Genomic DNA, 115,343 nt, shown 5'->3' with positions numbered 1-115,343 from the left:
GACCGAGCACTTTAGCACTAGGCTTCAGGCTCAAGTATTCAGTGGCTGTGATAGCTGTGAATTTGGTTTAATCCCTAGTGAGCATCTACTTCGTTTGAGTTTCTACTACGATTTCTAGCTGGGGAATTGGATTGTTCTAAGGCGCGGTTAGTTATTTCCCGCAAGGAAAGCCTCATATTTTTTCGCTTTCTCCAGATCACCGGATTCTCGATTAATTGAGATTAAAGCCTGAAGTATGTCTACTGAAGTAGGAAACTGCTCGAATCCCTTTTCAAGTATTGCCAAAGCTTGAGTCGGGTTGTCTGCGGAATGTAGTGCAATCGCATAGACATAGATATAGCGGCTATCGGTTTCTTTAGCTTCAGCAGCTTTTTTGAGATAGCTAATGGCCTCTGAGTGAAGACCTTGTCGTATTAAAGATAGTCCCAGGGAGTGATGTATTGCTGCATTTCCCTGAGCCCTGCCCAAAGCCTTACGCAATGTGTTTTCACTCTCTTTTTCTCTTCCCTCTGCCCGATAGAGGTCTGCAAGATTGATATAGGCCGGTGTGTAGTCGGGTGCTTTTTTTATTGCTCGATGATAGAAGGCCTCTGCCTGGTGAATGTTGCCTCTCTGTCGGTGTAGTCCTGCCAGGTTGGCCAGAGATTCGGGGCGGTCACTGTTAAAATGCTCCGAGGCAACATATTCCCGAAGTGCCAGATAGAATTGCTGACGAACAGGCTCGGAATAATTTTCCATGGAGAATGCGGCCAGGGCATTGGCGGCCAGTGAGCGGGTAACACGTTCTGGCTCGTAGAGTAGAGGTATCCCAAGGGGAGGGCGCAATGGTTCAGGTATTCTATCCAGTGACTGGGCCAAGGCCAAACTGAGAAGAGGCTGATCTTCCTGGGCTATAGACTGCAATAGTTGGACAGAATGGCGAGAGAGATATTGGGGGAGCAGAGTTATCGCCGTAGCCCTGGCGATTGTTGGCTGTTGAGAATCGATGATCAGTTCGCTCAACTTCCTTTCAGCATCAACCTGTCCTGAAAAACCTGCATATAAGGCCTCGCCAAAGTGAGTTCTTTCTGGGGGGCCAAACCGGTCACGCAGTACCTCTGCGGCCCATTGATTGCTTTTACCCTTGTGGCAATTGGTACAGGCATTGGGTGTCTTTATCTGGTCGGAGAGGTCAGGCCGTGGGATTCGAAAACTGTGGTCGCGACGGCTGTCTATCAGCATATAATTCTTTGCTGGCATATGACAGCTGACACATCTGGCACCGGGGCTGTTTATTGGGTGTAGATGGTGCTCTGTTTGAGCAAATTTTTCTGGAAGGTGGCACTGAGCGCAAATCCCATCACCATTACTCCGCAACTGTAAACTATGTGGCTCATGGCAGTTGCTACAGGTGACACCAGCAGCATACATTTTACTTTGTAAAAATGAGCCATAAACGTAGACTTCTTCGTTAATCTGACCATCAACATGATAGAGAGGCGGCTGTAATAGAGCAGGATTGTAGTGGTCCAAGAATTGGCTCCCTGGGCTTGCGCCAGGTAAAAAAGTCGCACGCCTGGAATGACACTGTGCACAGATTTGTATTTCAGCGGAAGTCTTTGCTGCTTTGTTAGAGGCGATTCCACTGTCAAGATTCATTTTCCAATTGTTTGTATTAACCTTCTGTAACTCAATGGGAAAACCAAAATTTTCGAGGTTTGGCTGTTGACTATAAGCCCACTCAAGATGCTTTGAGGCTGGTCCATGACAGGACTCGCAAGCAACATTCATTTCGGACCAACTGGTTTGAAATGTATCTGTATTGAGATCGTAATTTTTTTGTAGATTGGTGGAGTGGCAATCAGCACACATAAAGTTCCAGTTTTGGTTAATGCCACTCCAATGTAGGGAGTCTGAATGGTCGATAATCTCATCGGGATATAAATGAAACCAGCGTTGCCCACCATCTGCTTTAGGGCGGCTGTCCCAAGCGATACTTAGAGCCTGCAGCCTCCCTCCCGGAAATTGAATCAGGTATTGCTGTAGTGGGGCCACGCCAAAGGTAAAAGCAATCGGAAACTCTTCCAGATTACCCTCCATACCTTCGGTCTCAACATAATAGGTTCCCTCCCTTTTATAAAAGGTTGTAGTTATACCCCTGTAGGTGAAAGTGGAATTGTTGAAGTTACCAAGCACGCTCTTCTCACTCGCTGACCGCATAGCATGTGCGTGGTGAGAACCCTCCCACGCGGTGCTTTCTTTCTGATGACAGCCGCTACAAGAAGTAGATCCGCTATACGTCGGCACTTCAATACTCAGATGATTTTGCTGCAGGCTTACCGCTGAAGAAACTTTGCTGTCATCAGGCTCATCTGCTACCGGCGTGGCATCCTTGTCTCTAGAACAACCTGTTAAAAGCAGCAGGCTGACGAGAACTATCAGGCTGGAATTCCTGCCAGCTATATTTATCATGACTTTTAAGTTGCCTTGGATTTCTTAAAGTTTTGGTCTGGGCCTACTGAGTCCAAATTAGTTCATTCTGCGACAAAAGTTACAATTTTCATTATTGAGAAACACATATGCCAATGGTTAGTTTTATACGGTATTTAATCCCCTTACTTCTAGTTTCTCTGATAAATATCTGCCTTACTGCTAAGGGTATGAGTGCAGAGCTCCCGTCATGGAATAACACTGCGACAAAATCTGCCATTGTGGGGTTTGTAAATAAAGTTACACAGGGTGGCAGTCCAGACTTTGTCCCTCCTGAACAACGTATCGCGGTATTCGATAACGATGGGACTCTATGGGCGGAAAAACCTGCCTACTTTCAATTACTCTTCGCTATAGATGAGATAAAACGACTAGCTCCAGAGCACCCGGAATGGCAGAAGGAACAGCCTTATGCCGCAATTCTTAACGAAGATATTTCCAGTCTATTAGCTCAGGGGAAGGTTGGAATAGAGAAAATGGTGGGTGTCACTCATGTCGGAGTAGAAGGTTCAGAGTTTAATAAAATTGTCACTTCCTGGCTTTCTACTGCGAAGAACCCACTCACTGATAAGCAGTATCGCGATATGGTTTATCAGCCAATGCGAGAGCTTTTGGATTACCTACGGGGTAAGGGGTTTAAAACTTTTATTTCCTCTGGTGGTAGTGCCGATTTTATCAGAGTGTTTTCTTATGATTTATATGGTATTCCACCAGAGCAGGTGATAGGTAGTCGTTTAAAGTTACGTTATGAGAATACTGATGGTCATCCTCGCGTTCTTACAACGGATAAAGTTGAATTTTTGAACGATAGAAAAGGTAAACCCATTGGTATCAAACAGGTTATTGGTCATCGCCCAATTTTTGTGGCTGGTAACTCAGATGGAGACCTGCAGATGCTGGAATGGTCTACCACCGGCAAAGGGGCACGTTTTGGTATGCTGATACATCATACTGATGGTAGGAGAGAGTGGGCTTATGATCGTAACTCCAGTGTCGGATACCTGGATAAAGCTCTCTTAGCTGCCAAAACTCATGGCTGGACCGTGGTCGATATGGCGAAGGACTGGAGTATCATTTTTCCGAAGGTTAAGTCTACTAGCTCGGGAAAGGAGACACAAAAAGAGCCCGCGCTCAATGATGGCTGATTCTTCCTGACCGATTTCTCGTTCTTTTTTACTTGTGAGTTTGGTAGTGAGCAATTATCGACGACTTTGATAAGTATGCTCTAGTCTTGTTGTATTCCTCTCGAGAGGAATCTTAGCTTGATATTTTGGCGTTAATTCCAGTGAATAATATTCTGAATGTCAGGAAAATTTTATTTATCGTTATCTGCGTTTTAATCGATCGTTAAGTGATTTATGAGACCCATCATGCACTCATTTATGCAGATTCTCAGCCGCTTAGTCATTTGTGCCGTTGCGTTATGCTTTCTTCATTGGCAGGTTATTGCACAGCCACAGCCACAGCCACAGCCACAGCCACAGCCACAGCCACAGCCAGATCAATATCAGGAGCAAGAACAGGGGCAACTCCAAGTCCAGACACAGCAGCCGGTTCAGACCTCCACCTCTACAAAGCCCAATATCCTGGTGATTTGGGGGGATGATATCGGTATATGGAATATCAGTTTTAACAACCGAGGCATGATGGGCTATGCCACGCCAAACATTGATCGGTTGGCCGTTGAGGGACTGTCATTCACTGACTATTACGGTCAGCAATCTTGTACGGCGGGGCGTGCTGCTTTCCTTGCAGGTAATGTCCCAGTGCGGACGGGAATGACCAAAGTTGGGCTTCCTGGGGCAAAGGAAGGCTGGCAGAAGAAGGATGCGACAATCGCTACGGTGATGAAAAGTCTGGGTTATGTTACCGGACAGTTTGGTAAGAATCATCAGGGCGACAGGGATGAGCATCTACCTACCAATCATGGCTTTGATGAGTTCTTTGGCAATCTCTACCACCTGAATGCAGAAGAGGAACCAGAGAATCGTGATTATCCCAAAGACCCTGAATTTCGGGAAAAATTTGGCCCACGTGGCGTGATCAAATCTTATGCCGGTGGCCCTATCGAGGATACCGGCCCACTAACCAAAAAGCGTATGGAGACTATTGATGATGAAACGCTTGCTGCTGCTATTGATTTTATAGAGCGTGCTCATCAAGCGGGAAAACCTTTTTTTGTTTGGTGGAATGCCACTCGCATGCACTTTCGTACTCATGTGCGCGAAGAGCACAAAAATCTGGCGGGCCCCAATAGCAATGAGTATATGGATGGCATGGTGGAGCATGATATTTTAGTGGGTAAGTTACTTAGCTTGCTGGACCGCCTGAAAATTTCGGATAATACCATTGTGTTTTATTCCACAGACAATGGTCCACACTTCAATACTTGGCCTGATGCCGCTACAACCCCTTTTCGCAGTGAGAAGAACTCTAATTGGGAGGGGGCCTATCGAGTGCCCGCGTTTGTGCGCTGGCCCGGTAAATTTCCCGCGGGAACCACATTAACTGGTATTGTTTCACACGAGGACTGGCTGCCAACACTGGCTGCTGCCGCTGGAAATCCCAATATCAAAAATCAGCTTAAGCAGGGTGTGGAACTGAACGGTCGCCAATACCGCAATTATGTGGATGGCTACAACATGATGGATTACTTTTCTGGCAAGGCCAAGCTATCGCCGAGGAAGGAATTTATTTATGTCAATGATGATGGTCAGATAGTAGCTATGCGCTATGAGCCCTGGAAAGCTATTTTCCTGGAAAATCGTGGCAAGGGCTTTGAAGTTTGGCGTGAACCTTTCACGGAATTACGAGTTCCCCTTCTATTCAACTTGCGCCAAGACCCCTTCGAGAAAGCTCAGCATAATTCCAATACCTATAATGACTGGTTCATTGATCGTGCATTTGTACTGGTTCCTATGCAGCAGCTTGCCACAAAATTTCTAAAAACCATGAAAGAGTATCCACCTAGCCAAGTGCCAGGTTCTTTCAATCTGGAAAAAGTACAGAAGCAGCTTGAAGCTGGGGCATCGGGCAGTAACTGATTTATTGGTATCTCAAATAGGGAGGGAGCTATGAAAAGGCTACATATTGCGCTATCAACAGATAAGGTCGAAGAAACGGTTCAGGATTATAGCGCTCGCCTGAACTGCAAGCCCTGCGCCCATGTCTCTGGCGAATATGCTCTGTGGAGAACTGATAGCTTAAATCTGTCTATTCGTAACGACTCAAAATGCAAGCCCGGAACTCTCAGGCATTTGGGCTGGGAAGACCCAAACGCAACAGCTTTTACCCAGGATAAAGATGTTAATGGCATTGTCTGGGAGCGTTTTAATGCAAAGCAACAAGCAGAGGAAATTAATAATGCTTGGAGTAATGCGAGTTATCAAGTCGATTAGGAAAGATTGGTTTTCCCCGATAACTGGCTAGCGGTTAGCGCAATGATTTTTGCGCATTCAATTGGCTTCGCTTGTGCAATAAAATGCCCACCCGGCAGTTGGAAAACTTCAAGCCTCTCGAATGTAGAAGTTAATTGTTTTAATGCTTTCTTGCCTACAAGACGATCCTTGTCCGGACTAATGTAGATTACGGGCAGGTTGAGCTTATCTGTGGGGTCATTTATTTCTGCAATATTTTTAAATCGATATTTAAACTTTTCTCTATCTGTGGTTTTTATTGAATGGAGAATTCTTTGAATTTTCTCTTTGGTGGCATGGCCGTTGAAGCCATAATGATTGATTATCCAATAATTGATGCGGTTGGGCTTGATTAATTTTATAGGAAATAACTTTGCGAATCTGGATATAAATGATGGTGAAGAGATGAAGCTGGCAATAAAAATGAAACCTTCAACTCGATTTTTAGCCAGTTTGTATAGTTCATAAGCAAGTCTACCTGAATAAGACTCCGCTACTAAAAGTAGATTTTCATCTTTCATCAACCTGTTCAATGACTCTGCCTGTTCATAATAAGTCTCACCGGATAGCTCTGAGAGTGAAACTACTTGGATGTTTAATGACTTTGGAAGTGCTTTGGTTAGGTCTTCAAATAATATTCCAGTGCCATCTAAGCCTGGTAAGAGTAAAATTTTCAAATTTGTCCCCTATTGCTAATGTCTACACTTGATATTAGTTTCTGTATTTTACCTTATTTATTTGCATAATTTGACCCTATATATCTACGCTTTGAGTATTTATAGGTTGCGTAGTTCTTGACTTATTTTTCTGGTTCTATCGTACCTTATTGTGATTTGTTAGCTGTTGAATTAGCTTAATGGCTTATTAAGCAGGTATAGTGTTGCAGCACCCTTTTAGGTGGATGATATATAAATTTTATAAATGGAATTTTCTGGTATGTATAAAACTATACTATTAATAGGTTTTTGGGCTCTATGGTTGCCTTTGAAGTCATTAAGTGCAACTACAGTTCCCCAGGAGGCGGAGGTTTTGTTTAAGCAGGCAGTTTCTTCAGATAGGGTTCCTGGCATCAGTGTGGCTGTTGGAGATATTGATGGTATTCAGTGGGCTAGAGGATTTGGTTACTCAGATCTTGAGTCTAAAGTCCCTATGAGCAAAAAACAAAACTCCGTATTGGGAGCATCTCCAAGGTCATGACTGCTGCAGCACTAATGCGCTTGGTGGAGCAGGGAGTTATTAATCTAGATACAGATGTTAGGTTGTTGGTGCCAGAATGGCCTGACACCCATCCATCGATAAGTTTGCGTCAGTTAACCAATCATACCTCTGGAATTCGCGACTATATTATTCCGCATGAATTTCTCTCGAATGAGCAATACAACAACACGTTAGAAGCGTTGAATATTTTTAAAAATGATCCTTTGCTTTTTATTCCTGGATCGGATCAGAGCTATTCTACTTACGGTTGGACTCTTCTAAGTGCGGCAATGGAGTCAGCAAAAGGAAAAACCTTTAAGGAGATAGTTAGTACTGAAGTTTTTGAGCCTCTAGGGCTGAAGAGAACTACCTTTGATGATGCGGCGCCAATTATCTCAAGAAGGCAGGGCGCCTATTCTTTTTTTACAGGTGAGCTTATAAATTCTCCAGAGGTGAATAGTAGCTATAAGTATGCTGGAGGTGGAATATTATCTACACCAAAAGATGTAGTGAAATTTGCGCTTTCTCATCTGAAGCCTGGTTATCTGCAGGATGAATCCATCCAAGCGTTATTTACTCAGTCTAAGCTTTCAGATGGAACGGAAACAAATATCGGTATTGGCTGGTTTCTTGGTTCACAGGATTTTTTGGCTGGATATGACTCGGAAGAATTTGAGGATATAAGACTCATCCTCAGGAAACACCCCAATTTGTTATATCATACAGGTCTTAGCATAGGTAGTACTAGCGTTCTTATGCTGTGCCCGGATCACCAACGTGCAGTGACTGTTATTAAGAACGTCGATTTGGAGTCTAGTGCAGATTTAATTGTTCTTTCTTTAAAAACATTGGAAATTTTCCATCGAGACTAGTCGATGAAATAATCTGTTGTGGTTCAGGCTTGATCTGGTAGCTGTAGTTTTCTATCCGATCAGGCTTGGATCATGAAATCAGCCCCCCCCGCATATATCGGGTTGTTGTTGATTTCATAATCCAGGATGTTGTTGTCCAGGTTGGCTAGGGAAGTGGTTGAGGGAAAGCTAGGATGAAAATAATAATTGAGTAGTGCCACAGTTTTTATATGATGCTGAGTTCTCATCGTTTTGTAAGGCTTGCCTAATAATAATTTACAGGATGTTTGGCGGTCTTTCCTTTGGATTAGGTTGATTAGATTTATGTCTGGAGCGATTATAGCCAAGGTGCTCGAAGTGTAGTGTGTAATCGTACTTTAAAACTGATATTTGACGTGCTCAGAATATTTACAGAGAAGACATTGAGATGGGCTAGGTTTACCCCTAAGCCGGACAGTATGTTGAATTTGTGTCTGGATCTTGTAGCCTGTGCTAGCTAAGAATGCATGTGCGGAAGTTTTTAAATTAGCTTTTTATTTCTGACCGAATTTTTTGTGAGGTTGTGATGTTAAAAGTTTTGGATGTAGATATAGTTAATACTCTTGCTCTTAGAGTCTCCGGCAGTATCACGGAAAGCGATGTGTCGAAAGCTTTAGAGATGGCTAAGCAGCTGGGCAAACAATACGAAAATATCACTATATATGAAGTAATAGAATCCTTTGAGGGGTTTGAGTTCTCGGCAATAATAGAGAAATTCAAGTACCTAGCTGACGTAGGTGTCTCCAATATTTCTGCAGCTGCTATTTTGACGGATAAACGATGGTTGCAGAAAATCGTAAGGGTTGAAGATAAGATTTTTAGAAATATGGATATCCGGTGCTTCTCTTTAGACCAACGTGAGGAAGCCATACAGTTTCTCAAGCACTATGCTCCAGAAAATACAGATTAGAGCAAAACGGGGTTCCTAAGGAATTTTTCTTCATTTTGAGGCTCAAAGCAACGATCTCCTGAGTAGGAACGGACTATTCTTGGTTTCAGGTTGAGCAATGGTCAGTTGCTATCAAACACTGCTTAATAGTAGATAGATTTTAAGTCAATCAATAATGAGGAAATAACGGGGCTGCTATGGTCGTTGAACAGATTTCAGGCTTTGATTTGGTGGGGCTTTGCACAAGGACTAAGAATGAGAATGAGGCGGATGCTTCTACAGCGCAAATAGCCCCTTTGTGGGAGAAGTTTAGTGCTGAGGCGGCGCCCAAGTTTAGAGGAACCCCTCAGGTTTATGGGGTATACACCAATTACGAGTCAGACCATAGCGGGATGTTTGATGTCTACGCCTGTTCGGATCTGCTTTCAACAGATATGTCTGAGGACTTTAAGTCGATACATGTGGAGTCTGGTAAGTACCTAGTGTTTTCAGCTCAGGGGGAAATGCCACAGGCGGTTATCAATTTATGGAGTGAAGTATGGAATTACTTCTCCTCACCAGAGTGCCCTCACCAACGTGCTTACATCACAGACTTTGAACATTATGTGGGCCCGAATGAGATAAGAGTCGCCATCTCTATCAAATAACTCTTAAGGGGCCTTTAATGGCCTATTGGCTAAAGGGCCATTAGCCGCCTCTCTGGCTTTTCATAAGGTCAATTGTCCAGTTGGCAGAGAGGTGGCTAAAAAGCGGACCATCAAAAACGCTTAAAAAATATTCAACATCGGGCGGCGCTTCCAGATGCCTGGGTGGGTAAATGTTCCAATAGACCGCATGGTCACAATGGACAATTTCCGGCGTCATAATAGACACGGTGAACAATACGGATTCCACTGACTTGCTTAGTATTCCCTGGATGATGACGCCCCGTCTGTCGCCAATACGGTGCGATGTTCCCGTCGCTATAACGTAGGGCTGGCTTTTACTCCCGCTCACATTTTTTTAGCTTTCCCACAGTAATTTATAAAACCACCCTGGAATTACGGGGCTTAGAGGTTGGTTCAGTTGGCTATTATCTACTCTGTTTCACCATCTGTTCTGTTAATCCTCTAAAAGAGGGAAAGCAGAGCTGTCTAAAAATTCTCCATTAAGAACCACTGTGAAAATCCAGCTAGCATGATTGAAAGTTATTTTTTCAGGCTCTCAAGGGAAGAGGGTAGGCCTTGTTATAATTCGGGACACTAAGTAGTCTTTAAACCCCTTAGACTGGCAAGAGACCGGTAGGTCTGTGCAAATTTCTGACTCTCTTTGCTTGTTTTGGTCAGACTGAAAGCTATTTGCGCAATATATCTTGTCCATCATCGCTAATTAAAAGCAGGTTTATGAGCAACAACGAAAAGCGCCCCCTGTATATTCCACATGCCGGCCCTTCCTTGCTGGAAATGCCACTATTGAACAAAGGCAGTGCATTCACCTTGGAAGAGCGGCTGGAGTTCAACTTGGCGGGTCTCTTGCCTAACAATGTTGAGACCATTGAGGAGCAGGCCCGGCGAGCTTATTACCAGTACCAGCACTGTAAGACTGACCTGGATAAGCACATCTTTTTGCGGGGCATTCAAGATGATAACGAAACCCTGTTCTTTTATCTGATCGAGCACCATATCGATGAAATGCTGCCGATCATCTATACCCCCACAGTCGGCGCAGCCTGTGAGGAATTTTCCAATATTTATCGCACCCACCGCGGACTGTTTATCCCCTATCCAGACCGTGAGTACATGGATGATATGTTGCGCAGTGCCACCAAAGAAAACGTCAAGGTTATTGTGGTTACGGATGGCGAGCGTATCCTCGGTCTCGGTGATCAGGGCATAGGTGGCATGGGAATTCCCATCGGCAAACTGTCTCTGTACACCGCCTGTGGTGGTATCAGCCCGGCTTATACGCTTCCCGTAACCCTGGATGTGGGCACCAACAACCGTACTCTCCTCAGTGATCCTATGTACATGGGCTGGCGACACGAGCGTGTTTCCCAGCAGGAGTACGATGAGTTTTTAGAGCAGTTTATTGAAGCGGTGAAGCGTCGCTGGCCCAAGGTGTTGGTGCAGTTTGAGGATTTTGCCCAGACCAATGCCATGCCTCTATTGCAGCGCTACCGGGATCAGCTCTGCTGTTTCAATGACGATATTCAGGGCACAGCCTCCGTTACGTTGGGGACTATTCTCGCCGCGTGTAAAACCTGGCAGGAGCCTCTCACTGCCCAACGGGTTGTGATTGTCGGTGCGGGTTCCGCCGGTTGTGGTATTGCCGAGCAAGTGGTGTCTGCCATGGCGCAGGCGGGGCTCAGCGATGCGGATGCTCGCTCACGTATTTTTATGTTCGATCGCTATGGCTTGGTAACCTCGGATATGAAGGGCCTGCACGATTTCCAGGCGGCCCTGGCACAGCCCCCGAATATCTTCGAGGGCGTTGCCGAATCAGACTTGGAAAGCCTGATTGGCCAGATAAAACCCAGCATTCTTATCGGGGTTTCCGGTCAAGGTGGGTTATTTAATCAACAGGTGATTGAGGCCTTGCAAAAGGGCCATGAACGCCCGCTGGTCATGCCGCTGTCAAATCCCACTTCCCGCGCGGAAGCGACACCTACAGAGATTTACACCTGGACCAAAGGGGAGGCACTGGTGGCCACCGGCAGTCCATTTGCTGCGGTGGAAATCGATGGGCGCACTCACCCGGTGGCTCAGTGCAACAATGTTTATATTTTCCCCGGCATTGGCCTTGGAGTGATTGCTGCCAACGCCACCCGCGTGACGGATGGTATGCTGATGGCCGCCTCCAACGCTCTGGCAGAGCAAGCGCCTGTAGTGAAGGAAGGCAAGGGTGCACTTCTGCCGCACTTGGATAATATTCGAGAGGTGAGTATAGATATTGCCAGGGCTGTGGCTGCCCAGGCGCAGCTTGATGGGGTTGCCCCCAAAGTGAGCCATGAGCAGCTGGAGAAGTCCCTAAAGCGCAATTTCTGGCATGCCAACTACCGCAGTTACCGCCGCCGCTCTTTCTAATATCATTTCCAAACCTTCGCAAACCGGGCCGCTTCTGCGGCCCAGTTTCTTTTAGGCAATCTGCTCGCTGCAGTAGATTGCCTCTGGCTGGCGCAGCACCAAATAATCTTCCCAAAGAAAACCTTTACTTAAAAACTCGATAGCGGATTTGGCCCCGGATACAAATAGATGTTCGCAATGCTCCCCTGGCATAGAGAAATCCAACCAGTGAGGGAGGCGGCCATTCGCCATTGGATCAATGGCGATTTCCTTGACCAAGGCATGGTACTCAGCATTCAGGCTTGCGCGTACATGGTTATCGAGCATATTGCGGCAAGTATTGACCAAGCCCATGGCAAAGCGCCCCATGGTATTGGATTTGGGTTGGTAGTGATCTACCTCCAGTTTGACCCCCAAAGTGGGCAGTTTGGGTGTGCCATAGGGGTCGTGAAAAATATCGAAAGGAAAATTGGATACCAGGCCACCATCGACAAACTCCACCTCCTGGGGAAAGCCGTGCTTGAAGAAGCGTCTGGGATTGCCGATACCCTTTATGTTGCGCCAGTTCTCCTCAATAGATTGGCACTGCTCTAACTGGGGAATATTTTTTACCGTATAGGGTTTGAAGAAGCCGGGCACCGACATTGATGCGCGCACATATTCGGCCGGGTTCACCGTATTTGGGTCACTGAAATAGAGCGGAGCTTTGGCTGGGAATACCGCGCGGGTCTCCGTAGTAATATCTGCGGCGACCAGGGCTACCTCTGCAATGCCAACCTCGGGATCGGGATTGCCTTGGTAAAACAATGTGGGGAACTGGTTGATGCGTTGGTATAACTGCGCGGTATCAGTGATACCCAGCTGGCGCAACTCGTCTTGCAGCCAGTAGGTGAAGGTATCTCCAGGATTCAGGCCCTTGTCCCGCAGCAGCTGCCGCAGGGTGCGCAAGGAGTCGAAAGGGTGTAGGGCCAGATTACTAAAAAATCCTCGACCATTAAGCAGGCGCTGTACGGTCCTGCGAGCAAAAAGCTCCCCATCTTCGAAACTGGCAAAGTCCGCCTTGGCCATAATCTCGAGAAGTTTCTCACTCTTGCGCGAGCCCGGGGTACCAGCGGCAGCTAAAAACAAGGCGTTGATAGCACCGGCCGATGTGCCCGCAATCTTGCGAAAGCGAATGCCGGCTAACTCCAGGATGTAGGTGTAGCCTACCAGGGCAATCCCCAGCATGCCGCCACCCTCCATCACCAGGTCTACATACTGGAACCCATTGGAATCCTGTACATCACTAAATACCTTTCCCTCAACTTGAGGGCAGGCCTTGTGCCATAGGGTGTTTGCCTTTTGCAGGGCATCTGAGACCCAGCTTGCTTCCCCTATTTGGGTTTTCCCTTCGGTGTTAATTAATTCCATGTGTTCGAACAAATTATGTGCGGTTATGCGGTTGAGGCAGATTATCTGTCAGAATGAAACTTACCATAGAATGCTGTTTTTGCATTTAATGCTATCCACTAGAGTAATACTTGATGCATTAAGTGAATGAGTTTCTTGTTGTGGTTGAGTTGGCCTAATAGGTTGAGGAGATGGTGATTTAGCTGTCGGTTGACGTCAAGGGTGCGTTTAACACTTTTGTGGGCAATCAAGTGTTTTTGAAGTGAGTAATTAGTTAGCTACTTTGTGGGCAAGTTCGCAGAGATAAGTGCACTATTGACTGCTTTGTGTTCTCCTTTTATCGCATGTCCTTTAAGCAACCTATTTTATTTGGCTCTTTATTGTCTGTAATCGCGTATAAATTTGTGGTTTTGTGTTTTGACTCTTTATCTGTAAGCAGGTTAAAGAATGTTCTGGAAAATGACATACATTGTTAATAGTCTTGCGCTCTCAATTCTTTCCAGCGCGAGTTTGGTGAACGCCGAGCAGGATAAGGAGCAATATCTGGGCGCATTTAATGATCCTGTGCGCTACTGCCGTGCGGTAAAAAATGCGGATCAACCACAGGAGCCCTATATCGGCCCGGCAAAACCGCAGATGGTTTTATCGGGTATTCGCAAGGCGGCGAGTATTGCCGAGGATGCCCCGGAGGACTGGGTTGCCGGGGGTACCTTCTGGCGCTGTATGGATGGGGCGGTCTATGCCTGTTTTGTGGGTGCCAACTTGCCCTGTACGGAGAAGGCGGATATTTCACGAGAGCCCAGTGAGGCGATGGTGACTTACTGTGAAAGCAACCCTACAGCGGAGGCGATCCCCGCTGCGGTCACCGGGCGGGCAACGGTGTTTGAGTGGCGCTGTAAAAATGCCGAGCCTGAGGTGGTTCGGCAGATTTTGCACGAGGATGCGCGGGGTTATCTTGCCGAGTATTGGTATCGGCTGGATGGGGCTGAATAAATTTTATCTAACGGATGGACACCAAGAAAACCTTTGCTCGTTATACGCTGTGATTGCATCTCTGTACGCTTGTAACCGGTATCCATGTCTTTTAAGGGCAAGAGAATGGGGCTGTTTAGAATATGGAGAGGGTATGAACCCTCTCCTAAATTAAAGAAAGGCGCCCTTACCAGGTTAAGCTGATATCGGTTCCATCAAACTTTACGTCTGAGTCGTATACATATTTCAGAGTGCCTTTCCAGAAGGAGCCGTGCCATTCCCAGTCGGCATCGTAGCTGACCTCATTGAGCACCTTTTGACTAAAGGCTTCAAAGCTGCCATAGCGCTCCTCGCTACCCATAATCACTACCCAGGTTTGTTCGTTCCAGTCGCAGCTAACGGTATTGGAATCGCCGTTGCCGCAGGGATAGCGCACGGCGATATAGCCGTCGTCTTCCTTGCCGAATTTCCAGTTACCGCTGCGCTTTTCCTCCTCGAAACCTTCGGGCCATTGTAGCGCCACGTTAGAGCCGCCGGAATGGAACAGTTCAATTGCCGGATAGGGGTTGTATTGGATTACGGCAACATTATTCACCTGCTTAATCTTGGGATGGTGATCGTTCTGCATGGTGCTGTTGCCATCGCCAACCTTCGCCCAGACCGATTGGGTGCCGGTAGTGGCGATCCAGGGCGTTTGCTGATAGCCCTGGCGACCACCCCAGTAATTCTGAATGGAGTGCATCATCACACCGCCATCCTTATACATGGAAAAGTTAGCGCCAGAGAGTACAGAGCTGCGGCTGAATACCGCTCCAGCCTTGGCGGCAGCAGGGGCGGCAGCTTCTGAAAGCCCCAGGAATTGGTCGAAGGCTTTCAGTCCTTCATAGCCTTCAAGCTGATATCTACTGACGAACCAAGCAGTATCGGCAGCTACATCCGGGTGGAAATAAGCTCCCTGACTCCAATAGAAGGGCACGCGCTCTTCGCGGGGGAAGTCAGCATAAATATCGTTTTTGGCATCGCCGAGAGAGTGACCTACCGAGTAATTCATATTCAGGTCTTTACCGAAATACTTGAAGATGTCATCGGTAATTTCCAAGCCTGAAGTGGCCAGCATTACACCTGCGGGACTCGGTGTTCTCACCGATTCCTTACCGAGACCCGTTAGCAGGTAGATGATGCGGTTGATGTTGCCGCCGGAACCGTTCCTGCGGTAGCCATCATTACTGCGGCCTGCGGCTGAGAAAAGGATGCCCTGGTCGTTGGTGACCAGCAGTATGTCCTGCAGCAAGCGTTGCGCAGCGCCCGTGGCCAGCTCGCGAATTTCTGCATCTTCAGAAAAATCGACGAGGTTAAGTAGCGCAGATAGGGTGTAGGGGTAATAGACCGGGGAGTAAAACTCATAGAAACCATACTGGTTTTTTACTTCCAGGTAGCGCTTTAAGCGCTTGTAAGTTCTGTCGTCTTCAAATGCACCGTACTTTTCCTGTAGAAGATACTGGGCAGAAGTGTACATGATCATATGGTTTTCAGAGGCGAAGACGTGATCCCCAGTGCCGCCCTCCTTAAACCAGAAGTGGTATCCGTCCAGGGCAGCAAAAAGTTCATCTTTGATTTCTGGGCGGAAAAACAGGATACGGATGAGCCTGGTAAGGGTGAAGTCTGAATTTTTCTTGCCGCCATTGCGCAGGACATCCAAATTCTTATTCAGCGCCTCCCAATTGAGCTCATCGCCGGTGTATGCCTGTAAGACGACAGCGGTATCATTAGTGGAAGAAACGCCCTCTTCAATATATTGCAATTGCCTATCTTGATAGGCGCTCTTATCAAAAGACTGCGCATTGACACTGGCTGAATGTATCGCCAATCCTAAAAAAATCGGGTACAGCATTCCTACTACTGGTACTTTCATCAGTACTTGTTCCTATATTGATTTTGATTTCTGGTGTTAAACACCATAAATGTACCACTTGTGTATTACAGGAATTTCTTGGATTAAACGATAGGTATTTTCTCTCGCTGAAGGTTGCCGATTCGATCAGTTGGGTCCCTTGGTTCTCACTTTTAAAATATATTGTTACTCAGGTTTCTTTTGGGTCTGATTGTTTATTTTTTATGTCTTAACAATGAATTTTAGTGTTTGTTAATTGGTACGGTATGGTATTAAAAATAAGTTTGCTATTTGCTTAGGGAGTAGATGGTCTATTACAGGTTGGTGGGTTTTGTAGTCTTTTAAGGGCTGTGCAGAAGGGCACGAATAAGGGGCGTTGAATGGTTGCTACTTTTTGCTGCCGTTAAAATTTGTAGTATTGGTGTTGGTCTGTTGATAAGGAGATTGGCTTGGGGGGCTCTAATTTATTCAGGCGTGAAATCTTGGCGCGGATTTAAGTTTGCTACTTTAAAATCAGCGTTTAAGGTTTAGGCTTCTACAGGTTCTGGGGCAAAAAATGAAAAAACTACTAATTTTCTTTGCGGCCGGCTGCTTGGGTGCTGTGGCAAATAGCCTTGTGGTCTGGCTGTTTGGGGATTTTGGAATAACCCCATCTCTGGGGGTCTCTATCACCCCTACTTTATCTGCTGAATGGCTATATCCCAGAGTGGTATGGGGTGGCATTTGGGGTCTGTTTTTTATTCTTCCTTTCTTACCATCAAAGCTGTTGTTAAAAGGAAGCATCCTGAGCCTACTCCCCACGGCGTTCCAGCTTTTTGTTGTTTTTCCTGTGATGGCTGGTAAAGGTATGGCGGGGCTTGAGCTGGGGGTGCTTACCCCAATTTTTGTTGTATTTTTTAATTGGATTTGGGGTGTAGTTACTGCACTCACCATAAAGTGGGCTGAGTAACTCCACTTGGTTCCTTTATTGATCGGTTTACATTAACAGGATTCTTTTGGCGGCTTTCAAGCCCCGGCTGGTTGTTGTTGAAGGTCCCTCCAGCCAGTGATTGATAATGCTGTGGGCAAGTTCTCGTCTCTGCGTGCCGCTGCAACCTTCGGTTAATTCACCCAGAACCCAGTGATTGTGTGCGATCCAGGTATCCCGAGCGATAGGGCGAATGAGAGGATCTGCTTCGCAGAATAGGGGTAGTGCCGCGGTGAGATTGCTGGGCTTTTGTAAGGTTTCCCTGCTAATAGGTGGCTGTCCATTGGCTTTCCACCAGTCTCGGGCGGCTTCGGTGTCGTGTCCAAAACGTTGCTTGAAAGATTGGGTAAATGGGCTGAGGAAGGGCCAGTTGCCCCCCTTTACTATTCGCTCAACAATTTCCCTGGTGCTTGCCCGGTCGCCAAAATTCTTTGGATCATAGAGCACGCGGTCTTTGGCAGCGGCATGAATTGGGCTGGTGGCATCGGCAGTAATCTGGGTATCTGCCGGCAGGGCAGCTGCGGCAATGGGCAGCAGTGATGGAGCGCCGAGACCCAGGCAGTGGAACCTCGCCAAAGGTCGATTGCCATCCCGGTAGCCATCTGCGATGCCTTTTAATACTTGCGACAAGCGCACATAGCGGCGGGGGACCGGCCGGGCCAGCTTGAATGAGGCTCGACCGAGTACATAGAAATCGGTTGCATTCAAATCTCCACAAATGCCGGCCAAGCCTATGGCTGCGGAATCCGCCCCGGCTTCTGCCGCTAGTTGGCCAGCATCTCGGGCAGTGTTGTAGTCCATGGCGCTTAGCACCGCATAAACATTTAACTCCTGGCATAGAGGGTGTTCAGCAACCTTCTCCCATAGCCTCAGGCTCTGGCGATTGCGCGCGGCGATACGCTCTGGTCGCCAGCCGGTAATTTCACGCTCCAGATCTAGAGCCACCAGGCAAGTTGTGGCGAAATCTTCCTGAGCGATCAGGTGAGTGGGGTGCATTAACAGCTGGCGTTGCAACAATGTTTCCGTATCGATGGTATTGGAGTGCCCACTACAAATGGCTAGCACTCTCTCTGCCAGTGTATCCGCTAGTATGCGTAAATCTTTTGGGACTTGACGGCCGCGAGGTAGCTGTCCCAGCTGACGTCGCAGGACTTTTACCCGCTGAGTGACTTGGCGGGCTTCTTGGGAGAATTGAGAAATAACGGCGTCGATCAGTTGCTTGGTTCCGTTATCGGCAAAGAGAGGTAGCTCTCTGCGGCGAACTTCTGCCGCCATTTGTAGATTGGGGGTGGTAATTCGGTGGGCAGATAGGAGGTAGCCTGCGGCGTTAATCCTGTGATCGGCAAAGGCCTCTAGAGTTTGTCGGCGCAGGTTGGCGATAAACCGCATGCTAGTCATTTGCCAGCCGATGCCCCTTAAATAAGCGCGTGAGAGCAGGCTTTGTATTCATCGAGTAGTGCGTGGGCCACTTCCAGTTCGATTTCGAGCTCCAGGGCTATCTGTTCGAACAGGTCCCAGGCCTCGAATACATCTGGATGGGTTTCTATACATTCGGCTACCGCGTGGTCCATAGGCTCTATGGGAAAGTCGAATTCATCCTTTTGATGCAAATTGGGCAGGTTGGGTATCGCCGTTTCAAGGCACTCTGCGCGCACGGCTTCTTTGGCGGCGTGCCATTCCGCTTTTGCCAGCTGTGCCATTGCCAGCAATACTTCTAGTTCTGCAATCTGGTCGTGGACTCTGTCCAGCTCCGTCATGCATCCATCATCTGGTGGCATAGTCGCACTCCTACTGACGAATAAGGGGCGTAAAGAGCAATTCAGCGGCACCCAGGGTGGCTTCGGTGTCCTCTTCGGCTTTGTGGGCACCGAGAGACCAGTAGAGGTTGGAATTACTGCGCCAGGGGTGGAACCAGCGGCTGGAGAGCCTCAAGAAACTGACCTCAAAACTGGATTCAGCGATCTCGGCCAGGGCCAGAGTGTCGACTTCAACGGCGGCTTTGCCATCAAACAGGCTTGAGTGTTGCCGGTAGGTGCCACTGAGCCTGCAAAAAGCTCCCTGACAGACGCCGGCATGGGGTAGGTGGGCAAAGCGCACCACGGCATTTGCTAAGGCCTTACTAGATGGGTCCCTCAATACTAGATGGCTGAGCAGCATGCCGCCTTCCTGGGCAGGTGAACTGACCTCTTCTACAAAGCCTCTGATTTCAACAAACTCACCCTCCGAGCTGTTCTTAAGCTTCGATAGCTCTACATTTTTGCCATTAGGTAGGGGAGTAGAGAAAGCCATAGAGGGAATATTTTTCAGGAGGGCTTTTATATCTTTATCGGTATTAAAATCTTCGCAACCGATGGCAAGCCGATAACAGGCGGCATGGCTTGCGATGGCGGTTCGGGTGAGAAAGTGCGCATCAACTGCGAGATCTCCAAGCTTTTCCGCCAAGCCACCACTGCCGCGTTGCAATAATTCTTCGATGGCATTGTGTATGACAGCTTGGGCTCCCACAAATTGGGGGAGCTGTCTTTCAATATCGCCGGCAAATATCAGGCATGCCTGGGTAATTCTTTTGGGTTCATTTAAAAGCAGGGCGCTATAAATACGTTTTTGTCCCATTGTGAGTTGATTGGCAAAGTTCTCTGTAATTGCCTTAATCGTGGAAATGCTCTGCTTGGAAAATTCGGTAGCGGAGATGTCTGTATTTAGGGCAATATTGAATTGAGCCTGTGCCAGGGCCTGCATTCCTCGGCACAGACACATAATGACGGCATCCGCTGTGCTGTTTACCCTGATGGCCATTGAGGCCTCGTTTTCAGGGAGGAAAGGCTTCAACAGGTCGATGTTTTTTGTCTCGCCATTGGCTAAGCCAACCATTGATTCCTGTGGGTTTAGTCTTTCTTCCAGCCCGGTGATTTTTTTGTGCAAACGTGTGAGCGTTTGTTCAGAGAGTTTATTCCCGGTCAGTTCTTCCGCCTTTGCGAGTAGTTTGTTCAAGCGTTCAGCGGGGTTTTTGTTGCGAAGCCTGTCCTTAAGATTTTTAGCCCACTGATCCCGGTCATCACTAATAGCAATACTTCGAAGCACAAAAAGGAACTCTGAACCCATACGGTGATGTAGCTTGTTAATATGGGCTGAACTTTCCAGTTGGCTCTGGAGGTTGCGATACTCTGCATAGCCCAATCCCATACACAAGCGCGCCTGCCCTTCCAGTTGCCTCCAAGAGCGAGACAGGATCGGCTTTTGTAGCGCTAAGGTCTCACGAAAGAGGCGCAATAACTCAAGCGGCTGTGTGGAATAGGCCGGTAGCCAGTCAAACCGGGCGCGCTTTAAAGAGTCAGTGAGTGTGTTGTGGCGATCATTGGCCATTGGCATCTATGCCTCCTGGATGCGGGAGTAGGCTCAATATTCACTATTGGCGGGAGTGCAATCCTTTCTATATGGCACGGTAGTAATGATAGTAAATTGCCACAAGGTCGTATGTTTATAGGGGTATTTGGTTAATTGGTTGTATAGGCGCAGGTTTTTATTCCGCCAATATAAGGCCCTGGATATATGGTGCTAGATATATGGGCACCGTATCCGGCCCAAGATTAAAGCCAGTATTAAGGCTGTTGGTAAAATAAAAGCTTATCTGTATGTCAAAGCGACAATGTCCTTTATAATCTAGCCTGATTTTTTAACAGTGATGCATCAATAAAAATGAATGAAAACTATAAAAGCCCAAAAAGTAATCTGGAGGTCAGTCCGAGTCACGCACTGATCAGCCGCTTGTTAAAAGAGCAAAGCCTGTTGCTTTCACTATTTGCCGTTCTGTTGGGCACCCTAGGGGCCTTGATCGCGCTATCTTTTGCGCAAGGGATTATTCCCTTGTACGTTTACGTTATTCCTGGTTTTGTTGCAGGGATTTTAGTGAAATTTATGGGAAGGCCGGTGACAGTGAAGTATCGTCTTATTCCTGGGTTGTTCTGCGGGCTGATTGTTTCTCTTTGGGTCAGTTTGGGTGGTATTTCTATATATACTTTTTTGTTGCCACTGCTGAATGTACTTTGTTGCTTAGCCGTTTCACGTCGACGTCTCAGTTACGATGAGGAAAGAGCTTTATATAAATTTAGGAACGGTTTAATCAAGCTTTAAACTTCTGACGATTTATGAAATACAGCCAGAGTTATAATAGCTCTTGGTTCCTGCTTCTGTTGGTGTGACGAGAATATTGATTAGATTAGCTTAATTCTGTGAATAGTCATGATTATATCGGATCGAATAAGGGGGGGGACCCTTAAAGCTTGCCTTAGGCGAATCTATTCTTTTTGTCGAGTTGGTTGATTATTTTAAAATTAACTTGCTTGGCGCCGTGCTCTTTATTAGCGATATGAATATAAATAATTTTATATTTTCGATTCATTATAAGTGGTGGCATATTGATGTCCAGAAAACCTTGCTATATTGGGTGGCGCCTAAGTCAAGGTTTTTTTCTTGGAGGTCTCAGGTTTCATCTTAAATAATCATTAAGAGAGAAATAAATATGTCACAGGTAAGTGATGACGTAGATTTGGCGGCGGAAAAAGGTTCTAGTCCAGTGGTGGTGAAACTTTCACTGGCTAAAGCTTTTAATCGTAGTGCTCAGTCCATACGCGATACCCAGAATACTTATAAGCAAAATGTTGTTGCGATAAACACTCTGGTGACCAGCGTTTTATCCTCAAGCTTGCCTACCTTAAATCAAAATCCGCCGGATTGGAGCGACTTTGTCGCGGCCTATACTCAGGCCAATTCAGATGCACTTGATTGGGTGAATAATGTACTGGCCAGGCTCTTGGATGTACCCGGTGAAGTACAGAGCTACAACGGGATTATCAGCGAGCTATTGCAGGATGCCTTAACCCAGGCGAATACACTCGAGAGCGACCCCAGTAATACTTCAGCTCTTAATATCCTGAAAAATGATCTGAACTCGATAACGTCTCAATTGGGTCTGGTTTCGACCTTTATTAGCGGAGCAATTCAGGCTATTCAGGGGTTCCAAGATAAACTGCCCGATATGGCGTCGCAATTGCAGTCAATTGCCGATAAGTCTGTTCAGGATGCACAGGCTGATGAGCAAAAAATTGCTGATTTAAAGAACGACATCAAAAATCTACAGGCAGATATCAAATCCCTAACCGCTAGCATAGTAGCGCTTGGTATCGCAGATGCTACAGCCATCTCCCTGGGAACCGTAGCCTCTATTGTGGCTTTCCCAGAAGGTCTACTGACTTGGTTTGTTATGGGGCCAGTCGCTGCGGTAGCAACCACCTTTATTGCTTTGGATGCCGCTAAAATTGTTGCAGACCAAAAGAGTATCCAGGATAAACAAGCAGAAATGGATCTGGTTACTGCAGATGTCTCTACTCTTCAGATGTTATCGCAAAGCTTTGGGCAGCTAGCAGACGAGACTCAGCAAGTTGAAGAAAATCTGCAGGCTGTATTGCAAGAGTGGCAAACTCTTGAAAATGATGTGACAGCGGCTGTTAGTGATATTCGGACAGCCATTGCAGATGAAGAGGGGGCTAACTACACAGCGGTGATCAATGATCTTAATGATGCGATTACTGAATGGGACGATGCCTACTCCCAGGCGGGAAGCTTGTATCTTGATCTTAATGTGAACGATGCAGATCTAACAATTGGTATGAGTTCAGATCAGGTTCAGTCAGCCTTTGCCAGCGGAAAAACGGTTGGTGTGATTCAGTACTACAACAGCCTCTAGAAAATAGATGATTAATTAAGCTTCAAAGGCTTATTTCAAAGGAAATGAGCCTTTTTTGTTTCTAAAGATAGTAACTACCTTGTACTTGAGCCGCTCTTTTTCTTGTGGTTTGAAGGAACTGATCCCTACTTTTCGTAACGAATTTCAGTAATAGAAAAAGCCTGCCAGTACCCCCCCCAAGGGATATCTATCAAATCATCGAGTTTACGCCCAAGCAGTGAATGAGCTACGGAGGAGCTCATGGTGATTAGCCCTCCTCTTTTGTAAAACTCAACGGACATAACAATTCATTGGCTTACGGTCTCACCTTCTTCATTTTCTAATCTGGCTCAGACACCAGGGTAACTAAAGTGCTTTCTTTTACCGATGTTCGAGGACTTTATAGAGGGTGATTCATAGCTTGGTATTTGCTTCCTGTGGAATCTTTTCCTTGTACGATAGTGCTTACTTGCTGCTCAACTTATTGAAAAGTTAAAAATAAATGCCTGAAATTGAAAGTGGCTATTTGAGATTTTGGGTAAAGTCTGTACATGGCTTTATACATGATTGATTAAGGCTAAGTTTTCTTAGTTTGTATGTAATTGCAGCATTAGAGTTTCTGAATAATAAGTGATTTGAAGCAGGGAGTAAGAGCGACATGGGTGTTAATAGAATTGCCAGGCAGAATAATGGTGTGAAAACCTGGGGATTTTCACAGTCATCGCCTCGTACCTATATTTTCTACTTTAGGTTTGGTGCATTTGGGATTTGTGCGGCATTAGCCGCTCACTGGATAAAGACAAATGCAAAAGATGACGAAAGTCTGCCGGCAAAATTAGGGCTGACACCCAGAATTCATCGGTTGGGTTCATTTTCAGTGCGTACTTATCGATCCTTAAATGTTGGTGAGCTGATTAAGGTGGGGAGAGATTTTCATACGTGGACTCATGGAAATGGGCGTCAGTGCATAAATATTGAAAATTGGCTTATAAACCATGGATTACATAAGGAGATGCGTTGGTGTAACAGCTCCATTGATGAGGCGGTTAATAATATGGTCGTTATACGGCCTGGACAGCCGGTCCCGCCGCCTAGAGCCATTCCTCCGATTAATGTAAGCTTGGTGAATGCATTGCGTCGCTTGAAGGACGCTTATGCATATATTTCTTTTTCAGGAGCGCGGGCTGGACATGCCGTTGCTGCCTGGGTAGCCGATGACAGGGTGAATTCAGATATTGGTGCACTTTTCTTTGATCCTAATTATGGTGAATATCGATTTGCAACGAGGGATGATTTCTTCGACTTCTTTACTGCATATTATCGGCATGCTTATATGTCTGGGTGGATTCAGTTCAGGGATAGTTGGGAGGTTAAAGCTTACACAAATAGGGTTTGGTGAATTATTTTTTTTGCGCCCCCGTTGATATTGACGAAGGTCTTCCTAGGGGCGTTACCGACTCCGTTGCTTGTGGTCAAAATGGAGGGGTAGGGTTGGTCAACAGTAGATTACACTGTCTCTAGACGTGCTCTCAGACTAGAAAGTGATCTGCCGGAACCTTTACCACTCTGGGCTATCACTCCCTCCTTATCAAACAGGCACTCATGATATTGAGTGCTCTTTTGTCCTTTTTCAAAGCGCGAAGGGTTAAATAGTCGAAAAAACTGAAGTAATGGCTAAATTCTAAAAAGAGTGGATGAAAATCTAAAGCAATCCTTCTTGGTGGTCGATAAGATGCTTGTGTCTTCAGTGTGCGACTGGTAGTGGATAGCACCCAAACTGGAGAAGTAAGGTTGCAAAATATTTCAGCCTAATAGTCGACATTTCCGGGGGGGTAGGATCGGTAAAGTCTTGATGAGCTTTGCCTGTTTCTCTCTGACATTTACAGTTGGTAAGTTTGTGGGTAACCCGAGAGATTTTTGAAAATCCAGTAAAGGTATGATGACGCGATTCAGTGGCAACTTGTTGGCGATTGGGATTTTATACTGTGGTATAAATGTGCTAAGCACTAATGCTGAGTATGAACATTCCTATTTTTTGACTCAATTTTTTCAATTCAAAATATATCACTAGTAGCCTACAGGCAGGAAGCTGACGTATGGAACTTATATTTAACAATGCTATATTGCGTGAAAATCTTATAGGCTGCCCAGCTACTCATGCAGAGGCTTTTAAAGTTACTGCAGCATCGCATCGTTGCGTCATCATTGTGCGTGCAACAGGGCCAACCTGTACCCAGTTGCTTGAGCAAGGATATGACACCAAAGGCTTTAGAATTCATGGTAAGTCTTGTGACTGGGGACCTATGGCCGGTTTTGTTTTGCGCGACCCCCGATTAAATAAACACGGTATGGGAAAGGCAGGATATAACCGAGATCAACATCATGAGGCTTTCACCGACACACAATCCGCTGCGGGCTGGACTGCCTCAACAACGCCTCTTCGTTTACATCAAGACAGGGTTGATTGGCTCATCCGCAATGGGAAAATTAATGTTAGAAGAAAAACGGATGATCGCTATGAAGGGGTAGCCAGTCATCCTAGCGGTATTACTTTCCATTACTCACTTATCAAAGTTAACACATGTTTAGGGGATATGTGGGGTGTTTATGTTGATAAGGAAAAGAGTAGGCAGTCGGGGTTTATCCAGGAACGTGGAAATATTGTTGTTCAATATGACACCAAATACAAAGATATGTACGAACCGCTGCTGGCAATGACCAATCCTGTGGAACATCGACAGTTTCGGAATGAACATCCACTTAATGCCATTACGGGAGACTATGATCTATTTGCTATTTGGCCATTTAAGCAGGGTGCCAAAAAATATGATAGATACAGAGATGACCGTCGTGTTCTTGGTACCGTGCAAGCTTGGTCGCAGCGTCATCATATCGAAAACCATCTAGAAAGAAATTTTACAACTCAAGGGCAGGGTACAAAACTTGGTAATATCACTAACCGTATTTATGAAGTAAGCCAGACAGTCAACTCTTTAATCTCTAATGCCTACACTCCAAGAGCTGGGGGAGGTCATTGGGGGCCATTCCCGAGAAGAAATGTACTCTGGCATAGTGACGAAGCCGCACGCCCATTTGTAAACGACGTCGATTTGCCTCTTATTGCATTTACTCCTGCTCGCCGTGAAGTGATTATTCAAAGTTTGCAGGGATTTAGAGAGTTTATAGCGATGTGTACAATCAATGGTGTGAAAGTTACTCTGGCTGAGGGGTGGGCAATGAACCCTACCAATAACAAGCCCGACCGATTGGGGCAGGCTTACGGGGGGCTTGTACCTCATAACTGGCACTTTGGGCAGTGGATCGTCCCCCCATGGTACAATGCTTAGCCAATTATTGGTTTGAAATGAGAGTGGTCACCTAACGGGTGGCCTCTAGCTTTTACGCTGGACAAATTCACTTTCAATTTTCACCAAAAGTATCAAGAAACTCCTTATCTGTACACTTCGCAGATCTTTAGTTATTACGTAGTTCTTCTTGAAAAGGACTCTATTAATCAATGACGCACTGAATGAAAGGCTTGTCGCCCATTCAACAATTTATTCACCTTTCCTATATTTCTATTTGTTCAGTTGTAGATTTTATCAGTGGGCTTATTAAATGCCCGAATTGGATGGATAATGTGAAAAAAATGAATGTTGATGCAGTCTGAATAATATTTTTAACTCAGATGATATAATCATCAACTCTTCCTGTTTTACTCTCTCTATTCCCTCGCTGTATCGCGGGGTAATTGCCAACTTTTACAGCAATGAGCTTTGCCGCTTATGGTTTCACTGGCTGAGGTTCTGATATCTGTTGGATTGAGTGCTGCTCTGCCAGCTTTACGATGCGGAATACGATGTGTTTTTCTGTCCGGCTTCTCTTGGGGTTATTGATATTGCGGATGTGTCACACTCTGCGCAATTCCTTGCGGAGATAATATCGTGGACTAGGTTGGGGAAGAGTAGTTGCTAGTGCTTGGGCAGTTCTTTGACAGTATCGATATTATCTGCGATCAACAGTGGGGTTAGGCTAGCGTGCTACACCATGATGGGGCTAGGCTGAAGATTGCCTGCGACTCGGTTAGCGGGGGGGGGGGGGAATAAATTATCTAGATGCAGCATTGAACCTGAAGAAGGTCGAGGCCAAAATATTCGGCTCCACTACGATCGGTGGTATTGTCTCAAAGTCGACGAAGGCGTCTCTTCTGCATAACGGGAGTGAGTGATTCTCGCCACATCGCTAAAGTATAGATCGAGAGAAATCTCCATAAACGGTTTACGCCCGCTATCTGGCCTAAGCCATTTATTTTACAATTCTGTTAAGTAAGGAGTTTGTAACCAGGCTTAAAAGATTTCTGATTAAAATAATAAGTAAATCTAGATCTTTGAATAAAAATAAAAGGTATTATTTAGTGAATAGTTCTGTTGATAGCCCCCAGATAAAGTCTCAATGTGATGTAACCCTATGCTCAAACCTTCCATCATCGGGAGAGACAGTTTGGCATTTGATCGAACGGCAAATGCACCATCACCCCAGTCGCAAGGCAATTGTTGATGGCAATACGACAATCGATTTCAATCAATTACTTACCCGGTCCAATGTCATTGCGGGTGAGCTTGAAGCTCGTGGTGTAATACCAGGCTCTTTGGTCGGAGTGTGCATGAATCGTTCCTGGGAACTTGTCGCTGCCTTAATTGGTGTGATGAGAGCAGGTTGCGCCTATGTGCCTTTAGATCCGGCATATCCGCGGGATCGGGTTCGATATATGCTGGAACATTCGGGTGCGGTGGCAGCCATTGTGGATGGGGATACTTCAGCAAAATTATGCGAGGGAGTGCGTGAGTTGGTACGGATCGATAGAGTGGGTGCCAAGGCAATCCGCTGCGCAGAGCCGTCCGAAAATGATTTGGCTTATGTTATCTACACATCCGGCTCAACCGGGCGGCCAAAAGGTGTGGCTGTCGAGCACAAAAATATTGTCGCTATGTGCCAGTCGATGGGCGAATTGTTAAATGAGGAGGAGCTCAAGGGTGTTTATGCTGGAGCTTCAGTTTGTTTTGATACTTCGGTTATGGAAATTTTTGGCACCCTGTCGCTTGGGGGCACGGTAATACTGGGAAAGAATATTCTTGAGCTGACAAAGCTATCTTTAACAAATCAAGTGAGAACCTGCGTAACCGTGCCCTCGGCAATGCAGACATTGCTGGCGACAGAAAAATTACCTGAGGGGCTACGTTGTCTCGTTTTTGGTGGTGAGGCGCTGAAGCGATCACTGGTTGAGCAAGTACAGGCTATGGCTCCCGGATTAAAGGTCTTCAATGCCTATGGACCCACAGAAGATACGGTGTATTCCACAATTGCTAAAGTGTCACCTAGCTCAAAAATAGTCACAATCGGAAAGTCCGTACCTAATTCCCGCGCTTATATTTTGGATGACAAAATGCAGCCGCTTTCTCCTGGCGTCGCGGGAGAGTTGTATCTGGCAGGGAGTAAGCTTGCACGGGGGTACTTATACGATGAGGAAAAAACCAAAGAACGTTTTATTGAGCTGGAACCTACCGATTTAATCCCTGATTCACGCTTATATAAAACCGGGGATTTGTGCCAGTGGGCAGAGAACGGAGAAATCGAATTTCTTGGTCGGGTCGATCAGCAGGTGAAGGTGAGAGGATACCGGATAGAGCTTGAAGAGATCGAGTCGACACTCGAGTTTATGCCAGGTATTGATGCAGCGGCAGCTGCGGCAGTAGAGGGCGGTATCGGTCAGAAAATGCTCGCCGTCTTTGTTGTGAGCCGGGATGAAAGAGCAACAGACACTTCAATTAAAGAGTTTTTGGCAGAGCGACTGCCAAAATATATGGTTCCTCAAATCGTAAGACATCTAGAGGAATTACCACTTTTACCGAATGACAAGCTCGACCGAAAGCAGCTTATAGAGTTGGAAAAGAGTAGCCATGGGGAACAAGGACACGATAACAGCAGTGGTTCCACCAACAACCTGATGCAGCGTTTGATGGGTTCAAGGCATGAGCAGGAAGCTACGGTACTGTCGATTATTCAGGGGGAAGTAGCCGCTCTACTTAATATCGGCGATGCCGAACAGGTATCGCCAGAACACTCGTTTACGGGGCTGGGCCTCGATTCACTAACAACATTGGAGTTTGCGCGTCGCTTGACGAACAATGTTGGGCTTACATTACCTCCACAGGCAGTTAACGAGTACGCCACTCCTGAAGCTCTGGCGAGTCATATTATTGACTTGATGAGTAGTGGTATTGGCAGGGGACATAGAAAAAAAGCGCACTCCGTAGCAACAGATTCTCTCGCCGACTTCCAATCACATATTCAGTCCAGCCACCCAACATTCCAGGCCGCAAAAGCGCCTTCCTGGTCTGCGATGGATAAGAGTAAGTTGGTGCAGGAGGTGATGCACATGGTTAACGACCAGCGCAGAAACCCTTACAGCAAAGTGTTGCGTACCGGCAGTGCGACTCGGGGTACGGTTAGCGATGTGTATAACGATGAAGAGCAGGAAGCCATTATCTGGACGACCAATTTATATCTTGGCTTGAATCGGGATCAGCAGGTGATTGAGGAATCCATTGCTGCTGCGAAGCATTTTGGTACTGGTATGGGAACCTCAGCCGCTGCGTCAGGTTTAACGGATCTTCACCTGGCGTTCGAAACGGAATTTGCTGAATTGGTAGGAAAGCCCAGTGCCTGCCTTTTCCCGACCGGGTATACCGCAAATGTCGGAGCGGTTGCCGGGCTTCTAGGCAAAGATGATGTGGTCGTTATCGACCAGCTATGCCACGCATCGATCGTTGATGGTGCCCGCCTTTGTGGGGCCACGATCAGAACATTCCAACACAATAATGCCGCAGACCTTGAAGCGGTACTCGAATCAGAAGTGTCTCCTTACCGTACTGTTCTTGTGGTTCTCGAAGGCGTTTACAGCATGGGGGAGGGCGCCGCACCGGTTGCTAAAATTGTGCGTACGGCCAAGAAATATAATGCACTCGTTTTGGTGGATGAAGCTCATTCGTTCGGATTTTATGGCGAAGGTGGCGGTGGCATTTGTGCCGCTCAGGGGGTTACGGATCAGGTTGATTTCATTATGACAACCCTGAGTAAGGCGCTTGGGAGCCTTGGAGGTGTTGTGGCGGCGAAGCAGGAATATATCGATCTGTTGCGATCATCATCCAGAGCCTACATTTTCCAGGCTTCGGTCAGCCCTGCCGATATTGCTGCAGCACTCACCGCACTACGCCGCTTGAGATCTGACGACCAATTGAGAGAGCGGCTTTGGGATACCACCCGCTACATGCGCCAGAAGTTTGAAGAGGCGGGCTATGATTTGGGCACGGGAGATGGCCCTATTGTCACGCCGCATTTTGGCGACAAAGATAAACTGTTTGCTATTGTGCAGGAACTATACAAACGCGGTGTTCAAACATCGGCAGTGACTTATCCTATTGTAGAACCAGGGCGTGGCCGCCTCAGGCTGATCTGCTCGGCGGCTCATACGAAAGAGGATGTCGATAAGACCGTTCAAGCGCTTATCGAGGCAGAGCGGGAAGTAGATGCTCTGTTGGTGCAGACGGAAAAAGAACCTATGGACTTACGCTGGGCGCAGTCTGTAGTGGAAGACTGGGCAGCGACTTTCTCAGTCTATCTTAAACAATTTATGGTGAGTCATTCTGGCCCAACTCCAAATCTGACCCTGGCCGTACATGTCTCTGAACCATCGGAGCCAGTCAGAATTTTATGTTACGACGGACATGCCACACTGAGTGATCACAACATCTCTGGCTTGCCTTCATGTTCACTGGTGCTTAAAGATAAGGAGGCGATTTCTGCAATGCACTCTTCGAATGTGCAGGGGTTACTCCGTAGTATTTCCACTGGAAGCTGTGTATTAAATGGCCAAGTAGAACCTTTTATTTGGTTTATCGCACGTATGGTTGATCTACGGCAGGGTTCAACGCACTCTGAAAACTTTGAACTATGTCAAGAGGAGTCTATTTGCTAGTTGAGTTGTAGAAGTAACCTACCTAATTGGTCCTTCATCAAATTATGAGGGGCCATTATGGAAAGTAGGTTACTGGTTTTCCATCACCCTTCAGTAGGAATCCTGATGTGGTCTGTGCTAGACCTAAAGGTTGGTCAAATATTGATCTCTTCGGTTAATACCATGTTAACGAGGCAGGTGCTAAACTTCCCTCCCAGATGGGCTCAACTCTAGTGGGTTGGTAGCTGAAATTATACCTCGTCCTTCAATATACATTGCATAACATCTATGTTTTTGTCTATTTGCAGGTAATCCAGATAATGAGAAAATTATAGGTATTTTTCCTGCCCGATGAACTGCGATAGTCATTTTTGGTTAGTGTAATTAGAGTTGTAAACGAGTCTGATTGATTTTTCTCAAGATCTTCTTCATTCATTTGGTTAAGAGCATTACTGTATTTAAGGGTAAGTATTTCGGTTATGAGTATTACAATCCAAATGCTTGGAGAACTGACTGTTTATCATGATGGAGAGCGAGTTAGTCTTCCCCGATCTAAAAGGACACGTGCACTTCTTGCGTTCTTGGTTTTGGCCGCCCGGCCGCATCGTCGTGATCGTTTGTGTGAAATATTTTGGGAGTTACCTGATGACCCTAGAGCATCCCTCAGGTGGTCATTAAGTAAAATTCGCCCCATTGTCAATCACTCCGAGACAGAACGATTGATTGCGGATCGAGAGAGGGTGAGCCTAAAGACAGATGACATTGAAATTGATATTAAGTCAATTATGTCTAGGCTCGAAGAATCTGAGTTATCAGCAGATGACCTCAAGACTATCAATTCTGACCTGCAGGAGCCATTTCTTGAAGGGATAGATTTGCCTGATCAAGAGTTATTCCAGCAGTGGTTGTTTGCTGAGCGGGAGGAGGTAGGGCTTTTGCGTGGCAAAATACTATCCCGCCTCTCAGCTCACCCAGATATCTCACCTCCTGACCAATTGAGGTGGGCGCGCTGCTGGGAAAGTCTTGAGCCTTACAACCCCCTCGCGGCGACTCAGCTACTGAAAAAGATGGATAGGCTGGGGCTTACACGGGAAATGGCGAGTACTAGACCACAATTGGTGGAAAGGTTTAGAAAGGCTGGAATTGCTTGGTCACCGTATAAGCCAGCTGAGGTAGAGACCTGTTATGTTCACACCAATGAACAACTTCTCGAAAGAAAACTTCTTAGCGAACAGAAAATTGAATTTTGTACTGCCTCGGATGGCGCCCGCATCGCGTACGCAACGATTGGTGATGGCCCACCAATCGTAAAGGCCGCTAATTGGTTGAGTCATTTGGAGTATGATTGGGACTCTCCAATTTGGAGCCCTTTGTTCCGGGAACTATCTATTGACCATCGGTTTATACGCTATGATGAACGTGGAAATGGTCTTTCCGACTGGGATGTTGACAATATCTCTTTTGAATCATTCGTAACCGATCTTGAAACTGTTATTGATGCCTGCGACGTTGATAACTTTACGCTACTTGGTATTTCTCAAGGAGCGGCTGTCTCTATCGAATATGCAGTTAGACACCCGGAAAAGGTAAAGCAACTTATTTTGTTTGGTGGCTACGCAGCGGGCTGGCGGATTGGGGCTACGGAGTCTGTGATAAAAGAGAGAGAAGCGGTAATGACTCTAACTAAAGCCGGCTGGGGGCAAGATAACCCCGCATACCGACAGATATTCTCCTCAACATTTATGCCAAGGGCTAACACTAGTGAGTTGGCTTGGTTCAATGAATTTCAACGCCTAACAACTTCTCCTGAAAATGCAGTTCGCTTTCTTTCTGTGTTTAGCAGCATAGATGTTCGTGAGCAACTCAGTAAAGTCACCGTTCCTACATTGGTTATTCATTCTTTAGGAGATCAACGGATTCCGGTAAAAACAGCATGCGATATCGCATCAAGCATTCCAAATGCTAGATTTGTTGGTCTAGATAGTGATGGGCATTTGTTATTGGGGCGTGAACCAGCTTCAAAAGAATTTCTTGAGGAAGTGCGTAAGTTTATCTCGACTACTTGATAAAAGGCTTTTTTATCGGAGCTTTGAGTGCTAGAAATGCTACTGGCTTCTTGATCTCTAGTGAGGCCAAAATCTTATATTGAAACCAAATGTGGCCTGTCTTCAACGGGCCAGGTTTCAAATTAGGTGTGATCAGTGTGAAAGAGTTATTGTCAGGGGGTTTGTGTAAGGGGATTATTAGAGCTAACTATAAACGGTATATTAAATCTTATAATCTGGAAGATGATGAATACTGCCTACATATAATATCCAGTGTTCTGGGTATACAGAAGCTTCACCAAGACATTTTTCTGACGTCTTTATATTTTGCACGGCTTTAACTAGGGCCTGTCTACACTAATAAATCTGCCTGCAATATGTGAAAAGCTACGAAAGAATATAAAAGTCAAATCCAATTTAACAAAGCGATGGAGGTTCTACGGATTCCTTTTAATCGACGAAATAAGCACTCCGCCTTATTCTGCGTCTTGTACACCTCCCGATCATACTCCCACGGCCTCAAGCGGTTAACTCTCGGAGGGATCACCAGAATTACGCCTAGATTCAGCACCAACTGCCGTATGTCATCTCCTTCACAAACTTTATCTATTATGACCTTAGTGCCAACTCAATGGCAGTTTTCTAGCGCTCTCAGTAGGCCAAGCCCCTCGGGAGTACCACTAAGCTGACGAGGTGATGAAGAAAGGGTAAGGGTAGCTGGCAATTACAACGATGGTTCAAACGATGGTTCAAACGGCAATAGGCTTTACTTACATTATTCTGAGTTGACAGAGGGTATCAAGTTCAGAGCATCAATAGTAAGGCAATGGATAGCCTTATGTTTCAACCTAAGTATATGTGTTCAAAGTTAAACCGTAATAAAGGCATTCTGTTCAAAATGTATTCTGTTGTTATGTGGTTTATAGATGAAAAATGTAACACTTATCCTTTGATAAAATTCCCCCCAAATATCAGTAAACGGGATTTTAATTTTAGATGGCGTTTACCTTTTTGGCGTCATGTGCAGTAGGTGGATCTATCTTAGAAGTTAGTAATAATAAGCAAAAAGTTTTGGCCGGTTGATCCAGTTACCTATTAATGGATTTTGTAAGTTGTGGGAAAAGCATTAAATAATGTTAAAGATATTGCGAATAACTTCTGGTCTCTCAATATTAAATAGTAGTTCTATAAAGGGTAATAAAAGAAATGAATATTCCCTCCTGCAAGTGGCAAGACGATATCACCAATGGGGAAGTGGTTGTCGAGTGCCAGCATTGTGGAGATTTATTTGAGTTTAAGATATTCTCAATTCCATGCGGTAAATCTATTGCTCTTACATCTTCACCTTTTGTTAATTTAGTTATGATGGTGTCCGGCACTGCTAATATTACGAATCGTCAATCAAACTTTGAGTTGAAAATGGGGCAAGTCTGGCTGGCAAGTTCGGATGAAGGTTTTCGGTTAGGAAATATCCACAAAAATCAGGATGCAGTTGTAATATGTGTTGGTATTCGTGCAGCAATGCTATCTAGATTCTACGAAAGATACGATAATGCCTTGCTTCATAAAAAGCAGGTACCCAATATGATGAAATCAGTTCTACCTAGGGGTGAAGTACCTATTATTTTTCCAAGTTGTAAGTTGACAAGGCTAACATTAGATTCATTTAGATTGTTTGGTCAGTTGGATAATGATGGATTAAATGCTCTGAAGTTAGAGGAATTATTACTGCTTAAATTGAACAGTGATCATGGGAAGATACTGGCTAATGAATTGCTTAATCAGGTAAACCCGGAGCAGGAAGCTTTTAGGAGGTTTATGGAAGTCAATGTTACTAAAAATTGGTCTTTGGCTGACTATGCTAAGCAGATTGGTATGAGTTTGACTTCATTTAAGAATATGTTTAGTCAGGTTTTTAGGGAGGGCTCTCCAAAATCATGGATTAACGAAAGGCGTCTGCGATACGCAGATGTTCAACTGCGTACTACAAGTAAACGGTTAGTGGATATTGCGTTGGAGAGTGGTTTTTCTAGTCAGTCGTATTTTACACAATTATACAAGTCAAAATATCGCATTTCACCTTCTCTGGTAAGGAAAGAGTGTGTTTCATTGATTTAAATATTTTTTGCGCACTGAATTGCAGTGTAAATAAAATCAGTAGTTATTATACGATTTAAATTATGAAATAGCTCTTGCTATATATTCTTGGATCAGATGGCTTAATTGGTGGGAAGACGCTAAAGTTTAAAGGTCGCAGAGCCATCTGGTGACACTGGTTCGGTGAGCCTCCAAGTTGTTGATTGCTCGCAGAGTGCCACTACAACACGTCCTCCCAAGGATAAAGGAGTTTGGCAAATTACCTCAAACACCTATTGAGGAGGCGATGCTCTAATGCAACATCTGGCCACGGTAAAGTGATAAATAACCAAATAACCAAATAACCAAATAACCAAAGTCTCTAGAGATTTTTGCCGAATAGCACGCCACTTGTATTAGCAAGGTAGCTTTACCACTATCCCTCACTCCTCGTAACGGATTTCAGTAATAAAATAAGTCTGCCACTTTTCTCCCAGACGAATATCTATCTCATCATCAAGCCTGCGCCCTAACAGTGAACGAGCCACAGGAGAGTCCATGGAAATCAGGCCGGCCTTTACATCAAACTCATCTGGCCCAACTATTCTATAGCTTACGACTACCCCCTCTTCATCTTCCAACGTGACCCAGGCACCGAAGAAGACTTTTTCGCGGTCATCGGGCACCTGGTCAACTACGGTGATTTCTTCCAAGCGCTTGGTCAAAAACCGCACACGGCTGTCTATTTCCCGCAGGCGTTTCTTGCCGTAGATATAGTCGGCATTTTCTGATCGATCACCCAGCTTGGCGGCGTCACTGACCGCCTGGGTGACTCTGGGGCGCTCTTCCTCCCAAAGGAACTTTACTTCGGCGCGCATACGTCGCGCGCCCTCCGCAGTGATATAGCGGGAGCCGCGCGGGTGCGGCGGTCTCCATCTTCCCATGGTGTTACTGGCTTCCTCTCAAGGTCTGGGATGATTGATTACAGGTTTTCAATGGTAATACCGGGGCCGGTTTCTGCCAGGGGGAAGCCGAAAATACGGCTGTAAAATTCCAGTTCTCCCTCCAGGGCCATTTTAATGCTGTCTCCACTGCGAAAGCCGTGCCCTTCATTGGCAAAGGTGATATAGGCAACTGGGATACTGCGCTCTTTAAGGGCTTTAACCATGGTTTCCGCCTGGTTTGGCGGTACCACCTTATCTTCCATGCCCTGGAAAAAAATCACTGGGCAGTTCAGCTGCTCTACATGATGAATAGGAGAGCGTTGCTGATAGATCTCCTCAGCAGATGGCCAGGGGCCTACCAACTTGTCCAGGTAGCGGGATTCAAACTTGTGGGTGTCTTTGGCGAGGCTGCTCAATTCGCCGATTCCATAGTGGCTGGCTCCGGCTTTGAAAGTGTTGTGAAAAGTCAGTGCCGCCAACACGGTATAACCACCCGCGCTGCCACCTTTGATCAGCAGTCGCTCAGGATCTGCCAGGCCCTGATTGACCAGGTATTCGGCGCCGGCACAGACATCTTCCACATCGTAGATACCCCACTTATCGGTAAGGCGATCGCGGTATTCTCGGCCATAACCGGTACTGCCGGAATAGTTCACATCCAGAATGGCGAAGCCTCGGCTGGTCCAATACTGTACTTTCAAATTGAGACCGGCAGAGGTGGCTCCTGTAGGGCCGCCGTGGCTAAAAACAATAAGCGGGGGCTTTTCGCCCTCAGGTGCCTTGAAGTCTGGGTTCTGCGGTGGATAGTAAAAGCCGTGTACCTCCCGCCCATCGACTTCGAAATTGATTGCTTGGGCGCGGGAGAAAAGTTCGGTGGGCAATTCACGGTGATTACTGCTGGCGATAACCTCAAGCGCCTCACTTGCTTGGTCAAAAGAGACGATTGCAGGGAAGCTGTCACTTGCGGCGGCAATCATTATCGCTTTACCGCTTTCACAGTGCAGACTCTCGATATCGCAATAGGGCTGTTCGATCAGCTGGTGTTCGCCAGTACGGGTATTCAGGATGGCTAGGTACCAAAGACCGTTCTCGGTGTAGGTACAGAGAATTTCCTCGCCACTGATAAAACCATAAGTGGACATGCCAAACACCCACTGCGGGGTGGCAAATTCAGCATCCCTTTTCCACAGAGGAGTATCTTGCTCCAGCTTATATAAATTCCACCAGTTGTTGCGGTCGGAGACATAGTAAAGCTCCCCCCGCGGAGACCATTGCGGCTGGAAGATGGATTCGTTATCTCCGCCAGCCACTTGCGTAATCTCGGTGATCTCTCCCTGTTCATTCAAGCTGGCCTGGCACAGCTCGGTGCCGTCCCAGGGGAGGTTGGGGTGATGCCAGCGTAAGAAAGCCAATTGATCCCCGTTGCTGTTCAGGGTGGGGTTTGAGTAGAAGTCTGCTCCCTCAACCAATACCTTGGGCGCTGTAGCCAGAGGCGCCTGTAAGTCGATAGAGATAATCCGTGCCCGTGCCTCCGTACCCTGAGCGTGGCCACTGTCGTCTTCTTCAATACCAATGAGGCGATTTCTTTTTATATCGAGGTGTAGGTCTGCATATCGGGATTCGTTTTCTGGGGTGATGGCTTCGGGCAAGTTACTGCTGATCTCCATACGGTAAATACGCTGATCTTCCGCCAGCACAAAATACAGGGTGTCGCCGTGAACCAGGTAGCTACCACCGCCGTATTCGTGCGCCTTAGAGCGAATACTCAGTGGGGCGGGCGTGAGGTCGCGCCGTCCATTTTGCGGACAATATTGCACCAGAACATTGCGCCCCTTTTCTGAGGGGCGCGACTCTAGCCAGTAGTAACGCCCATCCACCAGGCTGGCTTCCGCAAGGCGCACACTGCCTTCTACTAATAGTTCTGCGTTGATCGCGGACTTCCAGCTGCCATAAGGGGTGGAGATTGTCTTGGGGTTATTACTCATCGGGTACCGGATTCCTTAATTAGATCTTTTCGCATTCTGCCGGGCCTGTTTTGACGACACAAGGTGCCTTTTTACAGGGAGAGGCCTATGTTAGTCTCTTGCGAACCAAGCAAGCGCTTGGTGCCGGGGGTTGATACCACCCCACAACAAACCCAAAGTATGGATGCGGCTCTGGGTATTTCGCGCAGGGTTGAAGCGCAGGTACTGAGAGCATGGCAATCAGCGGAATTCGGCAAAGCTTAGTGCGCCGAATCTAAAGCGGCCCAAATAAAGATAATTCAGGAGAGCCTGCGATGTCCGATGAAGTGGTAATCACCTGCGCCCTAACCGGGGTGCTCACTAATCCGCAACAACACCCGGTTCCAGTAACGCCGGAAGAAATGGCAAATTCCGCTCGCGAGGCCTTTGATGCCGGGGCCTCGGTAATGCATGTGCACTTTCGGGTGCAGGAGCCGGGCAAGGGGCACCTACCCAGCTGGGACCCGCAAGTGGCGTTGGAGATAGCTGATGCCATCCGTGATAAGTGCCCCGGTGTACTTTTAAATTTCTCCACGGGCACTATTGGCCGGGACCAGCGCGGCCCGCTTGAGTGCTTGCGCGCCGGTAAGCCGGAAATCGCCGCCTGTAACGCTGGCAGTTTGAATTACTTGAAAGCCCGATCCAACGGCAGCTGGGCCTGGCCGCCGATGGTATTTGATAATCCGGTGGACAAAGTGGAGGAGCTGCTGGCGGTCTGCCGCGAAACAGGTACCAGGCCTGAGTTCGAGTGCTTTGATGTGGGTATCGTCCGTTCTGTAGGAATGTATGCCGATGTGGGTATGGTGGATAAGCCCAACTATAACCTGGTGATGGGGGTGGCTTCCGGTATGCCTGCCGACCCGGAGTTGTTGGCATTGCTGCCTAAATATATGCATGCGGGCAGCTTGTGGCAGAGCACAGTGATTGGGCGTGAGGATATCTGGCCGGTGCATCGCAAGACCGCGGAATTGGGGGGGCATTTACGCACCGGGGTGGAGGATACCTTCTATTTGCCCGGTGGCGAGCGCGCCTCTGGCAATGGCCAGCTGATTGAAGCTTTGGCTGTGGTCGCCGAAGAGTGTGGCCGCAAGGTGGTCTCTCCAGAGCGGGCGCGGGAAATCTTCTGCTAGCGTATTATTCCGTACACAAATTAGAGCGGCGCTATCGGTGTCGCCTAATTATCCCTTGGAAATCGTTTTCCTTCCGGTTCCCCACCGCTTTCTAGGGCTCAAAGTGAGTTTTGAGCGCCGTGTTTTCTTTTCTTTGGTCTTCTAAGCCTGCCTGGATTTCTTGGGTGCCAGCAAAGAAGGCGTTTCTTTTCCTCGATGTCTGTACTTGGCCTGCATGGTTATCCGCCAGTTAGCACTGCAGTGGCTGCTAGTCTTTAGTGGGAAAAGCCGTTTCCAGCCGTTGGCCGATCAATAAAAAAACAGTCTCTAGTAGGGAGCAGTGGATGCAAGAGTTGTTGGACCGAATAATCAGGGCGATTGATTGGGCCAACCGGCTTTTGTGGGGGGGAATTGCAGGGGAATGGTGGCTCGGTGTCCTGATTATAGCGCTGCTGCCCATTGGCCTTTACTTCTCTATCCGCAGCCGTTTTATCCAATTCCGTCATTTTGGCCATATGACCATGGTAATGGTGCGCGGTATCCACAAAGATCATCCGGGCTCAATTTCTGCCTTCCAGGCATTTGCCACCAGTGCCGCCGCTCGAATTGGCACCGGCAGCTTGGCGGGCGTTGCTGTGGCCATTACTGCTGGAGGGCCTGGGTCGGTTTTTTGGATGTGGATGGTGGCTTGGCTCGGCATGGCCACCAGTATGGTCGAAAACACCCTTGCACAGGTTTACAAAGAGAAAGGGGAGCAGCCGGGAACTTTTCGAGGAGGGCCGGCGTACTACATTAATAAAGGCCTTGGCCCTAACTGGAAATGGCTCTCGGTGAGTTTTTCCATCTTTTTGCTGTTGTGTTACGGCTTTATTTTCAACTCCATCCAATCGAATACCATGGCTACGGCCCTCAATGACGCCTGGGAAATCAATCCCATGTTGGTGGGGGTTGTTGTGGCCGTAACCGCGGCCATTATTGTATTTGGAGGTATCCGTTCTATCGCTCGCTTTGCTGGGGTGGTAGTGCCTTTTATGGCCATCGCTTACTTAACTGTGGCAATGGTGGTTTTACTGATAAATCTGGGAGATTTGCCCAAGATTCTAGGTACGATCCTGAAAAATGCATTCGGCCTAGAGCAAGCCGGAGCGGGGGCCCTGGGGGCGGTGGTGTCCAATGGGATTAAACGAGGTCTCTTTGCCAATGAAGCTGGGCTTGGGTCTTCACCGAATGTTGGCGCGGCAGCAGATGTTAAGCATCCTTTGGTACAGGGCTATGTGCAAATGGCCTCAGTTTTTTTGGATACCATTGTTATCTGCACCTGTACCGCGGCGATTATTTTAGTTGCTGATGTCTATATGGTGGGTAATGTGGAGGGGGTTAAGCTGGCTCAGGATTCCCTCGCGAGCGAGGTGGGTTCCTGGGGAACTGGTTTTGTGGCCTTTGCACTGCTGTTCTTTGCCTTTACCTCGATTATTGGTAACTACTATTATGGTGAGACCAATATTTTTTATCTTTACCACACCCCCGTTTCTATCTTTTGTTATCGGATAATTTTTTTACTGTTTATCTTGTTTGGAGCCTGGGTTTCCTACAGTGGAAGCACTGAGAACTTCACCCTGCTTTGGCGGATGGCAGATGTCGCTATGGGGTTTATGGCTTCGACCAACATATTGGCTATTACGCTGCTTTCCGGTGTCGCCTTCAAAGTATTGGGGGATTATGAGGCACAACTTAACAGGGGGGTGAAAGAGCCGATATTTGATGCCCGGAAATGCGACATTAAGGGGATAGACCACGAAGTGTGGGATCGAGATTAAGTGCACTGCCCGCAGAGTACTGGTCTCACGGGCAGGTTGAATAAAAAAAGTTAATATTAGAGAGCAGGCTTTTGAATTGCTAGATAGAGGATAAAACCAACTTGTACTATTGCCAAAATCGATGCAATCATACGGGTGCGCTGAGACGCAGACTGGCGAAGTGCGAAGAAACCGGCAATCACATATCCAAAAACCAGTGCGATCTTCACTGCGAGCCAATGAAAAACAGCCGGGTTCCAGCTACCAATAATAACCAGAGCTATAGCAGCAGATAACAGCAGAGTATCATTGGCGTGGGGCATCCAGCGCAGGAAGGTCTTTCGCCATTGCGTCTTACCAGAGAATTCCATTCCCATCCGCAACAGAAAAAGGGAGATGCTAAGCACTGCAGCGGTGATATGGGTATGCTTAATTAGTGTGTAGGTAAACATCTTATACGGCTAATGGGTTAATTCTAATAAATGCAGTTCTTGGAAACGGTGTAAAAGATCACTGGGTTTGCTAAGAGCGCAGTTCAAGTTGTTGCCGATGATAACGGCCCTTCGCAATTCTATGCAATAGTGAGTTAAGAGGGCGAACCCATCGCTCTGATTTTTTTGGTGGGGATGACTGATTTAGCGGAAGTATAAAAGCGAAAGCTGAAAATTTGCACATCCTTGTGCCGGGCTAGCCGATTCCATTCTTTTGATGTTAACGGCAGGGTTAGTTCAAGTTGCCGATGCGCCCATACTTCATCCAACGGGGAACATTGTGCTCGGCACGTATCATATTCTCATTGATGGCTAAAAGGTCATTGGGGATATTATTCTGGTCATCACTCAGGCCAATTGTGGCTATCTCTTCTTTCGCCTCCATAGACCCTCCAACCCAAATCCAACCGCTATTTCTTGTTGTGATCATATTATTAAGATTGGAGACCGTTAAATTGTTATAGACAGTATTGTTTCCTCCGTTGTCAATACGAGCCCTTGCCAATCCGTTTCCCTGTTGTCATAGGACATTATTCATGGAATCCTGACTCTGATCAGCAAGATAGGTGGAATTAGTGACACCAGACAAATTGAGACGTTGATTACAGCGATCGGCGTGTACTAGCTCATGCCCCAGAGTGATGTAACTGCTGCAATTACTCATAGATTTGTGTGACAGACCTCCAGTCAAATACTGCATATAGCCTGGGTGCATGTCAGACAATCGATCAGAAAGACTGATCACGGATTGATTTATATGTAGAGCCTGTTTTATCAATAAATCAAGGAAAAAGACGGAGGGCCTGGGCTGGTATTACAATGGTAGTGTCGTAGCCTCACAACGTGGCCTTGAAATCTTTGTGATAAGTACCACTGACCTGAAGTCGGATACTGCCTATGCTTTGGATGCTCAGCAGGCAATAGACAAACCATACTGTCAAACTTGCTCCAACACTCATGGATCTTGGTATTAGCTATCTTGCTGCAGATTCCTACTATGCCAAGGTGGAATTCGTTTCGGCTATTATTCCAACGGGGATACACATCGTTGGCGAGTTACGAGCTGACGCAAACTTGTTGTGGCTATATGAAGGCGTTTACAGCGGCAGTGGATGCCCCAGAAAATACGATGGAAAGGTGACTTTGTTTCCGACATGAATCGTTTTGAGCATGTATGCGCTTTGAATGATACGACTGAAGTTTATACAAAGTCTACCTATGCCAGATTTATCAAAAAGAGTTATTCGCATTGTGATGCTGAGGCCTACTAACGGCGACAAAGAGGGGCACGCACTGCTGTATTCGACAGACACAGAACTGGATGCGATGACAATGATCGCCTATTACAAGTCAAGATTCAAATAAAATTTTTATTCGGGGATGCAAGGCAGCGCACAGGTCTGACCCACTGCCGGCAAACTCGAAAAAAGGCGATCAATCTACATGTGGATGCATCATTGACGGCCGAAATTTATTAAGAATTGAGGAAAGAAAAGCGAAGAAAACGGATGAGACTTTGATTATTTCAATTGCCAGCTGTAAGCACCGAAAGTTCAACCAGCAAGCATCTCATGGATAGACTTTTCAACGAGTTAGAATTGGACCTAAGAAGTGGAAAAGCTGTCAGTGTTTATGAGCGTAACAGTGAATACGTGGTTATAGCTGCATGAAACTATCTAAAGTATTGGCAGATAATAGCGCACATAATTAAGGACGGTAGTGCTCGATCATTTAAGCGTGGCTAATGTTTCAGATTACATCAAGATAGTTTAAGCCGATGTGATGGGTTAGAAAATAACCATGAAAGTAAATTATTCCTATTGGCTTCTGAAATAATTAAAAGCTCACTTATGACATGTGAAAGTATACAAATTCTAAACTTGACTGACACGATTAAAATCTTAGAGACCATAGTTACTTAAAATTTAAAGTACTGTTGTACCAGTATTCTGTTAGATAAAAAAATATACGCAATGATAAACGATGCAGGTTAATGAGCATTAACTAACAGCTCTTTAATTCTAGTCGGTAAAATTTCACTTGATTCCCAAATATATTTTAAATATTATGAAATAATAGGCGTTGAGCTAAGAAATCAAAGGAGTGATTTTTAGATGTAGATTAAGAGAGAAATTATAATAAGTTGATATACAGATAGAGTTTAGTTGTTGCAAGGGATGTGCTGAAAATGAGCTTTGGTGAATTTTTATCTTTTTGTAAAGAAAATAAAATAAGACTTAAACAAAAGAATGGAAATATAATAGTTGAAGCAGACGCTCATTTAGTTAATGAACATTTTAGAGACAGTTTAAGGAAATATAAAGAGCAACTAATAACACACATACAGGAATCCAATAAGCCAGATAAAATGGCACTAGAAAAATTCGGATTCCCCCTCTCTTCAAGCCAGCAACAATTATTTTTTTTTAGTACAAAATACAATAACAATAAAAGCTATAATATTCCTGCTGCCTTTAAAATATATGGCGACCTAAAAGTAGAAGCACTTTCAAAATCTTTTAACAGCTTATTACTGCATCATGAGTTACTAAGAGCTAACTTTATAGTTATAGATGGTAAACCAGCACAAAAAACAAGTGGAAATCAAAGCATAAATTTAGAATGTGTTGATTTCAGCACAGAAATAAATATTGATGAAAAGTATAACAAACATTTTTCAAAGATTAATAGACCTTTCGATCTAAAAAAAGATACTCTTTTTCGAGTATCACTAATCAAAATTCATGAGAAAGAATATATATTAATCATCGTCATACATCATATAATTGTTGATGGGTGGTCGCTTAATATACTCCTAAAAGACTTAAATAGAATATATACAGAAGGGACTAGAACGGAAAATTTCTTGTTGCCGAGCCCAAAGAAACAGTTTGTCGACTATGTTTTTTGGGAAAAAGAATACGTATACCTTAATAAAAGAAAATTATTAGCGTATTGGAGCGATAAATTACGAAATATACCTGAATTACATGCTTTACCATTAGATTTCCCTAGACCCAAAAAACAAAGTCATCTTGGTTCTACAATCATACATAACCTATCCGAGAAACTTTCAGAAAATATAATAAACTATTGTAGAAATCAAAGAGTAACCTTATTTTCAGGTTTGTACGCAGCTTTTGTAATTTTTATAAATAGGCTATCGAATACAAGTGATATCGTAATTGGAACACCTATAGCCAACAGGTCACACAATGAATTTAGTGATGTCGTTGGGATGTTTGCTGATACCCTTCCACTCCGTGTCAAGATCCAAAATGATATAAGCTTCCAACAATTTTTGTTGAAGTGCAATGAAACCTTGCTGAAAGCACAAAACAACCGTTTATCATTTGATTCAATAATTAATGAATTGGGAGTGGAACGTAGTCTAAGTTATAGCCCAATTTGTCAGGTCATGCTATCCCTGTCAAATACAGTTGAAAACAAGTTAGAATTACCAAATGTAACTATTAACCCAATTAAAGGTAGCAAAAGCGAAAGTAAATTTGATCTCACTCTAGATATAGAGATCAAAGATGGAAGATTGATAACTAACTGGGAGTATTCCACAGCAATCTTTCATGAGGATAGCGTAAAACGCTGGGCTCTTCAGTTTGAAAATCTTTTAGAAAATATACCTTATAATACAAATAATCCAATCAAACAACTAAAACTAAATACTAAAAAAGATATTGATTCACTAGAAAAATTCCATACGCTGCAAAACGAAAAAAAATTTGAAGATTATAATGTTGTCAAAGCATTCAATGAAATAACAAATAAATTTTCAGATAAGATTGCTTTAATTCATAAAGATGTAAAGCTGACATATCGTGAGCTGATGGAAAAAGCAAGGATTTTGATGAACTCAATTCTTGATCATTCATCAAGCCCAAAGCTCGTTGCAATTTATTTAGACAAGTCTATTGATTGCTATTTGTCAATACTTGCTGTCCTTAAATCAGGTGCGGCATATCTTACTCTTGATTGCAACAACCCTGATATTAGAATAGAAAAAATATTAGAGTTGGCAGATCCAGATTTAATTATAACAAATAAAAAATATCTAGAAAAATTCACAAATAGAAATTGCTTTGATATCGGCAAGCAAGAGAAAATTAGTCTAGATAGGGAAATCAAACAAAATTTATCAGGTAATGAAGCCGCTTACTGTTGCTTCACTTCCGGGTCCACTGGTATCCCAAAAGGAGCTCTAATACCCCATAAAGGCATAGTACGATTAATAAAGAATCAAAGCTACGTATCATTAAGTAATAAAACGATAATTGCCCAATTATCCAATTTGTCTTTCGATGCTGCTACATTTGAAATTTGGGGAGCATGGCTTAACGGTGGAACTCTGGTAATACCAGAGGATAATCTTCTTAACACAAAAAAAATAAATATAGAGTTAGAAAAACATCAAGTAAATACAATATTTTTGACATCCGCTTACTTTGATTTATGGAGTAAGGAAAAAAATAAAAAACTTCATCTAAGAGAAATTATTGTGGGAGGTGATGTAGTAAATCCCTATAGTGTGAAGAGAGTGTATGAAGAATTACCAAATGTCACCATAATAAACGGATATGGACCTACGGAAAATACAACGTTCAGTTGCTGCTATAGGATTCCACGATTTTTTAATACTGAAAAACCGATCCCTATCGGATTTCCTATTAAAGAAACAGGTATTGCAATTGTCTCAGAAAATAAAGAAATAACACCACTTGGTGGAATAGGAGAACTTTGGGTAAGAGGAGCTGGGGTATCCTTAGGTTATATTAATAATAAGGCAGAAAGCAAAGAAAAATTTATAACACATAAATTTAATAATTGGCCAAAAGACCAATACTACAGAACTGGCGATCTGGTACGAATTTCAAGTGAAGGCAAGATAGAATATCTTGGAAGAAGAGATTCTGAGGTAAAGTTACGAGGTTTTAGGATCGACTTAGCCGAAATAGAAGCCTGTATTTCACGATATGAAGATGTCGATGCAGTTGCTACTATAATGCAGCAAAACAAAACAGGAGATAAATTCTTAGTTTCATTTGTTAGCAGTAAATCAAATAAAAAGGAAGACATAGGAGAGTTAATAAAAATTCATGTAGCAAAATTCTTACCAGAATATATGGTCCCATCAAGAATATATATTGTCGACGATTTCCCGATGACTGACTCAGGAAAAATTGACAAAAGAAAGCTTAGGTTGCCAAAAAATCTATCTAGTGATCGAAGTAAAGAGAATAGCAGTATTGAGGATAGAGTAACCATAATATGGTCAGAAATACTTGATCTTCCTGAAAAGTTTATTACCCGTTCATCTAGCTTTTTTAAACTAGGTGGAACATCCTTAATGTCGATGAGACTTATAGCCCGTATTAATGAAGTATTTAATACCCAGCTGGATATTTCAGATATATTTAATAGTCCTACATTGAATTCATTCTCGGGTCTTATAGATCAAAATTATAACAGTTCGAAAGTTGCACTTAAATCCCATCCTGAAATTAAGCTTGCACCGCTATCTTTTTCCCAGAAAAGGCTTTGGCTGATTCAAACTTTAGATCCTGATGCTAATCATTATAATATGATTTTTGGCCTGAAATTAAAGGGATCACTTTGTATATCAAGTCTTGAACAGTCAATTTCGGAAATAATCCAGCGGCATGAAATCTTAAGGACCAAATATAAAATTAATAGTGATGGTGAAATTTTTCAATCAACCACAGAAAAGTATAGTTTCAAGCTCATCACAAAAAATTTAACTTCTTGCGATAACAGAATCAAAGAAAATGAGAGATATAAAGCTACCGAAAAATTAAAAAATCATAAATTCGATCTAAAAAATGACCTGATGTTAAGGGCAGAGCTAATAAAATATAGTGAAAAGGAATATGATTTATATTTCATATTGCACCATATAGCGTTTGACGCCCACTCTACCAGCATCTTCATTAATGAACTATCTCATCATTATTCAAGAAAAGTAAATAATTTCAGTATTGCAGATCTTGATCCAGTTGACTTCCAATATCGAGATTTCGCAATCTGGGAAAATAAAAATATAGGCCTCGAAGAGACTGGGATACAATATTGGAAAAATCAACTTAAAGATATTCCTACAATTCATAGTATCCCTACGGACTTTAAAAGGCCTGTAAAGTTAAGTCATTCAGGCAGCCGAATAAAGAAAAGAATTCAAGAAAGCTTAAAGAAGAAAGTCGATGTATTTATCAAGGAAAATGATATAAGCATATTTATGCTAATGCATACTATTCTTTCAGCCCTTATTGCTAGATACTCTAACGAATTGGATGTGATTGTAGGAAGTCCCATAAATATTAGAAACAGTAATAAGTTATTAAATACGATAGGATTTTTTTCTAACACAATTATCTTAAGATCTAAGATTCAAAAAAATATTAGTTTCTTAGACCTTATTTATAAAAATAAAAAAACAATACTTGAAGCTTATAAACATCAATATTTACCATTTGAAAAGATTGTAGACTTGCTCAACCCAGAAAGGAGTATGAGTCATAATCCCATTTTTCAGATAATGCTATCAATGCATGAAGATACTGAAAATGGATCCATAAAAATGGATGATATTGAAGTTAGTCCTAATCCCGTACTAAATGAATCATCACAATTCGACCTTTGTATTGATGTGAAGTCAAACAGTAACTCACTCACTCTAGAATGGGAGTATTCTTCTGATTTGTTTGCTAGAAATAGTGTAGAACAAATGGCTACTCATTTTGTACAGCTTTTGGAGTTATGCTTAAGAGAACCAAATACGTCTATTTTTAATTGTCAAATAATAACTAGTAAAGAGCTAGAGAGAGAATTTATATTACAATAAAAAAATAAAAGAAATTAAAAACATCAAATGTATTCATGATGTTCTCGAAGATCAAATAAGAGCAACGCCTAATAGAGTCGCAATAGTTGACGGAACAAATTCGATAACATATAAACAACTTCACAAAAGAGTTAACATTCTATCCGGAATTTTACATCAAAACAGGATAGAGCAAAATACAGGTATTGCAATTCATTTGCCTCGGTCTTTGGAATTGGTCACCGCAATATTTTCAGTATTGAAATCCGGTTCTTATTTTATTCCCTTAGATCCGGAACAACCGATTGAAAGAAAAAAAGAAATAATAAAAAGTACAAAAGTCAAATATATAATAACTAATTCTAAAAAGGATCAAGATCTCTTTTCTAAAGAAGCAAATCTTATTGACGTAGGAATTGTGGATAAAATCCGATATGATGATACAAAGATAGAGATAAATCCAAAAAACTCGTCGGTTCCTATAAATAATTTAGCCTATATAGCATTCACCTCGGGAACAACTGGAGTTCCTAAGGGAGTTATGGTTGATCATGAAGCTCTTTATAGGCGTCTAATTAGCTGGAAAGAATTATTAAAACTTTCAGACAATCCTCCATGTGTATTGAATATGGCTAGCCCATCAGTAGATATATGCTTTGGTGATATGTTAAAAAGTTTGCTAGTGGGAGGCAAGCTAGTAATCTGCGATAAAAATGTATTGCTTTCTCCACCTGATTTATTTGAATTAATGGAAACCAATGTTGTAACACTGGCAGATTTTGTTCCATCACTACTAAGGGTGTTTGCTGATTATTTGATTTCAAATGGAAAAAAGCTATCTACGCTAGATTATATTCTTATCGGGTGCGAAGCGTGGTATGGACGGGACCTAACTAAGATTCAAAATATACTGGTCAAAAAGACAAGGTGCTTGAATATTTATGGACAAACTGAATCTCTAATTGACGTAACCTATAATGATGTGACAAATCTGACAATCAATAGTGGTCAAGTTGTACCTATTGGTCAGGGCCTTCAGAATACAGGTATATATATATTAAATGAGCAAAATCAGATACAACCGCTAGGTGTGCCAGGAGAGCTATGTGTTTTAGATAAAGCACTAGCTCGCGGTTACTGGGAAAATGATGATGAGACAAAGCAAAAATTTATTAAGAATTTAATTAATAAACATGGACCGAATAGGATATATAAAACTGGAGACTACGCACTTAGAACCCAGGAGGGAATATTAAGGTTTGTTGGTAGGAAAGATGACCAGGTTAAAGTCAGAGGATATAGAGTTGAAATTAGTGAGATAGAAGACAAATTAATTTCCCATCCAAAAATTGATAATGCAATTGTTTTAATAAAAAAAGACAGTGATGAACAAGCTTCATTAATTGCATATATAATTTGTAAAGAAGAGTGCGGGAAAGCCATAGAAGAAGAAATATCTAGCTTTATGGAAAATTCGCTTCCCTCATATATGATCCCAAGAGAATTAATCATCATCGATGAATTCCCTAAATCTGAAACCGGGAAAATTAATAGAAAAGCGCTATCGAAAATTGAATCAAGAAGAAAAAGCAAAAAAGACAACAATAACCGAACAATAAATGCTACCGAAGATGTTTTACTACAAATAGTTAAGAAAATACTAAATCAGGATGATATCTCGATTAATGATAACTTTTTCTCCATCGGTGGAGATTCGATAAGGGCAATACAACTAAGCATTGCCGCAAAAGAAAAATCAGTGGAAGTATCCGCTAGAGATATATTCGAATATCAAACAGTAGAACTTTTGGCAAAAAAAGTTAAGACAAAAAACTCCGAAACTATTAAAAGTACCATTCCTTTCAGCCTTCTGAAAGATACAAAAAAATATTATTCAAAATTTAATGAAAAAATTCTAGATGCTTATCCCGCGCTGCAAATTCAGTCTTATATGCTTGATACATATGGAAACTACCTGGGTGTAAACGGAATATTCCATCCTCAACAGTCTATCGAAATCAATGATGAAAATCTTTCAATTGAAGCACTAAAAAAAGCATTATTTGTTACAGCTAATCGTCATTGGAATTTTAGAACAAGATTTATAAAAAATGATCAGGGTGAGTATATACAAGTAATTTATAAAGAAACGGATATTGATTTTAACTTTATCGACTTGAGAGATATAGATCAATCAAGCGCAATTTCTAAAATTCGAGAGAGGGATTTAAAAAAACCTTTCGAAGTAGAGAATATTAACTGCCCCTTGACTCGTTTCTATTTGATCAGAAAAAATTCAAATAGTTATGAACTTATAATTTCTAGCCATCATGCAGTTGATGACGGTTGGAGCTTTATTGAATTTCTTAAAGAAGTTAAGAATAGATATGACGAATTTTATCTTAAAAAGGAAATATCTATTGGCCCCAATGTAAAAAACTGCATTAAAGAGAGAGTCGCTTTAGAAATTGAAGCATCTAATTCGGATACGTATAGAAAATTTTGGGATAAATTTTTGGCCAATTATAAGCCTATGCGAAAACCTGATGTAATAGATGCTCACAACCAATACCAAACTGAAAAAATAATTTTAAAATCAGAACTAATTTCAAGATTAAATGATTGGTCAGAGAAAAATTCAGTAAGCCTAAAAAGTATCTTCTTTTTTGCTTATATCTATGCTCTCAAAAAATTATTAAAAATGGATAACTTGACAGTTGATGTCGTTACCTCTGCTAGAAGCGATCGAATGAGTTCTCCCCTAACTTGTCTAGGGCTTTTTTGGAATCTATTGCCTATAAATATCCAACTAAAAAACGTTGATATTGGTCAGATTAAAGAGATTCAAACAAAAATAGATCTTTTAAACTCATATGCAATGACGCCTTTTAACTTTTGCAAAAAACAAGATAATGATGATTTAATGACTTATGCTTCATTCAACTTTGTCCAATTCCATAATATAGAAAAAAATAAGGATCTTAGAAGTTACAAGGTTGGTTCTGGAACAGATCGTTTTAGCTATCTCCTATCATTATTCATTTCGCTTAATGAAAATGCTACCTTTGGATTCATTGAATTAAATTATTTCACAAGATATTTCAGTAAAACGTCAATGAAATCAGCTGCAAGTGAAATCCTGAATATCCTGAAAAATATTTAGAAATAAACTTCAACTAATTAATTATAAAGTTTATGAAGAAGGTAATACATGCACCCAATATTAGTATTAAATAATCAAGAATTAAATACTACTATGGATATAGTAAAAGAGGTAAGAAAAGATTATCAAGACTTTAACTGCCCAAAATTTTTACAGCATATAAATTTCTACGCAAAAAGACTTCCAGAAAGATTATTAAGATTTATAAATGAGTTCAAATATAATCCACCTTCCTCTGGATTTGCTGTTATTTCCGGATTACCCACCGAAAATATTGGGCCAACACCAAAACATTGGGACATCCATACAAATGATGACCGATGTTGGACGCAATTAATGGTTCAATGTCTCTATTCGGCTGCACTAGGGGATATTTTTGGATGGTTAACACAGCAAGATGGTAGAATCATACATGATATTTTACCAATAAAAGAATATGAAAATGAACAAATTGGGTGTGGTAGTAAAGAAGAGATTACTTGGCATACAGAAGATGCTTTTCATGATTTCAGAGGTGATTATCTTAGTTTTCTTTGTCTTAAAAATCCTAATTTAATACCAACTAAAATATCACGTCCAGATTTCACGCAACTAACGGACAATGAAATTGAAATTCTTTTTAGCGAAAACTTTTTTATAGAGCCAGATAATTCACACTTAGAAGAATACGAATCTCTAGATCGTCAAAAAATAAGAGGAATTGAATTCGATGATTGCGTTTCTCGGGCATATCATGAAGTAGCTAAAATTAAATTAACCCCTAAAAAGATCGCCCCATTATTTGGTGATAGGAAGTCGCCATATATGAGGCTTGATCCATTTTTTATGAGACCCTCGCCCCTTAAAGAACATAATGAAGCATTTAAAAAATTATTACTCTTGATTGAGGACGCTGCTATTGAGGTGCCTTTAAAAGCAGGTGATTGTGCATTAATTGATAACTACAAAGTTGTACATGGACGAAAATCTTTTACACCAAGTTATGATGGGAATGATCGTTGGTTTAAAAGAATAAATATTACTCGGGATATTCGAAAATCTCGTAAACTTCGCAAAAGCAGTACCTGCAGAATTATTTCTTAAAAAAGAGGATTTCAATAATGAGAATAATTTTACTAATTGGTTTGGTGCTGTTATCGGCTCATATATTTGCCCATGAATTACCACCAGAAATTTTAGCTAAATTGCAGGATCAGGCTTCAGCTGTAAGTGAAGCTAATAGTCTTACAGGAAAAGAAAGTTCATCTTTAACCGGTATTAATATTTTCTTCACATATTTGATAATTGGGTTTGAACATATTTTTCCACTTGGCATTGATCATATATTATTTATAGTTGGAATTTTTTTATTCACACGAAATTGGCGACAGATATTAATCCAAGTTAGCTGTTTTACAATTGCACATACCATAACTTTGGGTATGACAATGTATGGCTGGATTTTCCCAAACCCCTCAATAGTTGAACCATTAATTGCTTTTTCTATTTGCTATATAGCCATTGAAAATATTTTCTTAAAAAATCTTACTAAATTCAGACCCCTTGTAATATTTGCTTTTGGATTGCTGCATGGGATGGGTTTTGCCGGTGTACTTTCCGAAATAGGACTCCCAGACAATAATCTAATGAATGCTTTAATAAGCTTCAATATTGGCGTTGAACTAGGTCAACTTTTTATAATATTAGTCTCCTTTCTTTGCTTAAATTATTTTTATAAATTCTCATGGTATCGAACTGTAATTGTTGAAGCAGGGAGTTTAATAATTGGTAGTATAGGTGCTTATTGGACGGTAGCAAGACTTCTAGCTTGAGTTATATGAGGATATAAATGATGGTGCGTAGATAGTATATTTACCTTTTAGATAATAGAGAGAAGTGGAACTGTGATGGGTATTATCCCTTTGAACTCATCGTATGAGTTGGTAATAGGCTCGGAAACAGCTAGTGAAGTTATGGTGGCCTCAAGACTCTGCATTGAAGTTGAACAATTAACGGATAGAATTACCCTAAATGCAATTGATTTAAAAATAAGTAGTTTGAAAGTTGAAGATAATAATGGGAAAAAAATTCCATTTGCATTATCACAATATAACGAAAAAAACAAAATTGAATTAATTTTTAAAAACACAGTAGCCCCTTCTACCCTAACAATAAGTGCAAAATATTTGGCTCTAATAAAGTCCGATCAAACAGGTCTTTATAAGGTAAACTACGGAGCAGCAACATACTTCTTTACTCGGTTACAACCAAATTATGCTTCCAAACTATTCTTAAGTATGGCCGACATTGGGTATAAGCCAGAAGTAAATATAAAAGTTACCTGTCCCAAAAATCTAAATGTAATTTCTAACACGATTCAACTGAGTGAAACGAAAGTAACTAAAACACTTAAAAAAGTATCTTTTGAAAATATAATAAATGTTCCTCTCTATGGAATTGCTCTAGCTATCGGAGAATTTGACATTGTTGAAGGCGAAAGTGTAGAAGGAAATTTTTGGAGAAGAGATGCGATAAATATTAGAGGTATTACGCCTAAGGGGCTGGGACAAAAAATACAATTTGCGCTTGAAAATACCCAGAAATACATTCATTTTTTTGAAAGTCTATTACATCGGGGTTATTCTTATAAAAAGTTAGATCTCATTGCAGTACCAGAATTTATTCCATCTGGGATGGAAAATCCTGGTGCAATTTTTTATAGCTCATCACTCATTCTGCTAGATAACTTAACACATCTTAAAGAAAAATTTCTATCTGTACATGCGCATGAAATAGCTCATCAATGGTTTGGGAATGCTGTGTCCATTATAAACTGGGAGGATATATGGATAAATGAAGGTTGTGCAACATGGTTATCAAGAGAAGCAATGGAAAGTCTAAATCCATGCTTTGTAAGTGACAAATTACACATGGAAGAAACCTTTAGAGTAATAAATCATGACAGCTCAATTAGTGCACAATCTATTTCAAAAAAAATTGAAAACGAGTTGGATATTGAGTCAGCATTTAATCGGCTATCCTATGATAAAATCGCTCTGCTCTTGAATATATTTTCAAATCAATATGGGAAAGATAAAATAATTGATGTACTCAGAAGAGTAATCCAAAATTCATATTTCTATTGTAAGCAGGACTTTTATTCTGCTTTAGAAAACATAATAGATCGTAAAGCGAAATCAATATTTAAATCTTATATTGAACAGCCTGGCATACCTTTAGTAGAGGTATCATCATATTGTAAGAGTGGAAATGCTTATCTTAAAATAAAGCAATTGAGATATATTAATGGTTCACCAGACTGTAATAACTACCATTGGCCTATTGAAATAAAAATAAAAGAAAAGAAATATAGGTCAAATTTTAGAATAGACTTTACAGATGGAAAAGAAATCAATTATTTTCTTGAGGGAAAACAAAAAAAATTTGAATTTACACCTAATCTTGAGCAAGATTGTTACGTACTTTATCCCCTTGGATATGAGGCCTGGAAGACTCTTTTATATTCAAGACCAAATATTAAAAATATACCGCTTGCATTAGTAAATATAATAATATCATTAAAGACTGGAAAAACTACTGCTAACCAATTCTTGGGCTTACTTAAGTTATTTACATCATTATACCCAGCTTCTATAGCATTTATAGCCGATGAATTAAGGTTTTTTAAATATAATTTATTTAATAACACACAAAATAACAACTTGAGGAAAATCCTAAAGTATTCCTTAAGATTCGCCATAGAAAAACATGATAAAAAATTATCAGTATTTTCCAATTCGGATAATGATGAATTTTTATTAGAATCCGAAATTAAACTTATACAAGTATTAGCATTGGACTTTGGAGATAGGTGGGTTAGAGATGAATTATTGGGTATAGAATATGAATTATTCGAATTAACAAATTATGACAACTTCAATCAGAACCAAAAACGTTTAGCCAGTACAGCTCTAGGGATATTAGCCCAGAAAAATATAAATAAAATGACAGAAAAATTAATTACCGATTTGCAGTATGTCAAGGACGATACTCAAAGAGTAATTTATCTTCAGGCTTTAGCTAATGTAAGGTGTGATAAGTTTTCCATACAAATTCATAATTTAATTATTTCTCCAAAAATAAAACTGAATGAAAAAGCAGTACTTTTGTTAAATTATACTCTTTATCCAGACAATACCAAAAGATTGCTTTATTGGAGTGAGAATAACTGGGGTAAAATAAAAAAAATTTTACCAAGCATTTATATTCCGTATTTTATTAATTTGTTTGAAAACCTCAACTCATTAGAATGCTATGACAAAATTTCCAAACTATTTAAAACAGAAGTTGACAGTATAGCTGGGGGGGAATATTACCTAACCAAAACGTTGAATAAAATAAAATCATCGATTGAATTTGCGGAACGTCATAAAATAGTTATGCCCATTGATAACTAATATTTAATTTCTGATATGCATAAAGGACTATCAACAATGAATATTCGAATATTCGCCAATCTTGCCATAGCTCTATTTCCTATGAATATAATAGCCGAAGAAATTTCACATATTATAGTTTATGGAGAAAGTATTGATGAGATAAATACAGGGGAATCAGTCACTCAAGGTATTATATTTAAAGAACAGTTAGATCTGAGACCCATTACGAGAACCGCAGAACTATTAGAATATACACCAGGTTTAGTTGCCACTCAGCATAGTAGTGAGGGTAAAGCAAATCAATATTATTTACGTGGATTCAATTTAGACCATGGAACCGATTTCTCAATTACTGTTGAAGGAATGCCGGTAAATATGCCTACTCATGCCCATGGTCACGGATATTCTGATATCAATTTTATTATCCCTGAAGTTATCGAATACCTCGAATTTAGAAAGGGTCCCTATTTTTCTGACATTGGAGATTTCTCTTTAGCCGGATCGGCAAGCTTTCACTATACTGATGAAATAGAAAGTCAAGTTAAAGTTGGTTTTGGAGAGGACAACTACCAAAGGATATTTTTTGGGGATACTTTATGGGGAGAGGCTGGAAAACTTTTAGTTGCAATGGATTATCAAAAGTATGATGGACCCTGGGAAATCAATCAAAATCTGGATAAGTTGAACCTCATCGCTAAATATACAATTAATAATGACTCGAACTCATTTTCAACAACGTTTATGTCTTATAAAGGTGATTGGCGGGCACCAGACCAAGTTCCAGAAAGAGCAGTAAAATCTGGGTTTATAAGTAGGTATGGGTCTATAGATAAATCCCTACATGGAAACAGTGAACGAAATTCAATTAGTTTCTCTGGATTTAATAAATTTAATATTTGGGATATATACTATTCGGCATATTTTACGAAGTATAAAATGGATCTTTTTTCAAACTTCACATATTTTTTGAACGACCCAATTGAAGGAGATCAGTTTGAGCAATTTGATGATAGGGACATTATGGGCCTGGATGTAAAACTCCATAATAAATTCCGTTTATTTGAAATAGATCAAAAAATAACCCTAGGATTTCAAAGTCGATTTGACGATATTAATGATATAGGTCTATATGCGGCTAAGCTAGGGAATAGATCTTCAACTATTAGAGAAGATAAAATTAATCAAGAGCAAAATTCAATTTTTCTATCTTGGAGTCAAGATTGGAGTGATGATCTAGTTACTACATTAGGTTTACGTTACGATTTGTATAATTTTAAAGTAAAATCAGATATGGATGCTAATAGTGGAAATACTGATGATGAAATTCTTAGTCCAAAACTAAGTGTAAGGTATCAAGTCAATGATTTCAATACAGTCTATTTCAACTATGGTATTGGATTTCATAGTAATGATGCTAGAGGGACTGTTATCTCATCCGATCCGGCAGACCCAAATATCTTGAGCCAACATGTTGATCCAATTGTTAAAGGAGAGAGCTGGGATATCGGATTAAAAAATGATTTTACTGAGAGATTAACATTTACCCTGTCATATTTTGAAATTTCGATCGATTCAGAACTTCTATATGTTGGCGACGCTGGTAATACAGAAGAGAACTTAGCATCTATTAGGAAAGGTGTTGAATTTAGTTCCGTATTTAGGCTTAACGATTATCTAAATTTAGATTACAACTACACACACACTGATGCCCAATTTGATATTGCGGTAGATAACAAAATACCAAATAGTATTAAGAATACCTCTTCCTTCGGTATAGTTTTGAGTGGGTGGGAAAACTTCTCTGGAGGACTTAGAGCACGCTACTTAGGCAGGACACCTTTAAACGAATCTGGCGAGGTATATTCAGACTCTAGCTTCATTTTAAATTTCGGATGTAATTATAAGGTTAATTCATCGCTAAATCTTGGATTAAATATTAATAACATATTAGATTCATCTGATAATGATATATCATACTTATACGAATCAAAATTAAAGAACGAGCAGAATCCCATAGAAGACATACATTATCATCCCGTAGAGCCAAGATCATTTAGATTTAACATTAATTATATTCTTTAAAAGAATAATACTTCGGATAATTTTAGGTAGTAAAGAAGGAATGATCCATGGTAGAAACTGAAAAATTATGGTTCTCAGATCAAATTAACACAGTATTCTATCCATGGATCACATAGTTAAAAAGCTTTTGTCAGGAATGTCCAATGTTAAGAGCTCACAACGAAAATTCATGATCGCGTTATTTAGCGTTCTGATGGTTTTTCAAGGAAAAGCGACATTCCTTAACATTAACATAGAGCGTTACAGTAGCTCCACGGAAATCGTTTTCTCCGCTGGTAACATCGCGAATTCAACTTTGCTCAGTTCAATACCGAATTGCTGTTATACCGATTTGAAGATGGATATGAACCAATTACCGCGATCGATACCAGCTTTATCGGAAAAATCTGACAGAAAGGTCACAGGACTTCACTTGTTTTTCAATGGCAGCGTAGGTGAATCCCTGTTAGGTCTGGAGATATCCATGATTTGTATATCAGAGCTCCAGTCAAATACAGCATCTAGGCTGGATACGTGTCAGGCAATCGATCAGAAAGACCGGTCAGGGATTGATTTACATGCTGAGTATGCAGACTGGTTTGTACCTAAACTGCACGAGCTAAAAACTTTTGGAAAATTGCGTGTGAATGCCGATCTTCTGTGGCTGAATACAGTGGTTCAAGTCGTCCCCGAAAGTATGCTGGCAAAGTGAACTATGAACAGGATTTGCAGTATTTTGAATGTTCGGCCAATGGATGATGGGATCTGTATGTACATTGAAGTAGTTAATTCAAAGCAACTGAATCACTGTATCCGTGTGGTGATTTTGCGACGAGAGAAGAATGACGAAGTCAGTCGAGTGCTATTGTTTTCGACTGACACCCAATTAGGTGCCATGAAGCTTGTAGGGTATCACAAGGCAAGGTTCCAGATTGAAGTTTCATTACGAGATGCCAAGCAATATACCGGGCTGACGCACTGCCAGTCCACCCGAAAATGCATAACAATGTTTCGTTGACTGCTTTGAACTTGCTAAAAATTAAAGACCGGAAGGTGAAGCGAACTAATTATTCAACAGTCATATCTATTGCTAGCTGGAAACACCGGAAGTTCAATCAACATTTTATGGCAAGGTTTTTTGACGAGTTAGGTTTGGGCCTGAAATGTGAAAAAATATCCCGAGTTTATCAACAGAACAGTGAATACAGGTTTATAGACGTGTGAAACTGTCCGAAGTATTGAAAAATATAATTAAGCATCCCCTTGAATACTTAATAACATTTCCAGAAAAAATAACAAGGTAATTTCGTTACATGGAAGATCTATCTCTCGCATATGCTCATTTACTATCTAGTAATCCAAGTATCTTTAATATAATTGCGCGTATAAATATTTCAAAAAAAATTGATGAAGTTAGATTTTCCAATTCGCTACTCTCTCTCATTAAAGCTCACCCAATATTAACATCCATTTTTTTCTTTGACTCAGAATCACGGCTTAAAAGAAAAGAAGTCGATCTTGCAATAGAAGATTATTTGAAAGTTGTGCAATATGATAGAAATTCGGGAAGTTTACAGAACATCCTTGAGTCTATAGAAGATATGGAGCTTAACCATAAATTTGATATATTTGAAGGCCCATTAATTAGAAATACTTTGATTCAGGGAAAAAATACAAGTTATTGGATTATTAATATCCATCATTCAATTTCAGACGGTTGGTCCGTATCTCAAATAATAAATAAGGTGGAAAACAATTACAGAGAAAATGTCAACCTTAAAAAGGCAATAACTAATAACTCTGGTTATTTAAACCTTGGAAATCAGTTCAACAACAGTAAAAAATTAAAATACGATAAAGAATTTTGGACACAAACTATAGAAGAAATTCAAAACAGAAAAACACAATTTCCTTGTAATAATTTGGGCAAAACCAACAGCCGAAGAATTAATTTCACATTAAGCCAGGATGAGAATAAAAAAATATATGATATATGTGAAGAACATAATATATCCATAAACGATTTCTTTTTTTCAATTCTTGTTCTTTTGTTGAAGCGGCAGTTTGATCAAAGTTCTATATCATTAAGCGTATCTGTTCTTAATCGTCCTAAAGCAATATTTAAAACAGCTATTGGTAAATATGTAAAATTTCTTCCTATCATAGTCAATGTAGAGGAAAGTATAACATTTAAAGAATTGTGTCTAAGAACAAAGCAAGCACATAGAAGAATATTTAGAAGCTCCAGATATCCAATATCGGAAATTCTAAGAAATTATGAAATATCCGAGTCGGAATTATGTCCCATTGCATTTAATTATCAGAACTCAAGTCATGGCGATAAATTTGATAATATAGATATGGATACCGAGTGGTTATTTAGTGGACTCGATGAGCATCAACTAACGGTAAATGTAAATAACTTTTCCGGACAAGGTATAAAAATAAATTTCGATTTTAATTCAAGTGTTTTTGAAGATATTGATAAAACCCTGCTCATAGAACGCTATAAAAACATAATTCATGCCATCATAAAAAATGGAATATTAACTACAAATGAATATTTATCAGAATTATGCAATAAAGATAAATCAGTATTTGATAAAATCGGTTTCTATAGACCGATAGAAACTAAAACTAATGGAGCCTTTCATCTTAATTCGCTATCGTATAACGAAACAAATACTGCAATTCAAGATTTAAGAGAAAATATTTCTTATAGAAAACTGAATAAACTTATATCTAATATAGCTATAAATTTATCAAACCATATAAAAAAAGATGGTCAACCTATTGGGGTCTACCTTCCTAATGGCTGGGAGTGGATTGCATGTATGTACGCTATATGGAAGAGCGGATGTGTGTATGTGCCGATTGATTTAGATACTCCGAAGGAACGCCTTTTTAGAATCACCTCAAATATCAACTTAGATATAATTATTACAAACGATAAAATTGAAAGAGTCACTCCGATTAAAACTATCAATGTTAATGATTTAATTAAAGATAGTAATTCACGTGTATCTAAAACGAAGCCATTTGATCCTAGTTCAGCCGCCTATCTATTGCACACGTCGGGAACTACAGGTGAACCAAAATGTGTCGAAATTTCACATCGTGCTATAAGTGAATACGTTTATAACTTTATACAAAACTTTAAAGTTGAAGTATCAGATAAAGTACTTCAACAATCTTCGATTTCATTCGATACAAGTCTAGAGGAGGTATTACCAACCATTTGTAGTGGAGCAACAGTTGTCCCTTGTAATAGATATGATCTATTGACGAAAGGTAGTTTTTCCAACTTTATAGATAAAAACGCAATAACCATAATAAGTTGCGCACCCTCTTTAATATCACTATTAAATGATGAATCAGAAATACCAAAATCATTAAGAACGATCATTTCAGGAGGAGACAAACTTATAGATAAAGATATAAACAATATCACTAGTAACAGTATTAAAATCTATAATACTTATGGACCAACTGAGACGACCATTTGTGCTACATATAAGAATATAACATCCAATATAACACTAGGAAAAAGCATTAATGGATATAAAGTTTTAATTGTAAATACCAATAATCAATTGATGGGGATAAGAACTGTAGGGGAAATTGCGATTTCTGGATTAGGCTTAGCTAATGGTTATCGGCATAAAAATAACACTACAAAGTCATGCTTTATTAATAATCCAATAACGATATCACACAATGATCGATTAATGTACAAAACCGGTGACTACGGGTACATCGATGAGTTTGGCGAACTGAATTTTCTTGGCCGCAAGGATAATCAAATTTCAAGAAATGGTTTTAGAATTGAGCTTGCAGAAATTGAAAATTGCGCGATGAAAAATAATTTGATTGCGAATTGCTATGTCTTATGGGATGAAGAGCAAGACGTAATCAGCTGTTACTTTAAAGGTAATCTAGGAGAGGAGGCACTATCTAATTATTTAGAATTAAATTTGCCCCACTATATGCGGCCTAACAAGATAGTAAAAGTCACCGATATCCCATTAAATGGTAACGGAAAAATTGACTATTCTGAATTAAAAAAAATAGAGCCTGCTGTAAAATTTACAAATGTAAATAATTATAAATTAACTAAAGTTGAGAAACAAACAATAAAAATATGGAAAAAAATAATCAATAGTAAAGACAAAATTAATAGAAACAGTGATTTCTATAGTTTAGGCGGAAATTCGCTACTAGCGATTAAGGTTTCACATGAATTTCAAAGTAAATTTCGCTGCAACATACCTATCCACGAAATAATTTCTAAAACAAAACTTTATGAACATGCCGACTTAATATCGAAATATATTAGAACAAATGAAAATCAGGGCGAACAGAATTCAATTAGCGGGTTACCAATTTCTAGAATACAGAAAATAATGCTGGAGAAATATGACGATGATTGTGAGAATTTAGATTACATTGTACCTTGTACCATTTCATGGGAAGGTGAATTATGTTTTGATACGTTGGCAAAAGCCATTTCTTATTTATGGCGACGACATATCATACTTAAATCAACATTTGACCTGGCGAGTTCACAACATAAGATTGTTGATGTATCCGAAATGGAAATTCTTGATTTCATTTCCTTCGAGGAATCAAATAATCTCGAATCAAGGATTAAATCGTTTCTAAGTGAAAAATTTTTATATAGGACATCGCCACCATGGAGAGTTTTGGTACTAAATAAAACTAACAATTCATATTCCATCATATTTTCATTCCATCATGCTTTAGTGGATGCTTGGTCCCTCGGAATTTTATATCGGGACTTCCTATATTTCTATAAGTTAATCGTCAGTGGTAAATTGCCACACATTGAAGAAGATCATAATTTTTTTAAATACATAAAAAATAAAAAAATATATACAGAAAGTGGGCTCTCACAAAAACAAAAAAATATCCTAATCGAAAATTATTCTGATTGGCCTGAAAATAGTTATTCTGACTCAAATATAAAACACAATAAAATTAACACCTATTTAAGGGTTAACAACGCGGAAATTGCTAGGATTAATGAATTTTGCCGGGGCATAAATATATCAAGCTTTATTTTTTTCCAATCATTAATTGCTTATTGTTTATGTAGTTGGAGGCAAACAAAAAGTTTAGTTATGGCTGTGCCCATAGCCAATAGAGAAGATATAGAATATTCTAACTCTGTTGGTTGCTTCACCAATACCATACTAAATAGGTTTGTGGTAGATTCAGAAACTAATTTTACTTCTTTTATTGATCAGGCACTTGTTCAAAGAAGTAAGATGTCTTGCTTTAATAATACAAGTATACAGGAATGCCTTAAATATTTATTATCATGCGATATTGATTTACCGGACCAACCAATTGATTTGATATTCTCATTTAACGATTTATATCTAGATAATACATGGATTAATAATAGCCGCATAAATGTCAGTTATAATAATCTTGCGACAACCGATTCCAGGCCAAGTGTTGTAGTAAATAGAGATAAATTCGGATTCCACTTCCAATGGAAGTCTGGTAATAAATATGCATTTGGGAATGATTTCAATCAGTTTTCAGAATATTTTAAGAAATGCATAAATCAAATAGCTTCAATCGGAAAAATAAAAGAGAACAATGTGTATGAAAAAGTTAAGCAGTTGGGTTGGCTTAATGACACCAATCATAAATTAGTACATATTAATAGTTGTTTTACTGAAACACTTAAAAAGTGCCCTAATAAATTAGCACTGGTACAAAAAAATATATTTGTTAATTTCACTGACCTAGATAAATTAGTGGAAAATTTATCAAATGGCCTACTTAAGCGAGGGATAAAAAAGGGCGATCTAGTAGCTATCAGTGTCGAAAAATCAGTAAACTTTATAGCAGCAATATTTGCTGCTTGGAGAATTGGTGTAGGCTATGTGCCTTTAGATCAATCGGTTCCATATGAACGTAAGATATATATAATTGACGATTCAAAAGTTAAATTATTAATTTATAACAAAATAGAAGATCACATTTACCCCATAGATAGTGTAGAAATTAATAGTTTAATTGATTCAGGTAAATCTTCTGAGATAAGGGATAAAATTTGTCAATTAAATGATCTCAACTCTCCGGCGTACATTATTTATACTTCTGGTTCAACCGGTAATCCCAAAGGAGTCTTGATAAAACATAAAAATCTGGCTAATTTTACTCTGGGAATGAAAAAGCAACTTAAAGATCTTAATTGTTGGCCCCTTAATAGCTGGATGCTTAATCACTCCTTATCATTTGACGCATCACTAAAAGGCTTAGTATGTCTTTCTTATGGAAGTTCGTTGGTTATACCTTCCATTAATAAAGAATCAGACCCCAAATACCTGATTGATCTAATTAAAAAATATAAAATAGATATTTACAATTCTATACCCGATCACTTGGATTTAATGTTGACTCATTTTGAGCATGAGAAAATATATATAAATATAATAAGTAGTGGAGATAAACTGCATCCAGCCGTATTAAATAAAATACTCAAGTATTGCAGCAAGTATAATAAGAAAGCGTTAAATGCATATGGTCCCACGGAAACATGCGTAAATGTAAGCTACTCAATTTTAGATAAGGAAAATGGTATTTCAGTCGGGACCCCTATTCAGAATACAGAGTTTTATATCGTTGACAATAATGGCAATATTCTACCTAATGGTGCTATAGGAGAATTATATATTGCATCTAAAAGCGTTGGAAAATATATTAATTTAGTTTCAACATCTAAAAATGGAGCAATGTTATTCGGCACGGGAGACAGAGCTAGATTTGATAGAAATGGTAACCTTTGTATTATTGGAAGAACTGATCATCAAATAAAACATAAAGGATACAGAGTAGAACTTGGTGAAATTGAAGAGCATTTAAATTCAATCAAAGATGTGGCTAGATGTGCTGTCATTTACGAGCAAGAAATATACGCATTTATCGAGTTAGCCAGTGGAGCAGCCCTTGATTGGCTAACCATAAAAAAAATAATTGAAAAAAATATTCCGGATTATATGCTCCCGAAAAATGCATATTTTCTTTCTAAATTACCACAAAACTCTTCAGGGAAAATATGTAGATCTGAATTATCAAAAATTCTTGCCTCTCTAACAAAAAGGGATAAAGTTCCAAATTGGCTGGAAGAAATAATTGGGGTTGACAATATTAACTTAAATAAATCTTTCATCGAACATGGAGGAGACTCAATAAAGGCGCTAAAAATAATTAACCGTGCCACCAAGGAAATAAGAAAAGAAATAAGATTTGAGGATTTGCTAAGTGGAAAGTCACTGAGGGATATATTAAACAATTCATCCGAATTTAAAATAGCTGACAGTTTGATAAAATCTAAATTTTGTTCACCAGAACAAACAACAATATGGTTTGCAAACCAACTTGAACGATATAAATATGCTTTTAATATGCCAGCTATTTTTTTAATAAATGGGCATTTCGATATTGATAGATACATGGCATCATTTAAAAAATTGGTTATGACCTATGATGTATTAAGAAGCTATTTCATAAGAAATGGGAACAATATAATACAAAAAGTTCAACCCGCAGAAAAACATAAATTAAATTTACAGTTTTTTAAAGAACCAAAAAATTTTAGAGATATTGAATCTATCACTAGGCTCTCTAGTAAAAAAAATATTAGTCTTGAAGAGTGCCCACTTTACAGTCATGAGATCCACGTTACTGATGACAATGAATATGTACTTTATTTTAATATTCACCATATTCTGGTCGATGCTACGTCTCTAAGAATACTATTAAATAAATTATTTAAATGTTATATAGAATCAAAAGATAAGAAAGTTTCAAATTCATTTAACACTGTTAAAAATTTAGTTAGAAGTAACCATCCAGAGAGAGTTGATTACAGAAATTATTTGAATCATTTTACGTCCCCAAAAAATTGTATTTCTACATTAGCCCACTCATCAAATGGATCGGAAGAATTTGTCATATCGAAAGTAAATTGTGAAACAGGTATTGAAGAATCAATAAAGAAACTTTGTCATGAGTTTTCAATAACAGAATTTGTATTTTTCATGACAGTATATTCTGTGTTACTAGGAAAATATGGAGGTAATAGTGATGTAATAATTGTATCTCCATTTGAAGATAGGAGATATATAGAAAATCAAGAAGCGGTTGGTATGTTCATAAAGACAATTGCATTCAGAATCAATTGGCTTAGTAACGATTGCCTATCAGATATTTTAGAAAGAACAAAAGAAAGTTTTGAAAGAACGATAAGTTCCGGCCCAATTAGTGTTGCCGATTTGAAAAATATAAACAATAAAAAACCTATTCCGGAATTACAGTTAGGTTTAACCTACCATCAAGTTAAGGAAGATTATAATTTCATCCTAAATAATCTTAATATAATTTCCCTTCCTACCAGCTCTGTTTCGGCAAAATCCCAACTGTGGCTACATATTCGACCAAATGGAGATGGATATACATTTGAAGTTGAATCTGACGGTAGTGCACTTGACAAAAGTAGCCTGAATGTTTTTTTAAGCCACTTTACAAAACTTACATCTCTATTTTTAGAAAAACCTGAAACTAAATTTGAAGAAATCGACTTCGAAAAACCTTCAGATACAAAAATAACGAAAAAAATTTCTTTTGAATTAAATTTTTAAGAGTTAAAACCATGAAGAATAAACTTTACTTAAAACCAAATGTACAAATAGAACCATTGATCAATAATTGGCATGCACATTTATATTTAATGGCACCATTATCCGCGTCGTGTTTTTTGCAAAAACAATTGAATATAATGCGCTCATTTGTAAAAATGCCACAAGCGCATTTAGCAGCATTACAAAATCCCAATATGATTGGCGGTGAATTTATAGACTACCCTCTTGAGAAGGTTTCCGATATTGAATTGCTAATCAGTAATATTACCAGTGACAATTTTGAACTAATCTCTCTGTATGAATCTTTATCAGATCTGATAAAGCGGATATCAACTAAACAAGACAAAAAAGGTCTCGAGGAACTTTATTTAGAAATACCTGAATTACTTAAAGGGTTTATAGAATTAACATACGATATACATCATCAATTATCATTTAGACCGCTGGAACCCTTATTATATTCAAGCGATTTTTATAAATTAAACACCCAAAAACTCTGTTTAAGTAATGTTACTAGTGAAGAGCGAGCATTCATTTTCGGGACGCCTCGCATTCAGATGAGTGATAATTTAATACTTGATGTTCCGCTAAATGATTATAGAGTGGACTATATTTCTAAGCTTAGATATATACCTGCTGATATAAATGAGATCGTAAAAACTTTATGCTTGAGTGAGGACAAGTTAGATAAATTTATGGGATTCTTGACTGAGAAGTGTCCAAGGAGACCTGATGAGTTTACAGGTAAGGGGGTGAGAATTAGATACTTTGGCCATGCCTGTGTTTTAGTCGAGAGCATGGACACTAGCATTTTAATAGACCCACTAGTGTGTTATGAATATGATGATAGTGGAACTCGATTTTCATTTGCGGATTTGCCAAACGAAATTGACTATGTCGTCATTACACATGGACATCATGATCATTTTGTAGTAGAGCAATTAATTCAGTTACGACATAAAATTAAGAACATTATCGTTCCAGCTAGTAATGGGAGTCTACAAGATCCATCCTTAAAGCATGCATGTTCCGTCCTAGGGTTTAAAAATGTCTATTCATTAGAAGAGTTGGATCATATAGATATTCCATCAGGTCGAATTACAGCAATGCCTTTCTTTGGGGAACATTGTGATTTGGATATTAAGGGAAAGCTGACTTACCATCTTTCTTTGAAAGACCATTCCATGGTTTTCATTGCAGACTCGAATAATCTCTCACCTAAGAGTTATAAAATTGTAGCTAATAAATTAGGACCTGTTGACATTGTATTTATTTCCCAAGAATGTACGGGAGCACCTATGTCTTGGGCTTATGGAGCACTTTTTGTAGATGGCCTTGATAGAGAGATTAGTAGATCCAGAAGATCTTATGGTCCAGATTCTAATGCAGCTTTTAATATCGTTGAGGCGTTTTCGGCAAATCAAGTCTATCTATACGCAATGGGTGCAGAGAGATGGTTGAATTATCTTATGGCATTAAAGGAGTCCCATGCTGAAAACACTAGGAACGAAATTGATAAGGTTCTCACAGTAAGTAAGGAAAAAAACATTACAGCCGAAATGCTTTATGAAAGAAAAGAAATAATACTGGAGTGATGCAGATGAACATACTTATTGATAAGGTTAAATTTTCTGGACCTGCATATCAAGAACATCGTGATTTTTGGTGTAATCGGCTTAATCTACTAAAGACAAAAACTAACCTTGAGTCCGCTCGAAATATGGCGGAGAATAACATAAAAAATATAAGATACGAGTTTTCTAAATCTTCTAAAGATCATCTGGCTCATCTTTCTAATGATGGCCTTATGCAGAAGTATATTATACTGAGTGCATTGTTTTCATATACGATAAGCTATTTGTTTTCGAGAGAAACTCTTGCCCTCAAGTCACCAAGGTTAAAAGATGATACGGAAAATCATTTTGTTGAAGATATTCTATATATATTTGAACCAAGAAGGGAATCAATTAGAACCTTATTAAAAGAAACCAAAGAAGTAATTAAAGATACGATAAATTATTCAAATTTTCCATATTCGTTTTTTGATGAAAGTTCAAACATAACAAATATCGGATTTCGAATTAATGAATTACATGAATCACAATATAAATCCAAAATTGAAAATTCAATTCTGTTTAACAGCAATTTAAATACATTTGAAGTTGAATTTGGCGATCAGCACGATTCTGTTTATAGGTATATATTTAAAACGATTGACAGAATATTAAGTTCAGGTCGTGATCTAGATCAACCAATTATTAATTGTGTAATTCCTCCTGATAATAACTGGCTTTCAGTTCCGGAATTTAAAAATGGAAATAATGATTCTAATTATGATTTAACTATTGTTGATGCCTTAAAAACGATTTGTTCGGAATACGGAAACAAAGTAGCTGCGGTTCACCAAAATGAAAATTTAACCTATGATGATTTGGATAAATTCTCAACGTATTTGGCTTCGATATTTCATGAGCGCTTTAACATTAATACAGGAGACAGAGTAGCAATCATTGTTGAGCGTTCTAATCTAATGCTTGTTGCTATGCTTGCAATACTTAAATCTGGTGCATCATTTATTCCACTTTCCCCTGAGTGGCCCCAAAAAAGGTTAAAGAAAATAATTGATAGTAGTAATTGTAAATTATCCATTATTAATTCTGATCTTATGGTCGCAGCATCGGATTTGAATACTCAATTTTATATATTGGATTTAGAATTTGATAATATTATACCTTCCGGAGATTTTTATACGTCAGTAGACCCAGACGATATTGCCTACATTATGTTTACTTCGGGGTCAACCGGTGAGCCGAAAGGTGTGGAAATAACCCATCGTGCAATAATGAATACTCTTCGATGGAGAAAAAATTTTTATAAAATTACCCCTGATGATATAAATCTACAGTTCCCTTCACCATATTTTGACAGCTCTATTGTAGATATTTGGAGTTTTTTGATCAGTGGGTCAAAGCTTATTTTGCCACTCGAGCACAAACGCCTCGATGGTAAATACCTATCATCAATTTTTAATTTATATCAAATAACAAGAATGATGATGGTTCCTTCTATTTACATGGCCTTAACGGAAAGCCATCCCAAGATATTTCGAGGGCTGGTGTCAATAACCCTAGCTGGTGAGTCCGTAGGTGTTGCACATGTATCTAGGCACTTTGAACTATACCCGGATTCAATTCTGATAAACGAATATGGACCAACCGAAAATTCTGTATGTTCAACTGCTAAAGTAATGGGGAAGCATGAAGCAATATCAATTGGTAAACCTATCGACAATACATATTCATTCATTGTTAATAAGTTTCTAGAGCCACTACCCCCTTATTTCTCTGGCGAGATTTTGGTTGGCGGTGCAGGGTTAGCTCTTGGATATGTTGATGATCATCAATTAACATCAGAAAAGTTCATTTATAGTCCATGGTCTCGTAGCCAAATATATAGAACTGGTGATAAAGGTATTTTATTAGAACATGGAGAAATTCAATTCTTAGGCAGAATAGATTCTGATGAAGTTAAAATAAGTGGAGTGAGAATTAGTTTAGCTGAAATCGAAAATACTCTGAGAGGTTTGGATGATGTCTTTCAGGCCATTGCTTGGATAAATGATGAAGGAAGTTTGCTCTGTGCGTTATGTTCCAAGCTCTCAAAGGAAAATATTGATAAGGAATTGAGGCTTGTCCTACCTCTTTATCTTATACCAAAGGACATTGTAATATTCGATAAATTTATTCTTAATGTTAATGGTAAAGTTGATCGAGGGAAAACAATTCTAGAGGCCGAGAAAAAATTAATTTCTAAAGAGCAGCCTAAACTACTTCCGACAAATTATACTCAGAAAGTCCTAGCTTCAATTTGGAAAGAAGTTTTAGAATTAGAAGACATAGGTATAGGAGACAACTTTTTTAATTTAGGTGGTGATTCGATCAAATCTATACAAATATTGGCTAGTATAGAAAAGAATACGAATATATCAATAACTCCATCTGAACTATATAGCAATCCGACTATACTTGGAATATTCAACCTTATAGAAAAGAAAAAATATGAGGTAGATAATAGTCATGTAGAGTGTAAATATGAGAAGGAAATTAAATTATTTAATGAAAAATATAAAGACGATAGTTATGAATATGTTTACCCTATTAGTGATATAGTGGGGGGAATGATTTTCCACTCCGAAATTGATGAAAATGAATATACTTATCATGATCAAAGTTATTTCTACACTAAGAATATTTCATTAGATAAATCGACCGTTGAAAATTGCCTGAAAGCTTTAATTTTAAAACACCAAACATTGCGTTCTGGTTTCAATTTCAGTAGAGATGATGCTTTCCATTTCGTACTGCATAATATCGAAGTACCCTTGATATGGCGTGATTTGTCCGGTATTAGAAATGATACTTATGACCAAATTATTAAAGATCTTCTTTTAGAAGATCGAAAAAACAAGTTTATAACATCATGCCCCCCTTTATGGAGAATGTATATTCTTAAGCTTGAAGAGGATAGGTTCTGTATTGTGTTTAGCTTACACCATGCAATAATGGATGGGTGGAGTAGTGCACTTTTTTGGAACGAATTTTTTGATTTGTATCTTAATAATAGCAAAAATATACAATACCCAATTTCAGATACGAAATGTAGATATAAAGACTTTTTGGTTGAGCAATTTTATATTGAGAACAATAGTTCGTATCTAGATTTTTGGTCGACTGAACTTAGTGGTATAAATGATTTTAGTTTCAATAAAAAATCAATGGCTGTACCAGCTATAACTCAGAGGGAAGTCGAGTTTAATCTCAATAAGCATCTATTTGAATCTATATCGGATTTTTCAAAAAGTAATGGAATTCCGGAAAAGAATGTTTATTTATTTTGCTTTAAAGAGGCAATCTCTCGATTTTCCTTCGAACAGGATTTTGCCATAGGACTTATCCAGAATTTACGTCCACTAAAAGAAGGCGGGGAAAGATTACTCGGGTGTTTTTTAAATACAGTTCCAGTTAGATTTAGAACTAATTATGATGATTCATTATTAAAAAATTTAACTAAGTTAACCAACAAAATTAATGATTTGTTATATTTCGGAAGACTTCCCTACAATAAAATAAAGAAAATCGTTAACTCTTCAGTTGATACTAGTCTAGACATAATTAATTCTGTATTTGTTTATTTAGATTTTCATGTTTTAAAAGAACATGCTTTTGAAAAATATATTGACCGCTCCAAATCAATAGCAGGCCACGATAAATCTAATACCTACTTAGATATGATTGTTAACGTAAGTTCAAAAACTCCTACTATTAAAATAAAATATAACCCTATATATATTAACGATCATCATATCCATGAATTAAAACGTATTTTTATTGATTTACTAAAGGCAATAAAAACCGAAAATGAATTTAAATTAGTAGACCTCATGCCGAATGTGGATTGGCAATTGAATGCTAGCCCATACCAAAAGATTAAGGAGAAAGTAACAGTTTCCATTGAGAGAAACGCTGTCCAATTTTCTGACTCTATTGCTTTATTCACTGAAGATAATAATAAAATTAGCTATAGATATTTATGGTACTGTGTAACAAACCTAGCTAAAGAACTAAAGGAATTTGGGGTTGTAAAAGGGAGCCGAGTTGCAATTTCTTTGCAAAAAAATAGTGACTTTGTTATTACTGCTTTAGCTATTTTACACCTTGATGCGACTTTTGTTCCATTAGATGTTTCATTGCCCGAACAGAGAAAACTTATTATCTTAGATATTGCTCAAATTGAAGTAGTTGTAACTGATGGAAATTTATATCAATTTGAGCATCTTAAAATCAATATACAGAAAATTAATAATAGTAGGTACAAGGAAAACCAAAATTTTAGTATAAACAATACTAATCCAGCTTATATTATTTTCACTTCAGGATCGACTGGTGTACCTAAGGGTGTTTCTATAGGCCATTTAGGTTTGTCTAATTTATGTGAGAATTATATACATGAATTTCAGCTTAAACCAGGGCAGCATTGTCTACAATATGCATCAATTTCTTTTGATGCATCTATCTCAGAGATATTTCCATGCTTGGTGGCTGGTAGTACATTATGCTTTATTGATACTAAAATTAGGATTAATCCTGACCTCCTTCTTCAGAGAATAAATTACTTAAATGTTTCATTTGCGATATTACCTCCTGAGATTGCTACCAATTTAGACTTCAATTTAATAAAAAGTTTAAAGACATTGGTTACAGCTGGCAGTAAACCAAAAATAAGTGACGTAAATAAATGGATATCAATACTAAATTATGTAAATGCTTATGGTCCAACGGAGTCAACAGTATGTACAAGTATTTACAAACCGGAAAATAAGCTTGAGCCTGATAGCCATGTTCCAATTGGAAAACCCATAAATGGTCTTTCTGTTAGCATTCTTGATTCCGAGAATAGGCCTCTCGCTAAAGGAGTAGTTGGTGAGATTGTCATTACTGGTATGGGGGTCGCCCTTGGCTACATTAATAGTGAGGAACAAAATGTCCATTCATTTGTAGAAGTCTCTCATTTACAGGGTGTTCGTGCATATAAAACTGGTGATTTTGGTTATATAAATGATGATAATAATTTAGTTTATCTAAAAAGGATTGATAGGCAAATTAAAAGAAATGGCGTTCGTATTGAAACCCAAGAAATAGATTCTATCATTTCTAAACTTCCTTATGTTAAGGGTTCACTAACTATTTTTAAAAACAGTCTCATCTCTTTTGTTGTTGTAGATGATTATAAATTCAGTATTGATCGGGCATCAGAAATTAAGGAATATCTAAGGGGAATCTTGCCAAATGTCCTACTTCCAGATCAAATCCAATTAGTTTCAGAATTTCCCTTAAATATTAACGGGAAAATTGATATTGAAAAGTTGACTTTAATCGAACCGAATCTAAGAAGAGAAACTAGTGATCTTCCGAAGTCGTTTAATGACACACTCGTTGAAATTCTTGGACACAAAAATTTTCTTTCTCATCAGTCGTTTTTTGAAGTTGGGGGGGACTCAATTAGAGCACTTCGACTCACAAGGGCAATTAATAGGCTAAATGGATATGTCTGTAATGTATCTATGATTTATGAATCGAGATCTATTTATGATCTAAATCTTATGTGCCTTTCTGGTCACTCCAATATAACTTCATCTGATAAAGTTGTTAAAAATACTTCCACTTATTACCCCATATCGAGTAGTCAAAAACGATTTATTGCAATGCATATGTACGATGCTGATAGCACGTACTGCCATATGGAAGGCATTTTATCAATTGAGGGTGATCTTGATGTCGATAGATTATATAATTCAGTTGAAAAATTATTTCTGCTTCATCCTTCACTCTCCACTAAATTTAAGTGGGTTAGTGATCAATTAAACCAAGAATTTTTTACTGCTGATAAAACCTATCCAGTACTTGTTTGTTTGGGTGATCAATTTGATAATAAGGAATCTGCTATTCAAAGGTTGTTGGAATACAATTCTAGACCGTTTGATATATTTTCTGATTGGTTAGTCCGATTTAGTTATGCAGCCTACGATTCTAATCGTTTTCTATTAAATATATGTATACATCATACCATCGCTGATGGCTGGTCAATCGAATTATTACAAAAGGATCTGTGGAATATTTATGATAGTAATAGAGATGTCTCAGAAAATATCAATGGAATAAATTATGGCGACTATTCTATATGGCAAAATTTCTGGCTAGATAGTCCTGAAGCAGAAAAGGCTAAATTGTTTTGGAAAGACCAAATATCTGATGTCAATATAACTTCCCGGTTACCTTATTGCTTTGAAACTAATCAGGAAAATGGTTCACCATATCGTATAGATTTTCTTTTAGAGAAAGAAAATTACAATCAACTTTTAAGTTTAAATTCCTCTTTAACCGGATTTGAGCTTAGTTATGTTATTTTCAGTTCCTGGCTTTGCAAAATTTTAGAAACTGAAGAAGTTAATATTTTTACTACTGTTTCAGGTCGTGAAAATACCCAGCTTCATGATTTAGTTGGAGTATTTATAAATACTGTATTTCTTAAGACAAAAATCAACAAGTCAGAGAATTTTATTGAACTATCCAGCCAGTTACAGCGAGAATTAAAATTAATTAGACCTTTTCAGGAATATCCTTTTGATTTGGTTAAAGATCTATTCAAGAAGCAGGGTATAGAAGATCCAGTAAAAATTGGATTAACATGGATTGATAAAAGTGAAAGAAGTTTTGAGATTGATGATTTCATAATAAGCCCTGTAAAACTCAACAATAAAACTGCCAAATCTGACTTATGGTTATATTGTAGTTCATCAAATGAAACTATTAATTTTTGCCTTGAATTTGACAGTAATAAATACTCAATTGAGGCCATCAACCTATGGCAAGAAAGTTTTAAAAAATTCATAATTGATATATCTACCCCATCTAAACATACTATAGAAATTAATTCTTTAGAAAGACCTCCTCTTAAGAAGAGAAAAAAATCAACGAGGAGAACACCGAAAATATTCACTGAATTTTTTTCAGATAATCAAACATTACCACTAGTTGTAAAACCTACAATACGTGGAATGTCTCTTTCTTCATGGTTATCTTCTGAGAGAGATACAGTTGACGATTATTTGAATCAATATGGCGCGATACTATTTCGTGATTTCAATATAGATAATCCTGGCTCAATGCAAGATGTAATTAGTGCCATGGGAACTAATGCAGCTAAATATATCAATAGATCCACCCCTCGATCAGAAGTAAATAATTCTATATATACAAGCACCGAGTATCCTGCATCAGAAAAAATAGTTCAACACCATGAAAATGCATATTCTAAAAATTGGCCTCGCCTATTATGGTTTTGTTGCACTGATGATCGATTTAAAGACGGTCAGACACCACTAGCTGACGGTTTCAAAGTTTTCAATAAGATACCTAATATTTTAATTAAGGAATTCATGCAAAAGGGTATTCAATATATACGTAATTATAGTGATTTTTTGGATTTAAGGTGGCAAGAGGTTTTCCAAACTTCTGACCCTAAAGTTGTTGAAGAATTTTGTTCAAATAACGATATAGATTATTATTGGAAGGAAAGTGGGAATCTTCAAACTAGACATAGTTCACAAGTAGTTTTAAAACACCCTAACTCTAATAATAATATTTGGTTTAACCAAATCCATTTATTTCATAATTCCAATTTAAAAAAATCTATCCAAAGCGATATTCCATTATTCGATGAAAATACCTTCCCGAGAAACGTCATCTTTGGCGATGGTGATTTAATACCAGATGAATATATTAACACACTTCATGATATATATTCATCAGAAGAAAATACATTCAATTGGAAAATTGGTGATTTACTTTTGGTAGATAACTTGAGGATTACTCATGGTCGAATGCCTTTTACGGGAAAAAGAAAAATCCTAGTTGCTATGAGTGAAATTCTTACCTCTGATATTTTAAGTAATTAAATTAAGGTGTGATCCACATGGATGATATTAAAGAGTATTTCCCGCTAACCTTGGAACAAATGCAGACCTATAAGGCTTTTAGAGGTAAGTTTAAATATAACTGTTTAGCTATTGAGCTACCAAAGGATAGCCTGGATAATATTAAAACAAAAATTGTAGAAAAATGTTCTCGTGATGATATTTTTTATTCTGAAATAACTGATAATGAAGATTATGATATTCCAATTCAATTCCTTAAGGAAGAGATGTTGGTGGAGATTGATGTTCACAAGGCTAAAAACACTGGTGAAATAAAAAGCATAGTACAAGATATAATCAGTTCCTTGGAGATTATTAATTCTCAGAATATATTTTTTAAATTCTATATCACTGATGATAATTTACATCTAGTTTTTATTGCCCCATCAATAAAACTGGACTTGGCATCTATGTTAAATTTTATAGATTGCCTTTCTTCCGAGACAAAATTAGAAAATCAACTTCAATACTTTGATTATTTAGAATGGCAGGATGAAATATTAAATGGCAGTTTTTCTAAAAATGCCAAAGAATTTCTAGATGAGAAAATCACTTCTCCAAATTATATTAGTTGGCCTTTTGGTAATGATGGCTTATCTACTTCTGGGAATATTGAAGAATTTATCCACCTATCTGAATCTTTATCCCTTACAACTGCAGAACTCTACTCATCATGGGCGGATTACTTATATGGCTTATTCGAAGATAATATTAAGCCTGTGCTTAGAACTAGAGCACGAGAAGATTCTTCTCTGGATAAAATACTAGGATGTCTGGAATTATCAGTTCCCAGTTTATTATTAGATATGGAGCGCCCAAATTTAATAGCATCTGATGCCGTTAAATATTTAGATTTCTTGCCTGAGCATAATTCTTACATAGATTATTTTTCCAAAACTCCAGCTTTTTCTCACATTCTTTATAGTTCACACTATAAACTGAATTTTTTAATAATGGCGGAAACAATTTCACCTCTAAGTTTGGTTGTTATAAATAATAGTGAATATCTATATATTAACCTCACTTGGGATAAGTCTCCAATTGATCATAAAATCGCAACACGCTTGATTTATAGCTGGCTCAGTACTCTCTTTTCTCGCGACCAATATAGCATAGAAAATTCAAATGAAATCGAAAATTTGAGTGAGATCCAAGGCAAATCAATTGAATATACGGCAACATTTTTAGATAATTTGAGAAATAATGCAGATAGAAAACCTTATGATATTGCCATCCGAGATGGACATTTCAGTGTAAACTATAGGGAACTGGATCTTTGGTCCGATTCATTAGCAACACATTTATTGAAAAAAGATTTGGGGCCAATTGTAGCTGTTTGGGCCACAAAACAAGTAGAGTCATTAATTTCTTTTATTGCTTGTTATAAATCTGGTATTTCATTTTTACCGATTGATCCAAGTTACCCAATAGCTAGAATCCAATATATATTGGATAATAGCGGCGCCACTTGTATATTAATTAATGATAAATGCACGCTTAATCATGAGATATTTTGCGATATAATTTCGGTAAATACCTTTAGGTATGACAATGCTTTGGTAAAGCAAGTACCTAATTATAATAAACCAGCCTATCTTATATATACGTCTGGTTCAACCGGAGAGCCTAAAGGTGTTTCGGTAACACGTTCTAATCTTGAGCACTATATTCAATGGGCGAGCGATTATTATTATGATAACAAGCCTCTTAATAGTGCGGTTTTTAGTTCTTTAGCATTTGACCTCTCAATTACTAATATATTCTGCCCTCTAAATTGTGGTGGAACAGTAAGTCTATTTTCAGATGACTATATAGGTGACTCCCTTTATAAGGCACTTGATCCTGGAAATAATATTAATATAGTAAAATTAACTCCCACCCATTTAAATTTAGTTAAGGTGTTAGGTTTAATAAAAACCGATTTAAATAAAGTAATTGTTGGTGGAGAACAATTATATCCTCATCAAGTATCTTACTTAGAAGAATTAAACAAAGAAATTTGTGTTTTCAATGAATATGGCCCCACTGAAACTACAGTAGGTTGTATTGTCAAAAGGGTAACCGGAAAAGATAAGAAGAGTCTAATTGGTTCACCGATAGCTAATACATCTGCATTATTACTTGATAAGGATGGTAATATTGTTCCTTCGGGTAAGGTTGGCGAACTTTATATTTCTGGGCCTGGTGTAACTGCTGGTTATTTGCATGATACTGAGCTAACAAATTCTAAATTTGTTCTTGGTCGAACTTTTAAAAACGATGTAATTAATAAATATCATAAGTTATTCAGGACAGGAGATTTTTGTAGACTATTACCTAATCAAGAATTTGAATTTTTGGGCCGAGCTGATTCTCAGGTAAAACATCGGGGGTATAGAATTTCACTTCTAGAGATAGAATCTATTTTGAATCGCTATCCCAGTGTAGTAAATAGTATTACTCTTATTAAAGATGCCAATGGAAATGATATACTATTTTCGTATATTGAAGTTACTTCGGATAATTTCAACATTAATCTTTTACATGAACATTGCTGTAAATACTTGCCTCCGTTTATGGTTCCCGAAGATTATCTGGTTTTAAAAGAATTTCCAAGGACCGATAATGGAAAGATAGATAGAAATGCATTAATTTCTTTATCTGATAACAAAAAGACTAGTGATGTCGATACTAACTCTATCACTATTATAAATAAAACTCTAAAGAAATTACTCTCCGAAGCTGTTGGTTCCAGTGAGTTAATAGGTAGCGATGATTATTTTGAATTAGGAGGAGATTCTATTAAGGCAATTAGATTTCTAACTAGAATATATGAAGAGCTAAACATTAAGATCTCTATTAGAGAGTTATATGAAAACTCAACGGTTTCTAAGCTTGACAAATTGATTGCAAGTAAAAAGACAAATATTGAGTGTTCCGTATCGAAACAAATCTTTAATTTAAAATATGAAAAGGATTTTCATGAGCTTAATGTAGACTCAGTAGAAAGTGTCTTTTATATTCCTGATATCAGTTTTAATATGATCCAAAAGAGCTATCAACTTAAAGATCATAACGTTTACCATATTAGGAACGTATATCATGTAAAAATAGAAAATTTCTGCTTGCAATCAATGGAAGAGTCTCTTTCCCATGTTGTATCAAAGAATGAATCTTTAAGAAGTTTTTTTGATATCTATAACTATCCGAAGCCAGTTCAAATTGTTAACAAGGAAATTAAACCATTAATATCCTATTACGATTTTTCTCAAAATGATTTCTTTTCTGGAAAAAATGAGATTGATAAATTATTGTTAGATGAATTGAATACTCCATTCATTATTGATAAGGCTCCTTTATGGAGACTTTCTATATTTAGAACATCAATTAATGAATACCTTTTTTCATGGTCTTTTCATCATGCTATATTGGATGGTTGGAGCAATTCGATCATTATTAATGATCTTGCGCAAACGTATTCTGATATCAGAGCTGGTACTGCTCCACGGTTATCAAGGATTAGAGCATCGCTTCTGGATTACATTTCAGAGCAAGAAAAAATAAAGTCTGATAATAAATATAGATTGTTCTGGGCCGATTATTTACATGGTTCCAACTGGCTGTGGTTATCGGATAAAATTAACTACACCAATAACATAAAGCCCCTAAACATTGTTGAGGAGTTATCCCCATCTACGTATAACAAGTTATCCGATATCTCTAAGCGTTTTCAGGTAGATATTAAAACGGTATGCTCTGCGATATTTTCATCTGTTTTATCAGAATTTAGTTACTTTAAGGACTTTACGTATTCTATTGGTGATGATACTCGGCCAATTGTTTCTGATGCTGAGTATTTAACGGGTTGTTTTACTCAGGCTATACCTTTAAGGATTCGGCAGGACTACGCTTTTCTAAGTTGGTCAGAAAAAATCGAATATATCAAATCTAACTTGGCGAGAATTAAGCATTTTGGAAAATTAAGTTTATCCGATATAGCCCAGAGTTCCAACCTGGACTTCAATGATCCCCGATCAATGCAAGTTATGTTTGTTTTTGTTAATTTTCACTCTCATCAGCATGCGGAGCACGGTTATCATGAAATAGCCAACAGCTCCTTTAGTGGATTTGAAAATACTAGCGTTCCTATAGGCTTTACGACATCAACTACGAATAATAAATTGGAAGTTGCCTTGAATATATGGTGTGCTGAAGAATCACACTACCTCTTGCTAAATATTTTTAAAGCTTATATAAACGAACTTATACGAGTTTCGGGCTTAGAAAATTTAAATAATACTTTCATGGGTATGAATAATTCTAAAAATATCTTTCCTGTAACTAGGGAAGATATAGTGAAAGTCACTAAAGATTCATGTATCAATTCCGAACTATTTTCTCTGATAGAAGTGACTCAGACACTATCATACGCTCTACTAGATCAAAATAAAAGAATATTACCAGCTTCGAGTATTGGTAAATTACACTTAGCTTTAAGTCCTGCTGAAGTTGAGCACTATAACCTGGAAAATATAATCGAGATTGAGTTATTCGACAGTTCATTAAATAAGTATTTATTTGATCTAGATGTATTTGTGAGTATCAATGAATCGGGTCAGATCAAAATATTGACCAACCCCCAAATTCTAATTAAAAATACTCCTATCCTTTCAAAGCTCAAATTGGTTGAAAATGTACTAAATGAATCTGATTTTATAGAAACGGCTTATTTAAAAATATTTAATGAAAGCACGGATAATGGATTCCTTTTTTTTGTTAAAATTAATCATGGATATAAGCTGAATGTAATTTTGGATTACATATATAATAAGCTCTCAATCAATATTAAATCTTCGCAAATAATAGAAGTTGACGAATTTCCTCTTCTTTCTGATAAGTCCATAGATACAAATCATGAGCTATTTAGCATCAACAAATATCTAGTATTATCTCAAAGTTCTAATGATGACGTAACTTCATTTTTATTAAATTCTTGGGAAGAGCTGCTTGGCTGCAAAATTGAAGAAATGAATTTAGATGTCTATTCATTAGGTGCTCACTCGTTGCTATTTGTGAAGCTCTTGGTTTCTTTAACTAAAAAATATAATTTGACGTTAGAGCTCGCAGAAATTATGAGCGCAAAAACCATTTCTCTACAGTCTTCATTAATCGCTAATAAAATATATATGACTGAGATGATTGAAAGTCTTCAGGAAGTGTGCGCAAACGAATCAAACGTAGAGGTTATTGTATGACTTTTTATCAGCTTGTTAAGTATTGTGTTGACTCTAAAATAAGTTTATCAGTTGGAGAAAATGATGAGCTTAAGATTAATGGAAATCCTGAATCATTATCGACGGAAATTATTGGTGAAATAAGAAAATATAAAGATCAGTTCATATGTAAATTAAAGTCAGAAGAGTGTGATAGTAAATCCATCAATAAACATATGTGGAGATATGGGGAACTATCTCCTCTTAGTTTTTCTCAGCAAAGAATTTATCGTTCAGAAATGCTGGCTAAAGGCTCACCAATAAATAATATTGCTATATCAATGAGGATTTTTGGTCTTCTTAATATAAAATTAGCAATAGAAATATTAGATTACCTTATAGATCGCCATAAAGTTCTAAAATATACCTATGTTGAGAAAAATGGAAATATATATCAAACATTAAAAGAAGATAAGTTTTCAATTGTTTCTTTTGAAAAAGTCCCAAACATAAACGATCAATTTTCTATAGAAAAGGTAAAACAATTCATCAGCACTCCATTTAATCTAGAATGCCAGCCTTCTATTCGCGTTAATATACAACAAGACCTAGAAGGAAACTCTAGACTTACTTGGGTTTTACACCATATATCAGCCGACGGATGGTCTCTATCGTTTTTAGCCAGTGAATTTTCTAGATTGTATAATAGTGATGGTGCCCTTTTAAATAAGCTGCCAAAAATAGATCTTGAATATAGGGATTATGCAGTTTGGGAAAATACTTTTTCTAAGAGTCCTAATTTTGATAAGGCCTTAGAGTTCTGGAGCAATTATCTACTTGATAGTAAATCATTTATCCCGCCAAAACCAAATAAAAATATACAAGTCTCTAACAGTAAAAATTGTATCGAAAACCAGGTAGTGGATGATGATCTTACTAAAAAAGTAAGATCCTTAGGTAGAAAATTAAACATTTCGACCCACTACATCATGGAGACTCTTTTTTCTTGGGCTTTAAGTTTATTCAATGACACTGATTACGTAATATTTGCAACACCAGTTACTCTTAGAGATAATGATCAGTTAACTGATGTGGTCGGTTGCTGTGTAAATACTATTATTCGTAAGCTAAGCACAGTTAATGACATTAATTTTTATGAAACTGTATTTAATAATGCTCATTCAATGGGAGAGTGTTTGACTAATTCACTTATTCCTTTTGAAAAGCAAGTTGAATTTTGTTTGACAGACAATGAAGTATTGGCTATTCCTTGTTTTTTTAACATGCAGAGATTTCAGGAGAGTGATTTCTCTTTAAATAATTTTAGGTCTGAATTTGAAAATTTGTTCAATCTACCTGATACATTCTTGTTCTCTCTTGATGTATTGGAATCTTCAAATAATTTCTCGTTAAACTGGAAATGGAATTCTGAATTAGTCTCAATGGATTTCGTTCACCAGATAATTAATATATTCTCTAATTTATTGAGGGTTGTTGTTGATAATCCATATGTTAAATTGAGGGATGCAATTGATTATAATACTTTTCTAAGTATAAAGACAGGCTCCCAAAAACAGTGGAAATTCAATTCTTTCGTTGATCGCTTCGAATTTGTGGCCCGTAAATTCCCAGAAAATATTGCATTGTTATTTGGGGATACTAAATATACTTATTCAGAACTTGATAAAATATCTACAAGAATTGCAATATTGTTAAGGAATACATTTGGCGTTACCTCTGGAACAAGAATTGCGATAGCTTTGCCAAGATCAGATTATTTTGTAATTTTTCAGTTATCGATATTAAAAGCCGGTGGAATTTTTATTCCATTTGATATTGATCTTGATCAAATAAGGATGCCTACATATTTAAACGAGTCTTGTGCAGAGTTTGCTATTGTTGAAGATATTTTTGAAAATAGTTCCGAAACAAGTTTTATACTCTTAAGTGAGATAATTTCAAAATTATCAATTACTAATATAAGCGAATTTGGATCAGTTCATTACCAAGATGCATATATAGTTTTCACTTCTGGAACAACTGGCACCCCTAAAGGAGTTTTAAACACTAACTTAGGATTGTTAAATCTGGCAATGTCTCAATCAGAAATGTTTTCTGTAAATAGTAATTCTAGGATCTTTCATTTTGCTTCTTTAGGATTTGATGCTCAGATTTCTGAGTGGTCTATGGCATGGGCTTCAGGTGCAGCTCTTGTTATCCCTGATAATAAATTATTAAGAACAGACCCACAATTGTTCTCATCATTTTGTAATGAAAAGAAAATTTCTCATGTTACTTTACCACCCACATTTTTGAGATATTTGAAACCATCAGATTTTTCTACTGTAAAACATGTGATCTCTGCTGGTGAAACTTGCGATAGTTTCCTCGTTGATCGATGGTATAGAGATTTTAATTTTTATAATGCATACGGCCCTTCAGAAGTTTCCGTTTGTTCAAGTATTAATCACGTTAATAAGTTGGAGAATAATGTCTCAATTGGAGATCCTATATATAATACTTCCATAGCAATTATGAATGAGGAGGATAAGATCCTGCCACTAGGAATATTAGGGGAAATATGCATTTTTGGGTTTGGCGTGTCTAGAGGATATATCAATTCTGATTTTGAAACTAAGACAAAATTTAAATTTTCAGATATTCAATCTATGGGGAAGGTTAGGTTTTATAAAACGGGCGATCTCGGGTATTTAGATTCTTCACGGAATCTTTATTGTGTAGGCAGAGCCGATGATCAGATAAAAATATCAGGCAGGCGTATCGAAATTTCTGAAATTCGCCATCTATTATTATCTATTGATCATGTATTGGATGCTCAGGTGATATTTGATTCAGAGTCCGAATTATTACATGCATTTATTATACCGAATAATATCGATACCTCTAAGCTTATTAGGAAACGTGTAGATAATGTTATCCCGTCGCATTTGCAGCCCAATATTTATCATTTTGTTGATAAATTTAATCTGAATGTTAATGGTAAGGTAGATATTAAATCTTTAATTGATTTGTTGACATCCTATAAGGAATCCTTTAGGGGTGGTAACATCCTACAAAATCAAGATAACACAAATAATATTATGATAAATCTATGGAAAAAGTTTTTCTTAACTGAAGATATCGATATTTTTTCTGACTTCTTTGATCTTGGCGGTCAATCAATTATGGCAATTAAATTAGCCGGTTTAATTGAAGCTGAGTTTGGGGTGTCATTAACTATTGAGGAGATATATCTTTCTCCTACTGTTAAAGCCCTTGCAGATTTAGTGGGCAAAAAGTTGTCGAATGAGAATGCGATTTCTAGCTTATGCACATTTGAAATATAATAGTGGGTGATTATTTTGTTTCGTCATATTTTAAAAAAATCAATACCATTGATCTTTCTTTCGGTGATTTTAAGTTGTTTAACATCGATGTTATCGATTTATATCTTGGCGCAAATTAAAGACCACATTGTTGTTGATGAATCAACAATTTCAATTTCTTTCGTGGTCCAACTATTGATGCCAGTTTTCGCATTCTTTATTTTAGGCTCACTTGGCCAGATAACCTTAGCCAGATTTGGTGCAAAATCAATATGCCAAATGAGGGAAGGACTTTTATATCATGTAAACAATAGTAGTTATTTCAATATTGAGCGCATGGGCAAGCAAAAAATATTAACTGCTTTCACTCAAGATATTAACTGTCTAGCAAATACTTTTACAATGTTACCTCACATTATTTATAATTTTGTGCTTGTGGTATTTTGTTTAGGATATTTATTCTTCCTTTCATGGGCTCTTTTTGTGAGTCTTTTTATTTCTCTTTTTTTGATAATAATTATAGCCTTCTTCCTAATAAAATTAGTGGTGCGGCACTTTGATAATTTACGCGAGTTACAAGATACTTTGTATTTTAATTACAATATTGCAATTGAAGGTTCTAAGGAACTTTCAACAAATTATGCAAGAAGAAATCATGTATATAAGGATATAATTAACCCACACATAAAAAAAATGTATAAACAGGAGTGTAAAGCACAAACGTATTGGAGCCTAAGTAATAACTGGAACCTTTCAGTTGTATTCTTAGCTTTAATATTTATGGTTTTTTTAAGTGGTAAAATTTCTGCAGTAAATTCCTATGACATAATCAGTTTTTCCATTTTAATAGTTTTCTTGGTATCTCCTCTAAATTTCCTATCTATTGCAACTCAAGAAATTGGGCGAGGTATGATTGCCTATAAGCGCCTTACTGAACTTGAGGATACATTCAGTCCTAGATTTATTGGGAATTTCCAACCTCTTATTGACAGTCGTGTGTCTAGTACCATCACCATAGACAATTTGGTATTTAGGTATAAAGATAAGGCCGGTAGGGACTTTAAACTAGGTCCAATAAACTTAAATATTTTTCCTGGAAAAATTATGTTTTTAACTGGTGGTAATGGTAGTGGGAAATCTACTTTCATCAAAGTTTTAACGGGCCTATATCCTTCAAAATCAGGGGAAGTAACAATTGGTGATACTATTCGCCTGAGCCAAGATTCTGCTAGGTTCTCTGAATATTTTTCGGTAATACACTTTGATTTTTTTCCGTTTAATTTTCTGCTGGATTCTAAGGGTAATTTAATTGATAATTGCAATGAAAATTTTTTATACTGGATTAATAGACTAAAATTGGACGATGTTATTTTCTTGAAAAATGGCCTTGTTAACACCACAAATCTTTCACAAGGGCAGCGTAAGCGATTAGCAATGCTTGCCGCTATTTTAGAGGACAAACCAATCCTTGTGCTAGATGAATGGGCAGCAGACCAAGACCCTGATTTCAAACAATTTTTTTATATTGATTTACTGCCTGAACTAAGTAGGCTTGGTAAAATAATTCTATTAATTACTCATGATTATCAATTTTTTGATGTGGCTGACGAATTAGTAGAGTTTTATGATGGACAAATAGTTAAGAATATTAATAGGTAATACATATGTATGTTTTGGGTCTCTCAGGTGGTTTTGATACAATTAAAGATAGAAAGTTTTATGCACCTATAACCGGCCTATCCCATGACAGCTCAGCTGTACTTTTGAAGGATGGAGTTGTAGTTGCAGCTGTTGAAGAGGAACGTTTTGATAGAATTAAACACTCCAATCTTTTTCCTTCGAAGGCTGTTCAATTTTGCTTGACAACAGCTTCGATAACAATTGATGATGTTGATTGCGTTGCATACTATTTAGAAGAAGAATTTCTAGATAATTTTTTAAATAGGCACTATTTGCGTTCAAACAAAAATTATAAAAAATTAAACGCTAGGCAATTGATCGCTGAAAGACTTGGATCTCCAAATTTGGAAAATAAAATTCATTTTGTTAATCACCATTATTCTCATGTTTATAGTTCACTGCCTTTTTCAGGGTATAATGACTCTCTTGTTCTGGCAATAGATGGCCTTGGTGAATCTACTTCTGGATTAATCGGTTCTTATCGTGATGGGCAATTTGTTCCTATTTCCAATATTACTTCTGATAACTCTCTTGGAATGTTTTATGTTTCTGTAATCAAACACTTGGGATTTGACGTGTTTGAAGAGTATAAAGTTATGGGGTTGGCACCCTATGGCGATCACCAACGTTTTGAATCTCAATTTTTCGATCTTATTGAGCTTCATAAGGATGGTGCTTACTCGATAGTCAATGTTGATAAAATATATGAAACCCTACTCAAGATATTACCCGTCCGAAAAAAATGGGATCCCTTGGAGCAGATTCATAAAGATCTTGCTGCGACCTTACAAGCATCTATTGAAAAAATAGTTTTACACATTCTTAAGTATTGGAGGAATGTTACAAAGCACTCAACTTTATGTATTAGCGGTGGAGTTGCTCAGAATTGCTCACTGAATGGGAAGATCTTAAATTCTGGACTGTTTGATTCAGTATTTGTTCCACCTGCAGCCCATGACTCAGGCTGCGCACTAGGAGCTGCGGCCTATGTTACTATATCTTCTGGTCAATCGATTTCAGAAACTTCCCTTTTAAGTCCCTATCTAGGTCATGATATTAACCAGGAAGATATACCACAAATACTTGGAAATTGGAGTGAATACCTTACCTTCAGTCATCACGATGATATTTCTTCAGTTGCTGCAAATTTAATAGCTGATGGTAAAGTTATTGGTTGGGTTCAAGGTAAAAGTGAATTTGGTCCTCGCGCTCTTGGTAATCGGAGTATTATTGCAGACCCCAGGCCTTACATGAATCGAGAACGCATAAATAGAATGATTAAGAAGCGAGAAGGCTTTAGGCCATTTGCTCCATCCGTATTAAATCATTCTGCTGGCAATTATTTTAAGTTAAATATGGATGAAAATTTTGAATTTATGACATTCATAGTGGATGTTAAAGATGATTATAGAGATAAACTTGGTGCTATAACTCACGTAGATGGTACAGCTAGAATACAGACCGTTGATAGGGATTCAAACCTACTTTATTGGAGTTTGATAAAGGAATTTGGAAATCTTACAGGTGTGGATGTTATACTGAATACATCTTTTAATAATAGTGTTGAGCCGATTGTAAATACGGTCGAAGATACTATTGTCTGCTTCCTTACTACAGAGTTAGATTATCTCGTGGTTGGAAGCTACGTAGTGAGTCGTAAATCTAAATCCTTTTTTCAAATACTTCTTAAATGTAAACTTAAACTTCCTGAGTATAGCAAAGTATATGAATCAATTTTCCAGAAAGAAACCACTGCGAATATCGTCAATATTATTGACGGACGTAATTGTTTAATATCAGAGCAGATTTATCATGTATTAAAAAATTGCATTTCAATCAATGATACGATTTCAAATGCTTTTGAGCAACTAAGTGTACCTGAAGAACACCATGAATCAATTTTATTGGAAATATTGAGTTTGTGGGAGCTTCGACTGATATCAATCAATCTAAGATAGGATGTTACAAAATGAATAGCTATAAGTTAATTTTGACTTTTTCAGTAGTTTTTTTATCTGGCGCTCTTGCTGCGTATAATAATTTCTCGGATGAGAAAATGGTAGAAAAAACTCTCATGAATTATGCTGAAGGAATGAGCCTCCTTGATTTTAATAAAATTAAACTAGCAACTGTTGGTAATTCTGATCTTTCTGTTTTTGAAGGCCCTGAACCTAAACCAAATTACGGTTGGGATGATTATCAAAATAATCATTTAAAAAATGAGTTTTCTATAATTAAGAATTTAGACTACAACATATCTGATACAAAAATATTTATTTCGGATGAACTGGCAACAGCTACTTTTAATTATAAAAGCGAGGCTCTACTACAATCTGGTGATGGTCCGGAAGTTTTGGTTGGGACCTATGGGATAGGTACAGCAGTTTTAAAGTTAGATGACCATAATTGGAAAATATTACATTTACATACTTCTCGTCAACATATTGGGGAGATTAAGTAAGAGTGTCATCTTGATTTTATAATATATTAGTTATCTGAAATCAATTACATGTGTAACTTTTATGTTTAAAAACTAAAAGCTGCTGCCTTTAATGATGGGACTTTAGGATTTTCTACTGTTCCATCATCTAGGTTAAAATATGATCTCCATAAACAGATATGTCCTATTGAACAGGCCATATTAGATTTTCTATGTCAAATACATCTCAGCCTAATTGAAGGTAGGTTACTGTCCTTTTGTTGAAATATTGGTGAATATTGTTACCTTGAGTGCTATGCAATAGGTGGTTTGGATCCCCTTCTATAGAAGTATCGAAGGGTGCCCAACCAAAACTCATATAGACTGAAGAGAGAGTGTTGGCTTTTGCATACTAAACGCCTACCCTTTGTAGGTCCGAGTCTCTACCGATTGCGTGGCACCCGGTGTTAAGGCGACGAGAGTTCAAGTCAAGCCACTTAGGGGAACGTGAGAACCTGCTTTTGGCACATCGTAAAGCCGGGGCGGACATGCCCGTAGTAGTGATATAGGGCTCGTAATAAGTCGGGAGTGAAGGAGCATGGGTCATAAACTTGCGCATAACCCAACTCATGCGAGGAAGACGTTTTGGCGCATAGAAAATCATTCGAAATACCGAAGACGCTAGTGGTTTATACAGTTAATTGGGTAACGCTTTCTTAGCACATTCGATTTCTACAATGATTTTTTCTGCGCTTGTAGTCCACTTAAATAGTTTCGCGAAATTCTTATTATAAGCATCGATAAACCCTTTAATTAACACCAAGATAAACCACCCTCTGTGGCGGTGTGGCTTGACAGGGCTCTGCCGTTCCGGCGCGCAGAGTAAAAATATGGCCTCCATGAACCGGCAAGTCCGTGAGCGATCAATCTTGCCCAACCTAGATTTAACCGCTTTTTCTTGATAGTTCAGCTGATCTCATATTCCAAGGTTGTAAAGCTTCATTTGCTCTGCTTGCTATGCCAGTAGACGAAGGTGCTAAGTTTTAGGTTGTGGTTCTCACAGTAGGCGGCCTTCGAGAGTCTACTGGCTTGCCAGTCTATGAGGTGTTGTTGCCAGAAATCGGATTTACTTTGGGTGGTCATGGGTATCTCCCGATGATTAAAAATCAGTAGCATATCTGGATGGATTTCAGAGTTTTAGATGGGGTTTATTGAGCGCTTACGCAACAACGCTTATTTAAGGCTCTCGTTGGACACAAATGGATTGCTCCAGTGGCAGTGATGATGGTTATTTTGTAGAAAAGACTCCAACAATACCTGGGGCCTAACGATTGCGGCAAGCTCAGCCACCTACGATGGGCGCACTGGCTTACCCTTTAGTCAAATAAATGCCAACGGCTATTCCACCAGCTATACGTTTGATCACTTTGGGCATCGGACCGAAATGGATGCTCTGAGGGTTCCGGCCCAGAAAATATCTCGCCAATGGTGCAGTGCCAGCTGCCCCTCTGCAGCCACCATGCGGTCTACTTCGAAATAGTTGCCCAGGCTGGCACACCTATGGTGTTGAGCTATTACGATGTGCTGGGCCGTGAGGTCTACCAGGAAACCGAAGGCACTGAGGGCACTATCGTGTAGTGGCAAAACTATGATAGTCGAGGACGGGTCACCCAAGTGGTAGATCACCACTACAGCACTGGCGCAGCCAAAAATTATGCTTTCATCGATTTTCTCAGTTCGACGGCCTTAGTCGTCCGGGCCATAAGTCCGTCATCCGCCTGCCGATCAGTTATGAGGTAGCCTACGATTACAGCGGTCTCACCACCGATATCATGGTCACTCCGAACGGCCTCGGGTTAGTATTAATGATGGCGAGCCGTACCAGTGTGCTTTGCAAACCATTGTACCATCGAGTTGCCAAGGGGCAGTTCACCCAGTATCGTTACGATGCCTTTGGCAATGTGGCGATGATCTAGGATGTTTCAGGAAACGCAATCACGGCCAGTTACAATGGCTTTAACCACAAACTTGCCCTGAACGACCTGAATATGGGCAGCTGGCAATTCTTATACAATGTGCTTGGGGAGCTGCGTAGGCAGCAGGATGTAAAGGGTAGGTAACCACTTTTAGCTACGATTCACTTGGCCTGATAACAGATACTTATCCCGGTAGTGACTTCGCCCATCATTTTCTGTTTGATGACAGTGCCTACAGTACTCTGGATCGGGGATATACTGGTAACAGCGGCAGGCCCGAGTTCGAACGTATTTACAGTTATGACAGTCTTCAAAGGGAAATTTCCCGTATAACCCAAATCGACAATCATATTTTCGAACAGGAAACCGTATGGGATACCAATCACGGCCGGATCACAGGCTTATAGTACCCAGATGGCACGATTATCGAAACACCCTACAACCAGACCGGTCGTATTACTAAAGATTGGGATTTTGCAGCAGGAATCAGGTTGCACACGCTTGATAAGCGCAACTGCAGAGAAGCGATTACCCAACAAAGCTTTGCCAATGCCTTGATTGAAGAGAGTGCTTTCAATGCTACAGTCCTTCTGGACCGGCGCTGTCTCAGTGCTTGCATCGGCAGCTGCACTCAATCCAGCCTTATCTACGAGCAATATGACAGCTATGGAAATCTGCAGCACAGAAGAAATGCGATTGCAGGCGTCGATGAAAGTTTTGTTATGATGAGCTACACCGACTCACCCAATCCAGCCGCAGCTGGGATGTCCATACACCCTCTATACTGGATACTACTGTAAACTATGGTTACGATGGTGTTGGCAATTTACAATACAAACGGATTTTTCAAGAAGTTCTTCGAATGCCTATCAATATGGCAACTGAAGTAGAAACTTCAATAATGCCAGCTCTAATATAGTAACCCAGGTTGTATTAAAAGACACAAGCACCAGAAGCTATCAGTATGACCTAAATGGAACTTAACTGCCGACGGGATGCGGACCATCAGTTATGGGGTCAATTACAAACCTAAGGTCATGGGAATGGTGCTAACTATTACAACGGCCCGAATAATCGCCGCTACAAGCAGGTAGCTACTGATGGTCGTGCCATACCATACATTATTACTTTGGAGCCTATGAGTTTGAGGAAACACGGCAGGGCAGTAATACCACTGTGGTGGAGCGCACCACCGTAACTGGCTTTGCTCAGTACCATACAGAGAGTCAGAATGGATCAGTGCAATCCACAGGCTGGGAATTTCTGCAGAAGGATCACTTGGGTTCCATTGAGAGCATCAGTGATATAGCTGGAAATATCAAGGAGAGAAGGGGCTTTGACCTGTTTGGAAAAGCCAGGGATTTGAACGAAGATGATACTATGGGAGGGTTGTTAGGCAGGTCTACCACCCGGCGAGGCTTCACTAATCATGAGCATCTGGATGGCGTGGAATTAATCCATATGAATGGCCGGGCAAATGATTACAACCTTGGTAGGTTCTTAAGTGTGAACCCATTTATCGCAATGCCGGAGAATAGCCAAGCCTATAACCCTTATTTGTAGTAGTTCAGACTTGATCTGACAGTTACCGGTTTCTCAGAAGGTGCTCTGTCAGGTCAAATTCAGTTTACGAGTTTCTCCTTCCAGATACTTTTACCCTCTTCAAGGGTTGCCATCGGTGTGCGACCACAACACTTTTTACCCTGATGAATTCGATCATCATTGTAATATACGAGCCATTCGTCCAGGTCCTTTTGTAGCTCTTCTATTGATCCATAGATCTTTCGTCATAACGATGGCTGGTAGAACTCTTGTAATATAGTTTTATGGAAGCGCTCACAGATACCATTTGTTTGTGGGTGCCTGGCTTTTGTCTTGGTATGTTCTATCTCGTTGATGTTCAAGTACAACTGATAATCATGCTGCTCCAGCTTGCCGCAATATTCAGTACCGCGGTCAGTCAAAATACGCAACACCGGCAGATCATGCATGGCGTAAAACGGTAATACACGATCATTCAGAAGATCTGCTGCTGTGATTGGCGTCTTAGTGGTGTACAACTTGCAATGGGCTACCTTTGCATAGGTATCAACATAGGTTTGTTGGTAAACACGCCCAACCTCCTTAAATGTTCCTACATATAATTTGCCCAAATTTTATTGTTAGTGATCCCTAAATTAGCTGAAACTCAATTACAAGAACCTGTATAGGCGGCACATCCTTGTGCCGGGCTAGCCTGATCCATTCTTTTGATGTTAACGACACGGTTAGTTCAAGTTGCCGATGCGCCCATACTTCATCCTACGGGGAACATTGTGCTCGGCACGTATCATATTCTCATTGATGGCTAAAAGGTCATTGGGGATATTATTCTGGTCATCACTCAGGCCTACTGTGGCTATCTCTTCTTTTGGCTCCATAGACCCTCCAACCCAAATCCAACCTGCGGTTCTAGTTGTGATCATATTATTGAGATTGGACACTGTCGTATTGTTATATACGAGGTTGTTGCCACCATTGGTAACCCTGGCCATAAGCAGTCCATTACCTTGCTGACGGAATACACTATTCATGGGATTTTGCCTTTGGTCGGCAAGGTAGGTGGAATTGGTAGCGCCTGAAAGATGTAGGCCACGGTTACAGCGGTCGGCATGTACCAGCTCATGGGCCAGCGTAATATAGCTTGGGCAGTTGCCCATAACTACAGTTCCGGTATTGGTAAGATTGGCTGTTTGAAAAACATTGTTATTCCACATAACTACACCACTGGCGCCGGTGCTCATCACTTTTGCCATAAAGCCCTGGTCGGCACTTATCAAGGGAATATAATTCTTGAACCCACTCCAGATCTGGTCTTTCAGCCATTTATCGGGCCTGAATCCCAGCGCATGATGTTCGGTAATTCGTGTATCGTGGCGGCTAGCAATCAGGCGTCTTATCAGTGTTGTGCTGTTGGCCCTGAGACCAGCAGCAGTCAGAATACCCGCGCCTTCACTCACCCGTAACACATTGCGACCACCGGTACGATATTTCTCGGAGGTGTAGGCAAGAGCAGTGCCAACTCCGCCTAACAGGGTGTTAAGCGCCGTTCTCACCTGGGTAATAAAGACGATGTTATTTGAATCAATACAGAGTCCCATTTTTATTCTCCTTATACTTCATGGCAGATCTTGAAATAAGAGCTTTTTGGTGTGGAAAAATTGGGAATACAAATTCCCATTGTGAATTTTCTGAGGGAGTGAGGGGTGTCCGTTTTAGAGCAGAGGGCCAAAAGCGGGAAGGGGATTGAGGGCTCTATATGCCCAACTATCCCACCACTCTGATCGGAAAAATGATCCTGCTTCTGGAGCAGAAAATACAGCTTAGCCAGTACATCCATTGATAATTGACCAATAGCAAGACTTATTTGGCACTTTTTCAAACCTTACTAACATTTGGTACAAGTTGCCATACCTTTATAAAATTTTACTTTTGCTCAAAAATATTTGCTTAGTGCTGGTTTTTCTTATTATTGGGTGATGTTTTTGTGGGCAAGATGGTCGGTTAAGGGGGGTGATACTGTAGGCGGAATACTTGATCTGGTTGGGGTGGGCTCTTTGTTCAATGAATTTTGATTAAAGATTTTATTCCTCTGTGAAGTGCTGTATCGTGGTATTGCCAGCTGTTTTTTTCGATTCTCGGTGAATGTGCTCTCTTGGTAGTGATTTTTAATTGAAGCTAAGCCTGTGATGTTGGGCGGGTTGATAGAAGAGGTAGATAAAATTCTTCATTTAAAATGCGAGGGGCTAGTAAAAATATAGTGGCAAAGAAGAGTTAGTCATAATTTCACTCTACGCAAATGCTTGTTAGACAGCTTGCCTTCCGTAATTGCTCCAGGTTTACAAAATGCTCTTGAGGCATCTCCCTCTCTTGCATAATGATCCTGAATTAATGGCGTCATGTAATCAACAAAAACAAGACGTTTATGAATAAAAGTAGCCTTTGTCTAGGCTGAAGAGAAACTTGCAGGTAACTTTGAGCCGTTGCCTCAGGTTATCTGTGCCCGATTGATATTCTTGAACTCTCTCCCATGTTAAGTAGACTTAACCGCTTCGACTGGCCGTGAAACAGAGATTGTTTACGGTGAAGTGGATACAAGGCTTATTAAAGGATAAGGTGACATGCTAAAGGCAGAATATCATGAGCGCGGTCCAGTACCCCAAGATGTGATTGAGGCGGTTTCATTTAGTGAGCCGGAGCTGAAAGAGGGGCAGGTATTGTTGGAAATGCTGGCCACACCCATTAACCCCTCAGATGTACTCACGCTGACAGGTGAATACGGCATGTTGCCGCCTTTGCCTGCCGTCGGTGGGAATGAGGGAGTTGCCAAGGTCGTCAAGCATGGTCCAAATGTGTCGGGGCCGGAAATAGGTCAAACTGTCTTGTTACCCGTTGGCAGTGGCACCTGGGCTAGTCATATGGTGGCGGATGCCAAAGGGCTTATCCCTCTGCCAAATGAGGTAGATCCCATACAGCTCTCTATGATCACTATTAACCCCCCCACGGCTTACCTCTTGCTCAGTGAGTTTGTCGACCTGAAAGAAGGGGATTGGGTGATTCAAAACGCAGCAAACTCTGCAGTGGGAACCTATCTGACCAGCTTGGCAAAAACTCGCGGACTTAAGGTAGTCAATGTTGTGCGCAGATCCTCACTGATCGAGCCTATGCTGGAAGCCGGTGCCGATGTGGTACTGGTGGATGGTGAGCAGGAAGGGGAGAGCCTTGCTAAAAGGGTTAAAGTTGCAACCGAAGGTGCTGAGATTCGCCTGGGCATAGATGCCGTGGGAGGAATGGCTACTGCTAGATTGGGCGAAGCCCTTAGTGAAGGCGCCACGCTGGTAAACTATGGCGCCCTGAGTGGGGAACCCTGCCTCCTCGCGCCAGGAGTGATCATCTTTAAGGATATTACCGTACGCGGATTTTGGCTGGCCAAGTGGTTTGCAAATGCTTCCCCTGAGCGACAGCAGGAAGTTTTTGGAACGATTACCAAGTTGGTCGCTGAAGGTAAATTGGCAGCACCGGTACATGCTACTTACCCCCTTAGTGATGTGAAGGAAGCAGTTAAAGTCGCTGCGGCAGGTGAGCGTAACGGCAAGGTGCTTTTGGTTGGAGAATCGCAGGGCAAATAAATATTCCTCTACATTTTTTAGCCGCTACCTCAGCATACAAGCTCCACTTTCTATTATAAGGTGGAGCTTTTTAGTATGAGCTTCTAGTGGAATAAATAAGCTACTACTATTGTTAGTTATTTGCCTGTCTTTTAATATGACTCTGTAAAGAGGCCAGCTACTGAGTAGCTGTTTGACCTTGGGAGTTGGCTTTTCTTTCTACAACCGTCTGGTGCCGATACTGGCTGACAGGCTCCTCTTTTCAGGGAAATTTTCCCTTCAAAGCATGAAAGTTTGGTTTTGAGTGCTAGCTGGATCTAATCCGGTAGTCAGTTTTTTGGAGCTATGAATTATATATCTGGTTGGTTAATATCTGGTGGCTCTAACCGTGAGTGCTGCATTTTTTATAGGGCAAAATAAAAATAAATATTAACAATAATGTCACGATAGTGACACAGGAATATCATGATAAGAAAAAACCAAGTGGCCCAAGTGTCAGCTTTGGGGCGGTTAGTAATTTTCATAACAGGCCTGCTTCTGGCTTCAGTTGTTAAATCGACTACCACTCAGGGTGTTATGCAATTATCCCTTCAAGAACAGTTGGATAAAGATGTCCCTTTCAATCATTCCCTATGGGTGGGTACCCACAACTCCTACAATGCGCGTGAGTGGGATAGCGCCTATTGGGCTGATCCCAATCAGGATATATCGATCTATGACCAGCTAAACTCTGGTGTGCGAGAGCTTACCTTAGATGTTGGTGATTACGGAACATTCTTTGGAGAAAACCAATTACGGTTATGTCATGGTATCTGTGCTGGTGGTGAAAAGAAATTTCGCAGGGGGTTAGAAAGCATTGTTCGGTGGTTGGAGGAGGGGAATCTTCAGTCAGTGATAATGCTAAAGCTTGAAATTAACTCCGATCATTATGGCCAGATAGCAGACCAGTTACGTGGTGAGTTGGGCAACTATCTTTATGAAGCTAATCGCTCAGGTGGGGGCTCGAATAGCTGTGTGGGTTTGCCGGTGGATTCTATAAGCAAGCAGGATGTGTTGGATGCCGGAAAGAATGTAATTGCTATTAATACGGACTCCGTATGCCCGCAGTCTGGAAGGTTTAGATCTGTGGTTCATTTGGGCCTGCAATATAGGAATTTCTATAAGGATAAATTTAGCAAGCCGTCTGATTCTAACGCCTGTGAGCTGATAACATCTGATGTTAGGAAGCAAATGACCCGGCTGCATGATCCAAGCACCCTCTATGGTATTGGTAGCGGTGGTAAAGGGCCGCAAGACAAAGAAATTACCGAATCCAATGTGAGTGGCTACCTCTCCTGTGGCCTCAACATTTTTGAGATGTTCTGGTTCAATGGCGATGGTAGTGCGGGGCATCTTGAGCCTGACGATTTGCTCTGGTCTTGGGAAAGCACAGAGCCCAATAACTGGCGTGACAACGAGAATTGTGCTGTTTCTAAGGCTAATGGCCGTTTTAATGATGTCCCTTGCCTGAATAGTTATCATTTTGCCTGTCGTGATGGAAACGATTGGAAAGTTACTTTCACTGAGGCTGATTGGTCCCAAGGAGAGGCCGCCTGTGCTTATGAGTATCCAGGATCTGTTTTTGATGTTCCCTACAATGGTTATGACAATGCGCGCCTTATGAAGGCCAAGAGTGCAGCCGGAATTTCTGTGGTTTGGCTGGCTTACCATGACCAAAACAAGGAAGGTGTATGGCAGCGAGGCTCAAAAAAACATTAAGATAGTTTTTTCATCAATTAGGGTTGTGATTATTTTTTGTTCTTTGCTATAAAAAGTGCAACACAGCCCTGAATTATAATAGAGTGTTCAGAAAACCTACTTTGTAAAAATTCTTCTAAATCTTCCTTGCAGTCTTGGGTGTTAGAGAATATTCCCTTCTTATTGTAAAAGGCCATCAATTTTTTGGCGATAGCACTTTTGTGTACCCCCTCATGTAATAGTGTAGAGCCGAAGACGATGCCGTGATCTGAAAGTAGTGTATTGAGGTGATCGATCGCTATAAGCTTTTCTGAAAGTCTGCCCGGTAAGCAGTGGAACAAATAGTTGAGAGAAATGGAGTCAAAAGGCTCTACATTGCTAGGCATTTCATCGAGAACATTTGTGTGAAACTTTATGGGCTTATATCTTGCCACTCGTTTGGCGGAAACCTCTAAACAGTTCTGGTTCAAATCCATAAGTCCCAGCCTAACCTGAGACGATGGGAAGCGACATTTATCCATAAAGTAGCCGGTCCCAACACCCACATCCAAATGGTTTGCACTGGCGTATTGATTGAATTGTTCAAGGATTGTCGGGGTTGGACAGTGCCAGATATAACGATTTGACAAATAAAGCACCCAAAAATCATAGAGCCATAAATGTGTCTTGGAATATACGGCTTGGCCTTGCCAGACCTCTTTGCTGATTGTCACGATGCCCTCCAAGATATTTAATCAGATAATTTATGATGGGCTCATCATTAATTGGGTTAGTATTCACTCTGGCCGAATCTTTTATCTGTAAACCTTAACGTTTCTATCAGGCAGAGTCAGAGTGGCGTTAAAGTTATCTCGACTTCTCCTGAGTAGGTTCTTCGAGTTTACTCATCAACGTTATGCCTTTGTGTTCTTTAATGACAGTATCTATAGTCTGAGTTTAGCGCCATTTTTAGTCGGCTTATATTCTCATGGCTATACTAGCTTGCGTCCATACCAACCCTTGATAGATTAATTAACTCCAATTCGAGAATTCAATATATGAAGAGATCAGTACGCTAACCGCCCTTTTTTGAAGAAGAGGGGGTGCCGCCCCGTGAGTGAACGCCATAGGTTGATACGGCTGAAGAAGATGCTCTTTTTCTTGTAAAGGCGGATGTTCCTGGATTCGATCCTGGTGATATTACTCTGGATAACGGCAATCTTTTGATCCGGGGTGAGCGTAAATGGAATCATGAGATCAAAAAAGATAAGTCTATAGGTGTTAAGTGTGCCAGAGGAATGCATTGTAGACGCTACTACCTTCTTGGGGTTGCCGATCCAGAGAATATTTCTGCCAAAGTTAAAAAGATGGTGTTTGAATGGTAAGTATCGATAAGCGTGAGGTTTATAAACCTAAAAAGTTACTATTCAGTAATTGCCTGCATGTAGTCTGGGGAATGGCTGATGATTTTCGATGGTTTTAGTTCCTATTTACAACGGTCCAGCAATAATTGCTTGTCTCTTTACCTCTTAGATTTGAGTTCCACTTTTTTTACTTTCATATCTAGGGCTGGTTTTTATCTGCATTACTGGTTAATGCTCACTGCCTGGCTGTCAGTTTGTTAGTGCATTTAACTGAAATTTTCAAATTTTGTGAATTGTTGAGGAAAAGATGATTTTACTTAGATCATATATTGGATGTGTTTGTCTTGTCCTAGTGGCTACTTTTTCTTTTTTGAGTCCTCCGCTGTATGCAAGGTATTTTGTTATAGATGAAGGTAAGCAGTCTGTATTTGGTGAGCAGACCTTTACTTTGATTGAACACTCAACTTCTGATGAGTCTTTTAGTCGGCCGAGCTATACACAAATTTCCATGGCTCCGGGAGATACGGAGTATGTTTACGCCGCCACATTGACTCATGGGGTTATTGCCTATCGTTACCAGGTATCAGACAAAGTGGAAGGAGGGTTCGAGGATGATTTATTGACTGCCGTATCTGGATCTGTGTTTGAGAGCACCCGAAATCCCCTTAATGGGAAGTGTAATGAGGGTAACCCAGGCCGGTCTCCAGGAGATAGTTGTCATGGTGCGATTGGTATGGCTTTTCACTATGACCCCGATGCGATCAATGCACAAACGGGTCTTCCTGGAAAGGTCTTTATGTACCTAGCCCCTACCGTGGTCTTACACAATAGTGGTGGTAGTGACTTCTTTCAGAATATTATCCGGCTTAGTGATGATGATGGGGATCGTATCTGGGGAGAAACCCAGGCCGAGGGGAATACAGTCGATGAGGTGCGCCAGGTTATTGCCGAGTCCTTAAGTGTCGCCCACCACCAAATCCAACACTTGCATGTCAGTGGTAACTCTCTCTTTATTTCTCTGGGGTCAAGAGGTGATACGCAAACCAATGAACATGCTTATACGGCAGCCGTTTTATTTATTGAAAATCTACTGAAGCTGGAAGATACCGCAAGTTCAAATATTGCTTGGTTCGATATTGGAGGTGATTTGGACCCTGACAGTTTTGGTAGTCATGCTGAATATCTATCGGCACTGCGTCAGGAACATGACCGTGATATTCAGGTGTTTACCAGCGAGGATACCGGGAAGATACGTAGCTACGCCCAGGGATTGCGCAATCCATTTGGATTGGCTGCAGATTCTCAAGGAAGCTTGTATACCACAATGCATGCAGTAAATGATGCTTCTTCAATCAATTTCCGCTGTCCTAACCCTACTGCCGAGGATGGGACTCCAAGGGATCAATTTTATCAGCTGATAAGGGGAACCGATTATGGTTGCCCTAAGCGGAATAGTGCCGTGGGTGACTGGCGTGATGAACAAAGTGCGGAGCCGAATGTGATTGTGGCTCAGTCGCTGGGATTGATAGAGACAGACCCCTCTCAACAAGGGAGGCCTGTTTTGATGCTTGAATATAACGGAGAAAAGATACCTCCCAGTGGAATTGATTTTGTGACGGCGGCTGGAAGCTATTTTCAGAGTGTAGTTATGGGGAGTTGGAGTGAACAAAATGCGGTATTTCTTTTAAATCAAACAGGTGGTACCTGGGCATTGGATCAATTAATTTCCTCAGGCCCACATCAACCCCAAAGCACCAAGTTTTTAAATGGAATACTTGATATATTTTCTGATAGCAACGGGGATTTGTTAATGGCCTCTCATCGGGGAGAGAGAGGAGGGCTTGTTGGTTCGGGCATTTGGTATGTGGATATTGAAGATGCTTTGGTTGCGAATCAAGCTCCAATTTTTATAGATGCCTCCATAAAAGATCATACTGTACAGGTGGGTGATTCATTTTCCTTCTTTCCTTCCTGGCATGACGGAGACGAGCAGGATACGGTCAATATGGTCTTTTCAATTGTTAATGCGCCAGAATGGTTGGTGATTGATAGCAGAACGGGAGAAATTTCTGGTACGCCCTCTTGTTCGGACTTGGGGGCCACTAACGGCATACATTTTGAAATATCGGATGGCATTGCCACGAATAACTCCAAAGTATTTTCGATGGTGGTTGAGGGAGCCCAGTGCGGCTTAAAAATAGAGCATGGCGTTTTAACGAATGTCACCAGCAACTGGCAAACAGTTACGCTTGAAAATCACTATGACAATATGGTCGTAGTCGCAACACCAGTTTATACCTCTGCCCATGTGGCGACGGTACCAAGAATACGTAATGCACAAGGTAATACGTTTCAGGTTATGGCTCAGGATGTCATGGGTAACGGTAGTACGGTATCGGTGTCTCTAACTTACATTGTGGTGGAGCAAGGGGTTTATACGGAACAGTCGCATGGCGTTAAAATGGAAGCGCAACGAGTGACTTCCAGCCTTACAGGGCAAAAAGGGAACTGGGAAGCCGAGGATCGGCAAATGCTTAATGCGGAGGATTACGTAGAACCGGTGGTTATAGGGCAGGTTATGACCTATAACGATAGCAATTTTTCTCATTTTTGGAGCGCCAGTGAGTCAGGCATAAAAGATCTGGGGTTGCCGGTTGAAGCGGCATTCGTTGCGGGGAAGGGGATCAGTATCAATTCCGGAAGCCGTTTGAATGAGCAGCTTGGCCTGATTGTCGTTGAAGCAGGTACCTATGTGGTTTCCGGTATGCAGTTCACAGCAGCGGTAGGGCCGGATCTCATAGAAGGCATGCGTAATAGCGGAGAGTCTTTGTATCCCACGGCAGTGGGTAGCCATGCCATTGCCTCAATTATGGGCGTTGATGGTCGAGATGGTGGTTGGCTAGTATTGAATGGAGACCCTGGGAGCCCAACGGGTTCGCTTTCATTAAAAGTGGATGAAAGTGGAACTGGAAGAAAGCACGGTTCTGCGGAAAGAGCCGGGTATATTCTTTTCCATTAAGGATTTTTCTATTAAATATCGGTACAAATAGGATAGGCTACTGATAATAAACGAGCCACCGCCGTCATTGGCTGGCGGTGGCAATACTGGAGTCTAGGCTTGGGTAGTGAGGTATTGCAGGATATCGACTATCTGTGCAGGGTTCTGGGCCCAGGCCTGCGCTGAACCATCGACCTCTTTTAAGGCGTGTACCAGGGATTCATCATGCAGGGTAATATATGGTTTTCCCAGGGCCGCACAGTAGCCTGCATCAAATGCAGCGTTCCATTGCTTGTACTTCTCACCAAAGCGAATAATGGCCAGGTCACAGCTCTCAATTGAGTGTTTGATGCGAATGGCATTGACTTTAGCCGACTTATGATCCCGCCAGAAGGAGTTGGACTCCTGGCCAAGACCATCTCCGGCAGCGTCACTGGCATCGTGATCGGTAACTGCGGATGAGAAGGTGATGTCCAATCCCTGCTTCTTGCAACCCTCGATGATTTGGATTCTCCAGTCAGAATGAATTTCACCGGAAAGGTACACTCTTAGCTTCATAAAGCCGCCTCCTAGGGTAATTAATGCTATGCATCGTATAGTTGCTGCGTATTTTACATGATGCCATGGGGAGGAGGGAAAGGCGCTGGGGTGGTACTGGCGGTGATCCTTACAATGGATAATGGGCAGGCCTTTATGTCTGCCCATAAGGCCTGCCCACTCGAACTGGCTTTTGCTTTGTCTTAGAGCTTTTGCTGGATAAAAGTAACCTTGTTGGGAGTTTTGCCCGCAGGTAGTCGGGTGGAATGCATTTGAGTGAGTAACCAGTTCCCATCTACCTTCGCCAGTACTGCACTCTCAAGCCAGATAACCTCCTCGCTGTTGTTTTTTTGCGTAAAGTTAGCTTTGTTCCAGTAATTCACAGTGAGTAGATTGCCCTGTTGTTCGTAGTTGATGATGCTGAAGTAATTCGTTCTGGTATAGCCAGAGGGCTTAACCACTTTAACCAGATCCTCTATGGTCCAGATTTCGCCGTGTTCCAATAGAATGAAGGAATCGGTAACCGTACTTCTCATTGCCTGATGATCAAACTTCGACATAGCCGCGAAAAGCTTGTCGATAGTGTTGAATGCTTCCGGTCTCTTCTCGGCATGGCTAGTGGCTGTCGCAAATAGTAGTAAAAAGATAAAGAACGTTCTGGCCATAACAGGTATCTCCCTATACTCGTTGGTGTTGATGGTAATCCTTGCAGGATTGCAACGATTATATCTTTGTAGAGCAATAACCAGTCAATGCTGGTTTGTAAAGGGTATTTCTTAATTAGCGATCGGGAGTGGACGCAGCTAATGTTAACAAAGCTTGGCACTGAGTGATAATGGCGCTTGAATCACAGAGTTCTTTTTTGGCACTCCATTGCAGAGCATACCAAAGTACACATAGGTACTTGTAAATTAACCGCCAGTGGTGCAGGCGCTGCCAGTCATTACTGTCTGGTGTTCGTTGAAGATAAATAGCTAGTAATTGTTGTTGCTGTGCTGCGGATAGATAGTGTTCTTCGACCAGTGCGGCAAGGTCATAAAACCGATCCCCCATGGAGGCATATTCCCAATCGATCGCGATAAGTTGCCCGCTACTGCTTTTAATTAGGTTTTCTTTGGTTAGGTCGTTGTGGCAAAGGCATGGGTTATCATGAATAGCCTTTGTTGCATTAAAGCTGGTTGATAATTCACTGTGCAACTGTTGTAGAAGTGGATAGAAATCGGCTTGAGTATCAATTGATGACCAATAGTGGTCAATCTTCAGTTCAATATCGAGTTGACTGCCTATTGCCGGGAGAGAGTGAATATTACGGAGCAGTTTGGCAAGTTGTTCCAAGGCACCAGCGGTCTCTTTGTGCCAGGGCTGGCCCTGAATAAATTCAGTTACCAAATATTGGCAATGAGGATCACAATAAATAAGGGGCGCGCAGAGCCCGGCATGACTGGCTCTGCTGAGGACTTGGGCTTCAGCTGCCCGGTTCAGGTCCAGCGCCTGGCTGAGAGGGGAGTTATGGCGTACAACCAGAAGCTCCTCCCCTGATGAGACTAGATAGGTTCTATTGGTTTGCCCGCCTGCCAAAGCCCGTATAAAAGTTGGCCTGGACTGGCTCCAGAGATGCCAGTCGCAGGGAATAATATCATTCTGAGTATCGCTCATAGGCACTGGGGGCTAGATCGCATCGCTGTTAAGCGTTGGAAACTTGGCCACTTTTTGTAGAGGCAAACCGGGTTTGCTCAGCTTGATTCTGCCTGTTATAGATGGATTTCCATTGGAAAAAACCAATAACAACCAACACCACGTAGAGCAAAAACAACAGCGCGGTGAGGTAGAGCCCTCTATCCAGGTAGAGATAGATGGAGGCTCCATCCACCACAATCCAGTAGATCCAGTTTTCCAAGACCTTGCGTGTCACCATATAGGTGGTCACCACGGCTCCCAGGGTGGTGAAGGAATCGAGATAGGGTAGCGCGGCGCTGGTAAAGTTATCTAGCAGATAACCGAATAATACGGTTAGTATACCAACACCACTGAACACCATTAAGTGGGTTTGTAGTTCCCACCGGTGAATCTTCAGATCTTTGTTTTTGTCCCTGTGGTGGCGCCATTGCCACCAGCCATAAACAGCCATGACTAGATAGAAAATCTGAAGTGCGGACTCCATCAGCAGGCTGACATCCCAGAATAAAACCAAATAGATTGCGGTACTGGCGAATGCGGCATACCAGCAGCTGATTTTCTCGCGCATCGCCAGTAGTAGGTAGGCGAGGGCCAGAATAACTGCTGCAACTTCCCACAGGGACATGGCCGCAATTGAGGTGCGAATAATTTCAAGAAACTCGGGGTCAAGCATGGGGTTCTGCCGGGGCTAGGTCGCCATCGATAAATTTACAAACAAAAATGGCGCGTCCAAACTGCTCGTAGGATTTACGCATTTCTATTTTTAGGATATCCATTAGTAAATCATACTCACCAAATACCTGAGTACTCATGGTGTTGGTGATCACTCTCAGTCCTGAATGACTATTCAGACGTTCAATAAAATCTTGAATACTGGGGATGTACTCATCTTTTAGTGGGTACATGCTGATTTCTACAGAGAGTTGCATAGTTTTCCCCATTGTTCGCAAAGGACCTAGTGGTAACGATTCTCAATTCTTCGCTACCTAACCAGATTAAGCCCGTGAATAGCAGGTACGCTATGTATCTAATATTTCACGGGCAGTTATCGGTGTTTGTCGGTTACATTACCGATGATTTGTTAGAAAGTATAAGTACTGGTTACTCCGGCAATACGTGGTTCACCCCGTTGATAGTAAGCTTCTGGAGCATAGCCATTAACTGGATTGTTGCCGAAATAGAAGCCCCTGGTGTTGTAATCTTCGTCGGTCAGGTTTCTACCCCATAGGGAGACTTCCCAGTTGTCAGCCCGATAAGTGAGACGGGCGTTGAGTAATTCGTAGGCAGTGGATTTTTCATTATGGCTATTGGAGAAGTAAAACTCATCTTTGCCTTCCAATTCCAGACGCAGTACCCAGTGGGCACTGAGATCAATCTCGGTGCCAGTGAAGAACTGATAGCTTGGTGCATGAGCTACATCACGGCCATCCAGATTTACCGGTAGCACTATACCGGTTTCTTTGTCCTTCTCCGTGTCTACGTGGGTGCTACTAATAAAGTCCTCAAACTCGGCGTTTAGCCAGCCTGCAGAAGCGAAGAGGCGTACAGTTTCCGTAGCCTGGAAATTTATTTCCGCCTCAAAGCCATAAGTTTTACCGCCCGCTGCGTTGCCCAGATACTCTCTAAACTTTTTACTCTCAGGGTTGAAAAGTGATTGTTTGGCTTGAACATCGTTGCGATCCTGGTAGAAGGCTGCTAGCTGGGCCTGTAAACGGTTATCCAGCCAATTGCCTTTGGCTCCAAGTTCGTAGTTAAGCAAATGCTCTGTATCGAACTCGAACATCTCACGGTAAGCTTCTACATTATCCGCAAACTCTGCGATGATTGCCCCGTTCACCCCCCCTGCCTTATAGCCACGTGAAACAGTGGCGTACAGTAAAGTGTCTTCGGAATAATGATATTCTAAAGTTATATTTCCACCCCACAAGTCCTCACTGCTATCTGCCTTGGTGGTATAGGAATCAGAATAATCCGCACTACGCCTTTCCAGGCGAAGCCCGCTAATCAGGTTGAGGGTGTCGCTCAGTGTGGTGCTCAGTTGCCCATAAACTGCGCTGTTTTTGGTATCAAACTCACTGCTAAAAAAGCTGTATTCAGTGGTTATGCCTTCAGTTGCTCCTGAAACCTGTAAGAGGTCTTCTTGTTCATGGCGATGATAAACCCCCAGTACCCAGCTAGTGTGTCCTGCAAAGAGTTTGGAGGCCTCGGTGGAAAGCAGGCGTAGATCCAGGCTGGTATTGTCTTTGTCCCGCTGGTAATTATCGGTTTGACTGTAACCCCAGGGATGAAAATCTATATAACTCCAATCCTCATCGTATCCGTATTCGGTATCGGAGTTGGCGAGGCTTAGGGTGGTTTCAAGAATAAAATTTTCGTTACCCGACCACTGCCCAGTTAAAGCGCCTGCCCAGCTTTCCTGCTGGTCCCGACCGGGCTTGTCGGAGAGGGTTTCGCGGGTATTGTATAAAGAGAAGGCATCGTAGCCGTTATCGGCATCAAGGTAGAAGAGTGTCAGGCCGAGCTGTAAGTCGTCACTCGGTGAGTAAGCCAGTTTGCCACGCAGCACGGACTCATCAATATTGTTGGTGTCATCGCGGCCCAGGTATTGGTTTTCCATATAGCCATCGGACTTTCGCTCGCTGGCGGCAATACGGAAGCCAAGCTGCTCGGTCAGGCTGCCGCTGCCAATGGCAGAGAGGCTGCGGCCACCATATTCACTCAGTTCGGCAGAGACCTTGCCTGTAGTTTCTGAAGTGGGTGCCGCGCTGCGCATGTTGACCAGTCCCGCCAGGGCATTAGCACCATGCAGGGTGCCTTGAGGGCCGCGGAGGATCTCTACCTGCTCGATATCCAGGGTGCTGGCAGCCAGACCAAGACCAGTGAAGTCGATCCCATCAATGACCAAACCTACGGAAGGATTAACTGGGTCGATAAACTGGCTGCGCTCACCAATACCGCGAACCTGAATAAAGCGTCCTCGTGAAGCGCCAGTAGAGAAGTTGACATTTGGTGCCATATTCAACAGCTGGTCCAAGTTACCAGCGCCTCGCGTCTCAATACTGCTGGCGTCCATCACACTGACGCTGCCTGGCAGATCGAGCAGGTTGGTATCGCGCAGTTGAGCCGTCACTACCACCTCTTCAAGCCCCCTGTTCAAGGGCTCTGCAGCTAAAGCCAATCCACTAGGCGAGCCCGCAATAAGGCCGATGGATAAAGCAATCGGGTGGATTGTGAACAGTTTCTTCATGGTTCTCTCTCGGATCAACACTAATGAAAGAGACCCGGAGCGCGACGAGGGAAGGGCTTTGGTATGCCTACCTATTCCTACGCCGGTATTAACCGGATCAGGTTCAAGGGTTTGCTGTAAAAGATCTTCTTGATCTCGCAGCATCTCAGGCCTTGGCCACCCCTTAGGTTTTTGCGGGCGCGATGATAGCAGATGTTTCGCTCATTATGGGAAGAAGGCACTCTTAACCTTCGAGCTTGGGTTTCTATGGGACGTTTTGGGTATGGGTGGCAGTGTTATAGGGATTGGAGGGGCGTGATAAACAGTTTTCCTCCTTATTATTCCCTCTCTTCCAAAGCTCGGGTTAATGTAGAGGAGACGTTTCTGCATAGATGAATATTAAATATAATTTCAGGCCGCAGGTGCGAGGCTATAGCTAGTTTTAGCTTAGATTTAGAGGTTGGTGTAATAATGAAAAATTGCCCTGATTGTAATGAGAAGCCCATAGCTTTGATTGGCTGGTGTAGTGGCATCAATTCGATACAGTGTACCTGTAAAAGTTGCGGTGCGGTCCTGTCGGCGAATCTTGTAACTTGGGGAGTGCTGATAGCCATTGTTGTTGCGATGTGCGCAGTGGCTTATGTTTCATTGGTTCACTTCGATGTGCATTTTAAACAGGATCGCTGGTTGTTAATGGGTTTGATCTCTATTCCAGTTCTTATTGGGTCATTGCTGGGATACTTGGTCGGTGGCTATAAAGTAAAGGGAAGGAGCCTCCAGTGAGCGGTTTATGTTTTACTTCTCTACAGTGGCAAATTGGTAGATAGCAATCTATGGAATTGGTGATACAGAATAGAATAAAAACACTTGAGGCTGAGAAGGGCATAGAAATTTTGTATGCCTGTGAATCTGGCAGCCGGGCATGGGGCTTTGAGTCACCAGATAGTGACTGGGATGTGCGTTTTATTTACAAGCGAGATCTCAACCACTATCTGACTCTTGGAAACCCAAGAGATGTTGTGGAGGTGCCCTTTGATAAAGCGTTAGGTGATGAGCTTGACCTGGTCGGTTGGGATATCAGCAAAGCATTGGGTTTGTTGCGGGGGAGCAACCCGACATTGATTGAATGGTTGTTCTCTCCAAAAGTTTATCTCAGTCAGCGAGAGGTTTGGGATGAACTTTGCAGCCTTGCCAAAAAATGCTGGCAACCAAGAGCCTTGGCGCACCATTATATAAGTATGGGATTTAATTGTTACTCCAAATTTGCTCGAAAAAATGATGAGGGTTCCAAAGAAATTCAAGTCAAAAAACTGCTTTATGTAATGCGTTCTATCCTAAATGCACTTTATATAAAAAGATTTATGGCTATTCCCTCGGTCGATTTTATGCAGATGTGCAAAGAGCTGCTGGTGAATGCACAAGAGGAATGGTTGCTGCAGTTGATATCCAGTTTGATTGAGAAGAAGAAAGGGCTGGACGAAGGCAGTCTTGTCGTTCTGGATGCCCGCCTTGATCACTGGATTCAAGAAAATTTGGACCGTGGGGTGGCCAACTCAATTGAGGAGCGACCTAAGATGGATATAGCGGATTTTGATAGACTTTTTCACCGGGTGCTAGGCATTTAATATTGGGTGACGTATTTAACGTTAAGTATTGATCCATAGTTTGTGCTCGGTGAAAGTGTCTAAAATATTGGACTTTTCTTCGAGCGTTCATTGCATATCTCTGTTCAGGACTTGGCCTGACCAGAGAAAACTCCTTATGAGGCATTTTTTGGCTCGTATTATTCATAAGCTGTTCATGCTGCTTTCAATACTCTTTTAAGTGATGTTTGGGGCTAGGGTGCCCCTATTAATCTTAATCACTTCATGGAAGGAAGCATCTTATGACTGAGGAAGAAAAAAGAGAGCGAGCTAGAAGGCGCTGGAGGCACCTGCGCTCCACTTTGGCAACGCTAGGGCTTTTAGGCCGCTCAAGAGGGGCAAAAATGGTAGCCACTCCTTATTGGCCGGAAGTGCATCATCCCAACCATCAGGCGACCCATGGCCGCAATGGCAATGTCCGTTATCTCTCCGACCGGGACAGGCTGAAACACCGCGCAACATTTACGGGAAACACGCTGGTTATTCCTCTGCAAAGAAGGTTTGAGCTGGGTATCCTGCAAAATACGGCGGGCAATATTATTTATGTTGTGGATTCACAGCGAAATTTCTATGTCGGAAGAAAAAATTTAGGTCATTTTCATCATTCCTCATTTATGGCAGGTGGGCCGGTCTTAGGTGCAGGAACCATTGTGCTGGGCGCCGGTTATCAAATACTCGAGGTCAACAACCACAGTGGCCACTATCGGCCAGGTGCTCGGGAATTAAAGCGGGTGGCGCTTGCTATTAGCTCACTCGGTGGGGATTTGAATCAGATACCATTTCGTGTATCGGGAGCGGGGCCCGATGTTGTTTATGGTAATGGGTTGGCGCTTCTGGATGCGGCGGTTTAAATAATTGAGGGCAGTAGTTTCTTTGAGAGGAGAAGGTGCTAGTTTGAAAGCGGGTTGAAGTGGGGCTTTGAAGCGGGGCTTTGAAATGGGGTATTGGCATAGAAGAGTGGTAGGGGAGAACAGTGTGCCCTAGTCAATGAAGGTAGGGCACACTTAACGTGGCACAGGCTTTAGAAGCGTCTGCGGAACATCGGCAGAGGTTGGTCCACACCAGATTGATAGCTATCCCCAAAATCGTGTAAGGACTCTTTCAGGCTGGTGAGAGGCTGCTCGCCTTCGAAAGCGTAGGCATTAAAGCCGCAGCGCTGAAGGTAGGTGAGCTGGTCACGCATAAAGCCGCCCACTGCGCGCAGCTCTCCTTTGAAGCCAAAGCGTTCGCGAAGCAAACGACCGGCAGAAAATCCGCGGCCGTCGGCGAAGGCGGGGAAGTGAATCGCAATCAAGGGTAAATTTGCGGCTTCGCTGCCGATAAGCTCTGCACCTTCGTCACTGTCTAGCCAGACGCCCACTTCAGCACTGCGCTTGGCCAGGGCCTCCCGGTGTGCCTGCCACTGATGCAACGGCACAATCACTTTGCCGGAGGGCAAAGCGTTTATATCAAACGTTTCCCCTTCTTCCAGCTGCGGCAGTATCTTCCACTCATTAGTGACCACTTCACCATTGAGAATCAACTCGGTGGGGTTGCCCGGCTGTGGGCCCAGCTTAACTGGCTTTGGCATAGACTCTCTCCTTGAAGGGCTGCAGGCCGATGCGGTTGTAGGTGTCGATAAAGGGCTCTTCGGCCTGGCGTTGTTCGACGTAGAGATCGAGGATCTTGCCGATTACTTCGGGAACTTCAGCCCGTGAGAAACTGGGGCCCAATACCTTGGCCAGGCTGGCTTCGTTGGAGGCGCTGCCGCCCAATTGGATCTGGTAGAACTCCTCGCCCTTCTTATCCACACCGAGGATGCCGATATGGCCCACATGGTGGTGGCCACAGGCATTCATACAGCCGGAAATATTCAGGTTCAGGTCGCCAAGGTCGTAGAGGTAATCCATATCGTCGAACTGACGCTGGATCGCTTCGGCAACAGGGATCGACTTAGCATTGGCCAGGGAGCAGTAATCGCCACCGGGGCAGCAGATCATATCGGTGAGGGTGCCAATATTCGGCGTGGCAAAGCCGTGTTTGCGCGCCTGTTGCCACAGCTCGTAAAGCTCGCCTTGTTCCACATCGGCCAGAACCACGTTTTGATCGTGGGTAGCGCGGGCTTCTCCAAAACTAAAGGCATCGGCGAGATCGGCAATGGCCTCCAGCTGTCGGTCGGTGACATCACCGGGGGGCACACCGGTAGGTTTGGTGGAGAGCTTGATGGCGCGGTAACCCGGCACCCGGTGAGGGTAGGTGTTGCGATCCAACCAGCGCGCGAAAGCCTTGTCGCTATCGGCCTGTTGCTGTAGGGCAGCTTCACTGGCGGCGCCATCAAAGGTCTTGTAGTCGGGCGCGGTGAAGAAGGACTTGGCCCACTGCAGAGCTTCTGGGGTCAATTTCTCTACCCCGTCTTTAATGTGCTGCCACTCTTCTTCCACACGGCGACCAAATTCTTCGGGGCCTAGAGCTTTCACCAGAATCTTAATACGCGCCTTGTACTTGTTGTCGCGGCGGCCCAGCTGGTTGTACACACGCACAATCGCTTCCAGGTAAGAGAGCAGGTCTTCTTCCGGTAGGAAGTCGCGGATCGTCTCGGCAATAACCGGTGTGCGGCCCTGACCGCCGCCAACCAGCACCTGGAATCCAATTTCTTCGCCGCGCTTCACAATCTGCACGCCGATGTCGTGTACACGAATCGCGGCGCGGTCCTGCTCGGAGCCACTCACCGCGATCTTGAACTTGCGCGGCAGGAAGGCGAATTCCGGGTGAAAGGTGGACCACTGGCGAATCAGTTCGCAGTAGGGGCGCGGATCGGCAATCTCGTCGAGAGCGATGCCCGCATAGGGGTCAGAGGTGGTGTTGCGGATACAGTTGCCGCTGGTTTGAACTGCGTGCATTTCCACTTCGGCCAGCTCGGCCAGAATAGCGGGTACATCTTCCAGTTGGGGCCAGTTGTATTGCAGGTTCTGACGCGTGGTGAAGTGCGCGTACCCTTTGTCGTAGTCCCGGCTGACGCGCGCGAGACGGCGCAGCTGGCTGCTGTTGAGCAGGCCGTAGGGCACGGCGATGCGCAACATGGGGGCCAGTCGCTGAATATAGAGGCCATTTTGCAGGCGCAGTGGCAGGAATTGTTCCTCACTCAACTCGCCGGCGAGGTAACGTTCCGTTTGGCCGCGGAACTGGGCAACGCGATCGTTAATGATGGCGCGATCCCGGTCGTCGTATCGATACATAACAGCTTGATTCCATTGCCTTTGTGCGCGGATGGTGGAGAAAGGGGCAAGTCCCGGATGGTTCTCCGCTGGCGCCTAACATACCAGCACGCTTATGCAAAAAATAACAATATTTTCCGCTATGTCTGTAACCAACAGTTATAAGAGGGCTACTGCTGGGTTAATACTTAGTGGAACTGACAAGTAAGCGGTTTCTGTTTCCGCTGATCGTATTTGATTGCGGTTGCTTCTGTGGATTATAGCGACAACGTTTTCTGAGGGTTAGCTAGGGTATCTCGCATGAAGCCGAGGAGATCCTCTGGGAAGAAATCTGCGGTGTTCACCTTTAAGGTCTTCAATGGTCATGAGCGTGTTATGGGGGTCTCTAGCCAAAGAATCTAGAGAGGAAGGGGCACGTTGAGGTGAGCGGGTTCCAGATTGATGAAAATCTGATCATATTGGCTAGGTAGCTATAGCAGCTTTAGCTGGATTCTACTGCTTGAGTCCCCTCGTGTATTCTCTGCGAGAATGAATCCATCATCGCTAACAGCAAGACAAGAGACTCGATTCGAAGTTAATACAGCTGTAATTCGCTTGAAAAGAACGTAGATTTTGGCTGTAGCTCCCTTCTAGTCATGGAGCTAATAATGGAGTTCTTGCAAGGTAGTATTTCATTGGTACTAGCTCTTCGTTACTAGCGCATGAAAAACAATGGCGCAAATACTGTGGCCGCCAGCTGATCGGCCACGTTGAGAAAGTGATTGAGTGCAGCCTACCAATGCAACTATCAGAAACTTCATGATAGTAATACCACAGGAATCACTATTGAATGTATCGAGTTGAAAGCACTCGCTGAAGCTCCCAGTACAAGTGCCCTAAATTAACGCAAAGCCCCCCGGGATTACTAAAGTCTCATTATTGGCAGTAATAGTTAAGTTGATAAAGATACTACTGGCAACAAACTAGCTTAAAGTTTAGATGGCTCAATCGGAAACCAGAATACACCGATTAGGAAATAGAAAAGATATAAATTCCGTGTTTATGAAGATGAAAAGCTTCACTCTGTATAACAATTCTCTTATCTCCCATATTGACATTGCTCATGTTTGTTTGAGTAAAGGTTGCACATAAGAAACATGGCTGTGTAATTTAGATTGAAGCAGAAGCTTAAATTAACTTCATAAAAGGAAATGTTATGCCATTACCAAAAGATATAAAAGAAATGGGGACTGCTGTTTACCCTGTTGGTGATTTTGATTTGGACTATCAAAATCCAAAGCCCCATGAAAATGGTAGCCGCTCTATTTTGACGATGAATGTATCGGTATATCTTGAGCTCGATTATCAGTCTAAGCACGATAAAGTAGTGCATGGATATTGCAGTAAAAATAATATCCAACAAAGAAATACTGATGGCAGCCAGATTTCTTACAAGGATAACCCCAGTGCGGATAGGGTGCTGAGTACCTTTTACAACGAGCGTGCAGAGACGGCTGCATTGATAGCAATAGATTACTTTGTTGAACAGTGGTTAAAAGGAAAGACATTGCAGGAAAATGAGAAGATGTTCCCCTCTGTACAAAGAGATGAGCAAGACGATGGTTATCATTATGATGTTACATGTTACTACACTCCGGAAACCACCTATGTAGTATTTCATTGCCATCCACCGAAAAACATCAAGGTGACGCTCTAGTTAGAGCTTTAGTAAGTTTCTGCCTTAGGTAATGACGCTCTGCTGTTAACTCTTGCTGGATAGGGAATATGGTCTTCAAGGGAATAGCCATTTCTCTTGGAGGCTATATCATGCTTTTACTAAAGAAATTGCATAACTTTCTAAGGTGTGGAGTTAGTTGACAGTGTTAAAATTTTTATTAACTCTTATAACTGCAAACGGATCGCTGGCAAGGATGCATGCAGATGTGAATATAAAGAAGGGGGAATTTACACAACTCATTGAGTTTGTTGTAAGAGTTCCTGTAATTTATATGGTGGAACTGGTTGCGGAGCCTTGCCAGGGGATGCGCAGCAATATCCCCGAATGATTTTCAATTTAGTATGGAAATTACTGGTGCGCTCGCGAATATAGTTAGCGTCCTTATCGCGGGTGCCTGTAGTCATCTGAATTGTAATCGCAGTTTTATCGGTCTTTAAATGCTGAATAACACAAGCCTGATCCCTATAAATGGATGGATCTACGATCCAACCCCGGTCCGCCTTGCAACTGCAGACTCAATTTGCTCTACTTGATCAGCCGCTACTTGCGGCTCACCTACTTTGAATAACAATAATGGTAATCGGAGAAATTCGATGAATGAAGAAGTAGCTGTTACCCCTGAAGAAGACAATTTTGTAGATGCCATCGCCGCCGTGGCTCTCGTCGCTATCTTTGTCGTCACCTGTATTTTCTGGGTTTCCACCCGCTGATCCGCTATTCGTCCGCTAATGAATAGCTCAGGCCCGGAGCTGAGTCGTACCGGGTAAATCCCCCCTTAAAGCTTATAAATTTTCTAAGCAATACTACCCTATGGGGATAGCCACCCGGGTCGATAAGTATTTGTGCGGAGAGTGCGTGATGTAGCGGGCTGGATGCCCGCATTCGGAAAGGGCAAGGATTCAACCCATATTGCCCAGTACAGTCTTTACGATCAGTATCAGAGTCAAGACAAACAAAATGGTGAAGACAATTCCAGCGACAACATAGTGGGTCATGTTGCCGCTTTGAAAGTCCTTCTCTCGGTTCTTGTTGCTCTGAACTCCAATGGCCCCCGCTAGAGTGCTCAGTACAATCTGGCCAAGTCCGGGCTTCCTTGCTCGTTTCTTATTATTTTCCTGCATGGGGGGATCCTCACTCTTCGAGATTTGGGCGCAGCCAGCGCTCCAGTTCCTGTTCACTAATTCCTTTGCGCTTGGCCAGACTTTGCAGCTGGTCCCGACCGATTTTACCGACATTAAAGTATTTGGCCTGCGGGTGGGCGAAGTACCAGCCGCTCACTGCGGCCGCCGGCATCATGGCGAAATGCTCGGTCAGGCTGACCCCGGCATTTTCTTCGGCACTCAATAGTTTGAACAGCGTAGCCTTTTCCGAATGGTCCGGACAGGCGGGATAGCCGGGCGCAGGGCGAATACCCTGGTAGGCTTCTTTGATCAGCTGTTCATTGCTCAATTCTTCATCCGCCGCATAGCCCCAGTATTCCTTGCGTACCTGGCGGTGCAGGGTTT

Annotated in this window: 70 protein-coding genes, 2 pseudogenes and 1 riboswitch (2 of these 73 running past the window's edge); of the genes and pseudogenes, 47 read left to right on the top strand and 25 right to left on the bottom strand. The window is 41.0% G+C overall.

The genetic code is table 11. The annotated features are described in order from the left end of the window. Nucleotides 1-118, top strand: partial view of a hypothetical protein gene (locus ACJJID_RS09210; protein WP_444922466.1) — the 3' portion only. The gene continues 1,238 nt to the left of window position 1, outside the view; the window shows 118 of its 1,356 coding nt (coding positions 1,239-1,356); its start codon lies beyond the left edge, outside the window; its stop codon occupies nt 116-118. Between the two features lie 29 nt (nt 119-147). On the opposite strand, the gene ACJJID_RS09205 is transcribed toward ACJJID_RS09210, so the two are convergent. Then, a complete protein-coding gene (locus ACJJID_RS09205) occupies nt 148-2,451 on the bottom strand; it encodes a tetratricopeptide repeat protein (RefSeq protein ID WP_444922465.1) in 2,304 nt (767 codons plus the stop codon). Nucleotides 2,452-2,639: 188 nt separating this feature from the next. On the opposite strand from ACJJID_RS09205, the gene ACJJID_RS09200 reads away from it, so the two are divergent. The 3 genes from ACJJID_RS09200 (at nt 2,640) to ACJJID_RS09190 (ending at nt 5,867) form a co-directional block, all read left to right on the top strand. Then, on the top strand, nt 2,640-3,614 hold the full coding sequence (locus ACJJID_RS09200; RefSeq protein WP_444922464.1) for an HAD family hydrolase: 975 nt from the start codon (nt 2,640-2,642) through the stop codon (nt 3,612-3,614). Between the two features lie 225 nt (nt 3,615-3,839). Next, nucleotides 3,840-5,513: an arylsulfatase gene (locus ACJJID_RS09195; protein WP_444922463.1), complete on the top strand. Its 1,674-nt coding sequence runs from the start codon at nt 3,840-3,842 to the stop codon at nt 5,511-5,513. Between the two features lie 30 nt (nt 5,514-5,543). Continuing rightward, nucleotides 5,544-5,867 carry a hypothetical protein gene (locus tag ACJJID_RS09190; protein WP_444922462.1) on the top strand — a complete coding sequence of 108 codons (324 nt, stop codon included), beginning with the start codon at nt 5,544-5,546 and terminating at the stop codon, nt 5,865-5,867. Here the strand turns inward: ACJJID_RS09190 and ACJJID_RS09185 are convergent. Further along, nucleotides 5,864-6,562, bottom strand: coding sequence for an alpha/beta fold hydrolase (locus ACJJID_RS09185; RefSeq protein WP_444922461.1), 699 nt, complete (start codon nt 6,560-6,562; stop codon nt 5,864-5,866). The genes ACJJID_RS09190 and ACJJID_RS09185 overlap by 4 nt on opposite strands. Before the next feature lie 259 nt (nt 6,563-6,821). Here ACJJID_RS09185 and ACJJID_RS09180 point away from each other — a divergent pair, with 259 nt between their 5' ends. The 5 genes from ACJJID_RS09180 to ACJJID_RS09160 all read left to right on the top strand — a co-directional run bounded on the left by ACJJID_RS09180 (nt 6,822) and on the right by ACJJID_RS09160 (nt 11,923). After that, nucleotides 6,822-7,082 (top strand): hypothetical protein, encoded by a 261-nt coding sequence (locus tag ACJJID_RS09180; RefSeq protein ID WP_444922460.1) that lies wholly within the window; start codon nt 6,822-6,824, stop codon nt 7,080-7,082. After that, nucleotides 7,079-7,954, top strand: a complete 876-nt coding sequence (locus tag ACJJID_RS09175) for a serine hydrolase domain-containing protein (RefSeq protein WP_444922459.1) — start codon at nt 7,079-7,081, stop codon at nt 7,952-7,954. The genes ACJJID_RS09180 and ACJJID_RS09175 overlap by 4 nt, the downstream gene beginning before the upstream one ends. Nucleotides 7,955-8,498: 544 nt before the next feature. Further along, a complete protein-coding gene (locus ACJJID_RS09170; protein WP_444922458.1) occupies nt 8,499-8,882 on the top strand; it encodes an STAS/SEC14 domain-containing protein in 384 nt (127 codons plus the stop codon). Between the two features lie 176 nt (nt 8,883-9,058). Beyond that, a complete protein-coding gene (locus tag ACJJID_RS09165) occupies nt 9,059-9,508 on the top strand; it encodes a GyrI-like domain-containing protein (RefSeq protein WP_444922457.1) in 450 nt (149 codons plus the stop codon). 735 nt (nt 9,509-10,243) lie between these two features. Continuing rightward, nucleotides 10,244-11,923 (top strand): NAD-dependent malic enzyme, encoded by a 1,680-nt coding sequence (locus ACJJID_RS09160; protein ID WP_152453895.1) that lies wholly within the window; start codon nt 10,244-10,246, stop codon nt 11,921-11,923. A 51-nt stretch (nt 11,924-11,974) separates the two neighbouring features. Here the strand turns inward: ACJJID_RS09160 and ACJJID_RS09155 are convergent, their stop codons facing one another. Then, entirely contained in the window at nt 11,975-13,312 is a 1,338-nt protein-coding gene (locus ACJJID_RS09155) for a patatin-like phospholipase family protein (protein ID WP_444922456.1), read from the bottom strand. Between the two features lie 438 nt (nt 13,313-13,750). Here ACJJID_RS09155 and ACJJID_RS09150 point away from each other — a divergent pair, with 438 nt between their 5' ends. Continuing rightward, the gene (locus tag ACJJID_RS09150) at nt 13,751-14,284 is read left to right on the top strand and encodes a hypothetical protein (RefSeq protein ID WP_444922455.1); all 534 of its coding nucleotides are present in this window, start codon (nt 13,751-13,753) and stop codon (nt 14,282-14,284) included. A gap of 166 nt (nt 14,285-14,450) precedes the next feature. Here ACJJID_RS09150 and ACJJID_RS09145 read toward each other — a convergent pair whose 3' ends face one another. Then, entirely contained in the window at nt 14,451-16,175 is a 1,725-nt protein-coding gene (locus ACJJID_RS09145) for a hypothetical protein (protein ID WP_444922454.1), read from the bottom strand. A gap of 535 nt (nt 16,176-16,710) precedes the next feature. Between ACJJID_RS09145 and ACJJID_RS09140 the strand changes: the two genes are divergently transcribed. After that, nucleotides 16,711-17,103 (top strand): hypothetical protein, encoded by a 393-nt coding sequence (locus ACJJID_RS09140; RefSeq protein WP_444922453.1) that lies wholly within the window; start codon nt 16,711-16,713, stop codon nt 17,101-17,103. Between the two features lie 27 nt (nt 17,104-17,130). Here ACJJID_RS09140 and ACJJID_RS09135 read toward each other — a convergent pair whose 3' ends face one another. Genes ACJJID_RS09135 through ACJJID_RS09125 form a run of 3 tightly spaced genes read right to left on the bottom strand, consistent with a single transcriptional unit; the run spans nt 17,131 to nt 20,490 of the window. After that, nucleotides 17,131-18,519 carry a hypothetical protein gene (locus ACJJID_RS09135; RefSeq protein WP_444922452.1) on the bottom strand — a complete coding sequence of 463 codons (1,389 nt, stop codon included), beginning with the start codon at nt 18,517-18,519 and terminating at the stop codon, nt 17,131-17,133. A gap of 17 nt (nt 18,520-18,536) precedes the next feature. Further along, nucleotides 18,537-18,899 (bottom strand): hypothetical protein, encoded by a 363-nt coding sequence (locus ACJJID_RS09130; protein ID WP_444922451.1) that lies wholly within the window; start codon nt 18,897-18,899, stop codon nt 18,537-18,539. A gap of 10 nt (nt 18,900-18,909) precedes the next feature. Continuing rightward, nucleotides 18,910-20,490, bottom strand: coding sequence for a hypothetical protein (locus ACJJID_RS09125; protein WP_444922450.1), 1,581 nt, complete (start codon nt 20,488-20,490; stop codon nt 18,910-18,912). A 327-nt stretch (nt 20,491-20,817) separates the two neighbouring features. Here ACJJID_RS09125 and ACJJID_RS09120 point away from each other — a divergent pair, with 327 nt between their 5' ends. From ACJJID_RS09120 to ACJJID_RS09090, 7 genes are all read left to right on the top strand, one after another. Further along, a complete protein-coding gene (locus tag ACJJID_RS09120) occupies nt 20,818-21,252 on the top strand; it encodes a hypothetical protein (protein WP_444922449.1) in 435 nt (144 codons plus the stop codon). A 388-nt stretch (nt 21,253-21,640) separates the two neighbouring features. Continuing rightward, entirely contained in the window at nt 21,641-22,864 is a 1,224-nt protein-coding gene (locus ACJJID_RS09115; protein WP_444922448.1) for an enterotoxin (HBL), read from the top strand. A 637-nt stretch (nt 22,865-23,501) separates the two neighbouring features. Continuing rightward, the gene (locus tag ACJJID_RS09110; RefSeq protein ID WP_444922447.1) at nt 23,502-24,242 is read left to right on the top strand and encodes a YopT-type cysteine protease domain-containing protein; all 741 of its coding nucleotides are present in this window, start codon (nt 23,502-23,504) and stop codon (nt 24,240-24,242) included. A gap of 697 nt (nt 24,243-24,939) precedes the next feature. Continuing rightward, nucleotides 24,940-26,190, top strand: a complete 1,251-nt coding sequence (locus ACJJID_RS09105) for an anthrax toxin-like adenylyl cyclase domain-containing protein (RefSeq protein ID WP_444922446.1) — start codon at nt 24,940-24,942, stop codon at nt 26,188-26,190. A gap of 1,040 nt (nt 26,191-27,230) precedes the next feature. Then, a complete protein-coding gene (locus ACJJID_RS09100; RefSeq protein ID WP_444922445.1) occupies nt 27,231-30,878 on the top strand; it encodes an amino acid adenylation domain-containing protein in 3,648 nt (1,215 codons plus the stop codon). Nucleotides 30,879-31,336: 458 nt separating this feature from the next. Beyond that, nucleotides 31,337-32,923, top strand: coding sequence for an alpha/beta fold hydrolase (locus ACJJID_RS09095; protein WP_444922444.1), 1,587 nt, complete (start codon nt 31,337-31,339; stop codon nt 32,921-32,923). A 1,185-nt stretch (nt 32,924-34,108) separates the two neighbouring features. Then, nucleotides 34,109-35,020, top strand: coding sequence for a helix-turn-helix transcriptional regulator (locus tag ACJJID_RS09090; protein ID WP_444922443.1), 912 nt, complete (start codon nt 34,109-34,111; stop codon nt 35,018-35,020). A 401-nt stretch (nt 35,021-35,421) separates the two neighbouring features. Here ACJJID_RS09090 and greB read toward each other — a convergent pair whose 3' ends face one another. Together greB and ACJJID_RS09080 are read right to left on the bottom strand one after the other, a co-directional pair. Next, a complete protein-coding gene (greB, locus tag ACJJID_RS09085; protein ID WP_444922442.1) occupies nt 35,422-35,922 on the bottom strand; it encodes a transcription elongation factor GreB in 501 nt (166 codons plus the stop codon). A 38-nt stretch (nt 35,923-35,960) separates the two neighbouring features. Beyond that, nucleotides 35,961-37,907 (bottom strand): prolyl oligopeptidase family serine peptidase, encoded by a 1,947-nt coding sequence (locus tag ACJJID_RS09080; RefSeq protein ID WP_444922441.1) that lies wholly within the window; start codon nt 37,905-37,907, stop codon nt 35,961-35,963. An 87-nt stretch (nt 37,908-37,994) separates the two neighbouring features. Between ACJJID_RS09080 and ACJJID_RS09075 the strand changes: the two genes are divergently transcribed. The 3 genes from ACJJID_RS09075 (at nt 37,995) to ACJJID_RS09065 (ending at nt 40,851) form a co-directional block, all read left to right on the top strand. Beyond that, nucleotides 37,995-38,150: a hypothetical protein gene (locus ACJJID_RS09075; RefSeq protein WP_444922440.1), complete on the top strand. Its 156-nt coding sequence runs from the start codon at nt 37,995-37,997 to the stop codon at nt 38,148-38,150. A 50-nt stretch (nt 38,151-38,200) separates the two neighbouring features. Next, nucleotides 38,201-39,055 carry a 3-keto-5-aminohexanoate cleavage protein gene (locus ACJJID_RS09070; protein WP_444922439.1) on the top strand — a complete coding sequence of 285 codons (855 nt, stop codon included), beginning with the start codon at nt 38,201-38,203 and terminating at the stop codon, nt 39,053-39,055. A 323-nt stretch (nt 39,056-39,378) separates the two neighbouring features. After that, nucleotides 39,379-40,851 (top strand): alanine/glycine:cation symporter family protein, encoded by a 1,473-nt coding sequence (locus tag ACJJID_RS09065; RefSeq protein ID WP_444922438.1) that lies wholly within the window; start codon nt 39,379-39,381, stop codon nt 40,849-40,851. 56 nt (nt 40,852-40,907) lie between these two features. Here the strand turns inward: ACJJID_RS09065 and ACJJID_RS09060 are convergent, their stop codons facing one another. After that, the gene (locus tag ACJJID_RS09060; protein WP_444922437.1) at nt 40,908-41,282 is read right to left on the bottom strand and encodes a SirB2 family protein; all 375 of its coding nucleotides are present in this window, start codon (nt 41,280-41,282) and stop codon (nt 40,908-40,910) included. 271 nt (nt 41,283-41,553) lie between these two features. Further along, nucleotides 41,554-41,706, bottom strand: a complete 153-nt coding sequence (locus tag ACJJID_RS09055) for a hypothetical protein (RefSeq protein WP_444922436.1) — start codon at nt 41,704-41,706, stop codon at nt 41,554-41,556. A 1,803-nt stretch (nt 41,707-43,509) separates the two neighbouring features. Here ACJJID_RS09055 and ACJJID_RS09050 point away from each other — a divergent pair. The 15 genes from ACJJID_RS09050 to ACJJID_RS08980 all read left to right on the top strand — a co-directional run bounded on the left by ACJJID_RS09050 (nt 43,510) and on the right by ACJJID_RS08980 (nt 88,685). Then, nucleotides 43,510-48,195: an amino acid adenylation domain-containing protein gene (locus ACJJID_RS09050; protein ID WP_444922435.1), complete on the top strand. Its 4,686-nt coding sequence runs from the start codon at nt 43,510-43,512 to the stop codon at nt 48,193-48,195. Between the two features lie 4 nt (nt 48,196-48,199). Continuing rightward, nucleotides 48,200-51,337: an amino acid adenylation domain-containing protein gene (locus ACJJID_RS09045; protein ID WP_444922623.1), complete on the top strand. Its 3,138-nt coding sequence runs from the start codon at nt 48,200-48,202 to the stop codon at nt 51,335-51,337. A 48-nt stretch (nt 51,338-51,385) separates the two neighbouring features. After that, nucleotides 51,386-52,420 carry a guanitoxin biosynthesis L-enduracididine beta-hydroxylase GntD gene (gene gntD / locus ACJJID_RS09040; protein ID WP_444922434.1) on the top strand — a complete coding sequence of 345 codons (1,035 nt, stop codon included), beginning with the start codon at nt 51,386-51,388 and terminating at the stop codon, nt 52,418-52,420. Between the two features lie 17 nt (nt 52,421-52,437). Further along, nucleotides 52,438-53,148 (top strand): HupE/UreJ family protein, encoded by a 711-nt coding sequence (locus tag ACJJID_RS09035; RefSeq protein ID WP_444922433.1) that lies wholly within the window; start codon nt 52,438-52,440, stop codon nt 53,146-53,148. Nucleotides 53,149-53,223: 75 nt separating this feature from the next. Then, the gene (locus ACJJID_RS09030; RefSeq protein WP_444922622.1) at nt 53,224-55,773 is read left to right on the top strand and encodes a M1 family aminopeptidase; all 2,550 of its coding nucleotides are present in this window, start codon (nt 53,224-53,226) and stop codon (nt 55,771-55,773) included. Nucleotides 55,774-55,809: 36 nt separating this feature from the next. Continuing rightward, nucleotides 55,810-57,837: a TonB-dependent receptor gene (locus tag ACJJID_RS09025; protein ID WP_444922432.1), complete on the top strand. Its 2,028-nt coding sequence runs from the start codon at nt 55,810-55,812 to the stop codon at nt 57,835-57,837. A 103-nt stretch (nt 57,838-57,940) separates the two neighbouring features. Continuing rightward, nucleotides 57,941-58,528, top strand: coding sequence for a hypothetical protein (locus ACJJID_RS09020; RefSeq protein WP_444922431.1), 588 nt, complete (start codon nt 57,941-57,943; stop codon nt 58,526-58,528). Nucleotides 58,529-59,129: 601 nt separating this feature from the next. Beyond that, on the top strand, nt 59,130-66,494 hold the full coding sequence (locus tag ACJJID_RS09015; protein ID WP_444922430.1) for an amino acid adenylation domain-containing protein: 7,365 nt from the start codon (nt 59,130-59,132) through the stop codon (nt 66,492-66,494). Nucleotides 66,495-66,505: 11 nt separating this feature from the next. Further along, the gene (locus tag ACJJID_RS09010; RefSeq protein ID WP_444922429.1) at nt 66,506-68,089 is read left to right on the top strand and encodes an MBL fold metallo-hydrolase; all 1,584 of its coding nucleotides are present in this window, start codon (nt 66,506-66,508) and stop codon (nt 68,087-68,089) included. A gap of 5 nt (nt 68,090-68,094) precedes the next feature. Next, nucleotides 68,095-76,008, top strand: coding sequence for an amino acid adenylation domain-containing protein (locus ACJJID_RS09005; RefSeq protein ID WP_444922428.1), 7,914 nt, complete (start codon nt 68,095-68,097; stop codon nt 76,006-76,008). A 17-nt stretch (nt 76,009-76,025) separates the two neighbouring features. After that, the gene (locus tag ACJJID_RS09000; protein WP_444922427.1) at nt 76,026-81,260 is read left to right on the top strand and encodes an amino acid adenylation domain-containing protein; all 5,235 of its coding nucleotides are present in this window, start codon (nt 76,026-76,028) and stop codon (nt 81,258-81,260) included. Next, complete coding sequence (locus ACJJID_RS08995) at nt 81,257-84,565, top strand: AMP-binding protein (RefSeq protein WP_444922426.1); 3,309 nt, start codon at nt 81,257-81,259, stop codon at nt 84,563-84,565. The genes ACJJID_RS09000 and ACJJID_RS08995 overlap by 4 nt, the downstream gene beginning before the upstream one ends. Nucleotides 84,566-84,580: 15 nt before the next feature. Next, nucleotides 84,581-86,203 carry a cyclic peptide export ABC transporter gene (locus ACJJID_RS08990; protein WP_444922425.1) on the top strand — a complete coding sequence of 541 codons (1,623 nt, stop codon included), beginning with the start codon at nt 84,581-84,583 and terminating at the stop codon, nt 86,201-86,203. A 5-nt stretch (nt 86,204-86,208) separates the two neighbouring features. Then, nucleotides 86,209-88,182, top strand: coding sequence for a carbamoyltransferase family protein (locus ACJJID_RS08985; RefSeq protein ID WP_444922424.1), 1,974 nt, complete (start codon nt 86,209-86,211; stop codon nt 88,180-88,182). A gap of 11 nt (nt 88,183-88,193) precedes the next feature. Next, the gene (locus tag ACJJID_RS08980; RefSeq protein WP_444922423.1) at nt 88,194-88,685 is read left to right on the top strand and encodes a hypothetical protein; all 492 of its coding nucleotides are present in this window, start codon (nt 88,194-88,196) and stop codon (nt 88,683-88,685) included. A 957-nt stretch (nt 88,686-89,642) separates the two neighbouring features. On the opposite strand, the gene tnpA is transcribed toward ACJJID_RS08980, so the two are convergent. Further along, nucleotides 89,643-89,786 (bottom strand): IS66 family insertion sequence element accessory protein TnpA, encoded by a 144-nt coding sequence (tnpA, locus tag ACJJID_RS08975; RefSeq protein WP_444922422.1) that lies wholly within the window; start codon nt 89,784-89,786, stop codon nt 89,643-89,645. 342 nt (nt 89,787-90,128) lie between these two features. Between tnpA and ACJJID_RS08970 the strand changes: the two genes are divergently transcribed. From ACJJID_RS08970 to ACJJID_RS08960, 3 genes are all read left to right on the top strand, one after another. After that, nucleotides 90,129-90,281 (top strand): hypothetical protein, encoded by a 153-nt coding sequence (locus ACJJID_RS08970; protein WP_444922421.1) that lies wholly within the window; start codon nt 90,129-90,131, stop codon nt 90,279-90,281. Nucleotides 90,282-91,110: 829 nt separating this feature from the next. Continuing rightward, a complete protein-coding gene (locus ACJJID_RS08965) occupies nt 91,111-91,419 on the top strand; it encodes a hypothetical protein (RefSeq protein WP_444922420.1) in 309 nt (102 codons plus the stop codon). Between the two features lie 376 nt (nt 91,420-91,795). Further along, nucleotides 91,796-92,182 (top strand): hypothetical protein, encoded by a 387-nt coding sequence (locus ACJJID_RS08960; protein WP_444922419.1) that lies wholly within the window; start codon nt 91,796-91,798, stop codon nt 92,180-92,182. 59 nt (nt 92,183-92,241) lie between these two features. Here the strand turns inward: ACJJID_RS08960 and ACJJID_RS08955 are convergent. Together ACJJID_RS08955 and ACJJID_RS08950 are read right to left on the bottom strand one after the other, a co-directional pair. Then, nucleotides 92,242-92,760 (bottom strand): annotated as a pseudogene (locus ACJJID_RS08955) (integrase core domain-containing protein); the annotation flags it as partial. A gap of 126 nt (nt 92,761-92,886) precedes the next feature. Further along, nucleotides 92,887-93,759 carry a M91 family zinc metallopeptidase gene (locus ACJJID_RS08950; protein WP_444922418.1) on the bottom strand — a complete coding sequence of 291 codons (873 nt, stop codon included), beginning with the start codon at nt 93,757-93,759 and terminating at the stop codon, nt 92,887-92,889. Between the two features lie 1,020 nt (nt 93,760-94,779). Here ACJJID_RS08950 and ACJJID_RS08945 point away from each other — a divergent pair. Together ACJJID_RS08945 and ACJJID_RS08940 are read left to right on the top strand one after the other, a co-directional pair. Continuing rightward, complete coding sequence (locus tag ACJJID_RS08945) at nt 94,780-95,787, top strand: zinc-dependent alcohol dehydrogenase family protein (protein ID WP_444922417.1); 1,008 nt, start codon at nt 94,780-94,782, stop codon at nt 95,785-95,787. A 444-nt stretch (nt 95,788-96,231) separates the two neighbouring features. Then, complete coding sequence (locus tag ACJJID_RS08940; RefSeq protein ID WP_444922416.1) at nt 96,232-97,524, top strand: hypothetical protein; 1,293 nt, start codon at nt 96,232-96,234, stop codon at nt 97,522-97,524. A gap of 29 nt (nt 97,525-97,553) precedes the next feature. On the opposite strand, the gene ACJJID_RS08935 is transcribed toward ACJJID_RS08940, so the two are convergent. Then, the gene (locus ACJJID_RS08935; RefSeq protein ID WP_444922415.1) at nt 97,554-98,216 is read right to left on the bottom strand and encodes a class I SAM-dependent methyltransferase; all 663 of its coding nucleotides are present in this window, start codon (nt 98,214-98,216) and stop codon (nt 97,554-97,556) included. Between the two features lie 414 nt (nt 98,217-98,630). On the opposite strand from ACJJID_RS08935, the pseudogene ACJJID_RS08930 reads away from it, so the two are divergent. Continuing rightward, a pseudogene (locus ACJJID_RS08930) lies at nt 98,631-98,867 on the top strand (Hsp20/alpha crystallin family protein); the annotation flags it as partial. A 286-nt stretch (nt 98,868-99,153) separates the two neighbouring features. Continuing rightward, complete coding sequence (locus tag ACJJID_RS08925; protein ID WP_444922414.1) at nt 99,154-101,865, top strand: putative Ig domain-containing protein; 2,712 nt, start codon at nt 99,154-99,156, stop codon at nt 101,863-101,865. A 93-nt stretch (nt 101,866-101,958) separates the two neighbouring features. Here the strand turns inward: ACJJID_RS08925 and ACJJID_RS08920 are convergent, their stop codons facing one another. The 6 genes from ACJJID_RS08920 to ACJJID_RS08895 all read right to left on the bottom strand — a co-directional run bounded on the left by ACJJID_RS08920 (nt 101,959) and on the right by ACJJID_RS08895 (nt 107,305). Continuing rightward, nucleotides 101,959-102,402, bottom strand: coding sequence for a YtoQ family protein (locus tag ACJJID_RS08920; protein WP_444922413.1), 444 nt, complete (start codon nt 102,400-102,402; stop codon nt 101,959-101,961). A gap of 182 nt (nt 102,403-102,584) precedes the next feature. Then, complete coding sequence (locus tag ACJJID_RS08915; RefSeq protein ID WP_444922412.1) at nt 102,585-103,046, bottom strand: nuclear transport factor 2 family protein; 462 nt, start codon at nt 103,044-103,046, stop codon at nt 102,585-102,587. A 115-nt stretch (nt 103,047-103,161) separates the two neighbouring features. Continuing rightward, on the bottom strand, nt 103,162-104,037 hold the full coding sequence (locus ACJJID_RS08910) for a phosphotransferase (protein WP_444922411.1): 876 nt from the start codon (nt 104,035-104,037) through the stop codon (nt 103,162-103,164). A gap of 28 nt (nt 104,038-104,065) precedes the next feature. Continuing rightward, entirely contained in the window at nt 104,066-104,731 is a 666-nt protein-coding gene (pnuC, locus tag ACJJID_RS08905) for a nicotinamide riboside transporter PnuC (RefSeq protein ID WP_444922410.1), read from the bottom strand. After that, on the bottom strand, nt 104,724-104,987 hold the full coding sequence (locus ACJJID_RS08900) for a hypothetical protein (protein ID WP_444922409.1): 264 nt from the start codon (nt 104,985-104,987) through the stop codon (nt 104,724-104,726). Before ACJJID_RS08900 ends, pnuC begins: the two co-directional genes overlap by 8 nt. A 152-nt stretch (nt 104,988-105,139) precedes the next feature. After that, entirely contained in the window at nt 105,140-107,305 is a 2,166-nt protein-coding gene (locus ACJJID_RS08895; protein WP_444922408.1) for a TonB-dependent receptor, read from the bottom strand. A gap of 57 nt (nt 107,306-107,362) precedes the next feature. Then, nucleotides 107,363-107,479: riboswitch (TPP riboswitch) on the bottom strand. Between the two features lie 638 nt (nt 107,480-108,117). Between ACJJID_RS08895 and ACJJID_RS08890 the strand changes: the two genes are divergently transcribed. Together ACJJID_RS08890 and ACJJID_RS08885 are read left to right on the top strand one after the other, a co-directional pair. Further along, the gene (locus tag ACJJID_RS08890; RefSeq protein WP_444922407.1) at nt 108,118-108,909 is read left to right on the top strand and encodes a nucleotidyltransferase domain-containing protein; all 792 of its coding nucleotides are present in this window, start codon (nt 108,118-108,120) and stop codon (nt 108,907-108,909) included. Between the two features lie 260 nt (nt 108,910-109,169). After that, nucleotides 109,170-109,778 carry a hypothetical protein gene (locus ACJJID_RS08885; RefSeq protein WP_444922406.1) on the top strand — a complete coding sequence of 203 codons (609 nt, stop codon included), beginning with the start codon at nt 109,170-109,172 and terminating at the stop codon, nt 109,776-109,778. Nucleotides 109,779-109,948: 170 nt separating this feature from the next. Here the strand turns inward: ACJJID_RS08885 and ACJJID_RS08880 are convergent, their stop codons facing one another. Then, on the bottom strand, nt 109,949-110,497 hold the full coding sequence (locus ACJJID_RS08880; RefSeq protein ID WP_444922405.1) for a DUF934 domain-containing protein: 549 nt from the start codon (nt 110,495-110,497) through the stop codon (nt 109,949-109,951). Then, nucleotides 110,481-112,142, bottom strand: a complete 1,662-nt coding sequence (locus tag ACJJID_RS08875) for a nitrite/sulfite reductase (RefSeq protein ID WP_444922404.1) — start codon at nt 112,140-112,142, stop codon at nt 110,481-110,483. The genes ACJJID_RS08880 and ACJJID_RS08875 overlap by 17 nt, the downstream gene beginning before the upstream one ends. A 1,174-nt stretch (nt 112,143-113,316) precedes the next feature. Between ACJJID_RS08875 and ACJJID_RS08870 the strand changes: the two genes are divergently transcribed. Both ACJJID_RS08870 and ACJJID_RS08865 read left to right on the top strand, forming a co-directional pair. Further along, entirely contained in the window at nt 113,317-113,817 is a 501-nt protein-coding gene (locus ACJJID_RS08870) for a hypothetical protein (RefSeq protein WP_444922403.1), read from the top strand. 163 nt (nt 113,818-113,980) lie between these two features. Beyond that, on the top strand, nt 113,981-114,166 hold the full coding sequence (locus ACJJID_RS08865; RefSeq protein ID WP_444922402.1) for a hypothetical protein: 186 nt from the start codon (nt 113,981-113,983) through the stop codon (nt 114,164-114,166). 571 nt (nt 114,167-114,737) lie between these two features. Here the strand turns inward: ACJJID_RS08865 and ACJJID_RS08860 are convergent. Together ACJJID_RS08860 and metH are read right to left on the bottom strand one after the other, a co-directional pair. Then, nucleotides 114,738-114,959, bottom strand: a complete 222-nt coding sequence (locus tag ACJJID_RS08860) for a DUF2970 domain-containing protein (RefSeq protein ID WP_444922401.1) — start codon at nt 114,957-114,959, stop codon at nt 114,738-114,740. A 10-nt stretch (nt 114,960-114,969) separates the two neighbouring features. After that, nucleotides 114,970-115,343: the 3' end of a methionine synthase gene (metH, locus tag ACJJID_RS08855; protein ID WP_444922400.1), read on the bottom strand. 3,322 nt of this gene lie beyond the right edge of the window; only the last 374 of its 3,696 coding nucleotides appear in the window; its start codon lies beyond the right edge, outside the window; the stop codon is at nt 114,970-114,972.

The organism is Microbulbifer sp. CnH-101-G (assembly GCF_052466775.1).
Note: the sequence above shows the minus strand (reverse complement) of the source record. Positions and strands in the feature narration are given on the sequence as shown.

Bases quoted from the DNA above. Each gene is read 5' to 3' on its own strand.
- ACJJID_RS09205 (WP_444922465.1), bottom strand. From the start codon at position 2,451: ATGATAAATATAGCTGGCAGGAATTCCAGCCTGATAGTTCTCGTCAGC.
- ACJJID_RS09200 (WP_444922464.1), top strand. From the start codon at position 2,640: ATGAGTGCAGAGCTCCCGTCATGGAATAACACTGCGACAAAATCTGCC.
- ACJJID_RS09195 (WP_444922463.1), top strand. From the start codon at position 3,840: ATGCACTCATTTATGCAGATTCTCAGCCGCTTAGTCATTTGTGCCGTT.
- ACJJID_RS09190 (WP_444922462.1), top strand. From the start codon at position 5,544: ATGAAAAGGCTACATATTGCGCTATCAACAGATAAGGTCGAAGAAACG.
- ACJJID_RS09180 (WP_444922460.1), top strand. From the start codon at position 6,822: ATGTATAAAACTATACTATTAATAGGTTTTTGGGCTCTATGGTTGCCT.
- ACJJID_RS09175 (WP_444922459.1), top strand. From the start codon at position 7,079: ATGACTGCTGCAGCACTAATGCGCTTGGTGGAGCAGGGAGTTATTAAT.
- ACJJID_RS09170 (WP_444922458.1), top strand. From the start codon at position 8,499: ATGTTAAAAGTTTTGGATGTAGATATAGTTAATACTCTTGCTCTTAGA.
- ACJJID_RS09165 (WP_444922457.1), top strand. From the start codon at position 9,059: ATGGTCGTTGAACAGATTTCAGGCTTTGATTTGGTGGGGCTTTGCACA.
- ACJJID_RS09160 (WP_152453895.1), top strand. From the start codon at position 10,244: ATGAGCAACAACGAAAAGCGCCCCCTGTATATTCCACATGCCGGCCCT.
- ACJJID_RS09155 (WP_444922456.1), bottom strand. From the start codon at position 13,312: ATGGAATTAATTAACACCGAAGGGAAAACCCAAATAGGGGAAGCAAGC.
- ACJJID_RS09150 (WP_444922455.1), top strand. From the start codon at position 13,751: ATGACATACATTGTTAATAGTCTTGCGCTCTCAATTCTTTCCAGCGCG.
- ACJJID_RS09145 (WP_444922454.1), bottom strand. From the start codon at position 16,175: ATGAAAGTACCAGTAGTAGGAATGCTGTACCCGATTTTTTTAGGATTG.
- ACJJID_RS09140 (WP_444922453.1), top strand. From the start codon at position 16,711: ATGAAAAAACTACTAATTTTCTTTGCGGCCGGCTGCTTGGGTGCTGTG.
- ACJJID_RS09135 (WP_444922452.1), bottom strand. From the start codon at position 18,519: ATGACTAGCATGCGGTTTATCGCCAACCTGCGCCGACAAACTCTAGAG.
- ACJJID_RS09130 (WP_444922451.1), bottom strand. From the start codon at position 18,899: ATGCCACCAGATGATGGATGCATGACGGAGCTGGACAGAGTCCACGAC.
- ACJJID_RS09125 (WP_444922450.1), bottom strand. From the start codon at position 20,490: ATGCCAATGGCCAATGATCGCCACAACACACTCACTGACTCTTTAAAG.
- ACJJID_RS09120 (WP_444922449.1), top strand. From the start codon at position 20,818: ATGAATGAAAACTATAAAAGCCCAAAAAGTAATCTGGAGGTCAGTCCG.
- ACJJID_RS09115 (WP_444922448.1), top strand. From the start codon at position 21,641: ATGTCACAGGTAAGTGATGACGTAGATTTGGCGGCGGAAAAAGGTTCT.
- ACJJID_RS09110 (WP_444922447.1), top strand. From the start codon at position 23,502: ATGGGTGTTAATAGAATTGCCAGGCAGAATAATGGTGTGAAAACCTGG.
- ACJJID_RS09105 (WP_444922446.1), top strand. From the start codon at position 24,940: ATGGAACTTATATTTAACAATGCTATATTGCGTGAAAATCTTATAGGC.
- ACJJID_RS09095 (WP_444922444.1), top strand. From the start codon at position 31,337: ATGAGTATTACAATCCAAATGCTTGGAGAACTGACTGTTTATCATGAT.
- ACJJID_RS09090 (WP_444922443.1), top strand. From the start codon at position 34,109: ATGAATATTCCCTCCTGCAAGTGGCAAGACGATATCACCAATGGGGAA.
- greB (WP_444922442.1), bottom strand. From the start codon at position 35,922: ATGGGAAGATGGAGACCGCCGCACCCGCGCGGCTCCCGCTATATCACT.
- ACJJID_RS09080 (WP_444922441.1), bottom strand. From the start codon at position 37,907: ATGAGTAATAACCCCAAGACAATCTCCACCCCTTATGGCAGCTGGAAG.
- ACJJID_RS09075 (WP_444922440.1), top strand. From the start codon at position 37,995: ATGTTAGTCTCTTGCGAACCAAGCAAGCGCTTGGTGCCGGGGGTTGAT.
- ACJJID_RS09070 (WP_444922439.1), top strand. From the start codon at position 38,201: ATGTCCGATGAAGTGGTAATCACCTGCGCCCTAACCGGGGTGCTCACT.
- ACJJID_RS09065 (WP_444922438.1), top strand. From the start codon at position 39,379: ATGCAAGAGTTGTTGGACCGAATAATCAGGGCGATTGATTGGGCCAAC.
- ACJJID_RS09060 (WP_444922437.1), bottom strand. From the start codon at position 41,282: ATGTTTACCTACACACTAATTAAGCATACCCATATCACCGCTGCAGTG.
- ACJJID_RS09055 (WP_444922436.1), bottom strand. From the start codon at position 41,706: ATGGAGGCGAAAGAAGAGATAGCCACAATTGGCCTGAGTGATGACCAG.
- ACJJID_RS09050 (WP_444922435.1), top strand. From the start codon at position 43,510: ATGAGCTTTGGTGAATTTTTATCTTTTTGTAAAGAAAATAAAATAAGA.
- gntD (WP_444922434.1), top strand. From the start codon at position 51,386: ATGCACCCAATATTAGTATTAAATAATCAAGAATTAAATACTACTATG.
- ACJJID_RS09035 (WP_444922433.1), top strand. From the start codon at position 52,438: ATGAGAATAATTTTACTAATTGGTTTGGTGCTGTTATCGGCTCATATA.
- ACJJID_RS09030 (WP_444922622.1), top strand. From the start codon at position 53,224: ATGGGTATTATCCCTTTGAACTCATCGTATGAGTTGGTAATAGGCTCG.
- ACJJID_RS09025 (WP_444922432.1), top strand. From the start codon at position 55,810: ATGAATATTCGAATATTCGCCAATCTTGCCATAGCTCTATTTCCTATG.
- ACJJID_RS09020 (WP_444922431.1), top strand. From the start codon at position 57,941: ATGGATCACATAGTTAAAAAGCTTTTGTCAGGAATGTCCAATGTTAAG.
- ACJJID_RS09015 (WP_444922430.1), top strand. From the start codon at position 59,130: ATGGAAGATCTATCTCTCGCATATGCTCATTTACTATCTAGTAATCCA.
- ACJJID_RS09010 (WP_444922429.1), top strand. From the start codon at position 66,506: ATGAAGAATAAACTTTACTTAAAACCAAATGTACAAATAGAACCATTG.
- ACJJID_RS09005 (WP_444922428.1), top strand. From the start codon at position 68,095: ATGAACATACTTATTGATAAGGTTAAATTTTCTGGACCTGCATATCAA.
- ACJJID_RS09000 (WP_444922427.1), top strand. From the start codon at position 76,026: ATGGATGATATTAAAGAGTATTTCCCGCTAACCTTGGAACAAATGCAG.
- ACJJID_RS08995 (WP_444922426.1), top strand. From the start codon at position 81,257: ATGACTTTTTATCAGCTTGTTAAGTATTGTGTTGACTCTAAAATAAGT.
- ACJJID_RS08985 (WP_444922424.1), top strand. From the start codon at position 86,209: ATGTATGTTTTGGGTCTCTCAGGTGGTTTTGATACAATTAAAGATAGA.
- ACJJID_RS08980 (WP_444922423.1), top strand. From the start codon at position 88,194: ATGAATAGCTATAAGTTAATTTTGACTTTTTCAGTAGTTTTTTTATCT.
- tnpA (WP_444922422.1), bottom strand. From the start codon at position 89,786: ATGACCACCCAAAGTAAATCCGATTTCTGGCAACAACACCTCATAGAC.
- ACJJID_RS08970 (WP_444922421.1), top strand. From the start codon at position 90,129: ATGGTGCAGTGCCAGCTGCCCCTCTGCAGCCACCATGCGGTCTACTTC.
- ACJJID_RS08950 (WP_444922418.1), bottom strand. From the start codon at position 93,759: ATGGGACTCTGTATTGATTCAAATAACATCGTCTTTATTACCCAGGTG.
- ACJJID_RS08945 (WP_444922417.1), top strand. From the start codon at position 94,780: ATGCTAAAGGCAGAATATCATGAGCGCGGTCCAGTACCCCAAGATGTG.
- ACJJID_RS08940 (WP_444922416.1), top strand. From the start codon at position 96,232: ATGATAAGAAAAAACCAAGTGGCCCAAGTGTCAGCTTTGGGGCGGTTA.
- ACJJID_RS08925 (WP_444922414.1), top strand. From the start codon at position 99,154: ATGATTTTACTTAGATCATATATTGGATGTGTTTGTCTTGTCCTAGTG.
- ACJJID_RS08920 (WP_444922413.1), bottom strand. From the start codon at position 102,402: ATGAAGCTAAGAGTGTACCTTTCCGGTGAAATTCATTCTGACTGGAGA.
- ACJJID_RS08915 (WP_444922412.1), bottom strand. From the start codon at position 103,046: ATGGCCAGAACGTTCTTTATCTTTTTACTACTATTTGCGACAGCCACT.
- ACJJID_RS08910 (WP_444922411.1), bottom strand. From the start codon at position 104,037: ATGAGCGATACTCAGAATGATATTATTCCCTGCGACTGGCATCTCTGG.
- pnuC (WP_444922410.1), bottom strand. From the start codon at position 104,731: ATGCTTGACCCCGAGTTTCTTGAAATTATTCGCACCTCAATTGCGGCC.
- ACJJID_RS08900 (WP_444922409.1), bottom strand. From the start codon at position 104,987: ATGCAACTCTCTGTAGAAATCAGCATGTACCCACTAAAAGATGAGTAC.
- ACJJID_RS08895 (WP_444922408.1), bottom strand. From the start codon at position 107,305: ATGAAGAAACTGTTCACAATCCACCCGATTGCTTTATCCATCGGCCTT.
- ACJJID_RS08890 (WP_444922407.1), top strand. From the start codon at position 108,118: ATGGAATTGGTGATACAGAATAGAATAAAAACACTTGAGGCTGAGAAG.
- ACJJID_RS08885 (WP_444922406.1), top strand. From the start codon at position 109,170: ATGACTGAGGAAGAAAAAAGAGAGCGAGCTAGAAGGCGCTGGAGGCAC.
- ACJJID_RS08880 (WP_444922405.1), bottom strand. From the start codon at position 110,497: ATGCCAAAGCCAGTTAAGCTGGGCCCACAGCCGGGCAACCCCACCGAG.
- ACJJID_RS08875 (WP_444922404.1), bottom strand. From the start codon at position 112,142: ATGTATCGATACGACGACCGGGATCGCGCCATCATTAACGATCGCGTT.
- ACJJID_RS08870 (WP_444922403.1), top strand. From the start codon at position 113,317: ATGCCATTACCAAAAGATATAAAAGAAATGGGGACTGCTGTTTACCCT.
- ACJJID_RS08860 (WP_444922401.1), bottom strand. From the start codon at position 114,959: ATGCAGGAAAATAATAAGAAACGAGCAAGGAAGCCCGGACTTGGCCAG.